This window comes from Bacillus sp. L381, assembly GCF_030284525.1.
Taxonomy (GTDB): Bacteria; Bacillota; Bacilli; order Bacillales; family Bacillaceae; genus Bacillus; species Bacillus amyloliquefaciens.
The window spans coordinates 2,822,501-2,935,832 of record NZ_CP127224.1 but is presented as its reverse complement, the minus strand read 5'-3'; the positions used below and the strand labels follow the sequence as shown (position 1 = coordinate 2,935,832).

The 113,332-nt window shown below is 47.1% G+C and carries 133 protein-coding genes, 2 tRNA genes, 2 rRNA genes, 3 pseudogenes and 1 riboswitch (1 of these 141 only partly in view); of the genes and pseudogenes, 111 read left to right on the top strand and 29 right to left on the bottom strand.

All coding sequences use genetic code 11. The features are described 5' to 3' along the window. The first annotated feature begins 77 nt into the window (after positions 1–77). Positions 78–470, top strand: coding sequence for a S1 domain-containing post-transcriptional regulator GSP13 (yugI, locus tag QRX25_RS15145; protein ID WP_065982182.1), 393 nt, complete (start codon positions 78–80; stop codon positions 468–470). 47 nt (positions 471–517) lie between these two features. Here yugI and QRX25_RS15140 read toward each other — a convergent pair whose 3' ends face one another. Continuing rightward, the gene (locus QRX25_RS15140; RefSeq protein WP_013353365.1) at positions 518–754 is read right to left on the bottom strand and encodes a DUF378 domain-containing protein; all 237 of its coding nucleotides are present in this window, start codon (positions 752–754) and stop codon (positions 518–520) included. Positions 755–982: 228 nt separating this feature from the next. Between QRX25_RS15140 and QRX25_RS15135 the strand changes: the two genes are divergently transcribed. After that, on the top strand, positions 983–2,146 hold the full coding sequence (locus QRX25_RS15135; protein ID WP_212099050.1) for an iron-containing alcohol dehydrogenase: 1,164 nt from the start codon (positions 983–985) through the stop codon (positions 2,144–2,146). Positions 2,147–2,233: 87 nt separating this feature from the next. Further along, positions 2,234–3,406 carry an iron-containing alcohol dehydrogenase gene (locus tag QRX25_RS15130; RefSeq protein WP_065982180.1) on the top strand — a complete coding sequence of 391 codons (1,173 nt, stop codon included), beginning with the start codon at positions 2,234–2,236 and terminating at the stop codon, positions 3,404–3,406. A gap of 553 nt (positions 3,407–3,959) precedes the next feature. Here QRX25_RS15130 and ycaC read toward each other — a convergent pair. Both ycaC and QRX25_RS15120 read right to left on the bottom strand, forming a co-directional pair. Beyond that, entirely contained in the window at positions 3,960–4,604 is a 645-nt protein-coding gene (ycaC, locus tag QRX25_RS15125; protein WP_016938145.1) for an isochorismate family cysteine hydrolase YcaC, read from the bottom strand. Between the two features lie 145 nt (positions 4,605–4,749). Further along, a pseudogene (locus QRX25_RS15120) lies at positions 4,750–5,315 on the bottom strand (NADPH-dependent FMN reductase). Between the two features lie 267 nt (positions 5,316–5,582). Here QRX25_RS15120 and QRX25_RS15115 point away from each other — a divergent pair. Genes QRX25_RS15115 through QRX25_RS15105 form a run of 3 tightly spaced genes read left to right on the top strand, consistent with a single transcriptional unit; the run spans position 5,583 to position 7,782 of the window. Then, on the top strand, positions 5,583–6,935 hold the full coding sequence (locus QRX25_RS15115) for a glucose-6-phosphate isomerase (protein WP_115997052.1): 1,353 nt from the start codon (positions 5,583–5,585) through the stop codon (positions 6,933–6,935). Between the two features lie 21 nt (positions 6,936–6,956). Continuing rightward, a complete protein-coding gene (locus tag QRX25_RS15110) occupies positions 6,957–7,355 on the top strand; it encodes a transporter (RefSeq protein ID WP_065982177.1) in 399 nt (132 codons plus the stop codon). A gap of 22 nt (positions 7,356–7,377) precedes the next feature. Then, positions 7,378–7,782, top strand: coding sequence for a YugN-like family protein (locus QRX25_RS15105; protein ID WP_065982176.1), 405 nt, complete (start codon positions 7,378–7,380; stop codon positions 7,780–7,782). Here the strand turns inward: QRX25_RS15105 and kbfO are convergent. Then, positions 7,779–8,765 (bottom strand): potassium channel protein KbfO, encoded by a 987-nt coding sequence (gene kbfO / locus QRX25_RS15100; RefSeq protein WP_065982175.1) that lies wholly within the window; start codon positions 8,763–8,765, stop codon positions 7,779–7,781. The two genes, QRX25_RS15105 and kbfO, sit on opposite strands and share 4 nt — an antisense overlap. After that, positions 8,762–9,016 carry a protein mistic gene (locus QRX25_RS15095; RefSeq protein WP_045509561.1) on the bottom strand — a complete coding sequence of 85 codons (255 nt, stop codon included), beginning with the start codon at positions 9,014–9,016 and terminating at the stop codon, positions 8,762–8,764. Before QRX25_RS15095 ends, kbfO begins: the two co-directional genes overlap by 4 nt. Before the next feature lie 133 nt (positions 9,017–9,149). On the opposite strand from QRX25_RS15095, the gene QRX25_RS15090 reads away from it, so the two are divergent. From QRX25_RS15090 to QRX25_RS15060, 7 genes are all read left to right on the top strand, one after another. Next, complete coding sequence (locus QRX25_RS15090) at positions 9,150–9,413, top strand: YuzI family membrane protein (protein WP_065982912.1); 264 nt, start codon at positions 9,150–9,152, stop codon at positions 9,411–9,413. 46 nt (positions 9,414–9,459) lie between these two features. Continuing rightward, positions 9,460–10,137: a zinc metallopeptidase gene (locus QRX25_RS15085; protein ID WP_007408641.1), complete on the top strand. Its 678-nt coding sequence runs from the start codon at positions 9,460–9,462 to the stop codon at positions 10,135–10,137. Positions 10,138–10,179: 42 nt separating this feature from the next. Then, the gene (locus QRX25_RS15080; RefSeq protein WP_013353355.1) at positions 10,180–11,469 is read left to right on the top strand and encodes a hemolysin family protein; all 1,290 of its coding nucleotides are present in this window, start codon (positions 10,180–10,182) and stop codon (positions 11,467–11,469) included. Between the two features lie 90 nt (positions 11,470–11,559). Then, complete coding sequence (locus QRX25_RS15075) at positions 11,560–13,218, top strand: glycoside hydrolase family 13 protein (protein WP_212099047.1); 1,659 nt, start codon at positions 11,560–11,562, stop codon at positions 13,216–13,218. A gap of 123 nt (positions 13,219–13,341) precedes the next feature. Continuing rightward, the gene (locus tag QRX25_RS15070) at positions 13,342–13,764 is read left to right on the top strand and encodes a secondary thiamine-phosphate synthase enzyme YjbQ (protein ID WP_115997101.1); all 423 of its coding nucleotides are present in this window, start codon (positions 13,342–13,344) and stop codon (positions 13,762–13,764) included. Continuing rightward, complete coding sequence (locus QRX25_RS15065) at positions 13,757–14,788, top strand: NAD(P)H-dependent flavin oxidoreductase (protein ID WP_212099044.1); 1,032 nt, start codon at positions 13,757–13,759, stop codon at positions 14,786–14,788. The genes QRX25_RS15070 and QRX25_RS15065 overlap by 8 nt, the downstream gene beginning before the upstream one ends. A gap of 25 nt (positions 14,789–14,813) precedes the next feature. Continuing rightward, on the top strand, positions 14,814–15,065 hold the full coding sequence (locus tag QRX25_RS15060) for a protein YuzH (protein WP_212101754.1): 252 nt from the start codon (positions 14,814–14,816) through the stop codon (positions 15,063–15,065). A 17-nt stretch (positions 15,066–15,082) separates the two neighbouring features. On the opposite strand, the gene QRX25_RS15055 is transcribed toward QRX25_RS15060, so the two are convergent. After that, entirely contained in the window at positions 15,083–15,820 is a 738-nt protein-coding gene (locus tag QRX25_RS15055; RefSeq protein ID WP_088613335.1) for a protein-glutamine gamma-glutamyltransferase, read from the bottom strand. Between the two features lie 142 nt (positions 15,821–15,962). Between QRX25_RS15055 and QRX25_RS15050 the strand changes: the two genes are divergently transcribed. From QRX25_RS15050 to QRX25_RS15030, 7 genes and pseudogenes are all read left to right on the top strand, one after another. Then, positions 15,963–17,948 carry a methyl-accepting chemotaxis protein gene (locus tag QRX25_RS15050; RefSeq protein ID WP_115997056.1) on the top strand — a complete coding sequence of 662 codons (1,986 nt, stop codon included), beginning with the start codon at positions 15,963–15,965 and terminating at the stop codon, positions 17,946–17,948. 184 nt (positions 17,949–18,132) lie between these two features. Next, positions 18,133–19,173: pseudogene (locus QRX25_RS19870) on the top strand (cache domain-containing protein); the annotation flags it as partial. Next, complete coding sequence (locus QRX25_RS19865; protein ID WP_373925721.1) at positions 19,168–20,121, top strand: methyl-accepting chemotaxis protein; 954 nt, start codon at positions 19,168–19,170, stop codon at positions 20,119–20,121. The pseudogene QRX25_RS19870 and the gene QRX25_RS19865, both read left to right, overlap by 6 nt. A gap of 126 nt (positions 20,122–20,247) precedes the next feature. Then, positions 20,248–22,233 carry a methyl-accepting chemotaxis protein gene (mcpA, locus tag QRX25_RS15040; RefSeq protein WP_212099039.1) on the top strand — a complete coding sequence of 662 codons (1,986 nt, stop codon included), beginning with the start codon at positions 20,248–20,250 and terminating at the stop codon, positions 22,231–22,233. An 18-nt stretch (positions 22,234–22,251) separates the two neighbouring features. Continuing rightward, positions 22,252–23,388 (top strand): annotated as a pseudogene (locus QRX25_RS19860) (HAMP domain-containing protein); the annotation flags it as partial. Beyond that, positions 23,383–24,354, top strand: coding sequence for a methyl-accepting chemotaxis protein (locus QRX25_RS19855; protein ID WP_373418716.1), 972 nt, complete (start codon positions 23,383–23,385; stop codon positions 24,352–24,354). The pseudogene QRX25_RS19860 and the gene QRX25_RS19855, both read left to right, overlap by 6 nt. Before the next feature lie 65 nt (positions 24,355–24,419). After that, entirely contained in the window at positions 24,420–24,944 is a 525-nt protein-coding gene (locus QRX25_RS15030; protein ID WP_013353346.1) for a type 1 glutamine amidotransferase domain-containing protein, read from the top strand. Between the two features lie 31 nt (positions 24,945–24,975). Here QRX25_RS15030 and iolU read toward each other — a convergent pair whose 3' ends face one another. Continuing rightward, positions 24,976–25,962, bottom strand: a complete 987-nt coding sequence (gene iolU, locus QRX25_RS15025) for a scyllo-inositol 2-dehydrogenase (RefSeq protein WP_115997057.1) — start codon at positions 25,960–25,962, stop codon at positions 24,976–24,978. A gap of 178 nt (positions 25,963–26,140) precedes the next feature. Between iolU and QRX25_RS15020 the strand changes: the two genes are divergently transcribed. From QRX25_RS15020 to QRX25_RS14940, 17 genes are all read left to right on the top strand, one after another. Further along, the gene (locus QRX25_RS15020) at positions 26,141–27,301 is read left to right on the top strand and encodes an AI-2E family transporter (protein ID WP_013353344.1); all 1,161 of its coding nucleotides are present in this window, start codon (positions 26,141–26,143) and stop codon (positions 27,299–27,301) included. A gap of 91 nt (positions 27,302–27,392) precedes the next feature. After that, the gene (locus tag QRX25_RS15015) at positions 27,393–28,223 is read left to right on the top strand and encodes an undecaprenyl-diphosphate phosphatase (protein WP_038463014.1); all 831 of its coding nucleotides are present in this window, start codon (positions 27,393–27,395) and stop codon (positions 28,221–28,223) included. 126 nt (positions 28,224–28,349) lie between these two features. Next, positions 28,350–28,422: transfer RNA gene (locus QRX25_RS15010), tRNA-Ala, on the top strand. A gap of 141 nt (positions 28,423–28,563) precedes the next feature. Further along, entirely contained in the window at positions 28,564–29,622 is a 1,059-nt protein-coding gene (locus tag QRX25_RS15005) for a tyrosine-type recombinase/integrase (protein WP_212099035.1), read from the top strand. Positions 29,623–29,797: 175 nt separating this feature from the next. Then, positions 29,798–30,175, top strand: coding sequence for a helix-turn-helix domain-containing protein (locus tag QRX25_RS15000; protein ID WP_212099033.1), 378 nt, complete (start codon positions 29,798–29,800; stop codon positions 30,173–30,175). Between the two features lie 349 nt (positions 30,176–30,524). Beyond that, positions 30,525–30,848, top strand: coding sequence for a hypothetical protein (locus QRX25_RS14995; protein ID WP_212099031.1), 324 nt, complete (start codon positions 30,525–30,527; stop codon positions 30,846–30,848). Positions 30,849–30,943: 95 nt separating this feature from the next. Then, positions 30,944–31,078, top strand: coding sequence for a hypothetical protein (locus QRX25_RS14990; protein WP_258415696.1), 135 nt, complete (start codon positions 30,944–30,946; stop codon positions 31,076–31,078). After that, positions 31,075–31,290, top strand: a complete 216-nt coding sequence (locus QRX25_RS14985) for a hypothetical protein (protein ID WP_212099029.1) — start codon at positions 31,075–31,077, stop codon at positions 31,288–31,290. Before QRX25_RS14990 ends, QRX25_RS14985 begins: the two co-directional genes overlap by 4 nt. Beyond that, complete coding sequence (locus tag QRX25_RS14980; RefSeq protein WP_212099026.1) at positions 31,287–31,634, top strand: hypothetical protein; 348 nt, start codon at positions 31,287–31,289, stop codon at positions 31,632–31,634. Before QRX25_RS14985 ends, QRX25_RS14980 begins: the two co-directional genes overlap by 4 nt. Further along, positions 31,634–31,876, top strand: coding sequence for a hypothetical protein (locus QRX25_RS14975; protein ID WP_212099023.1), 243 nt, complete (start codon positions 31,634–31,636; stop codon positions 31,874–31,876). The genes QRX25_RS14980 and QRX25_RS14975 overlap by 1 nt, the downstream gene beginning before the upstream one ends. Next, positions 31,863–32,231: a hypothetical protein gene (locus tag QRX25_RS14970; RefSeq protein ID WP_212099020.1), complete on the top strand. Its 369-nt coding sequence runs from the start codon at positions 31,863–31,865 to the stop codon at positions 32,229–32,231. The genes QRX25_RS14975 and QRX25_RS14970 overlap by 14 nt, the downstream gene beginning before the upstream one ends. A 217-nt stretch (positions 32,232–32,448) precedes the next feature. After that, positions 32,449–33,606: a hypothetical protein gene (locus QRX25_RS14965; RefSeq protein ID WP_212099017.1), complete on the top strand. Its 1,158-nt coding sequence runs from the start codon at positions 32,449–32,451 to the stop codon at positions 33,604–33,606. Beyond that, on the top strand, positions 33,603–33,815 hold the full coding sequence (locus tag QRX25_RS14960) for a hypothetical protein (RefSeq protein WP_212099014.1): 213 nt from the start codon (positions 33,603–33,605) through the stop codon (positions 33,813–33,815). The genes QRX25_RS14965 and QRX25_RS14960 overlap by 4 nt, the downstream gene beginning before the upstream one ends. A gap of 19 nt (positions 33,816–33,834) precedes the next feature. Beyond that, complete coding sequence (locus QRX25_RS14955) at positions 33,835–34,614, top strand: ATP-binding protein (protein WP_212099011.1); 780 nt, start codon at positions 33,835–33,837, stop codon at positions 34,612–34,614. After that, complete coding sequence (locus QRX25_RS14950) at positions 34,611–35,123, top strand: YodN-related protein (protein ID WP_212099008.1); 513 nt, start codon at positions 34,611–34,613, stop codon at positions 35,121–35,123. The genes QRX25_RS14955 and QRX25_RS14950 overlap by 4 nt, the downstream gene beginning before the upstream one ends. 217 nt (positions 35,124–35,340) lie before the next feature. Continuing rightward, on the top strand, positions 35,341–36,735 hold the full coding sequence (locus QRX25_RS14945) for a DnaB-like helicase C-terminal domain-containing protein (protein WP_212099004.1): 1,395 nt from the start codon (positions 35,341–35,343) through the stop codon (positions 36,733–36,735). A gap of 149 nt (positions 36,736–36,884) precedes the next feature. After that, positions 36,885–37,865: a toprim domain-containing protein gene (locus QRX25_RS14940; protein ID WP_258415697.1), complete on the top strand. Its 981-nt coding sequence runs from the start codon at positions 36,885–36,887 to the stop codon at positions 37,863–37,865. A 16-nt stretch (positions 37,866–37,881) separates the two neighbouring features. On the opposite strand, the gene QRX25_RS19785 is transcribed toward QRX25_RS14940, so the two are convergent. After that, positions 37,882–38,121 (bottom strand): helix-turn-helix domain-containing protein, encoded by a 240-nt coding sequence (locus QRX25_RS19785; protein WP_212098998.1) that lies wholly within the window; start codon positions 38,119–38,121, stop codon positions 37,882–37,884. A 411-nt stretch (positions 38,122–38,532) separates the two neighbouring features. Between QRX25_RS19785 and QRX25_RS14935 the strand changes: the two genes are divergently transcribed. The 31 genes from QRX25_RS14935 to QRX25_RS14785 all read left to right on the top strand — a co-directional run bounded on the left by QRX25_RS14935 (position 38,533) and on the right by QRX25_RS14785 (position 60,468). Next, a complete protein-coding gene (locus QRX25_RS14935) occupies positions 38,533–39,717 on the top strand; it encodes an AimR family lysis-lysogeny pheromone receptor (protein ID WP_212098995.1) in 1,185 nt (394 codons plus the stop codon). Positions 39,718–40,000: 283 nt separating this feature from the next. Next, the gene (locus QRX25_RS14930) at positions 40,001–40,528 is read left to right on the top strand and encodes a hypothetical protein (RefSeq protein WP_212098992.1); all 528 of its coding nucleotides are present in this window, start codon (positions 40,001–40,003) and stop codon (positions 40,526–40,528) included. A gap of 142 nt (positions 40,529–40,670) precedes the next feature. Continuing rightward, entirely contained in the window at positions 40,671–40,832 is a 162-nt protein-coding gene (locus tag QRX25_RS14925) for a hypothetical protein (RefSeq protein ID WP_212098989.1), read from the top strand. Next, positions 40,829–41,347 carry a hypothetical protein gene (locus tag QRX25_RS14920; protein ID WP_212098987.1) on the top strand — a complete coding sequence of 173 codons (519 nt, stop codon included), beginning with the start codon at positions 40,829–40,831 and terminating at the stop codon, positions 41,345–41,347. The genes QRX25_RS14925 and QRX25_RS14920 overlap by 4 nt, the downstream gene beginning before the upstream one ends. A gap of 237 nt (positions 41,348–41,584) precedes the next feature. Beyond that, the gene (locus QRX25_RS14915; RefSeq protein WP_212098984.1) at positions 41,585–42,340 is read left to right on the top strand and encodes a single-stranded DNA-binding protein; all 756 of its coding nucleotides are present in this window, start codon (positions 41,585–41,587) and stop codon (positions 42,338–42,340) included. 30 nt (positions 42,341–42,370) lie between these two features. Then, positions 42,371–42,805: a hypothetical protein gene (locus QRX25_RS14910; RefSeq protein WP_212098981.1), complete on the top strand. Its 435-nt coding sequence runs from the start codon at positions 42,371–42,373 to the stop codon at positions 42,803–42,805. Further along, positions 42,805–43,056, top strand: a complete 252-nt coding sequence (locus QRX25_RS14905; RefSeq protein ID WP_109680462.1) for a DUF7296 family protein — start codon at positions 42,805–42,807, stop codon at positions 43,054–43,056. Before QRX25_RS14910 ends, QRX25_RS14905 begins: the two co-directional genes overlap by 1 nt. Continuing rightward, the gene (locus tag QRX25_RS14900) at positions 43,057–44,346 is read left to right on the top strand and encodes a hypothetical protein (protein ID WP_212098978.1); all 1,290 of its coding nucleotides are present in this window, start codon (positions 43,057–43,059) and stop codon (positions 44,344–44,346) included. 165 nt (positions 44,347–44,511) lie between these two features. Then, positions 44,512–44,667, top strand: coding sequence for a hypothetical protein (locus tag QRX25_RS14895; protein ID WP_212098976.1), 156 nt, complete (start codon positions 44,512–44,514; stop codon positions 44,665–44,667). 35 nt (positions 44,668–44,702) lie between these two features. Next, positions 44,703–46,868, top strand: a complete 2,166-nt coding sequence (locus QRX25_RS14890) for a DNA polymerase (protein WP_212098973.1) — start codon at positions 44,703–44,705, stop codon at positions 46,866–46,868. Continuing rightward, on the top strand, positions 46,868–47,779 hold the full coding sequence (locus QRX25_RS14885) for an RNA ligase family protein (protein WP_212098970.1): 912 nt from the start codon (positions 46,868–46,870) through the stop codon (positions 47,777–47,779). Before QRX25_RS14890 ends, QRX25_RS14885 begins: the two co-directional genes overlap by 1 nt. 1 nt (position 47,780) lies before the next feature. Continuing rightward, positions 47,781–48,479 carry a 3'-5' exonuclease gene (locus tag QRX25_RS14880; RefSeq protein WP_212098967.1) on the top strand — a complete coding sequence of 233 codons (699 nt, stop codon included), beginning with the start codon at positions 47,781–47,783 and terminating at the stop codon, positions 48,477–48,479. Continuing rightward, positions 48,480–49,541: a hypothetical protein gene (locus QRX25_RS14875; RefSeq protein ID WP_212098965.1), complete on the top strand. Its 1,062-nt coding sequence runs from the start codon at positions 48,480–48,482 to the stop codon at positions 49,539–49,541. It abuts the gene before it with no gap. Continuing rightward, positions 49,541–49,825, top strand: a complete 285-nt coding sequence (locus QRX25_RS14870; RefSeq protein WP_212098962.1) for a hypothetical protein — start codon at positions 49,541–49,543, stop codon at positions 49,823–49,825. The genes QRX25_RS14875 and QRX25_RS14870 overlap by 1 nt, the downstream gene beginning before the upstream one ends. Beyond that, positions 49,822–50,355 carry a crossover junction endodeoxyribonuclease RuvC gene (locus QRX25_RS14865; RefSeq protein ID WP_212098959.1) on the top strand — a complete coding sequence of 178 codons (534 nt, stop codon included), beginning with the start codon at positions 49,822–49,824 and terminating at the stop codon, positions 50,353–50,355. Before QRX25_RS14870 ends, QRX25_RS14865 begins: the two co-directional genes overlap by 4 nt. Beyond that, positions 50,355–50,720 (top strand): hypothetical protein, encoded by a 366-nt coding sequence (locus QRX25_RS14860; RefSeq protein ID WP_212098956.1) that lies wholly within the window; start codon positions 50,355–50,357, stop codon positions 50,718–50,720. Before QRX25_RS14865 ends, QRX25_RS14860 begins: the two co-directional genes overlap by 1 nt. Continuing rightward, positions 50,721–51,227, top strand: a complete 507-nt coding sequence (locus tag QRX25_RS14855; RefSeq protein ID WP_212098954.1) for a hypothetical protein — start codon at positions 50,721–50,723, stop codon at positions 51,225–51,227. Between the two features lie 116 nt (positions 51,228–51,343). Beyond that, the gene (locus tag QRX25_RS14850) at positions 51,344–51,472 is read left to right on the top strand and encodes a hypothetical protein (RefSeq protein ID WP_258415698.1); all 129 of its coding nucleotides are present in this window, start codon (positions 51,344–51,346) and stop codon (positions 51,470–51,472) included. Beyond that, on the top strand, positions 51,469–51,654 hold the full coding sequence (locus tag QRX25_RS14845) for a hypothetical protein (protein ID WP_212098952.1): 186 nt from the start codon (positions 51,469–51,471) through the stop codon (positions 51,652–51,654). The genes QRX25_RS14850 and QRX25_RS14845 overlap by 4 nt, the downstream gene beginning before the upstream one ends. 4 nt (positions 51,655–51,658) lie before the next feature. After that, positions 51,659–52,012 carry a class Ib ribonucleoside-diphosphate reductase assembly flavoprotein NrdI gene (nrdI, locus tag QRX25_RS14840; RefSeq protein ID WP_212098950.1) on the top strand — a complete coding sequence of 118 codons (354 nt, stop codon included), beginning with the start codon at positions 51,659–51,661 and terminating at the stop codon, positions 52,010–52,012. Beyond that, positions 52,005–52,754: a DNA-methyltransferase gene (locus QRX25_RS14835; RefSeq protein WP_212098948.1), complete on the top strand. Its 750-nt coding sequence runs from the start codon at positions 52,005–52,007 to the stop codon at positions 52,752–52,754. Before nrdI ends, QRX25_RS14835 begins: the two co-directional genes overlap by 8 nt. Then, positions 52,744–54,843: a class 1b ribonucleoside-diphosphate reductase subunit alpha gene (gene nrdE / locus QRX25_RS14830; RefSeq protein WP_212098946.1), complete on the top strand. Its 2,100-nt coding sequence runs from the start codon at positions 52,744–52,746 to the stop codon at positions 54,841–54,843. Before QRX25_RS14835 ends, nrdE begins: the two co-directional genes overlap by 11 nt. 19 nt (positions 54,844–54,862) lie before the next feature. Continuing rightward, entirely contained in the window at positions 54,863–55,165 is a 303-nt protein-coding gene (locus QRX25_RS14825) for a YosH family protein (protein ID WP_212098943.1), read from the top strand. 38 nt (positions 55,166–55,203) lie between these two features. Further along, positions 55,204–56,169, top strand: coding sequence for a class 1b ribonucleoside-diphosphate reductase subunit beta (gene nrdF / locus QRX25_RS14820; protein ID WP_212101751.1), 966 nt, complete (start codon positions 55,204–55,206; stop codon positions 56,167–56,169). Between the two features lie 153 nt (positions 56,170–56,322). Next, positions 56,323–56,481: a hypothetical protein gene (locus QRX25_RS14815; RefSeq protein WP_212098940.1), complete on the top strand. Its 159-nt coding sequence runs from the start codon at positions 56,323–56,325 to the stop codon at positions 56,479–56,481. Beyond that, on the top strand, positions 56,478–57,029 hold the full coding sequence (locus tag QRX25_RS14810; RefSeq protein WP_212098938.1) for a dUTP diphosphatase: 552 nt from the start codon (positions 56,478–56,480) through the stop codon (positions 57,027–57,029). The genes QRX25_RS14815 and QRX25_RS14810 overlap by 4 nt, the downstream gene beginning before the upstream one ends. A gap of 221 nt (positions 57,030–57,250) precedes the next feature. Continuing rightward, positions 57,251–58,090 (top strand): thymidylate synthase, encoded by an 840-nt coding sequence (locus QRX25_RS14805; RefSeq protein WP_212098936.1) that lies wholly within the window; start codon positions 57,251–57,253, stop codon positions 58,088–58,090. A gap of 39 nt (positions 58,091–58,129) precedes the next feature. Then, positions 58,130–58,681, top strand: a complete 552-nt coding sequence (locus QRX25_RS14800) for a 3D domain-containing protein (protein WP_212098934.1) — start codon at positions 58,130–58,132, stop codon at positions 58,679–58,681. A 15-nt stretch (positions 58,682–58,696) separates the two neighbouring features. Beyond that, positions 58,697–59,134 (top strand): riboflavin biosynthesis intermediates N-glycosidase, encoded by a 438-nt coding sequence (gene ybiA, locus QRX25_RS14795; protein WP_212098932.1) that lies wholly within the window; start codon positions 58,697–58,699, stop codon positions 59,132–59,134. Beyond that, entirely contained in the window at positions 59,135–59,887 is a 753-nt protein-coding gene (locus QRX25_RS14790; RefSeq protein WP_212101835.1) for a hypothetical protein, read from the top strand. Beyond that, the gene (locus QRX25_RS14785) at positions 59,884–60,468 is read left to right on the top strand and encodes a deoxynucleotide monophosphate kinase family protein (RefSeq protein ID WP_212098930.1); all 585 of its coding nucleotides are present in this window, start codon (positions 59,884–59,886) and stop codon (positions 60,466–60,468) included. The genes QRX25_RS14790 and QRX25_RS14785 overlap by 4 nt, the downstream gene beginning before the upstream one ends. Here the strand turns inward: QRX25_RS14785 and QRX25_RS14780 are convergent. After that, positions 60,454–60,843, bottom strand: a complete 390-nt coding sequence (locus QRX25_RS14780; RefSeq protein WP_212098928.1) for a hypothetical protein — start codon at positions 60,841–60,843, stop codon at positions 60,454–60,456. The two genes, QRX25_RS14785 and QRX25_RS14780, sit on opposite strands and share 15 nt — an antisense overlap. A 224-nt stretch (positions 60,844–61,067) precedes the next feature. Between QRX25_RS14780 and QRX25_RS14775 the strand changes: the two genes are divergently transcribed. The 3 genes from QRX25_RS14775 to QRX25_RS14765 all read left to right on the top strand — a co-directional run bounded on the left by QRX25_RS14775 (position 61,068) and on the right by QRX25_RS14765 (position 62,880). Continuing rightward, complete coding sequence (locus QRX25_RS14775) at positions 61,068–61,457, top strand: sigma factor-like helix-turn-helix DNA-binding protein (protein ID WP_212098926.1); 390 nt, start codon at positions 61,068–61,070, stop codon at positions 61,455–61,457. Then, positions 61,450–61,992, top strand: a complete 543-nt coding sequence (locus tag QRX25_RS14770) for a hypothetical protein (protein WP_212098923.1) — start codon at positions 61,450–61,452, stop codon at positions 61,990–61,992. The genes QRX25_RS14775 and QRX25_RS14770 overlap by 8 nt, the downstream gene beginning before the upstream one ends. Before the next feature lie 87 nt (positions 61,993–62,079). After that, positions 62,080–62,880: a hypothetical protein gene (locus QRX25_RS14765; protein ID WP_212098920.1), complete on the top strand. Its 801-nt coding sequence runs from the start codon at positions 62,080–62,082 to the stop codon at positions 62,878–62,880. Positions 62,881–62,993: 113 nt separating this feature from the next. Here the strand turns inward: QRX25_RS14765 and QRX25_RS14760 are convergent, their stop codons facing one another. The 10 genes from QRX25_RS14760 to QRX25_RS14715 form a co-directional block, all read right to left on the bottom strand. Then, complete coding sequence (locus QRX25_RS14760) at positions 62,994–63,155, bottom strand: hypothetical protein (RefSeq protein ID WP_212098917.1); 162 nt, start codon at positions 63,153–63,155, stop codon at positions 62,994–62,996. A 39-nt stretch (positions 63,156–63,194) separates the two neighbouring features. Further along, positions 63,195–64,007, bottom strand: a complete 813-nt coding sequence (locus tag QRX25_RS14755; protein WP_212098916.1) for an ATP-dependent DNA ligase — start codon at positions 64,005–64,007, stop codon at positions 63,195–63,197. Between the two features lie 91 nt (positions 64,008–64,098). Next, entirely contained in the window at positions 64,099–64,458 is a 360-nt protein-coding gene (locus QRX25_RS14750; RefSeq protein ID WP_212098914.1) for a hypothetical protein, read from the bottom strand. A gap of 14 nt (positions 64,459–64,472) precedes the next feature. Beyond that, on the bottom strand, positions 64,473–64,652 hold the full coding sequence (locus QRX25_RS14745) for a DUF8096 family protein (protein WP_013351549.1): 180 nt from the start codon (positions 64,650–64,652) through the stop codon (positions 64,473–64,475). A 130-nt stretch (positions 64,653–64,782) separates the two neighbouring features. Then, positions 64,783–65,112, bottom strand: coding sequence for a cupredoxin domain-containing protein (locus QRX25_RS14740; protein ID WP_212098912.1), 330 nt, complete (start codon positions 65,110–65,112; stop codon positions 64,783–64,785). A 13-nt stretch (positions 65,113–65,125) separates the two neighbouring features. Continuing rightward, complete coding sequence (locus tag QRX25_RS14735; RefSeq protein WP_212098910.1) at positions 65,126–65,863, bottom strand: DUF2786 domain-containing protein; 738 nt, start codon at positions 65,861–65,863, stop codon at positions 65,126–65,128. 293 nt (positions 65,864–66,156) lie between these two features. Then, complete coding sequence (locus QRX25_RS14730; RefSeq protein WP_212098908.1) at positions 66,157–66,330, bottom strand: hypothetical protein; 174 nt, start codon at positions 66,328–66,330, stop codon at positions 66,157–66,159. Between the two features lie 41 nt (positions 66,331–66,371). Continuing rightward, the gene (locus QRX25_RS14725) at positions 66,372–66,518 is read right to left on the bottom strand and encodes a hypothetical protein (RefSeq protein WP_164965943.1); all 147 of its coding nucleotides are present in this window, start codon (positions 66,516–66,518) and stop codon (positions 66,372–66,374) included. 61 nt (positions 66,519–66,579) lie between these two features. Further along, a complete protein-coding gene (locus tag QRX25_RS14720; RefSeq protein ID WP_212098906.1) occupies positions 66,580–68,340 on the bottom strand; it encodes a right-handed parallel beta-helix repeat-containing protein in 1,761 nt (586 codons plus the stop codon). Next, positions 68,340–69,137: a poly-gamma-glutamate hydrolase family protein gene (locus QRX25_RS14715; protein WP_212098903.1), complete on the bottom strand. Its 798-nt coding sequence runs from the start codon at positions 69,135–69,137 to the stop codon at positions 68,340–68,342. Before QRX25_RS14715 ends, QRX25_RS14720 begins: the two co-directional genes overlap by 1 nt. 130 nt (positions 69,138–69,267) lie before the next feature. Between QRX25_RS14715 and QRX25_RS14710 the strand changes: the two genes are divergently transcribed. Continuing rightward, the gene (locus QRX25_RS14710) at positions 69,268–69,492 is read left to right on the top strand and encodes a helix-turn-helix domain-containing protein (protein ID WP_069013240.1); all 225 of its coding nucleotides are present in this window, start codon (positions 69,268–69,270) and stop codon (positions 69,490–69,492) included. A gap of 99 nt (positions 69,493–69,591) precedes the next feature. Beyond that, on the top strand, positions 69,592–70,614 hold the full coding sequence (locus QRX25_RS14705) for a glycosyltransferase family 2 protein (protein ID WP_212098900.1): 1,023 nt from the start codon (positions 69,592–69,594) through the stop codon (positions 70,612–70,614). 190 nt (positions 70,615–70,804) lie between these two features. On the opposite strand, the gene QRX25_RS14700 is transcribed toward QRX25_RS14705, so the two are convergent. Beyond that, positions 70,805–70,939, bottom strand: coding sequence for a hypothetical protein (locus tag QRX25_RS14700; protein WP_258415708.1), 135 nt, complete (start codon positions 70,937–70,939; stop codon positions 70,805–70,807). Positions 70,940–72,255: 1,316 nt separating this feature from the next. Here QRX25_RS14700 and QRX25_RS14695 point away from each other — a divergent pair. Together QRX25_RS14695 and QRX25_RS14690 are read left to right on the top strand one after the other, a co-directional pair. Then, a tRNA-Trp gene (locus tag QRX25_RS14695) sits at positions 72,256–72,327 on the top strand. 63 nt (positions 72,328–72,390) lie between these two features. Next, positions 72,391–72,876 carry a hypothetical protein gene (locus QRX25_RS14690; RefSeq protein ID WP_212098897.1) on the top strand — a complete coding sequence of 162 codons (486 nt, stop codon included), beginning with the start codon at positions 72,391–72,393 and terminating at the stop codon, positions 72,874–72,876. Between the two features lie 200 nt (positions 72,877–73,076). On the opposite strand, the gene QRX25_RS14685 is transcribed toward QRX25_RS14690, so the two are convergent. Further along, complete coding sequence (locus QRX25_RS14685; RefSeq protein ID WP_129091903.1) at positions 73,077–73,625, bottom strand: site-specific integrase; 549 nt, start codon at positions 73,623–73,625, stop codon at positions 73,077–73,079. An 82-nt stretch (positions 73,626–73,707) separates the two neighbouring features. Here QRX25_RS14685 and terL point away from each other — a divergent pair, with 82 nt between their 5' ends. The 25 genes from terL to QRX25_RS14560 all read left to right on the top strand — a co-directional run bounded on the left by terL (position 73,708) and on the right by QRX25_RS14560 (position 95,910). Then, a complete protein-coding gene (gene terL / locus QRX25_RS14680) occupies positions 73,708–75,462 on the top strand; it encodes a phage terminase large subunit (RefSeq protein WP_212098894.1) in 1,755 nt (584 codons plus the stop codon). A 16-nt stretch (positions 75,463–75,478) separates the two neighbouring features. Continuing rightward, the gene (locus tag QRX25_RS14675; RefSeq protein WP_212098891.1) at positions 75,479–75,910 is read left to right on the top strand and encodes a phBC6A51 family helix-turn-helix protein; all 432 of its coding nucleotides are present in this window, start codon (positions 75,479–75,481) and stop codon (positions 75,908–75,910) included. A gap of 2 nt (positions 75,911–75,912) precedes the next feature. Beyond that, entirely contained in the window at positions 75,913–77,544 is a 1,632-nt protein-coding gene (locus QRX25_RS14670) for a phage portal protein (RefSeq protein WP_212098889.1), read from the top strand. Continuing rightward, on the top strand, positions 77,544–78,368 hold the full coding sequence (locus QRX25_RS14665; RefSeq protein ID WP_212098886.1) for a phage minor capsid protein: 825 nt from the start codon (positions 77,544–77,546) through the stop codon (positions 78,366–78,368). Before QRX25_RS14670 ends, QRX25_RS14665 begins: the two co-directional genes overlap by 1 nt. An 89-nt stretch (positions 78,369–78,457) precedes the next feature. Continuing rightward, positions 78,458–79,129, top strand: coding sequence for a phage scaffolding protein (locus tag QRX25_RS14660; protein ID WP_212098883.1), 672 nt, complete (start codon positions 78,458–78,460; stop codon positions 79,127–79,129). 11 nt (positions 79,130–79,140) lie between these two features. Beyond that, a complete protein-coding gene (locus tag QRX25_RS14655) occupies positions 79,141–80,247 on the top strand; it encodes an SU10 major capsid protein (RefSeq protein ID WP_212098880.1) in 1,107 nt (368 codons plus the stop codon). A 49-nt stretch (positions 80,248–80,296) separates the two neighbouring features. Beyond that, positions 80,297–80,551, top strand: coding sequence for a hypothetical protein (locus QRX25_RS14650; RefSeq protein ID WP_013351565.1), 255 nt, complete (start codon positions 80,297–80,299; stop codon positions 80,549–80,551). Between the two features lie 2 nt (positions 80,552–80,553). Further along, positions 80,554–80,772, top strand: coding sequence for a hypothetical protein (locus tag QRX25_RS14645; protein ID WP_212098877.1), 219 nt, complete (start codon positions 80,554–80,556; stop codon positions 80,770–80,772). Between the two features lie 13 nt (positions 80,773–80,785). Next, positions 80,786–81,172 carry a hypothetical protein gene (locus tag QRX25_RS14640; protein WP_212098874.1) on the top strand — a complete coding sequence of 129 codons (387 nt, stop codon included), beginning with the start codon at positions 80,786–80,788 and terminating at the stop codon, positions 81,170–81,172. 189 nt (positions 81,173–81,361) lie between these two features. Then, complete coding sequence (locus QRX25_RS14635; RefSeq protein WP_262388202.1) at positions 81,362–81,508, top strand: hypothetical protein; 147 nt, start codon at positions 81,362–81,364, stop codon at positions 81,506–81,508. 80 nt (positions 81,509–81,588) lie between these two features. After that, positions 81,589–81,912 (top strand): hypothetical protein, encoded by a 324-nt coding sequence (locus QRX25_RS14630; RefSeq protein ID WP_249199253.1) that lies wholly within the window; start codon positions 81,589–81,591, stop codon positions 81,910–81,912. Between the two features lie 6 nt (positions 81,913–81,918). After that, positions 81,919–82,308, top strand: coding sequence for a minor capsid protein (locus tag QRX25_RS14625; RefSeq protein ID WP_212098865.1), 390 nt, complete (start codon positions 81,919–81,921; stop codon positions 82,306–82,308). A 24-nt stretch (positions 82,309–82,332) separates the two neighbouring features. After that, on the top strand, positions 82,333–82,887 hold the full coding sequence (locus tag QRX25_RS14620) for a hypothetical protein (protein ID WP_212098862.1): 555 nt from the start codon (positions 82,333–82,335) through the stop codon (positions 82,885–82,887). Positions 82,888–82,944: 57 nt separating this feature from the next. Further along, on the top strand, positions 82,945–83,316 hold the full coding sequence (locus QRX25_RS14615; protein ID WP_212098859.1) for a hypothetical protein: 372 nt from the start codon (positions 82,945–82,947) through the stop codon (positions 83,314–83,316). A gap of 332 nt (positions 83,317–83,648) precedes the next feature. Beyond that, positions 83,649–86,471, top strand: a complete 2,823-nt coding sequence (locus QRX25_RS14610) for a phage tail tape measure protein (RefSeq protein WP_212098856.1) — start codon at positions 83,649–83,651, stop codon at positions 86,469–86,471. Positions 86,472–86,477: 6 nt separating this feature from the next. Then, complete coding sequence (locus QRX25_RS14605; protein ID WP_212098853.1) at positions 86,478–87,902, top strand: glucosaminidase domain-containing protein; 1,425 nt, start codon at positions 86,478–86,480, stop codon at positions 87,900–87,902. Positions 87,903–87,913: 11 nt separating this feature from the next. Further along, on the top strand, positions 87,914–89,314 hold the full coding sequence (locus QRX25_RS14600) for a phage tail protein (RefSeq protein WP_212098850.1): 1,401 nt from the start codon (positions 87,914–87,916) through the stop codon (positions 89,312–89,314). A 14-nt stretch (positions 89,315–89,328) separates the two neighbouring features. After that, positions 89,329–91,893 carry a peptidase G2 autoproteolytic cleavage domain-containing protein gene (locus tag QRX25_RS14595; RefSeq protein ID WP_212098847.1) on the top strand — a complete coding sequence of 855 codons (2,565 nt, stop codon included), beginning with the start codon at positions 89,329–89,331 and terminating at the stop codon, positions 91,891–91,893. 12 nt (positions 91,894–91,905) lie between these two features. Then, on the top strand, positions 91,906–93,489 hold the full coding sequence (locus tag QRX25_RS14590; RefSeq protein WP_249199251.1) for a BppU family phage baseplate upper protein: 1,584 nt from the start codon (positions 91,906–91,908) through the stop codon (positions 93,487–93,489). Then, positions 93,489–93,788 (top strand): YomQ N-terminal domain-containing protein, encoded by a 300-nt coding sequence (locus QRX25_RS14585; RefSeq protein WP_373925720.1) that lies wholly within the window; start codon positions 93,489–93,491, stop codon positions 93,786–93,788. The genes QRX25_RS14590 and QRX25_RS14585 overlap by 1 nt, the downstream gene beginning before the upstream one ends. 1 nt (position 93,789) lies before the next feature. Further along, on the top strand, positions 93,790–93,990 hold the full coding sequence (locus QRX25_RS14580) for an XkdX family protein (protein ID WP_212098844.1): 201 nt from the start codon (positions 93,790–93,792) through the stop codon (positions 93,988–93,990). Positions 93,991–93,993: 3 nt separating this feature from the next. Continuing rightward, positions 93,994–94,203, top strand: a complete 210-nt coding sequence (locus QRX25_RS14575) for a BhlA/UviB family holin-like peptide (RefSeq protein ID WP_045509347.1) — start codon at positions 93,994–93,996, stop codon at positions 94,201–94,203. A gap of 70 nt (positions 94,204–94,273) precedes the next feature. Further along, on the top strand, positions 94,274–95,212 hold the full coding sequence (locus tag QRX25_RS14570; RefSeq protein ID WP_212098843.1) for an N-acetylmuramoyl-L-alanine amidase: 939 nt from the start codon (positions 94,274–94,276) through the stop codon (positions 95,210–95,212). A 21-nt stretch (positions 95,213–95,233) separates the two neighbouring features. Continuing rightward, the gene (locus QRX25_RS14565; protein ID WP_212098841.1) at positions 95,234–95,491 is read left to right on the top strand and encodes a holin; all 258 of its coding nucleotides are present in this window, start codon (positions 95,234–95,236) and stop codon (positions 95,489–95,491) included. Positions 95,492–95,607: 116 nt separating this feature from the next. Then, entirely contained in the window at positions 95,608–95,910 is a 303-nt protein-coding gene (locus QRX25_RS14560) for a hypothetical protein (RefSeq protein WP_212098839.1), read from the top strand. Between the two features lie 15 nt (positions 95,911–95,925). Here QRX25_RS14560 and QRX25_RS14555 read toward each other — a convergent pair whose 3' ends face one another. Together QRX25_RS14555 and QRX25_RS14550 are read right to left on the bottom strand one after the other, a co-directional pair. Continuing rightward, on the bottom strand, positions 95,926–96,261 hold the full coding sequence (locus QRX25_RS14555; RefSeq protein ID WP_212098837.1) for a YolD-like family protein: 336 nt from the start codon (positions 96,259–96,261) through the stop codon (positions 95,926–95,928). A gap of 45 nt (positions 96,262–96,306) precedes the next feature. After that, on the bottom strand, positions 96,307–96,519 hold the full coding sequence (locus QRX25_RS14550; protein ID WP_029973246.1) for a helix-turn-helix domain-containing protein: 213 nt from the start codon (positions 96,517–96,519) through the stop codon (positions 96,307–96,309). Between the two features lie 160 nt (positions 96,520–96,679). On the opposite strand from QRX25_RS14550, the gene QRX25_RS14545 reads away from it, so the two are divergent. Further along, positions 96,680–97,492, top strand: a complete 813-nt coding sequence (locus QRX25_RS14545) for a helix-turn-helix domain-containing protein (RefSeq protein ID WP_212098835.1) — start codon at positions 96,680–96,682, stop codon at positions 97,490–97,492. Between the two features lie 283 nt (positions 97,493–97,775). Beyond that, positions 97,776–98,096 (top strand): YjcN family protein, encoded by a 321-nt coding sequence (locus QRX25_RS14540; protein ID WP_212098833.1) that lies wholly within the window; start codon positions 97,776–97,778, stop codon positions 98,094–98,096. A 59-nt stretch (positions 98,097–98,155) separates the two neighbouring features. On the opposite strand, the gene QRX25_RS14535 is transcribed toward QRX25_RS14540, so the two are convergent. Next, positions 98,156–98,797 carry a cupin domain-containing protein gene (locus QRX25_RS14535; protein WP_212098830.1) on the bottom strand — a complete coding sequence of 214 codons (642 nt, stop codon included), beginning with the start codon at positions 98,795–98,797 and terminating at the stop codon, positions 98,156–98,158. A gap of 218 nt (positions 98,798–99,015) precedes the next feature. Between QRX25_RS14535 and hmpA the strand changes: the two genes are divergently transcribed. Together hmpA and QRX25_RS14525 are read left to right on the top strand one after the other, a co-directional pair. Further along, positions 99,016–100,191 carry an NO-inducible flavohemoprotein gene (hmpA, locus tag QRX25_RS14530; protein ID WP_212098827.1) on the top strand — a complete coding sequence of 392 codons (1,176 nt, stop codon included), beginning with the start codon at positions 99,016–99,018 and terminating at the stop codon, positions 100,189–100,191. A gap of 139 nt (positions 100,192–100,330) precedes the next feature. Beyond that, complete coding sequence (locus QRX25_RS14525; protein ID WP_065982161.1) at positions 100,331–101,176, top strand: glucosaminidase domain-containing protein; 846 nt, start codon at positions 100,331–100,333, stop codon at positions 101,174–101,176. Positions 101,177–101,200: 24 nt separating this feature from the next. Here the strand turns inward: QRX25_RS14525 and ktrA are convergent, their stop codons facing one another. The 3 genes from ktrA to gbsR form a co-directional block, all read right to left on the bottom strand. After that, positions 101,201–101,869: a potassium uptake protein KtrA gene (ktrA, locus tag QRX25_RS14520; RefSeq protein ID WP_115998337.1), complete on the bottom strand. Its 669-nt coding sequence runs from the start codon at positions 101,867–101,869 to the stop codon at positions 101,201–101,203. Between the two features lie 162 nt (positions 101,870–102,031). After that, positions 102,032–102,571, bottom strand: coding sequence for a biofilm surface layer hydrophobin BslA (gene bslA, locus QRX25_RS14515; protein ID WP_065982911.1), 540 nt, complete (start codon positions 102,569–102,571; stop codon positions 102,032–102,034). 167 nt (positions 102,572–102,738) lie between these two features. Next, entirely contained in the window at positions 102,739–103,299 is a 561-nt protein-coding gene (gbsR, locus tag QRX25_RS14510; RefSeq protein ID WP_045509640.1) for a transcriptional regulator GbsR, read from the bottom strand. A 200-nt stretch (positions 103,300–103,499) separates the two neighbouring features. On the opposite strand from gbsR, the gene betB reads away from it, so the two are divergent. The 3 genes from betB to QRX25_RS14495 all read left to right on the top strand — a co-directional run bounded on the left by betB (position 103,500) and on the right by QRX25_RS14495 (position 106,850). Then, entirely contained in the window at positions 103,500–104,972 is a 1,473-nt protein-coding gene (betB, locus tag QRX25_RS14505) for a betaine-aldehyde dehydrogenase (protein ID WP_115998338.1), read from the top strand. A 17-nt stretch (positions 104,973–104,989) separates the two neighbouring features. Continuing rightward, positions 104,990–106,198 (top strand): choline dehydrogenase, encoded by a 1,209-nt coding sequence (gene gbsB / locus QRX25_RS14500; protein ID WP_115998339.1) that lies wholly within the window; start codon positions 104,990–104,992, stop codon positions 106,196–106,198. A 70-nt stretch (positions 106,199–106,268) separates the two neighbouring features. Beyond that, on the top strand, positions 106,269–106,850 hold the full coding sequence (locus QRX25_RS14495; RefSeq protein ID WP_115998340.1) for an MOSC domain-containing protein: 582 nt from the start codon (positions 106,269–106,271) through the stop codon (positions 106,848–106,850). Position 106,851: 1 nt separating this feature from the next. Here QRX25_RS14495 and QRX25_RS14490 read toward each other — a convergent pair whose 3' ends face one another. Continuing rightward, a complete protein-coding gene (locus tag QRX25_RS14490) occupies positions 106,852–107,340 on the bottom strand; it encodes a DinB family protein (protein WP_115998341.1) in 489 nt (162 codons plus the stop codon). Positions 107,341–107,486: 146 nt separating this feature from the next. Here QRX25_RS14490 and QRX25_RS14485 point away from each other — a divergent pair, with 146 nt between their 5' ends. Together QRX25_RS14485 and floT are read left to right on the top strand one after the other, a co-directional pair. Beyond that, a complete protein-coding gene (locus QRX25_RS14485) occupies positions 107,487–108,017 on the top strand; it encodes an NfeD family membrane protein (protein WP_115998342.1) in 531 nt (176 codons plus the stop codon). Positions 108,018–108,036: 19 nt separating this feature from the next. Beyond that, positions 108,037–109,566: a flotillin lipid rafts scaffold protein FloT gene (floT, locus tag QRX25_RS14480; protein ID WP_065982155.1), complete on the top strand. Its 1,530-nt coding sequence runs from the start codon at positions 108,037–108,039 to the stop codon at positions 109,564–109,566. A gap of 31 nt (positions 109,567–109,597) precedes the next feature. Here the strand turns inward: floT and thiT are convergent, their stop codons facing one another. After that, positions 109,598–110,179 carry an energy-coupled thiamine transporter ThiT gene (gene thiT / locus QRX25_RS14475; protein ID WP_014470856.1) on the bottom strand — a complete coding sequence of 194 codons (582 nt, stop codon included), beginning with the start codon at positions 110,177–110,179 and terminating at the stop codon, positions 109,598–109,600. A 98-nt stretch (positions 110,180–110,277) separates the two neighbouring features. Next, positions 110,278–110,378: riboswitch (TPP riboswitch) on the bottom strand. A 365-nt stretch (positions 110,379–110,743) separates the two neighbouring features. On the opposite strand from thiT, the gene QRX25_RS14470 reads away from it, so the two are divergent. Together QRX25_RS14470 and QRX25_RS14465 are read left to right on the top strand one after the other, a co-directional pair. Continuing rightward, positions 110,744–112,293 (top strand): 16S ribosomal RNA (locus tag QRX25_RS14470). A gap of 174 nt (positions 112,294–112,467) precedes the next feature. Further along, positions 112,468–113,332 (top strand): 23S ribosomal RNA (locus QRX25_RS14465) (it continues 2,065 nt past the right edge of the window). The 16S and 23S rRNA genes sit together here, the layout of an rRNA operon.

The window sequence follows — 113,332 nt, the reverse complement described above, 5'->3', positions numbered from 1 at the left end:
TGCGAAAAACAAACTTGTATGATATAATTTTAAATTGCGTATAAACTGTATTTAATTTAACTTAGGAGTTGTTATGAATGGCAGCAAAATTTGAAGTGGGCAGTGTTTACACTGGTAAAGTAACAGGATTACAAGCGTATGGTGCGTTTGTTGCATTAGATGAAGAAACTCAAGGACTTGTGCATATCTCTGAAGTCACTCACGGTTTCGTAAAAGACATCAATGAACACCTTTCAATCGGTGACGAAGTACAAGTAAAAGTACTTGCAGTTGACGAAGAAAAAGGTAAAATCAGCCTTTCTATCCGTGCGACTCAAGCTGCGCCTGAAAGAAAAGAAAGCAAACCAAGAAAACCGAAAGCGGCTCAAGTTTCTGAAGAATCTTCTGCTCCGCAAGGTTTCAACACACTGAAAGATAAGCTTGAAGAGTGGATTGAACAGTCCAACCGCAAAGACCTTATCAAAAAATAAGCATCAAAAAAAGCACCGGATATGTATGTTCGGTGCTTTTTTTATGTTTATCTGACTTCCGGATTTGTTGCTTCCTCGCGGGATGTTTCTTCGTTCGGCTTAAACAGCAGGCCGAGATTGATCAGACCGGCGATGCCGACAAGGCCGTAAATAATCCGCGACAGAGCTGATCCTTGGCCGCCGAAGATGGCTGCTACTAAATCAAATTGGAAAAATCCGATCAGTCCCCAGTTAATAGCGCCGATAATCGTTAAAACGAGACAAATACGCTGAATAACACTCATGTAAACAACCTCCTCTATGAATTCGTGAAACAGTTATAGATTGTGACAAAGCAAAGAATCTATGCATACTACATTCTCCGCCGTGAAAATCACACTGTTTCAAGCTATATCTGTGCCTTTCCCAAGGATCCGCCGTCTGTAAACCATATGATGTGCCGTCAAAAAAGCGGATTGCTTTACATTGAACGTCATCTTTCTGCATAATATAAATCCAAAGGAGGAGATGTCATGCAAAACTTTACATACTGGAATCCGACGAAATTGATTTTCGGAAAGGGAGAGGTTGAAAAACTTCCTGAAGAAATCAAGCCGTACGGAAAAAACGTGCTGCTCGTATACGGAGGCGGCAGCATTAAGCGCAGCGGCCTTTACGATCAAGTAACCGAGCTGCTGAAAAAAGCAGAAGTTACCGTACATGAATTGGCAGGCGTAGAGCCGAATCCGCGTGTCTCAACGGTGAACAAAGGTGTTGCGCTCTGTAAAGAAAACAACATCGATTTCTTATTGGCCGTCGGCGGCGGAAGTGTCATTGACTGTACGAAAGCCATCGCGGCGGGTGCTAAATATGATGGTGACGCGTGGGATATCGTCACGAAAAAACACCAGCCGAAAGAAGCGCTGCCGTTCGGAACAGTGCTGACGCTTGCGGCGACCGGTTCAGAGATGAACTCTGGATCAGTCATCACAAACTGGGAGACACAAGAGAAATACGGATGGGGAAGCCCGCTCGTTTATCCTAAATTCTCCATTCTTGATCCGGTAAACACATTTACCGTTCCGAAAGACCACACCATTTACGGCATGGTCGATATGATGAGCCACGTATTTGAACAATATTTCCACCACACGTCAAACACGCCGTATCAGGACCGGATGTGTGAATCGCTTCTGCGCACGGTGATTGAAACAGCGCCGAAGCTGATCAATGATCTGGAAAACTACGAGCTTCGTGAGACGATTTTATATACAGGCACAATCGCATTAAACGGAATGCTGTCAATGGGCGCAAGAGGGGATTGGGCCACACACAACATCGAGCATGCGGTGTCTGCGGTTTACGATATACCACACGCGGGAGGTTTGGCGATTCTGTTCCCGAACTGGATGAGACATGTGCTCAAAGAAAATCCGGCCCGCTTTAAACAGCTTGCCGTCCGTGTCTTTGATATTGACGAGACAGGCAGAACAGATGAAGAGATCGCGCTTGAAGGAATCAGCAGGCTGTCTGCTTTCTGGACGAGCCTCGGCGCTCCGAACAGACTCGCTGATTATGACATTTCTGACGAGAAGCTGGATACGATTGCTGATAAAGCGATGGCAAACGGCGCATTCGGACAGTTCAAATCACTGCAGAAAGAAGATGTGCTTGCGATACTGAAAGCATCATTGTAATCAAATAAAGGGGGGCGGCCGAATTGGCAGCTCCTTTTTTTCTGTGTTATAGTAATTCCCTTACGATTTTTTTGGAGGTTATTGTGAATGGAGAACTTTACGTACTACAATCCGACGAAACTGATTTTTGGAAAAGGTCAAATCGACCAATTGAAAAAAGAGCTGAAGCAATACGGGAAAAATGTACTGCTTGTTTACGGCGGCGGCAGCATTAAGAGAAACGGCCTGTATGACCAAGTAACAGGCATCTTAAAAGAAGAAGGCGCATCCGTTCATGAGCTTGCGGGCGTTGAACCGAACCCGCGTCTGGCAACGGTGAATAAAGGAATTGAGCTGTGCAGACAGCATGAGATTGATTTTCTTCTCGCCGTCGGCGGCGGAAGTGTCATCGACTGTACAAAAGCGATTGCGGCCGGAGCGAAGTATGACGGCGACGCATGGGACATTTACAGCAAAAAAGTAACGGCGCAGGACGCGCTCCCGTTCGGCACGGTGCTGACGCTTGCGGCGACTGGCTCTGAAATGAACCCGGATTCCGTTATCACAAATTGGGAAACAAATGAAAAATTCGTATGGGGCAGCAATGTCACTCATCCGCGTTTCTCCATTTTAGACCCTGAGAATACATTCAGCGTACCTGAAAACCAAACCGTATACGGCATGGTGGATATGATGAGCCACGTATTTGAACAATATTTCCACAATGTTGAAAACACGCCGCTTCAGGACAGAATGTGCTTTGCGGTACTTCAGACGGTGATTGAAACAGCGCCGAAGCTTTTGGAAGACCTCGGGAACTATAAGCACCGCGAAACGATTTTATACGCGGGTACGATCGCATTAAACGGCACGCTGCAGATGGGCTATTTCGGCGATTGGGCTTCCCACACGATGGAGCACGCCGTATCAGCCGTATATGACATCCCTCACGCGGGAGGACTCGCGATTTTGTTCCCGAACTGGATGAGATACACGCTTGATACAAATGTAGACCGTTTTAAAAACCTCATGCTCAACATGTTTGACATTGATACTGAGGGCAAAACAGATAAAGAAATTGCGCTCGAAGGTATCGATAAATTGTCAGCATTCTGGTCAAGCCTCGGCGCGCCGTCCCGCCTTGCGGATTATGACATCGGCGAAGACAAGCTTGAGCTGATCGCAGACATCGCCGCAAAAGAAATGGAACACGGTGGATTCGGAAATTTCAGAAAACTGAACAAAGATGACGTGCTTGCGATACTGAAGGCGTCTCTGTAAGATCACCTTCCCGGCCGGAGTGAAGATGAAATAGATGTTCAAGCTGCAGATATAGCCGTTTTGGGAGTCCCTCTTTCAGGATTTTCAATTAGTGCATCAGATTTACGCAGTTCAGAAGACACCTATTTGAAACCTGATTGAGGATGTATAATTGAAGGCAAAAATCAAAGAGTATGCAGATATACACAATGTTAATTACGTGTCCTTACTTCAAGCTGGAAAAACAGGGTTTGTTAGTTGAAAGAGCGAAGTCGGCACCCTATGAAATGTAAGATACGAATATTAGGGTCCATTTAGGAACGACGTGAAAATTTCTATAGAATAGGCATTATTGAGTGAGCCGACTGGTTAACAGTCGGCTGACTTTCTACTTGATCTAGTTATATTATTTAAATATCACCATTTAAAGCCTTAGCATGTTCCATACTATGATCTGAGATTTTTCTTCATGGTCAAACCTCCAGCGCAGACCATTAAAAATATGAAGAAATCGTAAAAATAAAAGCAGTGCTGCTAATTTAAAAAAGGAGCACTGATTAAATAAGCGCTGCATTTATGCATTTTGTGTACTAAGATCTCGCTGAGCCCCCATATAGCTTCCCATTAAGTTTTGATAACCTGGAAGATGACTGGAAATTAATGCACCAAAACCTTCAACATCGTTGCGCCAATCACGTTGTAACTCGCATGCTACGCTAAACCAGTTCATCAGCTGTGCGCCCCCATGAGCCATACGGGTTAACGATGCATCTGCCACTTGCTTACTAAATGTTCCAGAAGCATCTGTCACAACAAACACTTCGTAACCTGCCTTGATTGCGGAAAGTGCAGGGAAAGCCACGCAGACATCTGTAACTACACCTGCGATAATAAGTTGTTTTTTCCCAGTCGCTTCAATTGCTTTAACAAAGTCTTCGTTATCCCATGCATTAATTTGTCCGGGACGGGCTATTTTTGGTGCATCAGGAAAGAGATCCGTCAATTCCTGCATTAGTGGGCCATTAGGTCCGTTTTCAAAACTCGTTGTTAAAATAACCGGTAAATCAAAGAATTTAGCTGTATCACCAAGGGCCAATACATTGTTCTTAAATTCATCAACACCATAGTCACGTACTAGACCGGAAATAAGGCCGGTTTGATGATCCACCAAAAGAACAGCAGCATCATCTTTTGAAAGACGAGAATAAAGATCAGACATTTTATGATCCTCCTTAAATTCATCAAGTAAGTTTGTCAATTAAAAAAGGTAAATCTAAGTCTTATATCTTCTATAAACAAACTAATATTATTTAGATAGAAAGCTATTTCTGAGGTGATTTTTAGTGAGGGTTATGATCCTTCTATTAATTTGGAACGGGAACCGGAGCATGATCAATCCAATGGATGAACTGTTGTAAATAGCGTTGAAGATAACGTTTTGTTTGTTCATCCGTAAGTATTTTTTGAGTGGAATCAATTTTCTCATGGACTTGTGAAATCAGCATTTTTTGAAATGGCAGAACATCGACTTGCATCGCTTCGAGTACTTCTCTCATTTGCATTTGAGCAAAGGCAGTACCGAACCCTCCGGGGGTTGCTCCAATTAAGCCAACCGGTTTTCTGTTTAAAACAGAAGAGGTCCGCGGTCTCGATGCCCAGTCCAATGCATTTTTTAATACCCCCGGAATTCCGGAATTGTACTCTGGACTTACAATGATGACGCCGTCAACGTCTTGTATATCAGCTCTAAAGGATGTTACTGATTCTGGTGCTCCGGCCATTTCTAAATCTTCGTTAAAAAAGGAAGACTGTCTATTTCAATCCAACGAAATTGAGCCGAATGATCCAAGTCAATCAATGATTGAGCAATAGCTCGATTATACGAGTTTTTTCGTAAACTACCACAAATAAGAACAATAGTTTTAGTCATAAAATCACCTCCCGGTTTAAAATTATTTTTATATTAACATGATAACCCAAATATAGACACTATTTTTAAAAATAGGAATATTTGATTTATTGTGCGTGCATTCACCTTCAATACATTTTCGTCATTTGTTTAGTTATCCTTCTCACAAGATATTGAAAATTTAGCGCAAATCCAGTAGTCACCCGGCCTTCTTCATGACTTGATTTAGCTGAGGAGTTCATATAAAGTGAAAGGGAAAACAATTCACCGTTATGGAGGGACAAGCAAATGACGCATGTACGCTTTGATTACTCAAGAGCGTTACCTTTTTTCAATGAACATGAACTTACATACGCACGTGATTTCGTAAAAACGGCACACCATAATATCCACGAAAAAACAGGCGCCGGAAGCGACTTTTTAGGCTGGGTGGACCTCCCTGAAAACTACGATAAAGAAGAATTCGCGCGCATTAAAAAAAGCGCTGAAAAAATTAAATCAGATTCAGACGTGCTCCTCGTCGTCGGAATCGGCGGTTCATACTTAGGAGCCCGCGCGGCAATTGAAGCGCTCAATCATTCTTTCTATAATGTCCTGCCGAAAGATAAACGCAAAAACCCTCAAGTCATCTTTATCGGCAACAATATCAGCTCAACTTATATGAAAGACGTTATGGATCTTTTGGAAGACGCTGATTTCTCTATCAATGTTATTTCTAAATCCGGCACGACGACGGAACCTGCGATCGCTTTCCGGATTTTCCGCAAACTTCTTGAAGAAAAATACGGAAAAGAAGAAGCGAAAGCGCGGATTTACGCGACGACAGATAAAGAGCGAGGCGCTTTAAAAACGCTTTCTAATGAAGAAGGCTTTGAATCATTCGTTATTCCTGACGATGTCGGCGGACGTTTCTCCGTTCTGACTGCGGTGGGCCTTCTGCCGATTGCGGTAAGCGGGGCTGATATCGACGAAATGATGAAGGGCGCTCTAGCTGCGAGCAAAGACTTTTCCAGCTCGGAATTAGAAGAGAATGCGGCTTATCAATACGCCGTCGTCCGCAATGTTCTATATAATAAAGGAAGAACCATTGAAATGCTCATCAACTACGAGCCTGCGCTGCAATACTTTGCAGAATGGTGGAAGCAGCTCTTCGGTGAAAGTGAAGGAAAAGACGAGAAAGGAATCTATCCTTCTTCCGCTAACTTCTCAACAGATCTTCACTCTCTCGGACAATACGTTCAGGAAGGCAGACGCGATCTGTTTGAAACTGTATTAAACGTTGAAAAACCGAAGCATGAGCTGACTATTGAAGAAGCGGAAAATGATCTTGACGGCTTAAATTACTTAGCCGGCAAAACGGTCGATTTCGTCAACAAAAAAGCGTTCCAAGGCACAATGCTTGCCCATACAGACGGAAAAGTGCCTAACTTAATTGTCAACATTCCGGAGCTTAACGCATATACATTTGGATATCTCGTCTATTTCTTTGAAAAAGCGGTGGCAATGAGCGGTTACCTGCTCGGAGTCAACCCATTTGATCAGCCGGGTGTTGAAGCCTATAAGGTGAATATGTTCGCGCTTCTCGGCAAACCGGGCTTTGAAGAGAAAAAAGCAGAGCTTGAAAAACGCCTTGAAAAATAAAAAGAATGGCTGGCCCGCCGCATGACGGGTCAGCCTTTTTTAAACCGTGAAAGGTGTGATGATGAATTGGCACGACTCTTATGGAAGCATGCCGTCATTTCAGTCTGTTCCGCCGTTATTGTCTATCCTGCGCTGAATCCTTCTTCCGCTGTCCTCTTACAAACCATCCTGTTTTTCGTTTTTCCCCTCGGGTTTTTTACGGATATGGTCCGGCTGAAACTGAAGATTGGCCGGCTGCATTCGCTGATTACGAAGTGCTGTCTCTATGCCGCCGTTTTCTTTATTTCACCTGAAGCCGCTGCGTCCGCAATTGTGACGTATTTTCTGATTGAATGCGCCGTTTTCTCTTTTCAGCGTCTGTCTGCGGCTCCTGATTCTTCCCGGAAGCCGTATGAAGATGCAGCAGAGCGGGGACGCTAAAGACTAAAAGGAGCATATTTACATGATCAGCATACCATCTTCACTTGAAGGGCAATCTTTTTTATTCCGCGAATTGGAACAGGTGCTGAAACCGATCGGTTATACCATCGGAGGCGGCTGGGAGTATGACCGGGGATTCTTTGATTATAAAATTTCCGATCAGGACGGCTATTTATTTCTCCGTATCCCTGTTGAAGCAAATAAAGGACGGCTAGATGAACGGGGGGCTGCCGTTACAATCGGCACGCCCTTTTTGCTGAGGCACGTCTATCAGCAGGAAACGGATGATACAGCAGGCGGCGGTGTTTTTGAATCAGTATTCAACCAATTCTCCGAGCCGAAACGCCGGGATGCGGCAATTGACCGTTCATATATCGATATCGGCATCTCGCTCGTGAAAGAACTGGAAGACGTTCTGCTGCATTAAAGAGCCAAAAACAGATCAGTGCTGAGCACGTGGTATGACAGGGGAGGGGTAAGCATCGGCCCCTCTTCTTTTTGTATGCCGATGATCGTCGTATTCCGCTTGAGATAATAGAGCGCACAATCATGATAAGATAAGCCTTTTAATTCCTCAGGGACGGGAATGATGCGAACCTTTTTCTCCAGCGTCAGATCGGACAGCGTTTGCGGTTTGGCAAGCTGCAGCTTGACCCGGTAATGCTCAAACATCACCCGGCTCGACAGCCGTGATGTGCACAGAATCTTATTGGCTCCCGCGCGTTCGGCGTTTTTGACATATCGTTCCGTTAAAATTTCTACGATACAATACACGGACGGATGCAGCCCTTTGATGGCGAGCAGCGTTAATACCGACAGCATATCAGCTTCCGCCTCATTCTTCTGCTGGTCTGCTGTCAGAATGACGGTATCGGCTTCCGTAATATTCGCCTTATTGAGCGTGCCGTCATCTGCAGAGTGTCCGCGTATGAAATGGACGTTCTCTATAAGCGGCCCTTCTCGTAATGAATCATCGATCAGGACGACTGTTTTTGATGGTGCGAAATGCTGCAGCTCTTTCAGAAGCATATGTGATTTCTCATTCCATCCGACAAGAATGACGTGCCCCTTGCCTTTAAAGGCGACCCTTCCTTCGACATAGCGGTGCTGTTTGCTGAACGCGGCTGAAGAAAGCGTAGCGAAATAGGCGGTCACAAAGCTTGCTCCGCTTAATACAAGCACCATACCGGCAATCTTCCCGAGCGGTGTCTGGGGAACATAATCGCCGTAGCCGACCGTGGATACCGTAATAACCGCCCACCATATGCCTTCAAACACAGACGTGAATCGTTTCGGCTCAAGCATGTAAATCAATTGACCGAACAATAAGATCAAGGCGATAATGATCAATCCGATCCGAATATATAACGGCCATCTCAGCCAGGAAATAAAGATACGGTTTGATTTCATTCGTCCGGTTCTTCCTTCGACAGAGAGATGGACAAAATCTGCTTAATAATGGTATTTAATTTTTCGTTCAGCTGTTCCTGGCCGTATGAGTCACGCGCCTGTCTGATTAAATCGGCCGTCTCATCCTCGAACTGAATGAGAGGTTCGTCGTTTTCTGATTCATTATAGAGCTGGATAAAGACGTCAAGCCCCTCATTCATCCTGTCTATCGCATTGCTCAGCTGTTCTTTTTCGCCATTTGTCACTTTCATGATGGATCACACCTGTATCTTTTTTTATACAGTATGTCCCAGTTCATTTGATGTCTTTCAAAAATCGGCGAAAACATATTCACCCGCTTTTTTTCATATGATAAAGAAAGCGGACCGAAAAAGGGTGAGTCAGATGACAGTCATTCAAAAAGTGCTGGCGGCGCTGGCCGGAGCGCAGCTGCTCGCTTCAGCGGCTGTATTGCTTATTTTCGATTTGAATGGATACGATCATATGTCCGGCGGCTTTTCATGGCTTGCTTTTGCAAAAAGGACCGTTGGCACGTTTCCGTTTTATACCGCAATGGCCGGGTGTTTTCTGATCATGCTCGCAGGTTTGATTCCTGTCAGAAAAAAGAAGCGGATTTCTGTACAGGAAAGCGGACATTCATTAAAATAATATATAAGCAGATCGTACGATATAAGAGAAAAAGGAAGAGGATAATATGCTGTTTGTCTTTTTAACAATTGCTGCATTGGGATTGTCGTTTTGGGCACAATTTAAAGTGAAAAGCAATTTTCAGAAATACTCAGACGTGGAAGCTTCCAGTCAGCGGACGGGGGCGGAAACGGCAAGACGGATTCTTGATATAAACGGTTTATATGATGTGCCGGTAGAACCGGTAAGAGGCACTTTAACAGACCATTACGACCCGACGGAACGGGTGGTGCGTTTATCTGAGCCGGTATATTACGGCCGCTCCATTTCCGCCATTTCCGTCGCTTCCCATGAAGTCGGACATGCTTTGCAGCATCAGGAATCATACGGCGCGCTTGTGCTGAGACACAAAATTTTTCCGGTCGTCAATTTTGCCTCCGGGGTTGCCCCTCTGCTTTTCTTGGGCGGGATGCTCCTGGGCAGCTTGAATTTAATCGGACTCGGCATTATTTTATTCTCTGCCGCTGTTTTTTTCCAGCTTGTCACGCTGCCTGTCGAGTTTAATGCCAGCGCAAGGGCGAAGCGGATTATCGTGTCGGAAGGATTCATTCGCAACAGTGAAGAACACGGCGTGAATAAAGTGCTGAACGCCGCCGCGCTGACGTATGTGGCTGCGGCGCTCGTTTCATTATTCGAGCTGCTTCGTTTTGTGATGATTTTCTTAAACGGTCGTGATGAGAATTAACACGAAGGAGGTGGCCCCTTACCGTTTGCGGTAGGGGTTTTTTTGCTTATATTAAAACTGATTCTCATTATGCTGTTAATCGGATTAACGGCCATCTTTGTCGCTGCGGAATTTGCGATTGTAAAAATCCGCGGATCAAAAATTGCGGAACTGGTTGAAACCGGAGACAGCCGGGCGCTTGCGGCGCACAGGGTTATTTCAAATCTCGATGAGTATTTATCAGCGTGCCAGCTCGGCATTACGATTACGGCGCTCGGACTCGGCTGGCTCGGTGAACCGACGATTCAGCGGATTCTTCTTCCTGTTTTCAGCCTGATCGGAATGCCGTCATCCATTACGCACGTCGTCACGTTTATTGCGGCGTTTATCGCCGTCACGTATCTGCACGTCGTCATCGGCGAACTTGCGCCGAAAACGATATCCATTCAAAAAGCCGAAGCCGTCAGTCTGTGGACAGCGAAACCGCTCATTCTCTTTTATAAAGTGATGTATCCGTTTATCAAGCTGTTAAACGGCTCGGCCGGATTTTTGGTCAAACTGTTCGGCTTTCATTCAGTGAAAGAACATGAAGTCGTGGTCAGTGAAGAGGAATTGCGGGTGATTTTATCCGAAAGCTATAAAAAAGGTCAAATCAATCAATCTGAATTCCGTTACGTCAACAAAATATTTGAATTCGATAACCGGGTCGCCAGAGAAATTATGGTGCCGCGCACCGAAATCGCCGCCATCTCGCTTGACCAGTCAGTTGATGAAGCCATTCATTTGATCATCAACGAGCGATATACGCGATATCCGGTTATTAAGGAAGACAAAGACCACATTCTCGGCATAATTAACAATAAGGATTTATTTAAGGCGTATTTTCTCGGCCGTTCCATTGAATTAAAAGAAATTATGCGTCCGGTAATCAGAGTGATTGAAAGCATCCCGGTTCAGGAACTTTTGATCCGCATGCAGAAGGAACGGATTCATATGGCGATTCTCGTTGACGAATACGGCGGTACGGCGGGGCTTGTGACCGTCGAAGACATACTGGAGGAAATCGTCGGGGAAATTCGTGATGAATATGACCAGGATGAAATGCCGCACATCGTCAAAAAAGGCGAACACCATTATGTGATGGACGGCAAAGCACTGATAGAAGAGGTGAATGACCTCCTTGATATCGCCATCGAAAATGAAGACATTGACACGATCGCGGGATGGCTCTTAACACAAAAAATGGAGCTGAAAAACGGCGACGTGTTTCATGCCGAAGGATGCGAATTCAAGGTGCTGGAAGCCGAAGACCACCATATCCGCTTTGTTGAAATTAAAAAAACTGATTTCTGAGCCTCCTGCTTTTTGCAATGAGGCTTTTTTTCTGAAAAAAATGCTTCTTCATCCCACTCCTTCATATGCTGTAATGAAAGGAGTGGCTGTATGAAAACGGATTGGTGGAAAACGGCGGCCGTCTATCAAATTTATCCCCGAAGCTTTATGGATTCGAACGGGGACGGAATCGGCGACATTAACGGGATCAGAGCAAAGCTTCATTACATAAAAGAGTTGGGGGCGGATGTGATCTGGCTTTGTCCTGTTTTTGACTCGCCGGGCGCGGACAATGGCTACGATATTCGGCATTATAAACAAATTGCCGGCGAATTCGGGACGATGGAGGATTTTGACCGGCTCCTCGCGGATATTCATGCGCTCGGCATGAAGCTGATCATAGACCTCGTCGTCAACCATACAAGTGATGAGCATCCTTGGTTTATCGAATCACGCTCAGCGAAAGATTCCGAAAAACGGGACTGGTACATCTGGAGAGACGGAAAAAACGGCAAAGAGCCGAACAATTGGGAAAGTATTTTCGGCGGATCGGCATGGGAATATGATCAAGGGACAAATCAGTATTACCTTCACCTGTTTGACAAAAAACAGCCCGATTTAAATTGGGAAAACGAAACGATGAGGCAGTCCGTTTATGAGATGATCCGCTGGTGGCTTGATAAAGGCATAGACGGCTTTCGGGTGGATGCCATTTCTCATATTAAGAAAAAAGAAGGGCTCCCTGATATGCCGAATCCGGATGGTCTCCCGTATGTCCTGTCCTTCCCGTATCATATGAATGGGGAAGGCATCATGGATCTCCTGAAAGAGCTGAAGCGGGAAACATTTTCACGTTATCCGATCATGACGGTCGGCGAGGCGAACGGAGTGACGGCTGCGGAGGCGGCTAATTGGGCCGGTGAAGAAAACGGCGTCTTTCATATGATTTTTCAATTTGAACACCTCGGTCTCTGGGATACGGATGAGAATCAGAATATCTGCATTCCGGCGCTTAAGCGCGTCTTGTCAGGCTGGCAGAACAGTCTTGAAGGTAAGGGCTGGAATGCGTTATTTATGGAGAATCACGACCAGCCCCGTTCCGTTTCGGTATGGGGTGACGAACGGTTTTTGAAAGAAAGCGCCAAGGCACTCGCGGCGATGTATATGCTGATGAAAGGCACGCCGTTTATTTACCAGGGGCAGGAACTCGGCATGACCAATGTTTCGTTCCCATCCATTGAAGATTACGACGATGTCGCAAGCAAACAGCTGTATGAAATAGAGACGTCCCGCGGTGTTCCGCATGAAAAAGTGATGGAAATCATCTGGAAAAAGGGCCGGGATAATTCACGGACACCGATGCAATGGAGCGGCGCGGCGAACGGCGGGTTTTCTGATGCTTCCCCGTGGCTCGGGGTGAACCCGAACCACACATGGCTGAACGCTGCATCGCAAATGCAGGATGAAACATCCGTATACCACTTCTACAAACGGCTCATCGCCCTCAGAAAAAAACATGACGTATTGATCAGCGGAACATATGAATTGCTGCTTCCGGAGGACCGACAGATTTATGCCTATGTAAGAAAAGACGGAACGGAAACCGCCCTGATCATCACCAATCTGTCCCAAACCCCCGCCTTATACAGGCATCCCGGTTATCCGCTTGATTCCGATTCGCTCGTGCTCGCAAACATGGAAACAACAGCGCATCGGCATGTGACATCTGTTCTATTAAAGCCTTATGAAGCCCGCGTATATGTATGGTGAAAAACTTCAGTTCCGAGACTGAAGTTTTTTGTGATCTGCGTTTATCATCGCGATCCGACAGGAAAAGACAAATACAGAAACGAATATGGGAAAGGAAGAGAAAAAAAGGAAGGAGTTTCTCATATGCTGAAAAGATTGCAGATTCAAACAAACAGACGGGATGAAATGATCGACATCACGCATGAAGCCGAAGTATTTCTCCGCGAAACAGGCGTAAAAAGCGGCTTGGCGCTTATATACTGTCCCCATACCACAGCCGGCATTACCATAAATGAAAATGCCGATCCGGATGTGAAAAGAGATATGCTCAGAAGGTTTGATGAAGTGTATCCGTGGGAGCATGAACTGGACCGGCACATGGAGGGAAATACGGCGGCACATATGAAAGCGAGTACAACGGGCGCCTCCCAGCATGTCATTATTGAAGATGGACGCCTGATTCTCGGAACGTGGCAGGGCATTTATTTTTGCGAATTTGACGGTCCGAGAAACAGAACATGTTATATCAAAATACAGGCTGAAACGGGGGAAATCACAAATGAGTGAGTGGATGGACGCATTATCATTGACAAAGCCCGTCATTCAGGCGCCGATGGCCGGAGGGCTTGTCACGCCGCGCCTGGCATCGGCGGTATCAAATGAAGGGGCGCTCGGAAGTCTCGCTTCAGGATACGTCAGTCCGCAGGCGCTTGAAAAACAGCTTATCGAGATGAAAGACCTGACGGACCGCTCCTTTCAAGTGAATCTTTTCGTCCCGGAAGAAAGGCAGATGCCTGAGGAGGAACTGGTTGAAAAATGGAAAGCGCGCATCCCGAGGGCAAAAGACGCCAAGCCGTTCTCCGATTTGAAAGAAGAATGGAATGATTTTGAGGAAAAAGCGGAGCTTCTGATCCGTTACGGGGTCAAAGCGTGCTCATTCACCTTCGGCCTGCCGCCGGAAAAAACGGCAGAAAAGCTGAAGAAAAGCGGCTGTTTCCTTTTCGGCACCGCGACAACGCCGGAGGAAGCGAAGGCCTTTGAAGAGCGGGGAATGGACGCCGTTATCCTTCAAGGCATAGAAGCCGGCGGACACCGCGGATCGTTTCTGCCGGTTAAAGGAGAACCGGCTCTCGGCCTTATGGCGCTGATTCCGCAGGCTAAAGACGCGCTGAAAATACCGGTCATTGCGGCAGGAGGCATTTTTGACCGCCGCGGGGTGCAGGCAGCCCGATGTTTGGGTGCGGACGGTGTTCAAGTGGGCACACCGTTTCTCCTTTGTGAAGAAAGCAGCGCCTCACCGGCATATCAAAAAGCCATTGCCGAATCAAAAGGAGCCGACACGCGGCTGACCACATTGTTTTCGGGAAAACAGGCGCGGGGAATCGTGAATCAGTTCATGACAACATATGAAGCTGATGAGGGGAAAACGCTGCCTTATCCGCTGCATAATACGCTGACAAAGCCGATGCGCGGGCATGCGGCTCAATCAGGAGACGCGGAGCATATGTCTTTATGGGCAGGCCAGTCCGCCGCGAAACTTGAAGGGCCGACAGACGTGAGAACCGTTTTGGACGCTTTGTGCCGATCATAATTAAGATGCTGTGAGGTGATGGATGATGAAGATTCTTCAAATGTCCTATAAAAAAAGAGGGAATATTGAGTTTGTCTTTGAAGATTTTCCGCATTCCAAAGTCACCATGGCGCCGATTAAAGGGTATTACTTTGTCCGGACCATTAAATGGAGCCGACGGGACAGAGCCGTCACCCGCCATGATTTAGAGAAGTTTGAATGGGCGGCAAACCAAGCGCTCGGCACGACTGCTTTTTACCGAAAAAGAAAAGCATTTCACATCCCATCGTCATCATGACAGACGATGGGATTGTTTTAATGCATGATCTGATAAAGCGCGGGCGCATCAAGCCTTGTCGCCTGAGAAAGCAGATAAGCCGACTGCACGGCATTTTTTCTTCTTAAAGAATTCAATCTCTGGATGATTTGTTCAGCGGTCAGAATCCCGAGACCGTGGGCAAAATATTGATCATTCCCCATCACAATGACATTTTCTCCCCTCCACTGGGCCTTTGCGGGATTAAACTCAGGGTTTTTAAAATATAAACAATCCCCCCGTAAAAAGTGTCTGCCGGTTTCCGTGTAGATCGGCAGGTGCTCATAGTGCCAGTCATACAAAGTAATATCCCGGAAACGGCGGTCAAACCGTTCTTCACCGATTGTCTTTAAGACGGCCAGATAATAAATCACAACAATGGCGGTAGCGCATTCAAATGCATAAAACGCCCCGTTTTCAATAATATCCCGTATCGCTTTGGAAGCGGGGATTCTGTACTTCAGCTCCAGAGCTCCTTCCGGCGTCACTCTCCAATAAGCCGTATTTCCGTATGTTTTGGCGAAAGTTGCAAATTTTACGCCTGATCCGTGCAGTTCTCTTGCAGCCTCCACGATATGGCGCCGCAGCCGTGCTTCAAACATCAGTTCAGTAATCGACCCGTAATCGAATTGTACGGGAGAATTGATCAGTTCATTTAAATACGGAACAAGGCTTTCTTCCGTCTGCCAGTTCGCGATGTCCTGGGGCCGAAGCACTTGGCCGGATATGATAATCATCTGCACGCCCCCTCTCTTTTTTTATAAGATATGCAGGAGGCTTGGGCAATGAAAATCAAGTCATAAAAAAGGGGGAAATGTTAACAAAATGTGAAGGAGGAGCCGATATATAAGGTATCACATATGAGGGAGTAAGCTTAATATGAAAAAATTCATCAATTGGTGTACAAAGGCATCGATTTCACGGAAGTTAATCATTTCATTTATCGTGATCTTAATCATACCGATTCTCGTGTTAGAATTCAGTTCATACCATACGGCGAGCAATTCGCTGGATAATCAGATTTCAGGCAACGCGAAAAATAACATCGACTCTTTTAACACGACCATTACAAATGATATCGGAGCAAAAGCAAAGGCGATTGAATTTTTCAGTGAAACCTTAAAAGGTTCATCATTCTCTAAGAAAAATAAAAACGAACTTGAAGAAAAGTTCGGGCAATACACGTCTATTCATAAGGACGCAGCCCGTATTTACGGAGGAACGGAAGACGGCAGCTACGTACAGGCGCCGAAGGAAAATGTTCCGGCCGATTACGATCCGAGAACACGCGCATGGTATAAAGACGCTGTGAAGGCTGGCGGCACACTCGTTGTCACCGATCCTTACATCGCGGCAAACGACGGCAGCATGGTTGTCACCGTGGCAAAGCAGATGCAGGACGGAACGGGCGTAGTGGCCATGGACATTACGATTGACCAGCTGCTGAAGCAAATGCAGGAAATCAAAATCGGGAAAAAAGGCTTCGTATTTATAACATCTAAAAATAAGACTTACGTCGCGCATAAAGACCATAAACCGGGTGATAAAGTATCAACCCCGTGGCTGAATGAGGTATACAGCAAAGATAGCGGCATTATTTCATACAAGCTTGATAATCAAGATAAAAAAATGGCGTTTACGACAAATAAACTGACCGGATGGAAAATAGAGGGGAGTATGGAACTCACCGAAATTAAAGACGCCTCAAAACCGGTGCTGACGATGGGAATGATCGTGCTGACAGCATCCATTATCATCGGGGGAATTTTAATTCTGCTGATTGTCAGATCTATTACATCACCGCTGAAACGGCTTGTCCGCTCGTCTAAACAAATCAGCGGCGGAGACCTGACCGAAACCATTGAAATCCGCTCGAAAGATGAATTGGGCGAACTCGGTGCAAGTTTTAATGAAATGGGAGAATCTCTGCGCGGACTTATAAGCGCGATCCAAAACTCTGTCGACAACGTTGCCGCTTCATCGGAAGAGCTGACCGCTTCAGCTTCGCAGACAAGTAAAGCGACGGAGCACATTACAATGGCAATTGAGCAGTTTTCAAACGGAAATGAAGAGCAAAGCGAAAAAGTCGAATCAAGTTCAGCCAAGCTGAATCATATAAATGAAGGGCTCGCAGCCGTTTCCCGCACATCATCATCCATTACGGAAGCATCTAAACAATCGAAAGAAGCTGCCGGCACAGGGGAAGAGTATGTGCAGCAAACCGTCGGGCAGATGAATCTCATCAATCAATCCGTTCAGCAGGCGGAAGCTGTTGTGAAAGGCCTTGAAGCCAAATCAAAAGACATCACTCATATACTAAGAGTCATCAACGGCATTGCCGATCAGACAAACCTGCTTGCATTAAATGCAGCCATTGAAGCGGCAAGAGCCGGTGAATACGGACGAGGCTTCTCAGTGGTCGCGGAAGAAGTGCGCAAGCTGGCCGTCCAATCTGCAGGTTCTGCCAAAGAGATAGAAAAACTCATTCAGGAAATTACAGCTGAAATTAATACATCGCTTCACATGTTTACATCCGTTAATGAAGAAGTTCAATCAGGACTTGCCGTGACGGACCGCACGAAGGAAAGCTTCCAGAATATCTTCGGCATGACAAACGACATCGCTGAGAAGCTTCAATCAATGAACGGCACGGTTGAACAGCTGTCAGACAGCTCTCAGCACGTCTCAGCCGCGGTGACCGATATTGCGGACGTATCAAGAGAAAGCGCGGCAAGTATTCAGGATATTGCCGCATCCGCAGAAGAACAGCTTGCATCTATGGAAGAAATCAGCACATCCGCCGATACCTTGGCGCAAATGGCCGAAGAACTGCGGGAATTAACGAAACAATTTAAAATCAACTAGTGAAAAAGGACGCTTTCCGGGTGGAAGGCGTCTTTTTTTATGGAGGAAGCTAGAAAATTAAATAAAAAGACTCACCTTAAAAGAGAGCACATAGAACTATTTTTCATTTATGACTAAATTTTCAATGTAATAAAAAGGTAGTCCGCCGATATAAACAGTAAATGATTGAAAGAGGTTTACAAAATTGAAAAAAACAGCAAAAAACATCGCAAAAAAATCAATAGCCAGAAAACTCATCTTGTCATTTTTACTGATTTTACTCATTCCGGTAGCAGTACTGGCTGCCAGTGCCTACCGTTCGGCGGCTTCATCCGTTGAAAATCAAATGATGGAAAGCGCTGAGGGGAATGTGCAAATCTTAAACAATATGATTGATGACCGGATCGGAACGTTTACAAAAAGCTCAGCATATTTCAGCGAATGGGCGACAAGCGCAAAATTTAAAGAAAAAAACCAAACGGAAATGAAAGAAAGATTCAAGCAGTTTATTGAAAGCAATGATAAAGCGGCAGCCATATTTTCAAGCAGCAAGGAAGGCGCGTTTACACGTTATCCGCATGCCGATATGCCGGCCGATTTCAATCCGCTTGAAAGAAGCTGGTATCAAGAAGCCATGGAGAATAAAGGCCAGACCATCATCACGGACCCTTATCAGTCCATCTCAAACAAAAAGATGGTCGTTACCATGGCCCGTGCCGCGCAAGACGGATCAGGCGTCGTCGCCATTGATATTAAAATCGACGATCTCATCACGATGACAAAAGAAGTCAATATCGGAAAAGAAGGATACGCCTTTATCCTCAGTAAAAATAAAAAAGCCGTTGCCTACAGTAATGAAAAAGCCGGCGCGGCGGTATCGGGAAAATGGGTTGATACATTATACAGCGGGGAAAAAGGCGATTTTGAATATACGCTGAACGGAAAAGCGAAAAAAATGGCTTACGTCACCAATAAGGCGACAGGCTGGAAGATCAGCGGAACCATGTCCGTTGATGAAATTAAGGATGCGGCAAGACCGGTTTTGACCATAGCCGTTATCATATTGGCGATAGCGGTTGCCGCAGGAATGATTTTCATTTATTTTGTTATCCGCTCTATTACAAAACCGCTGAAACGCCTCGTAGCTTCAGCGGAAAGAATCAGCAGCGGAGATCTGACGGAAACCATTGATGTCAGCTCCAAAGATGAGCTTGGTGTGCTCAGTAAAAGTTTTAATCATATGACCGATTCACTCCGGTCCCTTATTCAGGGAATTCAGGACTCTGTTGAACATGTCGCTTCTTCCTCAGAAGAGCTGACGGCTTCGGCTGAGCAGACGAGCAAAGCGACGGAACATATCACCCTTGCGATTGAACAGTTTTCCAATGGAACGGAAGACCAAAGTGACAGCATTGATAAAGCGACATCCCAAGTGAATGACATGAAAGACGGACTCAGCGATCTGGCGGAAGCGGCAGCCGTTGTGACGGAAACTTCAATTGAATCGGCAGAGATATCAGTCACCGGAGAGCGGCTTGTTAAGAAAACTGCCGGGCAGATGGGCACTATTGATCACTCCGTCAGTAAAGCAGAACAAGTCGTAAAAGGGCTAGAGCTCAAATCGCAAGACATCACCAGCATTTTGCGCGTCATTAACGGCATTGCCGATCAAACGAATCTTCTCGCCTTAAATGCGGCCATAGAAGCGGCAAGAGCGGGAGAATACGGACGCGGTTTCTCAGTCGTCGCAGAAGAAGTGAGAAAGCTTGCCGTCCAATCAGCCGATTCAGCGAAAGAAATCGAATCCTTAATCCATGAAATCGTTAAAGAAATTCATACATCGCTCGGAATGCTGGAATCCGTCAATCACGAGGTGAAAAGCGGACTGCAGCTAACGGACGAAACGGAAAAAAGCTTCCGGGACATCTCCGCCAAAACAAATCAGATTGCCGGTGAACTGCAAAATATGAATGCAACCGTGGAACAGCTTTCTGCCGGGTCTCAGGAAGTCTCAAACGCTTCAGAGGATATCGCGGCCGTCTCCAGACAAAGCGCGGCAAGCATACAGGACATTGCGGCTTCAGCTGAAGAGCAGCTTGCGTCTATGGAGGAGATCAGTTCATCCGCCGTCACGCTCGAAAAAATGGCTGAAGAATTGCGCGGGCTGACAAAACGTTTTAAGATAAATTCTTAATTAAGTCTAAAAGACTACTTTTTAGATAGGTAAAAAGTATGTTCGTTATATTTCTTCTTTTAGGATATGTATATTTACCTATAATTGCCGATATGAAGGGTAAACATGCAAGAGGAGATATAGCAGATGAAAAAAATTGTGCAAATTATCAAGCAGAGATCGCTTACAAGAAAACTGCTCATTTCTTTTTTAGCCATTCTTATTCTTCCTATTTCAACGCTGGCTTTTATCGCTTATCAATCGGCGGTAAGCACGCTTGACAGGCAGATGATGGGAAGCGCATTAGATAATGTGCAGCAGATTAATGATATGATCAATACAAGCATCAGCCAGAAGGAAGACGGCGCGGCATATTTCAGCGATTGGCTCACCAAGGATCGGTACAAGCCGAAAAACCAATCGCAAATTACGGATAAATTCAGTGAGTATATAAAAATCAATAAAGACGTGGAATCCATCTATACGAGTGACACGGAAGGCCATTTCACCCGGTATCCCGACCTGCAGATGCCTAAAGGATATAATCCGCTTGAAAGAGATTGGTATAAAAAAGCCGTGGAAAACAAAGGGAAAGTTGTTGTAACAGATCCTTACCGCACGGCTTCCACTAATACGATGGTCGTGACGATCGTGCAGCAGACGAAAGACGGTTCAGGAGTCATCGCCATCAATATGAAAATCGAAGAGCTTCTGAAAACGACAAAAAAAGTGAACATCGGAAAATCAGGCTATGCTTTTATCCTGACGAAAGACAAAAAAGTGGTCGCCCACCCGAACCGCACATCAGGCACAGTATTAAACGGGGATTGGGCTGAACAGCTGTACAGCAGCAAAAAAGGTGATTTTCAATACAGCTACGACGGCCAGGAAAAGAAAATGGCTTATGATACGAACGGGCTGACAGGCTGGAAAATCAGCGGAACAATGTATCTGGACGAAATTCATGAAGCGGCGCTGCCGATCCTTCATCTGTCTCTGCTCGTTCTCGTATTAGCGATTGTCATCGGAACCATTGTCATGGTGCTGATTATCCGTTCAATCACAAAACCGCTCAAACAGCTTGTAACATCGTCGAAACAGATCAGTGAAGGCGATTTAACTGAAACGATCGAGATTCAATCAAAGGACGAATTAGGCGAGCTTGGAAAAAGTTTCAACAATATGGCCGCTTCGCTCAGGTCTTTGATCCATGCCATTCAGGATTCCGTGAATAACGTCGCGTCTTCATCAGAGGAGCTGACGGCTTCAGCAGAGCAGACTAGCAAGGCAACCGAACATATCACATTGGCAATCGAACAATTTTCTAACGGAAATGAAAGCCAAAGTGAAAAAATTGAAAGCGCGGCGGAACATATTTATCAAATGAACAACGGGCTTAAAGATATGGCGAAAGCATCTGCCGTCATTACCGAATCTTCCGTTACATCAGCGGAAGTCGCCAATTCAGGCGGAAAGCTCGTCCACCAGACGGTCGGCCAAATGAACGTCATTGACCAGTCAGTGAAAGAAGCTGAACAAGTAGTGCGCGGCCTTGAAACAAAATCAAAAGATATTACAAACATTCTCCGTGTCATTAACGGAATTGCTGATCAGACAAACCTTCTTGCGCTGAACGCGGCAATTGAAGCGGCCCGTGCGGGAGAATACGGCCGAGGCTTCTCAGTCGTCGCCGAAGAGGTCAGAAAACTTGCGGTGCAGTCTGCCGATTCAGCGAAAGAAATCGAAAGCTTGATTATAGAGATCGTTAATGAAATCAATACATCTCTCGGCATGTTCCAATCCGTCAACAAAGAAGTGGAGAGCGGACTTGATATTACGAATCAGACCGAAACGAGCTTCAAACGGATTTCTGAAATGACGAACCAGATCGCCGGAGAAATTCAAAACATGAACGCGACGGTAGAACAGCTGACAGCCGGATCGCAGCAGATTTCAGGAGCTTCCGAGCAAATCGCGTCCATCGCAAAAGAAAGCTCCGCCAGCATTCAGGATATCGCGGCCTCCGCCGAAGAACAGCTGGCTTCAATGGAAGAAATCAGTTCGTCTTCGGAAACGTTATCCCAAATGGCGGAAGAATTACGTGATATGACGAAACAATTTAAAATAGAATAATAGTAGAAAGACACCCAAATGTGCTGTTTGGGTGTTTTTTTTAGTTTTTTTAATAAATCTTTTGTCCTAGCTGACGATAATAGATTTAGCTTTCAAAGAAGGAGACTGAAAAAAATGAAACAACTGATACATTGGATCAAACAGCCATCCATCAGCAAGCCGCTTATCGCGGCATTTTTAGCCGTATTGGTGCTTCCGGTAGGCATACTCGCCTACTTCAGCTACCAAACGGCGGGGAGTTCATTAGAAAGCGAACTGACCCACAGCGCTCAAGGAAATGTCAACGAACTCAACAGCGTGCTGGAAAACATGCTCGACGGCAAGCTGAAAGCAATTGACTATTACAGTGAATCAATCACAAAGGAAAAAATGAAAACGAAAAATAAATCCGAACTGCTTGAAAACATGAAGCAGTATGTCACCGTAAATGACGATGTTGCATCAGTGTATGCCGCGTCTCGCGACAAAGCGTTCGTGAAATATCCGTCCGTTGACATGCCGTCCGATTACAATCCGCTCACACGAGAATGGTATACAAAAGCGGTTGAAAAAAACGGACAGCCGATATTTACCGAGCCTTATAAAGACGCTTCAACAGGACAAACGGTCGTTACGATTGCCCAGCAGACAAAAGACGGCTCAGGCGTAGTGGCGCTTGATATAAATCTGGGAGACCTGCTGAACGCTTCCGAACGCGTCCAGATCGGTCATAAAGGATTTGCTTTTATTACAACGGGAGATAAAAAATACATTGCCCATCCGACTATAAAAGCGGGAACAGAAGGCTCAGGGGAGTGGACAAAAGAAGTATTTTCAAAAACAAGCGGAACGTTTGAATACATCTTTGAAGGACAGCAAAAGAAAATGGCCTTCACGACAAACAAACTGACGGGCTGGAAAATCGCCGGCACATTTTTTGTCAGTGAGATACATGACGCAGCCTTGCCTGTCATGAGAATGGCGCTGATCATTCTTGCGGTCTCTCTTATCGTCGGCGGGATTTTAATCTTTTTTATCATTCGCGCGATTTCTAAACCGCTCAAAAAACTTGTCTCGACATCAGCTAAAATCAGCGATGGCGATTTAACGGAAGTCATTAACATCAGTTCGAAAAATGAATTCGGACAGCTCAGCCAGAGCTTCAATGAGATGTCAGCATCACTCCGGTCTGTCATCGGTGTCATCCAATCATCCGTCGAACATGTCGCTTCTTCATCCGAAGAGCTGACGGCATCTGCCGGACAGACAAGCAAGGCGACAGAGCATATCACACTGGCGATTGAACAATTCTCGAACGGAAACGAATCACAAAGTGAAAAATTGGAAGAAAGTGCAGACCATCTTTCCCAAATGAATGCAGGCATTGCCGAGACGGCGAATGTATCGGCGGAAATCACTGAATCCGCCATCCAAACCTCTGATACGGCCGGAAGCGGAGAAGAATTAGTAGCGAAAACGGTCGGCCAGATGAAAACAATTGATCGTTCCGTACAGCAGGCGGAAGCAGTCGTAAAAGGGCTGGAAACAAAATCGCACGACATTAAGAGCATTCTGAACGTCATTAACGGCATTGCCGATCAAACGAACCTGCTTGCCTTAAACGCGGCCATCGAAGCGGCCAGAGCCGGCGAATACGGCCGGGGCTTCTCCGTCGTTGCGGAAGAAGTGAGAAAGCTTGCCGTACAATCAGCCGACTCCGCCAAGGAAATCGAAACGCTGATTCAGGAAATCGTCAAAGAAATCGCCACATCGCTTTCTGTATTCCAAGCGGTGAATCAAGATGTGAAGGAAGGCCTCGATATTACGGATCAAACGGCCGAAAGCTTCAAAAAAATCTCAGAAATGACGACTCAGATTTCAGGCGCTTTGCAGCACATGAACGGAACGCTTGAGCAGCTCGCGGCCGGGTCACAAAATGTGACAAACGCGGTGGAGGATATTACCGCAGTCGCCAAAGAAGGATCTGCCGGCATTCAAGACATCGCCGCGTCCGCCGAAGAGCAGCTTGCCTCCATGGAAGAAATCAGTTCATCCGCCGAAACGCTTGCCCATATGGCCGAAGAACTGCAGCAGGTTACGCGGAAATTTACGATTCAGTCTGAAGACGAAGAACAGCTGTAACGAGCTGTTTCTTTTCCTCCGCTGAAAAAAGCGATACACTTACATAAAAGAAGGGAGTGGCAGTGATGAGATTAGAAGGTAAGAAAGTTATAGCGCTTGTCAGTGACGACTTTGAAGACTTAGAGCTTTGGTATCCCGTCTACCGGCTGCGGGAGGAGGGCGCGATCGTTCATTTAATAGGAGAAGAAGCCGGCCGTTCATACAAAGGAAAATACGGCGTGCCCGCGACAGCGGATTATGATTTTAAGAGCCTGATTATCCAGGAGTATGACGCCGTGCTCGTGCCTGGCGGCTGGGCTCCTGACAAACTGAGAAGATATCCGGAAGTTTTGGACATCATCCGTACGATGAACGAGCAGAAAAAGCCGATCGGCCAGATCTGCCACGCGGGCTGGGTGCTCATATCGGCCGGAATTCTCGCAGGGAAAAAAGTAACGAGCACGCCCGGCATCAAAGACGACATGACAAATGCAGGGGCACAGTGGCTTGATGAAGCTGTCGTAACTGACGGCCACATTGTATCAAGCCGCCGCCCGCCTGACCTACCGCATTATGCAAAAGCGTTCGCTGATCTTTTAGCATCCAAATAAAAAACATCCGCCCGAAGCCGGGCGGATGTTTTTAGTTTTGATCGGCGGGGAAGACAATTCCGATTTGTTTTCTCGCTTCTTCCATAATGCTTGCCGTAATGAAAGAACGTTCAAAGGTATTTTCGGAAGACTCCTGCTGTCCGTTTCGAAGAAGATTGATGAATTCAGCCGTTTCGTAATACATCGCCGGTTTCGAATCAGGGACCGAAATGTCCTCCGTGCGTCCGTCACGATAGCGGATTTCCGCCCGTTCCGGCCCGTGAATGCTGTCCAGTACGATTGTGCCGTCTTCACCCTGTATTTCCGCCGGGGCAAACGAATTTGAGATTTTTGAATGCATCAGCACCGCTTCAAATCCGTCATATGATAGAATAACCGTGCCTTCGCCGTCAACCCCGGATGATAATTTGTGACCGGTCGCAATGACGTCTTTCGGTTTGCCGAACAGGACGACGGCCGGATAAATACAGTACACGCCGATGTCCATTAACGAACCGTTCGATAGTTCAGGTTTAAACGCGTTAAGCACCGTTCCGTTTTTATATGCATCATATCGTGATGAATATTGGCAGTAGCTTGCCGTGAATCTCCTGATGGGTCCGATTTTATGTAAGTGGTTTTGAAGCATACGGAAGTTCGGCAGGAACGTCGTTTTCATGGCTTCCATCAAAAGAACGCCGTTCGCTTTGGCTGCGTGAATCATGTCTTCCGTTTCCCTTGCGTTAGACGCAAACGGTTTTTCGCACAGCACATGCTTGCCGTGTTCCATAAAAAGGATCGCCTGTTCTTTATGAAATGCATTCGGGCTGGCGAGATACACCGCGTCATAAGCTTCGCTTTCTGCCATTTCTTTTAGGCTGGTGAAATAATGAGCAGCGCCGTGTTTGCCGGCAAATTCCGCCGCACGTTCCTCAGTTCTGGAATAAACCGCCGTTAATTGAAAATCATCAATAGCAGAAGCCGCCTCCAGAAATCGTTCTGTAATCCAATTCGTTCCGACTGTTGCAAATCGAATCATTGCTATCGCTCCTTCTATGTATTGGCTTACATTATAGCTGTTTTTCACAGAAACATAAATGGAAAAAGACTGCCCGGCAAAGGTATAGGGAAAATTCCAATAGAGGCCAGTTATTATTTTTCATTACAGGAACGATAGTGTACAATTTAGGTAAAATACATATGATGGAGGAACAATAGTGGAAACATTGCAAACATGGGGCGGCAGATTTAAACAGTTTTTCTTAGACAATAAATTTGTCTTGTTTTTGCTTGTATTGCTGCTCATCGGTCTCAATATCCTTGTCTTTACGAAGACATCATTTATTTTCACACCCATTATCGTCCTGCTCAAAACAATTGCGCTCCCCGTCATTTTGACAGGAATTGTTTATTATCTGCTCAATCCGATCGTAGATATATTGGAAAAATTAAGAGTGAAAAGAGTTTATTCCATCCTGCTCCTTTACCTCATTATAATAGGTCTGATTTCGATTACGATCGTTTCAATTATTCCGTTTTTAAAGGAACAGATTATGAGCCTGATCGACAACCTGCCGAAATATGTGGATATTGTTGAAGATCAGACGAAAAGCCTGATTGGAAGCGATTTTGTAAATCAGGCGCAAAAAACGATGAATATCAACATTTCCGATCTTGCAAATAAAGTATCGGCGCAGGCGGCGACAATTGCAAACAGCACATTTACCGGGGTCGGGAATTTTATCGGCGCGCTGACGGAAGTGATCATTTCTATTGTGACTGTTCCGTTTATTCTGTTCTATTTGCTGAAAGACGGCAAAAAACTGCCGTTTTATATATTAAAGTTTGTGCCTACCCGTCTGAAAGAACAAACGTATACGATGCTGAGCGAAATGAACCATAGATTAAGCTCTTATATCAGAGGGCAGATCATCGTCAGCTTCTGCATCGGATTTTTATTATTTATCGGCTATCTGATTATCGGACTTGATTATGCATCCCTGCTTGCGGTCATTGCCGCTTGTACGAGTGTTGTTCCGTATTTAGGGCCGACCATTGCCATCACGCCGGCGATTATTATCGCTTTGGTCACGTCGCCCCTTATGCTGCTGAAGCTTGCGATTGTCTGGACCGTTGTCCAGCTCGTGGAAGGAAAATTAATCTCTCCGCAGATCATGGGGAAAAATCTTCACATTCACCCGATTACCATCATCTTTGTTCTTTTAACCGCCGGAAAGCTCTTCGGGGTTGTCGGCATTATTTTAGCCATCCCGGGGTATGCGGTCATCAAAGTGGTCACAACCCATCTGTTTGATTGGTTCAAAATGCGCTCGCATTTATATGAAGAAGAAAAAAATGATGCTGTATCGAAGTCATAAAATCGGAACGGACATGATATTTATTATAAGACAGGCTTTCCTTTAAAGGAGAGCTTCTCTTTTGTAAATGACGAATGAAGGGAAGAATAGGATGACACTATGGGAGATGTTCACAGCAGCCGTTTTGGGAATCGTGGAAGGGCTGACGGAATACGCGCCGGTTTCTTCCACGGGACATATGATCATAGCGGATGACATCTGGCTGAAATCCGGAAGCCTGATGAATCCGGAAGCCGCCAATTCCTTCAAAGTGGTGATCCAGCTCGGTTCGATCTTAGCGGTGGCCATTGTATTTAAGGATCGGATATTAAATTTACTCGGCCTCAAAAAAAACGTGACGCGCGATCAGCAGAAGGGATACAGGCTGACCATCGCGCAAATCGCTGTCGGTCTTGTTCCGGCGGCGGTTCTCGGCTTTTTATTTGAGGATTTTATTGACCGCTATTTATTCTCCGTCAGAACGGTCGCTTACGGATTAATTGCAGGAGCCGTGCTTATGCTGATTGCAGACTGGATCAATAAAAGGAAAGAAACGATCGATACGGTAGACAGAATCACCTACAAACAGGCTTTCTGTGTCGGGTTATTCCAATGTCTCGCCTTGTGGCCCGGCTTTTCCCGCTCAGGCTCAACGATTGCCGGAGGTGTCATTCTCGGCTTGAATCACCGGGCAGCCGCAGACTTCACATTTATTATGGCCATTCCGATTATGGCGGGCGCAAGCCTTCTGAAGCTGGTGAAATACTGGAGCAGTCTTTCTCCTGACATGATTCCGTTTTTTCTTGTCGGTTTTATCTGCGCCTTTGTCGTCGCTCTCTTAGTCGTCAAATTCTTTCTTCGGCTTATTAATCGGATTAAGCTTGTCCCGTTCGCCATTTACCGTGTTATCCTCGGCATTATTTTAATCATGTTGGTGCGATAAACGAAGAGGCCCCTCGAGGGTCTTTTTTTATGTTTGAAAAACATCTCAGAAAAATGTAGGCAAACTGAATTTCCGGCTTGAAATTTAAAGAAAACTCGTCTATAATAAAACATGACGTTACCGCACGGGGCCATAGCTCAGCTGGGAGAGCGCTACGCTGGCAGCGTAGAGGTCAGGGGTTCGAGCCCCCTTGGCTCCATCGACGTATTAAACCGCGGTATATCAACGTTGACTAAACGTTGACTTATCCGGTGACTAAAACAGCGTAACGCTTCCGATTGGGACAGCGTGGCGCACCGTTTTTCAATCGTCTTCCATACGAAATGGGAGGCGATTTTTTATGCATTCAGAAAACCGAAAAGGTAAACGTGTGAAGGCCGGAAGGGCCTCGGTAAAGACAACGCGAAAAGGTACGTACGAACTCGGGTACATATTCGACAGGCTATGCGATGCTAAACGCGCCGAAAACGTCGTTCAGGAAACGATCGATAAGTACATGCGCGCTTGTCGGTATTTGTCGGATTATGCGGAAGAGATCGGAGTGTCCGCAGACATACGCCATATTGACGTTGACTTTGCGCGCGGGTTTGTTTCGTGGCTAATCAACGATAAAATAAAGTTCGACGGCCATAATTTCAAATTGGACGAGCATAAGACACAGGGGTTATCCCCGCGGTCAGTTAACGACTATATTAAGACCATACGGACTTTCTTCCGTTTCGCGATTAAAGAGGCGTATGCGGACGATAACCCGTTCGAAGAGGTAACGCTGATTACAAATCCGGAGAGTCCTATAAATATCCTTTCACCTGACGAAATGCGGGCGATCCTTAATGCGATGGATCAGCGATCTTTCGTCGAATTTAGAGATTATGTTGCGCTGACTTGTCTAATCGACTCCATGATGCGTGTGGGCGAAGTGTTGTCCATCAAAGAGTCGAGTATTGATTTCGGTTCAAAAACGTTGATACTCGAAGGAAAAGACGTAAAGAATCGAAGAGGTAGGTTCGTCCCGTTAGAGGATAAAACACTCCGGTTGCTGCGCGAACTTATAAGGGAGAACGAAGAATTCGATAGTGAATATGTTTTTCTAGCAAACTATGGCGAGAAGATGACAACTAATAACTTTAGGCAGCGTTTGAACAACTATGCTGATCGGGCCGGTATCAAAAAGCGCGTGCATCCCCATTTAATACGACATACAGGAGCGACGATGTTTTTAGAAAACGGAGGAGACATTCGGCATTTACAGATGATTCTCGGACATAGTGATTTACGTATGGTAACGCGTTATACTCACCTATCGAAAAAAGCGCTGACCGAAGAGCATAGTAAGCATTCGCCATTACTTCAGATACAAGAAAACAAAAATAAGAAGCGAAAAACTCAGAGACGATGACTCGGCCACAAGGCCGGGTTATTTTTTTGTCCATTTTCCGAAGTGCATACGAAAAGGCTGTGCCAATTCGGAAGTTATTACGCAGTTATTAATGACAGACGAAAAAAAGTTTCGTAGTCCATGTCGCAAAATTGACGGTAGTCTACCCGTTATAGAAGTGAGAGGTGATTACGAAATGACAACCGCTAAACGTCCGATCGACTTTCACGATCACCGATTCGTACGCGTTACGAAGTCAGTAATCGCAGACGAGACGTATTTAGATAAGCCGGTGCAGAAGCTTGTGTACGCAGTCCTGTGTTTCCACGCAGACAACACAAGCAAGAAATCGCATCCGAGCGTACAGACTATCGCGGATAAATGCCGATGCTCAACGAACACGGTGCGGGCAGCATTGCGTAGGCTGAAAGAACTCGAACTCATTGACGTCAAAGAGCGCAAAAATGAGAACGGCCAGACTTCGAATGAATATACGCTGTGGGAGCCTCCGGAATGGTTTGTGGCGGGCGGCACTTCAAAAAACGGCAATAGCCCCCTTCACGATTTGAAGTAAGGTACTTCACAGTTTGAAGACGAACTAAACTCAATTAACTATACTCATTTAACTAAACTAATAATAGCGCTCAATTAAAACCTTTTCGCGCAGATACTTATTAATTAATAAATCTATCGCGATAAAGAACATCTGCAAGAGTGAGCGAAAGCGAACGATTGCTATGTCTTATTAATAAACGAAAGGATGTGCGGTATGTTTACGAAATATGAGCTCGCTACTATATACGAAGCGCTCAACGATCTTCATCCGGTTACTCGCGTTCAATTCGAAGGGGGCGTAGAGGTAGCGGTATCCGATTTAAGCGAAAAGGTATTGCGACTAATTAACGAAAGGAGTAACGATAACTATGGCGATTGAAATCCCGATCTCACCCGATTACACACTAACGTCCGACGCGCTTAACATTATCGTAAATGAACGCTATTTCACCGATCCGACAAAAGCGCCGAACTGGCCGAAGAAGCTGGCGGAGAACCCGAACGCTGATCCGACGCCGAAGGAAAAGTGGCGTGAGGTCGCGTTTCATTCGACGGTCGAACGCGCGCTAATGGACGTAATGAATCGACGGCTGCGCGACTCGGATGCGACATCGCTGGCGGAATTAGCACGATTAATACGGGAGTTTCGCGAGGAAATAACGGCTTTACTAGCGGTCGAGGGCAATCGGTAGGGTAAGCGGTAAAACGTGAAAATACACGGAGTGGAGGCGGCGGGAACGTGACTGAAAATGACGTTAATGTTCGATTTCTAAAGGAGATCGCAGACATGTATGGTATTAAGCTTCGCGACGAACCAAATCCGAAAGGCTTCATTATCGCATCTAAAGACGGGACCGACCGCAAATTGACGGCGGAAGAGTTCGTGAAATCAATGTTTCCGGAATGGGAGGGCAAGCGATGACCGAAGAAGTTAAACGATTACGCTGTGCTGTGGCGGATTTGATTGGCGAAAACGAGCGGTTGAAGGCGAAGAATGCGCAACTTGAACTACGGAATAAGGAACTCCGGCGCTGTGTGCCTGCGCTTAGCACAATTGCGACCGTATCGAGTATTTCTACGGAAGATATCGTTCTTAGGGAAATCAATAGAATCGCAAAGGAGGCGCTAAAATGAAGCCAACAATCACGAAGGAGCAGGCGGATGCCTTACTACATCTTTATTCCGCGGAATGGACGAAATCAGACGTACTTGAGTACCACGCAACAGGCGAATGGTTAGAACACTGTGATTCGCTAAACGATCTCGACATTCTAACGCTAGCAGCCGCATTGGTCAACGGATACGAAGTCGAAAAGACGCCGGAGGAAAAGGTGCGGGAGTATTACTACGATTTGCGGCGGACTGAAGATCGTCTCGAAGAACGAGGGGAATCCGGATCGCAGTTTCGTCAGGGATGGCAATCGGTGGAAGAAACGTTGAGACTTCTCGGAATCGAAATCGAAGGAGTGAACGCTTGATGCTCCGGTTGGATCGCGCCTTAGTCCGGCTGATCGGTACCTCGTATAAAGAAGCGTCCGAGTTAATCGCAAAGGGCGGCGTAAGAATAAACGGACATGTAGATTCGAGGCCGTGGCGCTTTTTAAATAGCGGCTACTACTTCGTTAAGGTTCACGGACACGGACGTTATAAATTTGCGGTGAAAGGCGGAAAACTTACGAAAATAAAACGAAAGGTTGGCGGTAAGTATGACAACGTATGAATCAAAGCCGGTCGCCAAGTGGAATACGCGCGACTTCCAAGCGTACTTAAAAGCGGAGCACCAACGGCTCTACGGCGTCCCTTATGCACCTTTTCGCGGATACCAAGCTGAAGCCGGTATGCTCGGACGTTGGGTCGGTACGAAACGAAAGCCGGGCGAATATGGGCCGGAGATAACGAAACGATTCATCGATATGTGTTTCGCGGATTATAAGCCGTCCATAGAATGGCCGGGCGTGAGTTTCGGATGGATGATGAAGTATAAGGGGCCGATCTTGCAGCGGGCGGTTAGCGCAATTCAAGCGGAAGAAAAAAGGGCGGAACGGAATAGCGGCGTGGATGATACGTGGTTCTAGCGCGCCCGGCGGCTGGACGCCGAGAATTAGCGCCCTTGAAGCGCCGGGATAGCCTTCCAAAAGAATGCGAGAATAACAACGAATAGAGCAACGGTTGCGAAGTTTTTGATAATACGCGTCATGAATCGAACCTCCTTTCGGTAACTTAGGTATATTGTACCACATAAATACGAATATGTGTTCGGTTTTTATAAAAAATTTTGGGAGGGATTGCGGAATGACTAAAACGAAAAAGTATGTACGGATTAAGAAGGCGACTGTAGGGGGTGTGTGGTATGCGGAGAAGATCGGCAATGTATACGAGGTCGAGCGTGAAAATTGCGTTTCGATACTAACAAAGCGAGGGATTCGCGGACTATCCTCTGTACTAAGGGATGACGTAGAAATCATCGTAACGGAAAAGCGACCAGCCGAAGCCGGCGAGCGCGTGTTGATTACGTATGCTTCGCCGATTGAAGAGCAAGCGTATGAAAAAGGGGATGTTTTCGTAGCAGAATACACAAATGATCCGGTCCATAAGTGCATACGAGTTTTAGGAATGCCGGAATATATCGACTACATCGAATACGAAGTCATCGTAAACAGCGAAGTTAAAAACGAGGAGGCTGACGAAATGGAAACCGTAAATCAAACGGTTATTGCTAGTGCGAGCACGGTATTCGAAAAGGTAGGCGAGGATTATATCGGATGTAAGTCGAGGTTCGGCGATATTCTAATCGGTGCTCCATATTCGGAAGCATTCGTAAAAGCGTACGCAAACGAACGAAAAGATGTCCTCGTGCTTCCGAAGACAATTGAATATACTGCGTTTCTCCGTAGCGATGAAATGAAGAAAGTCGCTGAGGGCAGACAGGAGGCGATTAAAGAACGAGCACAAGCCCGACGCGATGAAATCGTTGAGCAGGCGAAGGCGGACGTTAAGGAACAGGTGAATAGATACGAATACTACTTCGCTTATGGCCGGAATACGAAAGCGGAATTTATCGTTAATTACGAGAAAAGAACCGTAGTTACAATTTTACGGAAGGGAGCGGATGGTCAAATCGTAGCAAAAGGAATCGCCAAAGCCGCACCTGACGACTGCTTCAACGTTCATATCGGAAAGGCAATTGCGCTAAGACGTGCGATGGGCTTAGTGGTGCCGGACGGATATTTAAACGCACCGCAGCCGACTGAAGTTCGTGTGGGTGACGTTGTTCGCGGAAATCGTGGTGACAGTCATTACTATTCTAAACGTAAAACGTTTACTATAACCTCTGATAACGTTGACGGCATTTATGACGGTTTCCTGTATAAGGAAAACACGGGTGACTGGATTGAACGTGATCAAATCGGAAGAATCATCGACGACTCACGCGCAGAGGTGGGCGAATGAAGACAGTAAACGTCACGTATTTCAAGCCGAGCGGAAAATTTTACACGAACGAAACGATCGAAATATCCGAGGAACTTACCGGCTATCATGCGTTAGTCGAAGAGCTACCGAAGCATCATCGTATAAAGGATATGCGAATGCTCGTTCAAGATAGCGGAGACGGAAAAGAGCCCTATATTGTCCCGCATCTATACAATCCAATCTATTAACGAAAGGAGGTCCGCGAATATGACTAACGAAAACACTTGCGTACTCGCTGACGGATGCAAAGCGGCCGGGTCTGACGCATGTACCCGCCACTGTACGCATTTTATCGCGATGCACGGCGCATCAGGCGAAGGAGGACGATCGGGGGCGGCAGGCCTTCCGAGAGAGTACCGACTTGTGACGCTACAGAATTCGCCAGCACGTGCCGACCAGCCCAAAGCCTACGAGTCGGCCGAAGTGTATGCGTCATCCTTCGGGCGGCAGTTCGAACAAAGCGGACCGGTTGCGCCGACCGACCGTATCAAGGATCTTTATCTATTCAGCGAATCGCCCGGCACCGGAAAGACAACGACGGCTGCCGCACTTCTTAACGAATGGCTACGCGTCCACTATAGCGGCTCCCTGCGGCGCGGCCTCGAACCGTTACAACGTCCTGCATATTTCCTCGATGTGAACGATTGGCAGAACGAATTTAACGAATTCAACCGCCCGCGTGTTCCAGACTCAGTCGCAGAGCCAGCGGCCGCCCGTTATTATCGTACGCTTGAAGCGGCGAAAAAGGCGCCATTTGCGGTGCTAGACGATATCGGCATCCGTAGTGCGTCAGAGGGCTTCCGGGGCGATTTACACAGCGTAATTAACGCAAGGGTAACGAATCAGCTACCGACGGTGTACACGAGCAACATCGCGCTCGATCAGCTTTGGCAAGTATTCGGTGAGCGACGTCTGGCCGATCGGGTTGGCGACCTGTGCCGCGAGATTGAATTCGTAGGCGAATCGAAAAGGGGGATGCGTAGATGAAAACGGAATTCACCTTCGGAGATATCGTCTCGGTTGCCGGATACGAAAATCGGATCTTCTACGTCGATGCTTGGCGTGAAGTAAAGGAAACCGATGAGTGGGGCGTAAGCGAATACGTCGAGTTCGAGTTGACTGACGCCATTAACGGTGAATTCCTCGATGCATTCGAAACTGACTTACGGCTGGTCTGCCGGAAACAGTTCGCAGAAGATTACCTCTTAACGTATGACGTGACGAACTATCCGGAGCCGACGGGCACTGAGATTCATATTGCGGACATTTTTCCGACATTACCAAGCGTAGAGAGCGTCGCGGAGTTAGGAAAAGGACTCAAAAAGGTGGCGAGTAATATGGCGAAAAAGAAAGCGCAGGAGGTTGCGAAGGAAATTGACGGGCTGCTGGACGAATACAACGATTACATGCGCCTGCACGAGGCGTTCGGGGATGCGGAGTATAAAACGAAGGCTGACGCCATTATGACGAAATTGAGACGGGAGGCGGGCGAATGAAGCGTAGAATTAGATACATTTATACGGATGAAGAGTGGGCTAAACAGGTACGCATAGAAAACGTGATCTTCTTCGTCCTATCTCCGATATACTTACCACTAGTCGCGATTTACTATATCGGGGAAGGCGCTTTATATACGGCGGAGGGGATTGCGTTAGGAGTAAGAGCATTAGTTAGACGGATTGTCTTTCGTAAAAATCGAAGGGAGGAGCGCTCATGAATTACGGAACTCTACTAATATCGAAGGCCATCGAAGCGAACGACCCGAACGCCCTGCTGCGCTTCAATGTTTCGGAAGCCGACTTCCAAACGCAGGGCGAACGCAAGGCCTTCCGGTACGTCATGGATTATGCGGAGAAATACCGAGGCCAAGCGCCGACGGCCGAGATGGTTGCGAATGAAGTGCCGGACTTTCAGCCGGATTTTAATATCGAAGCAAGCTACGATTACCTTGCGCAGAATCTAAAGAATCAGGCGGCTGAGCGCGACTTTATCGAAGTGGTTAACGGCAAGGTCGATCCTGAGACGCAGAAGCAAATTAAGTCGTCTGAGTTTACGGAGAGATTCGAACAGGCGCAAAAAACGGGGAATATGCAAAGTTTCGCTGAGTGGTTGACGAGCTTAGGCGAAAGTCTTAAAATGAGAACAAACGTTCGAAATTCGGTCGGTACGGATATCAAGCGAGACATCGACAAGTTTAAAACGGAGTACGAAAACCGTAAGGCAGGCGAGTCCTTTCGGATATGGCGCAGCAAATTCGACTTTATTAATAAGGCCATGGGAGGCTATGTTTCATCGAACGTGTACGTAATTTACGGTAAGTCCGGGCGCGGTAAGTCGGCCATTGCGTTAGAGGAAGTCATTAACTGCGCGATGCAAGGGGCAAACGTTCTGATATGGTCGATGGAAATGGGTTGGTACGAAGTGCTCGTGCGCCTGTACGTATCGATTTCCGGAAGCATGGGCGTTACGACTGCGACTCTTGACGGCGTTGACATGGAAGCTGGCTTTAATTCGCGAGACGTTCGACAAGGTAAACTGCCCGATGAGTTCGAAGCGGGTTTTATGGAATTCCTCGATAGGCTTAACGAAATCATTCCGGGAAACATTACCGTGCGAGCTGTCGACGACGAAGACTTCGGTTCGCGGTCCTTACGCGATCTAAAATCGGACATTATCGAAACGAAGGCCGATGTAGTCCTCATAGACCCCTTTTACTATCTCGATTACGAGCCCAATACGTCAAAGACGGCGGGTGGCGATGCGGCTAATACTTCGCAAAAACTGCGCCGTCTGGCCGGGCATACGAAAGCGACTTTCTTTGCGCTTACACAAGCTGATGAGGATGACGAGAAGGCTGCCGAGGATGGAGCGCGCGAGCTTAAACTGTCGCAGCGTAAGGACGTCAAGAAAACGAAAGCCCTGCTCGAAGATGCTGCGTTATTGATCGCGGTTGATACGAACGCGAAAGAAGGTCGCGGCTTGATCGGATTGAACAAAGGGCGCGACGGCGGCGAAGGGGAAGTCGCAGAAATTATCTATCTGCCGCAAATAGGCGTAGTGAAACAGCCGGAGACAGGCGCCGATGCTGCGGACGTGTTCGAGTTTTAGAGCGTATGGAATTTACCGGATTATATTGTCAATAATTACATCTGAATTTTTTAATAGTTTCGACAAATTGCGACTGTACTATTTGTAATAATGTCGTAATATAATTTACAAGTCTCGAAAGGAAGTGTCTCGAATTGCCGATATTAAATTTGGATGGGCGTTCTGTAGACGTCGATATTCGGTATGAACTCGAACAATTCGAATGGACCCGGCCGACGTGGGGCGATGAACGCCTGCTGGCCGCCAGTCCCTTTCGTTACGATCGGACGCCGAGCTTTTATGTTTACCTCGAAGACACAGCGACCGCAAAAGCCGGCTATTGGGGCGACTCAGGCGCCTATGATGAAGAGTTTGCGCGAGGTGGGTTCGTTAAACTGCTCGCTTTCCTGCGCGGCGAGACTGAAGATGACACAACCGATTACCTGATAGATACGTATGCGCCGGCGGCTGAAGGAGGCCGTCTAACACTTCGCCTCCCGAAATTAAAGGCCGTGACAAAGCCGGAGCCTTTAGCGGAATCAGTCCTCGCAGGCACAACGCCGGGCCTTAACGCTTATCTGACAGGCCGAGGCATTGAAGCCGTGGTACAAGAAGAGGCCGGCGTATCACTTGCCGGAAATACAGTCGCGATCCCTTGGCGGCTTCCTAGCGGGAGGCTGGCTAATGTTAAGTACAGGGCGACGAAGGGAAAGGCGTTCTGGTACGTAAAAGGCGGCATGCCTATACGGTACTTAGTTTACGGAATGGATCTCGTATATGCCCAGCGGCTTACATGCGCAGTGATATGCGAAGCTGAAATCGATGCGATGGCGTGGCGAACGGCAGGCATTCCGGCGATCGGAACCGGGGGCAGCGCATTTAATTTACAAAAGGCGGACATAATTGCGCAGTCACCTATCGAACAATTAACGGTGGTTACAGATAACGATAAAGCTGGCGAAAAGTTACGGCAGGAGATCGAGCGTTATTTGATCGGAAAGGTGCGGCTTGCGCACGGTTATATTACGGAGGTGAAAGACGCTGATGAACTATTGATGAAGCGCGGTGCAGAAGCGTTGCGAGACGTGTATGATCGTGCGGAGGTCGTGAGTACAGGATTACGTTTAGGTTCGGGAATATCCGTACTTTAGGTCGGCGGAGGTTGTATTAACCCTCCGTGTTGCTGTCGGATACCTCAATCCATTCGTACAGCTCTTCGGGTGCACAACCGAGCATCATCGCGATATTGTAGGTTCGTTCGATGCTCGGCAGATTTCGAAGGCTGACGTAATCGGACATTTGCGTTTTTGATACTCCGACCTTTGCTGCGAGTTGAGTGAGACTAATTCCGCGCCTCTTGCATAGTTCGGGTATCCGACATTTGCCGACCTTAAACGTAACAAACACCTCCGTACCATATCAGATAAGGTGTCACGGAGGGAATTATATCCTAATTCCAGTTAATTTTCCACATCATCAGGCAGTATTCGGACTACTTTCTCGATAGGAACATCAAGAAACTGGCATATAATATCGATCGTACCTATGTACATAGTAGCGTTTTTAGTCATGTGTTGCTTCTTGATACTTGCCTGTGTGTCCGGAGAAATACACTTTCTTAGGTGACTGGGTTTCAACCCTTTTTCTTTTAAAGTCTGATATAGAGGCGAGAAATCAACCATTTTAGTTACTCCTTTTTAAAAAATGTCGGCACTACTGAACAAAAAATGTAGACACCGCTGAACATTTATCGTATGATTCAATTATACTCTAAATTGTAAATAATTCAAGAAATTGCAGAAAGGGGGCTCTCCATAGTTGGAGGCGATAAGACGAGAACTTTGTGACTTTATCGAGGACCATGATATAAAGTATTCTCAGATAGCAAAAGAACTACGGGTTGATAAATCATCAATGACGAAATTTAAAAAAGACGGTACGATTGGGTTTAGATCATTAGTAGTGATGGCGCACTTGCTATTCCCAAACGATCCAGACAGTAAGATTTCAAAATGGTGTATTCAATTAGACGATAATTCAAAAGAAATGGTTAAGCAGGCATTCGAGTACGCTGCGATAACCCGAAATACTGAGTTACTACAGTATTTAATTAATGAGCACAAAGGGAAAGCACATTTAAAAGCTTATATCTCTATGTACCAAACTATATTAAATTATATGTCTATGAAGTTGTCTATTAAAGAGATGATGCAGGAAATGAATGAATTGAAAGCATCTAAAGACAAGGAACTTCACATATTGGCTGGAATATACAGATGCTACGGAAACTACAGTTTAGGAGAGTATTTCCTAGTAATTTCAGATGCAATGGAAATCGGCAGAAACATCAATAAAATGAATGATAAAAGGGAGTTATTTATTAAAGAGTGCTACATCCATAGGTTTGCCGAAATGATCGCTCCTACTTATCTGAAATTAAATAACCTTAAAGCTGCGGCTCATTACGCAAACATTATACTTAAGGCAAACATTTCTCCAAAGTTAAAAGCAGATGCTACGTATCTTCTAGGAATGACTAAATTACTTCATGATCCTGAAGATTCGATTAGACATTTTGAAAAGAGTTATTCACTAATGCAACAAACTGGAGTGGATTACCTCATAAATGACTCTTATAATAACCTAGTAATGGCAAAAGGATATTTGTGTAGAGGAGACAGACAAAAGTTAAATGAATATCTCAAAGACTTGAAGGAGGTGGTTTATTTAGAAGAGGGAGACAGTTTTTATGAATGCTTAAAGCTATATATAAAAAGGGGGGTTGATAATCTTCTCGAAGGCCACCGAAAATTCCTTTACAAATCTAACTTCTTTATTTCAGCCCTTATAGCTTCGGATCTGATCTCCACAGGTATACACCCTTATTTATTAGAAACATTAAGTAGTTACAAACATAACAAAAAGGAGATGTTTTATTTTGAAGAAGATTTTATTGAGTGTTTTAGTGATCGCAGCGATTTTTTCAGTAGCAGGACAGCTTAAAGGATTAGATTATGCTAGTAGTGATAATACATTTGGGACGGCAGAACTTCGTCCCGGAGGTTGATAATAATACAAGCAGAGCCTTCGGGCTCTTTTTCTTTTTGTTATAAACGAGTTGACTAAATTTCCATAATATAAATATCGCAACTTTCCGAAAAAACAAACGAATTTTTGGTACGATATGGTCATAGAAGAAATTAATAAAAGTTTTTTCAAAAGCAATGTCGCAAAATCATTCACTGCCTACCCGTTATATAAGTGTAAGGCGAAAGGAGATAACAAAGTGGAACAAAAACAATTTAATAGGCTTAAGTTAGCAGCCGACAGCGGCGCGATTCCGTATGTAACTAAAGAATCGGAACGCATCGCTCACCTGATTCCGGATTTCACGGCATTTGAACAGGAGTGTTACCAAGCGATCGGAAGGATGTTAGAGAATCTTGCGGATAATGGACGCGAAAAAAAGGCGCTAATACAACGCATTATTCGCGAAACGCGGCATAGATTCTTGAAGAGTAGGCGATCAAGGGACGAAGTTGCTATCGAATCATTTAACGAAGAAGGGACCGTTTGGGAGCCGACAGACACTTTGGCGAGTGTTGAGGACGCGGTATTAATAAAAGAAAAAGTCGACCTGTTGGCGCAGGACGACCCAAGAAAAAAACTTATTCTCGATACTTGGACTCGCGGATGTACAAACGATACGGAAGTTTCCACGTTGTTGGCGCAACGTTTTGGAGGAAATGCCCGGTCACATTGCAGATTCATCCAGCGATTCCGAACAAACTGTCAACGCGAATTAACAGCTTAATATTTTTGTCGCAGCTAGGCCCGAAGGACTTTCGCTACGTCCTCATTGTATTGCATATTGTCAACGAATTCAAGGGAACAATGATGCGAACATGTCCTCGGCCTAGTGCGATTATCCTTAAAATAACGGAGGCTAACGTACTATGCATACATCGATTTTACCCACATTTAACGAATCTCAAACGCTTTTAGCGCTAGATGAGCGCAAACTCACCGACTTTATTTACCAAGGCGCATGGCCAAGCGATGAAGACCCGGCCGACTATTTCCCGGCAACCCCGATTAAGGCGGTGCGCGTCGGATGATTACCGCCGGCCAAGTCAAGTTTTCGCACCACGCACGTAAGCGACTGAAGGAACGTTACAATATTACGAATTTACACGTAGCGCGTAATTGGATTGCGCAAAAGCTTCAACACGCAAAGTATCTCGGAATCACCGTAGATTCTAACGGCAAGGAAGCGCGTATGTATGGCGGAAAAGGGGTTGTTATACTCTTTGCGCCAAATAGCGATTATGTACTGACCGTTCATCCTCCCGAAAAGAATACGGCGATCCGATTTATCAACGAAGCGTACGACACAATGAAACAAAGCGTAGAGGCTGCGGTTCAGAATAACGAAAAGTATGTCGCGGAACTTAACGAAGAAATTGCGCACCTGACATACGAGCTAAAACGGACGCGATCAAAAGCGAAGAAGATGGCGTACCGAGCGAGAATCAATGCGGTTCAGATGCGAATCGATGAATTACCCGCCGAGTCCTTCGAATTGAAACGCAAGCTTACAAAAGCAGCGAAAGGAGTGGCGGCTTATGTCTGATCTTACGTGGATCGGCCCAATTGCCGCCGTCATTATCGGTTTAATACTTTTCGGCATGTGGACGCAAATTGGCGAAGACGACGCATGACAGGCGCGTCGCGTCCTCGGAGAATGTCGGGGCGGCCGTTAGGTAATCCGTGTCGCGTCGCTACTGCTAAGCGCTGGCGGCGTTTCGGGCGCAGATACCGGCATTTTGCGAGGGCGAAAAGCCTTAATAAAAACGTAGGGGGAAAACGAATGGGCTTAAGAGATACTTTGAAACAACGTGAGGCACAACGTGAAGCAGCACAATCAGGTGGCGAATTTCCGGAAGGTGTAACGCGGTATGTTCGTATGGGTAAGCATGGAGAAGTAAACGCGGAAGGTCGTACATTCGTTATTCTCGCAGATCCTGACGATTGGTTTGCGTATTATGTTCACGAACACAGCACTTACAACGGTCAGAGAAATATTTACCACTTCCGTAAACATACTTGTCTGCATTCGCCGAAAGCAATCCGGCCAGATCACGGTGCGTTTAAAAAGCCAAATCCGGTAGTTTGCCCGTCTTGCTTGGTCGGGGCACCGCGTAAGCTTTACGCAATGATTCCAGTTTACGATCTCGAATATAAAACGTATCGCGTAATTGATACGAAGGATTTCCATATTAACAACCTTGTAGCCGACTATGATAAAGCCGAGAAGATGGGCCGCAAATTTAATCCGGATTATTCACTCGTAGGAGAGGCGATTCATATCAAGCAGGTAGACAAAACGTTCTCTATTGAGTCGGGAGACGCGACAGAAGAACAGTTGGCTGAAGCGAAAAAGTTTATCGGAATCGACTACGGATACGAAGAACTCGCTAACTTCCGTGAAGAAGCGGACATCATCGGGTTATTGCACGAGGCTGACGAAGAAGCGAAGATTGACCGCGCTAAGTTACCGCCAGTTCCAGAGACTAAAGAATCGGCAGACTCTAACGAACCTACTTCCGAAGAGTTACCGTTCTAATCGACACTAAGACGAAAAGGAGGCGCTTATATGGCGCATAAATCAGAAGATACCGGCAAGTATTCGGAACTGATCGCCCGTGCTGCGCTGCTGGCTAGCGGCTGGCAGGCGGTCAGTACGTCCGAGACGGAAGAGGCGTTCGATATTAGCGCAAAGTGTCCGTTGAGTGGCGAATGGAAAACGTTTCAGGTGAAGACGATTTATGATCGGAAGAAGCGAGGCAGCCTCATCGTTCAGGCGCGGAAAAGCGACCGGACACCGTATACGCTCGATGAAGTCGATTACTTTATCGGCGTGCTTATCGGTAACGGTCCGGTGCCTACCGTGTGGATGTTCGAAAACCGCGAGCTCACCGAATATTGGGGGCCGCAATCGAAGGAAGGCAAGCGGTGGGTACGGATGGATTTGAATTTTCGACGCGAAGACGTAGAGCTTACGGAGATTAACGAATCGGAGGCAGTATAATGGCGTGGTTTAAATACAGCGATATGAGCACAGGCGGCTATGAGAAAAGTGACTACGGAACTATTTTCGTTGAGGCTCGCGATGAGTACGAAGCTAACGATATCTTTGAAAGCGAGCTGGATCTCGATCCTTACGGCGTTGCTTGCGATTGTTGCGGTAATGATTTCTGGGTATCAGAGGTCGAAGCTGACTACGTTGAGGGTTACGCGCAAAGAGAAGACGTTCTTGTGATTAAAAAGGAGGCGGTATAAATGGCGAAATTAGAAGGCGTAAAAACGATTGATATGGTGAACGGTGAAATTACGAAGGTTGCGTATGGCGGTGCGGAGTATTTGAAGACGGAAGGCTTACCGAAGGAAAACGACTTGGTACTGGCCGAGGAAGGTGGCTACGACATTACTTACGGTGCTTTCTACAAAATTACGGAGGACGCCGACCATGATGACGACGTTAGATTCCTGGATGACGTAAATGATGAACGGGTTAGAGATGACGACGATTACGTACTCTTCCGCAAAGTATCCGCCGGCATTGATCCATCATTAGAAGAACGTGTCAGCTCCGTGGAAGCCGACCTCCAAACGTTAAAATCCGACGTGGCTGCGTTGAAGGGTGAAGCGGGGTACGTACGGATCGACAAGAGCGAAGCGCAGGATGGCGACTATGTTAAGTTCGATGAGGCTCCTAAACGTTATCTAACCGCGGGTAAGTACTACGAAATTGATTACGTTGATTCGTGCGGAGATCCTTGGATCACTGACGATGATGGAGACGACTTTGATACACAAGTGCTGTGCGATGACGAATTCGAAGTATACCGCAAAGTAAGCGACGCAAGCGTAGAAGCTGATCGCCTGAAGGTCGGTGATTATGCGAAGGTGGTCAACGCTACCGATTACCATTGTTTTACCGACGGAGATATCGTTGAAATAGTCAAAGACATTGCTAAAGCGACGATTAACGAGTGTGCCCGTAGGCTTAAAGACGGAAAAAATCAATACGTCCCAAAACGTCAACTCGTCCGCGCCACTGACGAAGAAGTTGCCGAAGCTAAAGACGCAGCGGCACGTGCTAAATTTAAAGAAGGCGCTAAGGTGCGGTTGAAGTCGGGCGGTGGAGAGTTCCCTTTACTCGGATTTGAGAACGGTAAGATTTACAAGGTTTCCGATAACAATTTCGACCATGAGAAGGGCAAACGCATTCGAATCGAAGGTGGCGACTGTTTTCTAGGGTCTGGATGTGCAACGCCTGACCAGCTCGAAATTTTAACCGAAGAGGAAGTCGCCGAGATTGAGCGTAAGCAAGCCGAAGAAGCGAAGTGGGCGAAGATTGGACGTAAGGTTGGCGAGTATAAGGAAGGCGATATCGCACGCGTTATTAATGCGTCAGGCTCCAGTAACATGGAAGGCGACATCGGTGAAATAACACGTATTAACGGAACTCTACTCGCTGTAGAGACGCCTACTGCAAAATTCGGTAATCTTCAACTGCCGTCTGATATCGAACTCATTACGCCAGTCGAGGCACGCTTTGACCGCTAAGCCGGCCGCCGTCTGCGCCGCATGTAACGCTAACCTTAACGAAGGGCGATCAGCAATTTACGATTCGCTCTTCGAGGTTTATGCGTGCGGGCCGTCATGCTGGTCGGAATGGTATGCGAAAAACGAAACGGAATACAGGCGAAGATGGACGGAGGAGGTCGATTTATGATGACGAAAGTGGATCGAGTATTCTCGTATACATTCGGCGCTTATTTCGTGGGAATGGGAGTTACATCCGGGCTTAACCACGAATGGATGGGCGTTATTTTATTCGGATCACTAGCGCTACTATACGGAATTATGAACTATCAGGCGGAATAAACAAGCAATTACTTCGCGAGGAAGGAGGACGACGGATGGAAGGCTTACGGTTAAATATGAACGCGTTGAAGCCGGCGGCACCGAAATCGGACGCAGTAGAGGCGACGGCCAAGCGGAAGGCGAAAGCCAAGACCGCCGAGCCGATCGAGGACAGTTGGCGCAAGATATTCGCGATGAAGCTATCGGATTCCGACCGCAAAAGGGTAACGGAAGTCAAGGAGGCTATGGATGCCGGCAAGCTAGCGCGTGATCCAGCTGACTGCGTTAATAAGGCCGGCAACCCTAAAGCGTTCAGCAAGGCGGAGGCGCTTCGGCTATGGAAGACGCTTCAGGAACGGCAGCGCGAAGAAACATTGCGGCAGATGGTCGAGAGCACGCCGGATAATTACTGGCTGATTACGGATACTGAGCGCTTTGACGAGTTCCTTGCGTTGCTTGAAGACGAAGAAGAGATCGTATTCGACGTTGAGACGACGGGCACCGACGTATGGAACGACTACATTGTCGGCCATGTAATAACCGCCATTAAAGCAGACGTTCATGCGTATATCCCGACAAAGCACAAAACGGACCACCCGCAATTAGACAACGCTTATGTGCTCGAAAAGTTGCGGCCGTATTACGAAAATGAATCGATCGGTAAACTAGCGCACCACGCCAAGTTCGATATACACATGCTTGCTCGCGAAGGTATTAAGCTGCGTGGATTAACGTGGGATACTCAGGAAGCTATGAGGCTGCTTAACGAAAACGAGCCGTCCTTTGCGCTGAAGAATCTTGTTACTAAGTACCTGCGAATTAAATCGGATACCTACGGAGATTTATTCGGAAAGATCGGGTTTGACGAAATCAGCGACTTGAAAATTGCGCTTGCCTACGCTGCTAAAGACGGAGATGTAACACGAAAACTTCGAGATTTCCAACGCTATCAGCTCAACAAATTTCCGGAGATTCTTCGATATTATGAAACGGTAGAAGTTCCGTTAATCAGCGTAGTGCAGAAGCTTGAGTCGACCGGATTCAATATAGACTTAGATTTCGCGAAGGAATACGGTAAGGAAATTAAAGCGCAGATCGACCGTTTATACGCGGAGATAATCGATGAATTAGGCGACATCAATATTAACTCGCCGGCCCAGCTTAAACCAGCGCTAGAAAAAGTCACGGGGGAAAAGCTAGCCTCTACTGATGCGAAGAAGGTATTGAAACCACTCGCGAAAAAGCATCCGATCATTAAAAAGCTTCTCGAATATAAAGAGTTATTCAAGCTCTACTCAACGTACATCAACGCTCTACCGGAATTGATTGACCGTAAGACCGGAAAGCTTTACACGAACTTTAATCAAAATGGCGCAAAAACTGGACGCTTTTCATCCGGAGGAACCGGCGTCAATCTACAGAATCAGCCGAAGGAAGCACGTAAGTTGTTCGTTGCGCCTAAAGGCTACGCAATACTCGGCGGAGACTGGAGTCAGCAAGAATACCGGTGCTTAGCGTACTTCTCGCAAGATCCGAAGCTTGTCGACAACTATCTGCAAGGAAACGACCTATACGCGTCCATTGCTTCCGAGGTTTTTAACAAGCCGATTGAAGAATGCGGAGACGGATCGGTTTATCGTAAACAAGCGAAAGTTATCATGCTCGCTGTTGCTTACGGGGGCGGCGCTAACATGCTTAAAGATGCCATCGGAATTACGAAGCAGGAAGCGCAAAAGTTCCTCGATAGCTTCTTCGAAAGGTTTCCGGTTGTTAAGAAGTGGGTCGAATCGAATCAAGCTTTCGTTAAAAAACACGGCTACGTATGGATGGATCACAGCCAGCGTAAGAGACGCCTGCCTGACGCGAAGGATCGGAACGCTAAAGGGCACTATTCGGCTGTATATACGCAGTCAACTAACGCAAGGGTTCAAGGTTCCGCAGCGATACAGACTAAGGCGACTATGATTGCGCTTCAAGAGCTTTGCGACCGAAAGACAGCAGAAGGTCGGGGAGACTGGCGAATCTGGTGCGTAGTACATGACGAAGCACTGCTCTTAGTTCCGGAAACAATTACGAAAGATGACGTTAAAGACTTCGAAGACGTAATGGTTAATACGTACGTTTTCGGTAATATCCCGAATAAAACCGACATTGAAATAATGCGCCGTTGGGGCGTTGGTGTATCGGTTGACGAATGGTTTAAAAACAAGGAGGCGATCTAATGAGCGAAATGAAAAAATATACGGACGTTGTACGCCTAGGTCATCGTACTACTGAGGGCGTTCTTACCGAAAATGACTACGTAGTTGTTTACGAAAAACTAGACGGAGCAAATGCATCCTTCACATTTAATATAGATACGGTCGAAATGGAGGCTTTTTCGCGCAATAGAAAACTAGACGCCGAGAATAATTTACGAGGGTTCTACGAATACACGCAAGAAATTGACCAATATCGCCTCAACGGTGATTACATTTATTTCGGAGAATGGCTCGTTAAGCACAAGGTGGATTACGGCGTTAATAAGAATGAATTTTACCTCTTTGATATTTACGACAAGAAAAAGGGCATCTATCTCTCACATGCGGCTGTTGTTGCGGAGGCTTTCCGGCTTGGACTTACTTTGGCTCCTATTCTTTACGCAGGTAAATATCGGGGCTTCGATCATTTACAAAACTTTGTTGGGCGTAGTGCGCTAGCGAATGACGTGGGTGGCGGCGAGGGAGTTGTCGTAAAGAACGTAAGCTATCGAGATAATTTCGGCAGGCAGCTTTTCGTAAAAGTCGTCAGCGATTCGTTCAGGGAGATGCAGCCGCAGAAAGCTCCTCGCGATCCTGCGAAGCTGAACGCCGAGCAAACCTTCGTAAGGACGTTTGCAACGAAAGGCCGCATCGATAAGCTTTTACGAAAAATGGTGGACGAATCTGTTATCGAAGAGAAATTCGAACTATCCGATATGGGAGTAATCCTCTCGCATTTAGGCGGCCGGGTATACGACGACCTTATTAAAGAAGAATCCGACAGTCTACCGAAAGATTTCGAAGAAAAAGCTGTACGTAAGGCCATCGGAAAATTTGTTCCGGTGCTTGTGCGCGAAATTATCGAAGAAGAAACAAAACGGGAGGCGGTTTAATATGGCGAAAACTTACGTTGTACTCGACTTAGAAACGACAGGACTCGATTATCAGTCCGAACAAATTACGGAAATTGGCGCGATTAAGATTGACGAAAGTTTTAACGAAATTGATCGTTTTCATACGATGGTGGCGCTAGAAGAGGGGCGGGAGTTGCCCGAATTCATTACGAAGCTTACGGGAATTACTGCGGCTGACCTCGAAGGCGCGCCAACAGAATCCGAAGCGCTGGAAAAGTTGAACGAATTTATCGGCGGGTCTATAGTTGTCGCGCAAAATGCTCCGTTCGATCTGTCGTTTATCAGTCGAGGTGGAATCGAGCCTGAACGCTTCTTCTGTACGAGAGCTATGGCGCGTTTTGTTGAGCCTGAATTGTCAGCGAGCCTCAAGGACGTTGCCAACCGTAACGCCATTTCGCTTGAAGGACATCATCGGGCGCTTAATGACGTAGAGGCGACGATTGAAGTATTCCGACTTTATCTACCACATGTAGGAAGGCACGCGTTCGAGAATATCGTCCAAGACTCCGTGGATCGGCCGTTAAAGTTTAAGCCAAAGAACGCAATTGTCCGCACAGTTCATATGGTTGCGTTGGATAATACGGACTTAATTCGTTTGGTTCGTGCTTTTCCGGAAGATCACGATATGTTCGCCAAACTCGGTAATATTATCGACCGCGCGATGAAGGGACGTGATTAATTGACGAATTCAAACGCACGATCAGCCGCAAACTCACTGCGCGCCCAATTAGCACCGGCACCTCCCGAACCGACCGGCTATGCGCAGCAGATTGCGGATGAACTCATCGAATATCTAAACGAATGGCACTCGCTGCCGGAAACGTGGGATAACGCATTGGATGCGCAGATTCATAAATGGTACGCAGACGCCCCGAAAGTATTTCCGAAGAAACCGTATTTCTCACCGTCATCTGCGAATGCCTGCCCGCGTGAACTTTACCATAAGGCGCTAGGCGATCCGCGAGACATAACGCGAAAGCCTCCGTACCAAGGGCGCTGGACTCGCATCGGAACGGCAATTGGCGATATGATTCAGCGTGATCTTCTCTTTATGGAAAAACATTTCGAAAAGAAAGTCGGCCGGCCCTGTCCGTTTAGCTTCGAACGCAATCCGGACGGAACGCCGATGTTTGAGGATTTCGCCAAGCGGAACCATAAGATCAATCGCGGCGGTAAGACGTTTCATCTCTTCGGAACATGCGACGGCATCATGCGCTATGTCACCGAAGATGGCGAGGTATTGCGCGTGGGCCTCGAAATCAAATCGAAGCAAACAAGCGCAGCCCGTACGTCTTTCTATTCGCTGAAGAAGCCGGATGAAAAACACGTTAAGCAGTGCGTCGCTTATGCGGAGATGTATGGCGTTGACTTATACGTAATCCTCTACGTAAACGCATCGAAGAAGGCGTGGGAGTACGAAGATGGAGAATTCGAAAAGACGCCGGACATACGGGCGTTTGGCCTCGAAATCGGACACGAAGACATTGACGTGCTGCTCGATAGATTCGTAGAAATTCAGAATTCGATTGACGATGGAAAGCCGATGGCGGTCGACCTTAACGGCTGGACATTCAACGGATACAAGACGGCTATTGCACAATCACTTACGGCAGCCGAACTGGAAGCGATCCGTGACAAGGTTTCGCGAGTCAAACGGTCGAATGTCTTCGATTCTACGAAAAGGCAGTACGCCGGGGCGCTGGAATTCATCGAAAAAGTACGCAAAGGGGAGGCGGTTTGATGGGCCGTTTCAATATTGGAGACATTGTGAAAGCAAAAAATTCTCACAAGGAATGCGGATATAAGCGTGGAGATATTATCAGAGTAAAAAGAAAAGGGTATTTTTCCGGCAATCTCATTGGTGAGAATTTAACCGAACCGTCCGCCTATGGAAACTCTCACGTATATATCGGAGACTTTTTCCGTGGTAAGCGTATTCAAAGAGATAGTGCGGTTAAAGAACCGAAGTATAAATTTTATTTTCTCGGAATCCCTATTTTATCGGTTAGAAAGGAGCAACGATGACTAGCGCTAAGCCTATACGTATCCTCGCGTTAGACATATCGACTAATCCCGGCTTCGCAGTTCTCGAAGTCAAACGGCTGAAGTCGGGGCCGCGCGTGAATCTCGTACACGTAACGTCTGTCAGTACGACAAGCAAGTCGCCGGACAGTCACCGTTATTCCTATATCGAAGCCGCGGCAACGATGGTTCTCCACGAACATGGACCGTTTGACGTTGTTGTCCGGGAACACTTCACGAAAGGACGCGACAAGCGATCGACACAAACGGTGTTTGGTGCGTGGGCGGTCATCGACCTAGCGCTCGGCAAATACGGCTATAAGGCGGATGTAGAGATCACGCCGACAACGGTTAAGAAGGACGTAACCGGAAAAGGTAGCGCATCAAAAGACGAAGTAGAGGCGGGAGTGCGGCGGATACTTTCGCTCCCAGCCGACTTTACATTTCGGACAGATGATGAATCGGATGCGGTGGCGATTGGGCTTTCGTATCTTGTTCGCGAGAAGATTATAAAACCAGGGGAGGCGAAATAATGAATCGCTTTTTAGCGTGGGGGACGATTACAGTAATCGCGTTGGCTGTGTTTGCTTTCGTGGTAGCGGCGCCGGTATATACGATTGTGTCTTACCATAACGAAAATACCTACGTAATTAAGGTTACGGATAAAGAAACAAAAACGTCTGGCGATTCTTCTAAGTATCTGATTTTCGGAGACGACGATAAAGGCAACGCAAAAGTGTTCGAAAACACTGACGCAATTTTTGCGCGGAAGTTTAATTCCAGCGATCTGTACGCGGAGATTGAAATCGGTAAGACGTATGAGTTTAAAACGATTGGCTTTCGGATTCCGTTTATGTCGAGCTACGAAAATATTATGACGATAAAGGAGGCGCATTAAATGGGGCTTTATATTCTGGCATGCCTTGTTTCGGTCACTGTGTTCATTATATTTGTTTGTAATGCGCATTATCCGGGGTTTATCGAGTATTTATTCGGAGCGTTCTTCGGAGTAGTAGCGGCTGTAGTCGTGTTTCTAATAGCCGTAATTCCTTCGTTTTGCATTGAAACAAAACCGGTTAATCCGCATAAAACAGAAATCTACTCAATTAAAGATAACGCTAAAACGAGCGGAAGTTTCGTATTGGGTTCCGGATCAATTAACGAAAAACAATATTTTTACTTCGTAAAGGAGAAAGACGGATTCAAAACGGTAAGTAAAACTGCCGTAGAAGATTCGAAAATGAAGGAAGGAAAATACGCAAATCCTTACGTTTTAACTTACGATATGGAATATAAATCTCCCTTTGCGCGTTTCTTCTACGGCAAAGAGGCGCCCGGAGAGTCGTATGAGTTTTACCTCCCGGAAGATACGATTACCACCGAATATAAAATCGACTTGGAGTGATGCCTATGTTTAAGCGGAGATTATACGAAACGCTCTCGTGGATATGTTCTGGTGTGGCGTATCTTGTGCCAATTAGCTTGATGATTTGGTCTGCGGGGTTTCCAGTGGTAAGGACGTTGTTTATAGTAATCGCCGTCTTCGGCCTTCTTCTCGTCGGGCTTTACGGAATTGTCCGTTTTATCTTATGGCTTATAGTCGAACCATACCGCGCACATAAACGCGAGAAAGCGAGGGCAGCCGAATGATCCACGGAGCGACCGACGAAGGTTTGCGGAATATGCGGCGCTGGCTTAACGAAAAACTGATCGAAAGTGATACCGCCATTAGCTTTCACGATCGGAAACTAATCGAAGAACGAATCGAACGTGAACGGACACAGGCGCGTTTGGACGAAGTTGAGGCGGAAATTCAGAGACGGAAGGGGTGATCGTATGCTGATCGCTTACTATTCGCTGACCGGCAACGTCCGCCGATTCGTCGCAAAGACCGGCCTCGCAGCCGTCGAAATTAAGCAGGGGCTGATGCTCGCCGAGCCGTTCGTATGCGTGACTGGTACGTACGGCTTCGGTCAGGTCGCCGGCACGGTTTCGGATTTCCTTGCGGATAACAGCGATTATCTGGCGGGCGTGGCTGCGTCGGGTAACCGCAACTGGGGCGATAATTTCGGAAAGGCGGCCGATGTGATTGCGGCGCAGTATGGAGTGCCGGTGGTCGGGCGCTTTGAACTGGCGGGCACGGACGAGGGCGTACGACATTTTATCGAAAGGGTGAACGCGCTTGGGTAAACAGATGATCGGGGAACTTGAAGTGAATCGGATATATCAGCGCGATTGTATCGAGGGGATGAAAATGCTTCCGGATAATAGCGTGGATTTGATTATTGCTGACCCTCCGTATGGGATCGACTTTAATAGTAACTTCCGCAAGTCCTCCGAACTTAAATCCGCAAAAGGAATATTGAACGATGGTAAAAATAATAGCGATTTTCTTGCGCAAGTATTATTGGAAGTAGATAGAGTTCTAAAGCCGAACTCTCACGTTTACTGGTTTACTCGTTGGGATCGCATTTATTCACAGCAGCCACTAATCGAGCGTCATTTTAAGACGAAGAATGCGATAGTTTGGATGAAAAATAACTGGTCAATGGGAGACCTTAGCGGAGCTTACGCGGCTCAATATGAAACTATCCTCTTCGCACAAAAAGGTAGGCGAAGTCTAAACGAAGTTAACGGTAAAAAGCGCCATACGGATATACTGCAGTTTGATCGAATTAGTCCTAATAAACTTCTGCACTCACACGAAAAACCAGCGTCTCTCATCGAATTCCTCATCAAGAAATCATCTAACGAAGGGGATACTATATTAGATCCGTTTTGCGGAAGCGGAACGACTGCAGCATCGGCAAGGAAATTAAACCGTAATTTTATTACGTTTGAACTCGAAAGGGAATACGTTGAGATAGCAAATAAACGGCTAGATTCCGTTATCCCCGGATCAGCGTTAAAGGAGGACGCCCATGACAAATAAACACGCAAGCTATATCGAATTGAATAACGAAATCATGATACAGAAGGACGACCGGTTCCAATTCGAAAAGGATATCGAAGCCGTCCGCGCTTATTTTATCGACTACGTAAACCAGAACACCGTATTTTTTCACGACTTAGGCGAGAAGCTCGACTATCTGCGAGAGAATGACTACTACGAAACCGAATTCCTCGACACCTACACTTTCGAAGAGATCAAGGCGGTTTATCAGGCGGCCTATGCGCATAAGTTTCGTTTCCCTTCGTTTATGAGCGCGTTCAAATTCTACAACGACTATGCGATGAAGACTAATGATCAGAAAAAGATCCTCGAACGCTACGAAGACCGCGTTTCTATTGTCGCGTTATTCTTCGCGGGAGGAGACGCAGCCAAGGCGATCGAGTACGTAGATTTGATGATGCGGCAAGAATACCAGCCGTCGACGCCGACGTTCTTGAATGCGGGCCGGAAGCGTCGGGGCGAATTAGTATCGTGTTTCTTACTCGAAGTCAACGACTCGCTTAACGACATCAGTCGCGCAATAGATATTTCGATGCAGCTCTCGAAGCTTGGCGGCGGCGTATCGCTCAACTTATCGAAGCTGCGGGCGAAAGGTGAAGCGATCAAGGACGTTGAGAATGCGACGAAGGGCGTCGTAGGCGTAATGAAATTGCTGGACCATGCGTTCCGTTATGCAGATCAGATGGGTCAGCGGCAAGGGTCGGGCGCGGCGTACCTTAACGTATTCCATGCGGACATACACGATTTTCTCGATACGAAGAAAATCAGCGCAGACGAGGACGTGAGGGTTAAAACGTTGTCCATCGGCGTTGTCATTCCGGATAAATTCATAGAATTGGCGCGAGAGAATCGGCCGGCCTACGTTTTCTATCCGCACACCGTTTACAAAGCGTATGGAACACATTTAGACGAAATGGATATCGGAGAAATGTACGATCAGCTCGTCGATAATCCGGCCGTTCGCAAAGACAAAATCGACGCACGTAAGCTTCTCGAAAAGCTCGCCGTGCTGCGGTCCGAATCGGGCTATCCGTACATTATGTTCGAAGGAAACGTAAACGCTGAGCACGCGAACGGTCACGTATCGAAGGTTAAATTTTCGAATCTGTGCTCGGAGGTTCTTCAGGCGTCACAGGTATCGGAATATACGGACTATGGCGAAGAAGACGAAATCGGCCTCGATATTTCGTGTAATCTCGGATCGCTCAACATTGCGAACGTTATGGCAAACGGTGACTTCGAAACGATCGTCAAGCTTTCCGTTGATGCCTTAACGCGGGTATCAGAAACATCGAACATCAAGAACGCGCCAGCCGTCGCAAGAGCTAACCGTGAGATGCGTTCGATCGGGCTTGGCGCGATGAACTTGCACGGCTATTTAGCGCAGAATGGTATCGCTTATGAATCAGAAGAAGCGCGCGACTTTGCTAATGTATTCTTCGCTGCTGTTAACTACCATTCGATCAGGAGATCCGCAGAAATTGCGCGTAAAACCGGGAAAACCTATCGCGGTTATGAAGGTTCGGCATACGCAAACGGAAGTTTCTTCGATAAATATCTCGCGAATGATTACCTTCCTAAGTTCGATAAAGTTTCTGCGTTATTTTCGGGTATTGAGCTCCCGACTAAGGACGATTGGGCGTGTCTTAAGCATTTCGTATCCGAACACGGAATGTATCATTCATATCGTTTATGTATTGCGCCGACGGGCTCAATTTCGTATGTGCAGTCGGCTACGGCGTCAGTCATGCCGATTATGGAGCGTATCGAGGAGCGTACGTACGGCAATTCGAAGACGTATTATCCGATGCCGGGGTTGTCGCCGCAAAACTGGTTCTTCTATAAAGAAGCGTACGACATGGATATGTTTAAGGTCGTCGATATGATCGCGACAATCCAGCAGCATGTCGACCAAGGTATCTCGTTTACGTTGTTCTTGAAGGATACGATGACGACGCGCGATCTAAACCGGATTGACTTATACGCCCATCACAAAGGGATCAAGACGCTATATTATGCGCGGACAAAAGATACCGGTCAGGATTCATGCTTGAGTTGCGTCGTTTAAACGAAGAGGGGGCGGAAAAATGAAGCATTATTATGAATTCAGAGAGAACGAGTATTATGCGTTGGTTGTTGTAAGTGTTGAAGATAACGATCTTTATACAAAGCCGTATGTAAAAGCGACCGAACTATATTTAGAGTGCGTTGGAGGTGAGAGCGTAACGGGAATTTTAGAAGAGGCTCTTCCGATCTTGATAACTGAGGAGCTCGCATTTTTACGAGTTGCTCAAGATAAAGGTGTTTATGATATTAGCGCAGGAGAGTTGCTAAAGGAATTTCGAGAATTGAATGACGTAGTTTTATTAATAGATGGCGCACTGCAGTAAACGAAAAGGAGGACGAATAATTGACGAACACACACGCAATCCATACGGCGGCTGACTGGTCGCGCCACGAAGACGACTTTACGCAAATGTTCTACGCACAGAACGTTAAGCAGTTCTGGCTCCCAGAGGAGATTTCGCTAAATGGCGATCTCCTTTCGTGGAAGGCGCTGAACCGGGCCGAGCAGACTACATATATGCAAGGCCTCGCTGGCCTGACGTTACTGGACACGGAGCAGGGAAACACCGGAATGCCTATCATTGCACAACATATCGCAGGCCACCAACGCAAAGCAGTCCTGAATTTTATGGCGATGATGGAGAACGCCGTCCATGCGAAGTCCTATTCGAATATATTCATGACGCTGGCACCGACGGAGACGATCAACGAAGTATTCGAATGGGTTAAGACAAATCCGTATTTGCAGCGGAAGGCGGCGCTAATTACCGGCCTATATCGCGACATAAAAGAGGGCAATGTCATTTCGCTGTATAAGGCGCTTGTGGCTTCGGTATACCTCGAAAGCTTCCTGTTTTATTCCGGCTTTTATTATCCGTTATATTTCGCCGGCCAAGGCAAGCTAACGAGCAGCGGCGAGATCATTAACCTTATCATTCGGGATGAGGCGATCCACGGCGTGTACGTCGGCTTATTGGCGCAGGAGATCTACGGAAAGCAAGAGCCGGACGTCCAGCTAGAGATGCGCGACTTTGCCGTCGAGCTACTGACGGAGCTGTACGATATTGAGGTCGCATATACCGAGGACCTATACGATGCGGTCGGCTTAACGCACGACGTGAAACGATTTCTTCGATACAACGCGAACAAGGCGCTGCAAAACCTCGGCTTCGATCCGTATTTTGAAGAGGAAAGGCCGAACCCTATCGTCATGAACGGATTGAATACGAAGACGAAATCGCACGACTTCTTCTCGCAAAAAGGAAACGGCTATAAGAAGGCAACGGTCGAGGCGCTCAAAGATTCGGATTTTTATTTCGGCGAATAGCCGTCCATTTTCCGGAGTAGATTCGCAGTTATTTATGAAGGCGCTGTGCCAAGGAGAAAGTTAATGCGCAGTTATATACGAAAGGAAATTACCCGGCGATGTCGCAAAAATGGCGGTTACCTACCCGTTATATAAGTGAGGAGGTCATCGCCTATGAAACGATTTATCAGCGCCACGGCAACGGTCATCGCCGGACTGCTTTTCGTCCTGCCGTACATCCATACGATAGGATTTCGGTGGTTTTCGATAGTTGCCGTGTTCGCCTTGATTGCGATATTAACAAGCGGAAGCACGAAGGAGGAAACGAAATGAACGTAAATATCAAACGGTTATCACCGGACGCACAGATTCCGGCTTATGCGCACGCAACGGATGCTGGCTTCGAGCTAGTGGCGGCAGAGGACGTAATTATCGAGCCGGGTGCAACCACGTGTGTGCCGACGGGCTTGGTGTTTGAGATTCCGGAAGGCTACGAAATGCAAATCCGGCCGCGTTCGGGCATTACGCTGAAGACGCCTTTGCGTGTGCAGCTCGGAACGGTTGACGCGGGCTATCGTGGCGAGGTCGGAGTGATTGTCGATAACATTGCACAGAAGATCGGCGAAGAAGATACGAGATATATTTTCGTTGATGGTGGGTGTGAGTACACCGAAAAAGCTGAGTTTTTCGATTTCAGTGTCGATGATTATCGTTATGGAAGCGTGTTTGTTCCGGACAGTACCTACAAAATCCGTAAAGGTGATCGTATCGCGCAAGCATTAATCAAGCCGGTAGAACAAGCGGTGTTTATGGAAGTTGATGCGTTGGACGATAGTGATCGTGGTGCGGGCGGCTTCGGGAGCAGCGGGGTTAGTTGCTAATGACGCAGATATATGCGTGTTTTCTAAACGCCAAGCTGTACGGATGCGGCGACATTGAGTATATGAACGATCTATTTCGCGATTACATTGTTTATTGCGAGATGTACGGGAAAGATGATTGTACCTTCCGAATAACTACGAAGGAGAAAGCTCGTAGATTATTGATTAACGAAACTATTTGCGAAAACGGCGAAGCATTAAAAAGATTGGAGGACGAATAAATGGCGGATAAACAGTACTTAGACTTAGCTCGCCACATATTAGAGAACGGCGTCGAGAAGTCCGATAGAACCGGAACAGGTACGCTCTCAACGTTCGGTTATCAGATGCGCTTTAACCTTCGCGAAGGCTTTCCGTTGCTTACAACGAAGAAGCTACACTGGCCCTCAATAGCGCACGAACTGTTGTGGTTTTTAAGCGGAGATACAAATACGAAATACCTAACGGACAATGGCGTTCGAATATGGAACGAGTGGGCTGACGAGAACGGCGACTTAGGTCGCATCTATCCAGCGCAATGGCGAAGCTGGCAAACCTATCTACATCACGAAAATCACGTAGGTAATACCGTATCGGAATACGGAGGGGTTATCGACCAGATCGAACAGGTCATCGAACAAATCCGTAATAACTCCGACAGTCGTCGCTTGATTGTTAACGCATGGAATGTCGGCGAACTCGATCAAATGGCGTTACCACCGTGTCATTTTGCGTTTCAATTCTACGTAGCAAACGGGCGATTAAGCTGTCAGTTATACCAACGCTCCGGCGACGTTTTCCTCGGAATTCCGTTCAATATCGCAAGCTACTCTCTGTTAACGCACATGATCGCGCATGTCACCGATTTAGAAGTCGGCGAATTTGTTCACACGATTGGTGATGCGCATATATACACGAATCATATCGACCAAATAAAAACGCAATTGACGAGAGAGCCGCGAAGTCTACCTGAGTTGCGTATTAAAAGAAAAGTCACGGATATCGACGACTTTAAGTTCGACGATTTTGAGATTATCGGATACGAGCCGCACCCTAAATTAACCGGAAAAGTAGCGGTATAAGAAAGGACTGATTTTATCGGTATACTAACAAATCTAGCGATGTCAACGCAATTACTTACGAACCCGACCGCCAAGCCACCGGAACCTCCGCCGCCCGATCCGCCACGCATTACCGAAGAAGAATCCGCGGTACAAGAGAAGGACGCTGAACTGGCGGCCAAGGATGCGAAGATAAAAGCGCTCGAATCCGAACTCGCTGCCGTAAAAGACGAAGTTGAGGCGCAGGTTAACGAAAAGCGCAATACAAAGCCTCCGCAGGTGAACGAGGCGGCACCTTCCGAATGGCAAACGTTCGAAGCGTCAGCTTATACGGCATATTGTGCAGAGGGATGCACCGGAACCACAGCGACCGGCCTCGACGTCAGCCATACGATCTATCACGCAGGCAAGCGTATTATTGCAGTTGATCCGTCAGTGATTGCGTTAGGCTCAACGGTTGAGGTGCGGCAGGCAGACGGTACGACGTTTCAGGCGGTGGCGAACGATACAGGCGGCGCGATCAAGGGCGCCAAGATTGACGTTTTAGTTGCGAATGAAGACGACGCGGTTCAGTTCGGACGGCAGTCGGTTCAGGTTCGCTTAATAAATTAACGGGAGGGTGATCGGATGAACAAAATAGATGAGTTTCGCGGAAAGTTTTATTTTCTTAGTAACTTCTATTCATCACCGGTGACATACGAAGGCATCACGTATCAAAATAATGAAGCAGCCTTTCAAGCGATGAAAGTACTGTCTAACGATATACGGAAACAATTCGCGGAACTTCCTCCGAATCATGCGAAGAGAAAGGGGCGTAACGTAAAGCTGCGCGACGATTGGGAGTTCGTCAAAGAACAATATATGTACGAAATAGTGTCAGCGAAATTCAGACAAAACGAGGTCCTTCGAACGCGGCTTCACGATACTGGATCGTGTGAACTAATCGAGGGGAACACGTGGGGTGACGTTATATGGGGCGTATGTAGAGGACGGGGTCAGAATAAACTCGGCAAGATTCTAATGCGGGTGAGAAGCGAATTAAAAGACGAAAAGGAGGCGGAATAAATGGCGGAAACGAACGCAAAAATCCACGTACTGGCTGACGAAACACTTGGCGGCATCAAGCGCGAATACGTAGAGGTCGATCGGGGGGCGCTAGAGGGCGAAAAAATTGTTATCGTAGGTAAAAGTTATACGGAGGATGTTTACAAGACCGGCGATATTTTTACGGTAGATCGTGATTTTCACTCTGAAGTGAATTTCGTAGAAAGTGACGCAGCTACATCTGAGGGTAACTATAGTGGGCTTATCTATCACGATGAATATCGCGTACTCGAACCGACCGACATCGTCCACATTGGAACGCAACGCTACGAAATTGTTGATCGCAAGGCGGAAGTAGGCGAGAAGGTTGTGCACGTTGATGGAGACTGCGGCGAATCTGACGGGGTAGTAACCGAAGTTACCGATGTAGGCGCTAGTACGGTTGACGTCGTTGAGTACGAAGTATCTGATGGCGAATCTGTTTGCGGAATCTCTCACGGATATTATCGCGTCCTCGTCCCGGTTGAAGCCACCGAATCCGACGAACCGAAGCCAGCCGACCCGATCGACGTTATCGCTAATTTAGCGCAAGAGGTGGCGTCTTTAAAACGAACAGTCGATTGTCATAAAGGCGAAATCGATACGCTTCACAGAGACAATCGGACGCTCGGCGAAGAATTGGCGCGGTTGGCCGCAGAAGTCGGAAAGGAAACGGAAGTAAGCGCGAAGGCGATGGCGGAGGCCTTTGTGGCACTAAAGAGGGCCGGACTATGAAGCTCGCCCTAACCGCACCGTTACGCGCAGGCAAGTCGGAAGCCGCCGGCTATCTGTCGACGTATTACGATTTCCAAACGTTCGCCTTCAGCGACGAATTAAAGGCGGCTTTCCATCGCGCATTCCCTTCCGTGCCAGAAGAGCCGAAGCCGCGCGCGTATTATCAAAAGTTCGGACAGTGGGCGCGTGAGGCATTCGGCGAGAACGTCTGGATAGACGCATGTATGGCGAAAATTGACGCATATATGGCGCTCTTTTCTCGCGACTGTGATTGCGGCTTATCACCGGTCTTAAAAAATCGTGTATTGATCGAAGACGTCCGGCAGCAGAACGAATATGACCGACTGCGAGCCGAAGGTTTTACGATCGTCCGCATTACAGCGCCGGAGGAATTACGAATCGAACGCGCACGAAAGGCCGGCGACGACTTCGATTTAACGGCGCTTGAACATCCGACTGAAAAAGCGCTGCAAACTTTCGATGTTGATTACGAAATCATGAACGATGGGACGTACGAGCAGCTTTACGCGAAATTAGACGAATTAATGGTCGAATTACTTGGCGGATCAGTTGCGACTTAAATCGAAAGCATAAACGCCCGAAGGGTACGCCATATACGGCTGCTTCGCGGCTTCTCCTTCTCCGATCATCTGAAAACGCAACGGAAGGTCCTCGTCACTGAAGCCGGCAGTCTTAATGACTTTGCTTGCGGCCTTATTATACGAACGCTTATCGAATTTAAACGGAGCTGCATCGGCTTTTACACTTTCGGGCTTTGCGCATACAAGGCGGTTAGCTTCGTCATCATAGCCGATCGTCAGGTAAAACGGTGCTTTTTCAGGCAGGCCGATGATTTTACGAGCTCCGGCTGAAACGTAAATTCTTCGTTGTTTATCAAGCGTTATGTAAGCGTCATTGCTTTGCGCTGAAATCCAATTAATAACCACGCAATTCACCTCGATTATACATTATACGGAAATTATATTCGCTTTTGGGGCGAAAGTCAAACGAAAGGGGGCGAAGTAGGTTTAAAAAATATTTATTATAAATTTCCCGATTTCAAGGAGTGGGTTTTAAATGTCGAGCCTTATATCACTATGACGGCATTTTTATCGCAACTATCCGAAAAGATGCCGCGATCACTAGATTGCAAGACGAAATCAAAACGGGAGGTTTACGTATGGGAATAGTCAAGGTTGATCTACTCCGCAAGGATCGCGAATTTAACGCCACATACGCGCTCGATAGTGCGGAAGGTGTCAAGCTTCTGCTCACCGATTATCAGAAGTTCGTCAGTCGGAAGCGCTGCGGTGATTATGCGGCCGTAGAAGTGCTGGTCGACATACACAAGGCGATTGAGCTCGCCGGCTTAACGGACCGCCAACGGCAGGCAATCGAGCTCGTTTACTTCGGCGAATTAACGCAAGCCGAGGCGGGACAGCGGATGGGGATAACGCAAGTATCAGTAAGGGAGTATGTCGAAACAGCTTCCGAAAAGATTGCGGACATTTATTACTATTGGGCTGGACATGGCGAAGGGTATACGACAGGGGGACGGATTGATGGATAAACCGATTTTGCACGAAACAATTACGGAAATGTACACACGCACTAAGGCCGGTAAGATGACGCGACAGCAACGTATTGAGACAATAACGGCCCTTTCAGATGCTTACTTTGATTCTACCGGAGAGCATCCGGAAGCTTCTGCGCTTGAACGAATGGCTAATCTTGTACTCTACGAGGAGCTATCCGACTCTCACCCGGACAAGGTGACGCGTGAAGAGTATCCGATTATGAGCGAAACCCAATTCGATGAGCGATTTAAACGAGAAGCTTCAGACAAATTGGCGGAGGAATACGACCAAACCGGCTCCTATAAAGGCCGCCCAATTCGGAGGCCACGTTCTTCATACGAAAATAAATTACTGGATAGACGCGCCAAGGCACGGAATGAAGAGCGTAGGAAAAACTACAATTCTTTTACGAAAGGGTATCTAGTCGCCATCGGTAAAACGCCGAAAGGGGAGGTGATTACGGAGAGAAGGTATACTCCCGGCCAGTTCACCGTAAATATCGCAACCGGCGAAAAAGTTTATCACTAATACCCGTATTTTACCGCGTTAGTTGTCTATACGTTGTGAGGGCGCCAATTCAGCGCTCTTTTATTTTGTGAAAAAGGAGACGATTTAATGAAGAGATTACGAGTTATTAATACGGAGACAGGCGAAGATTGGTCGGAAATGTACACGCTGCGGCACCGCAACCAAGACGTAGCCTTTCGGCAGCAGCAAGAAAAGGCGATTGATCGGCGCGATTTCTCAAACGCTAATATGTCCAATATTCACGAAGTCTATGACGCTCTTACGACGGCACAGTGTGGCTACCTGATGCTGCTTCAGTGCTACGTCGATTATAACGGTGTGCTAATCAAATCAAGCCGCAATAAAACGCCGATGACTACTGCGGATATGATGGCCGTTTTACAGCTCGATAAAAAACGAATGACCTTTTACGACTTCCTTTCCGCATGTACCGAGCACGACATCATCCGGGAAGAGAACGGCCTATATAGCGTAAATGAGCGCTACCACTTCAAAGGGAATTTCGGTAACCAGCAAGTCGTCAAGCTATACAGCGCGAAGATCAAACGTGTGTACAGCGAAGTGAAGGCGACAGACATCGGCCTGATCTATCGGATGCTGCCGTTTATCCACTACGAGACTAACGCTCTATGCGAAAATCCTTTCGAAAAGAACCCGAAGCGCATTCGCTGGTTCAATAAGAAGGAGCTTGCGGCGGCGATCGGTGTTACTTCGGATACGCTTGGCCGACGGCTGAAGCAGATGAAATTCGACGGCGAATATGTTGTGGCACGCATTAAAGTCGGCAGCGAGCCGGAGCGCTATACGTTTAATCCTAACGTATTCTACCGGCAATCAAAAACGCCAGACAAAACGCTGATTGCGCTATTTAACGTCAAGAAGGTATAATTTGACTATATCGGGGGTGAGGCGAATGGGAATGCTACGAGGAGCTAGTCCGTTAGAAAGCGCGAGTAGAGGTGCGAGCCCGTCACGCGGAGCATAAAACGAAAAAAGACGCCTTATACGGGCGTCTTTTCTTCGTCATCTTCCGTTTGTAATTCAAGAACCTCGATCTGAGATTTTAAGATTGCTATGTCTCGGTTGTTTAGATTCGTAGGTAATTCAAAGCCCGCAATTTGCCCGTTTGTAAGCGCAATGCGAGCGTATTGTTTCTCGTCCATTCGTATAGCTCCTTCGGTGTTTTTGACTTAAATATATCATCAGCTCTTCCACGAATCAAACGAAGGTATCCGCAGCAATCCTTTCCGTGTCTTAAATCGATGCTTCACGCGGCATCTTATCGGCTCTATATTCACGTATTTATCCGTTTCTCCTACGTCTACCCGCTCCGCGTGAAATCTCCGCCGTTCAGCGTTCGGCATAAACTCCATAAGACCCGCATACGCGCCGTCTTCATACGCCAAAACAAGCGCATTATCCTCTTTCCGATAACCCGTAATCCATACGTCAGTATATTCGTAGTTGACGATCTTTAGCCAACGATCTGACCGCTTATTTTCCGCGTAAGACGAATTAGCACGCTTCATAACCACACCTTCAATGCCGGAGGTTTTCGCTAATTCAAAAACAGCGCGGCCATTTCCGGAAACGCCATCGACAATCTTAACGTTAGGATGATCAAGAGCGAGTCCGCTTAATAATTCCTTTCGCTCACGTAACGGCTTCGACGTAACTGATACGCCGTCGAGTCGCAATATATCAAACACGCAGAATACTATCGGATGATAGCTTTTTTGCGATTGAAACCGCTCCATCATAGCTTCGAAGTCTCCGGCGCCTGTCGGTCCGGGCACGATAAGCTCGCCGTCTAAAACGGTACCATCCGGGATCTGTAGCGTGTGGAGCTCGGGGAATTTAGCGGTGACTTCGTTGTTGTGGCGCGTGTAGAGGCGTATGCGGCCGTCATCTTTGGACGCGAGCAGACGGATGCCGTCGAATTTGATTTCCGTAATGTAATCGTCAGAGTCGAACGGGTCTTTTACGGACTCTAATAACATTGGCGAAATAAACAAAAAATCACCTCGTTTCAGCTTTGTATTACTATAATGATATAGTAATAGTCGGCTGGAGCGAAGTGATTCGTTCCCGGTAATTTATGGTTGACTACTTCTCTTTAAGTATGTCTAAAGCTTTGAATCTATTTAATAACCTATTCATTTCTTGTAAGGTGAAATCATCGCTATTAATAAGATTGACAACGTCCTCATCGGTCAATTTTCTTTCCTCGATGACTTTGCTTCTTTCAATAACCTCGCCAGATGCAGTTACGCTTTTTTCTTCTTCTTCTTCCACGGAAATGTTCCACCCATTAAGGTTGATGCCCAGAAAACGGTGTCTTGTATCACCAATAGGTTTATGAGCGATAATTGCTCCTACATTCTTTCCGCCATCTTGCTCATAACCCGCTTTGTTAAGGGATTGTTCTCTTTCTCGTAATTGAATGATCTCTTGTAATATGTCCAAACGATACACCTCTTTTATATATTCTTTTTCATTCCGCAGCGTCTACATTCGCGCAAAAACTTCCCGCTCTTCACCGAGCTTTTGAACAGCGTATAGTCGCAGTTATCGCAACGTCCTGCGCGCTTATCCGGAAATTCCTTGTATTCGTAAGTGATCGACGTATCAATGCCGTTAGTCTCGTATTTTTCCTCCATTTTCGCTTTACCTCCGTGTCCTACATCGTTGTATAGAACGATTATACCACGAAATTACAGCAAGAGAGCCGTCGTAGGAGCGTTCAGGTACAGTAAGTATCCGAAGGCCTACGGCGGCTCATTTCGTGCATTATTCGATAACCTTAATCTGCTGATATCCGTTGCCATTTTCGTACTGATCGCGGGTAAAAGTTACGCTGATCCGGTCGCCGGGCTTAACATTAGCCTTTTTCGGGTCGAAGGCGAATCCGCCGTCATCTGCTGAAACTGCGTAATCTTTGCCCTCGACGATATACTCCCGCTCGATGCTCTCCTGTGCGATCTTGGCTTCGTGTGCCATGTCGTCCGCCACGCGATAAGCTACGTCGGCATCGTCGTTGGCTTTCGCTAAATAAACGCCCAAAACTCCGTTAGCTACAAGAGATAGAGCAAGGGAACTTCCGATTATTATACGTTTCATACGATTTCCTCCTTTAGAAGCCGACAACTTCGTCGTCAATAGTCGATTTTGTGTAATCGATGGTATTTCCGTCGTGATGACCGCTACTATACGCAAACATTTCTTCTATATCCGGGACTTGTATTGCTCGCGCCGTTCTGAACGATTTCGAAAGCTCATCGTACGCGTCGCTTACTTCTTTCGGTTTAATAACCATCAGTCCGTATTCCTCTCTCATCTGATGCAACTGTTGGGCGAATTTTTCTTTAAGCCCGTCAAGGAATCCCTTCATGTAAGAGTTTTTTAGATCGTTGGTCTTTCTTACGGTTCTGCTGGCGTATCCTTCCTTATAGTAGGAATCTATGAAACGCTTTGAGTAGAACTGAAGCGCTTCATAGGCGAGTACGAACATCTCTTTTGCAAGCTGTACATCGCTGTCATAGCCGAAGAAGATTACAGTTTTCTTCTTTCTTTGTTCGCCGTCAAAACGTTTATTATTGTAATAAAATTCAACTTTGAAGTTATCCGCGATAATATGTGCTAACGAACGTTCCCACCAGAAAAGCCGCTTATAAGCCGTTACCTGACCTTTTACGATCTCTTGTTCAGCGGATTCTTCTGTTATCTCACCGGAAGAAATATCGTGTTTAATCATGAGTTTCTGCGCCAATAGGAACGCACTTTGCGATTCCTCATCGCTTTTATTGTCGTTTGCAATCGCCAATAGACCGCGAATTTTCTTTATTATCGAATCGTTGCGTGTTGAAGTCATACGATTTCCTCCTCGACTTCCAGCCGCGTACCACACGTAGGGCAGCACGCGTCCGGTTTGATTTCGATATCTAACTTTGCGTAATTGCAATCGTGGCAAGTATATTCAATCATTGTTCTGGCTCCGTTTCCCTTTCGATTAGATATCCGATGTAGGTAAGCGCCGTATTAAATCCGATCTGATACGCGCGTCCACTGTCTTGGAAAAGTGTCGTTGGACGTTCGTATAGGTCGATAATCTGCGCTTTCTGTTGTGCCGTTAAAGGCGGTACATTCGACCACAGGCGTCGTATATTAAGCGTCATTTTCGGCACCGCCTTTCCGCCGTAAGAGCAGAAGCGCGAAGAATACGAGCGCTGATCCGATACCGATATAATCGAGCGCGGAGAGCTTGGCGAAATTCATGCTTGCGATCCAAGAGACAAGGACGACAATTAGCAAAATTTCCGTGGTATTAATCCGTTTCATACGTGGTATAATTGATTGACAGGGGCTTTCGCCCCCGTTGGTTATGTGCGGCGACGGTGTTTCTTGGTCGGAATCCGTCGCTCTTTTGCTTTCGCCTCTTTGCGCATCTTGCGAAGTTCTAGCGATAGTTTGAAAATCGCTAACCAAGTGCCAAGGAGTGCGGAAAGCTTTACGATGATGTCAATCAATTTACCGTTCACCTCCTTTCGTTACTTTAATTATACGATATCGTATATTGGATGTCAACGATTAAATTAAAATATTATTTGTTTCTATATCGGATTTGTTAAGCGATAGGGTGCCCGATATCTTATTTCCGATGACTCGCGAATTAATAGATTCGGAAGTCTTTATCGGATTGTACAGCCCGAAAGAGCTGACGGAGTGCACATCGTTTTCCTTTACTAATGCGCCATCTGTGTTTTTCGTTTGAATTCCGTAGCCGCCGGAAGCCTTCCGGTTGAACGTTATGTCATTTCCGGATATTTCGGGGTTTTTACCGCCGACGACGTAAATCGGTATCAGACATTTCGCGTCAGTGATGTCGTTGTTCTTAATGCGGACACTCCGCCCTTCGGCGCTTTCTCCGTAAATAGCCATGTTTGACGGTTTTGGTATACGGCTGTATTTGATATCCACGTCACTTCCCTTATCGAAAGAAATAGCGTATCCTACCGCGCTAGGGTAGTCGGTAAGGTCAATATCGTTATCTATCAGTTTCGCCGAAGACCGCGTAACTACGACGCCTTGCTTACTGCGTTTGATATCATTCGATTTCGCTTTAACGTTAATGGAATCGGCAATCTCTATCGCAGTAATATCCGAATCGTGGAGATCGTTACCTTCGAACGTTATATCTTTTGAATTACGCGCACTACATAATTTGCCCGGGCAGTGGTTTACGATGTTATCCGAAAACTTAACGTTCTTGGCTTCGAAGGTAGCTAATGCGGTGCCATCAGCACTAAGCTCCGAAATTGTATTGCCGGATACTGAGATGTCTGCTCCGCGAACGTCAATACCACTGCTGAAGCCTTTTATCGTATTTCCGGTGATTGTCGTGTTATTTCCGGTAAAGCCAGCCGACACGCCCAGACTCGTAATCGCGGTATATTTCTTATCCGTACGTACAAACGTATTATTCGAGATAGTGGTGTCGGTTCCGAATCCGTAAGAGATCGAATTATCCGAATAGTTTCCGGAAATAACGACCTCATATCCACTGAAGTTACAAACAGACTGCAACACATTTCCTTTGAAAGTATTATCCTTGATCTTCACGTTGCGAGGCTCTTCGTAATCAATGTCGCCTTCTCCGTAACCTTCGATATCAATGCCGAACATAGGCTTGCATCCATCGTTTATACCGGCGTTGGTTATTACGTTATTCAGGATCTTAACATCCTCTCCGCCGGTGACCGATATATTGTTTCGACGCGCTCCGTCTAATTTACATCGTTCAATCGTAACATTGCGGGCCGGTCGGTAAGTCGTCCAAGGTACATTTAACATGCCTTGCGCGTTAACCATAATACAGTCACCTGTACATTCCGCAATATCTACGCCTTCAATCACGACATCCTTGGCACCATGTACGTTTATGCCGTAGCCCCATTCGTGTGTTTCCTTCTTTTTGAGATTACCGTGCCCAGTAAAATCGTGCTGATAACGTTCACCGCGTATCTTTCCGCCTTTTATCGTCACGCCCTCGACCTCTCCAAGGTAAACGCAGGAATATCCGTAAGAACTGTTCGGCTCTACAATAAGTTCTGCTTTTGGGTGCAATATTAGGGACATGTGCGAGGGTACACGTACCCCGGCGCCTTCTTCCGGTTTAACTGCGATACGATTTACGGCATCGATAAGATATTTTCCCTTAGGGATTTCAACCTCAGAATAACCGGCCTCAGCCGCCTCGTATATTGCGCGATTAATTCCTTGCGTAGTCATAGCCGCCTCAGTTCCGTCCCAACGCACGCCGTACTTTTCGACTTCCAACGTATATCTCATTATTCGATACCTCCAACGTTATAGTTTTCGTTAATGAACTCCGACAACAACCCGGTAAACTTATAGAACGTGACGTTCTCGGTTCCAGCGCGTCCGATAAGCGAGAACTTGCCAAACATGCTTTTACGCAAGCCGGTACTGATCTCGATCTGTAAGCTTTCGCCGGTTATGCACTTATTCGCTATGTTCTCGCTACTTACGCCTGCGAATCGATGACCTACGCCTACTAATTCGGCACTAAAGCCGGCAGCGTTTAAGCGGTCTACTAACGCCTGACCGCGTATAGGATCGGTTCCGCCTACGATAATGTGCTCGGAGCTGTCGCTGTAGCCGTGGAGCGATATAACGCGTTGGTGTCGTGGGACAACATCTCGCGCGGTCGGTTCATCGAAGTGGGTACTCGTGATGTGAAGGTCGGAGCCTCCGGGCGTTTTAAGCGATTCGAATAGATACGTAGAGTAGTCGTTACTGAGCTCGCGAGCTAATTCGCTGGTGCCGCCCTCAATACTGCCGCCATGTGGCGCGAGTATCAAAACGGGCGAAGTGCGGTCGATTGCTAAAATGTTGTAGTTCGTCTCGGGTTCGTTGGCTTGGAGTTCGGCAAAGTTGCGGTAAACATCGGTGGCTTGCGCGGTGCCTGAAGTGGATGCGAATAACATTGTGCATAGAATAAACGCTGTGATATACTGGAAGTGCTTCGTTCGATTCGGACGGTGCAGCTTTGCTTTGGTCGGTGGGGCTGCGCCTCCGTTTCGTTCTTTAATCGCCTTATTCAGTTTTTGTAATGCGTTAATCATTTCGTTACCCCTCTCGGATTTTATTAACGAGGGCCCTTCGTTGCTCTAAATATACGATATACGATATTGAATGTCAACGGATTTGCAGAAATTTATTCGATATCGTATAATGGTCGCAGAGGTGGTCGAAATGAAACTAAACGCAACGCCGCGTCTAAACGCCGTTATGAAGGCGAAAGGGTGGACGCAAGTAAGGCTATCCGAAGCATCAGGCGTGCCACAAGGCTCGATATCGCGATTTGATAAGAACAGTCGACACGAAGACTGGCACGTTTTTTCGATTGCGAAGGCGCTCGGAGTAGAAGTCGATGAGCTATTCGAAATTGAAGAAGCTGCGGAAGAGGACGCTGAATAAATCGGCGTCTTTTTTTTGTCTTGAAATTCGGACGCGCGTTGGTATAATTATCCTATCGAAATGAGTTCGGGAATTCCCGAACCGAAAGGGCGGTTATAAATGAATCCGAAAATAAGCGTTATTATACCGGTATACAATGGCGAAAGGTATCTTTGCGCCTGCTTAGACAGCGTGTTAGGACAGACGCTTAAAAATATCGAGGTTTTGGTCGTAGACGACGGTTCTACCGACGCGACACGCAATCTTTTGCGGTTCTACTCCACGATAGATGAACGAGTCAAACCGATCTATCAGGCGAATCAGGGGCCGGGCACAGCACGTAATACCGCGTTGAAGCAGGCGAAAGGCGAATTCGTAGCCTTTATCGACTCAGACGACTGGATCGAACCAGAAGCTTACGCAATTATGTACGAAGCAGCCCGAGAAAATAACGCTGATATTGTGTTTACGGACATGCGATGGGATTACGAAGACACGACGAAAAGCTTTACGAAAAGTTATAGCGTGAAAACGAATGAGCCGATCAGATGGGACGAAATTAAGGCGACTATATTAACGGATTTCTTATACAACGGGGCGTACGGCGGCGTCGGCAAGGTAATCCGCAAAAGCATGCTCGATACGCATAACATCACGTTTCCTGACGGCAAGTACCTCGGTGAAGATTGGATGTTCAATATGGACGCGTTTACGTATTGTCGGACGGCGTACTATATCGATAAGCCGTTATACCATTACCGGCAGATCAATAACGCTAGTTTGATGCGCGAATACAACCCGGAACTGTTCGATTCGTACATCGATAGCGATACGCTTGAACGGTACGCGAAACGGTGGGGTTTGTATAGCGAGAAGGTTGCGGTAGATCTGGCGAGGCGGAAATGTTATATCGCGGTCAACGGCTGCATTCAAAACGAGTTCAAGCCGGGATGCAGTAAAACCGTGCGCGAAAAGCTGGCGCTGATCGAACGCATAGTCGAACATCCGAGTGTAGGGAAGGCGGTTGGGATAGCGTTGGAGCACGAGGAGAGTTGGGCAAGGCGGATATACTTGGCGATGCTAAAACGGAAGGCAGTCGTCGGATTGTTTCTGACGGGGAAAATACTGACGTTGAGGCGCTGACGAATAGTTGGCGTCTTTTTTTTGTGGGTTCGTTTACCATGCGATTCTCAATTACGATAACCTAAATGATAATGAACACGACTTTATTCGTACAAATCGGGCAAAAACACGACTTTATTCGTACACCCGAAAAGTGGCTTCGCGCTTAGAGCCGCAAGGGATACAGCCGTTTTAGTCCGTCAATCACTTCTTAGTCTTGTGAATCACAAGCCTCCGGAACTACGGCTACGCCTTCGTCCGGTGTTAACGCAATCAATATATCTATTAATATCTGCGCGTATGTAGGGAACGGAGTGACCGGAACTAGCGCTATGTTTAAGTACAAGCGGAAGACATCCGCTAATATAACGTTAACCTAACGAAATAAATAACGGCACGGCAACGATAATACCCTATAATTTACTGCCTTAGTTGTCTATACGTAATAGAAGGACGTAACATACCGTATAACCTAGCGATAGGCAGACGGGATACAGCCGGCACACAGGCGCTATATGTAACACCGTATAGGCATACGTATAGTTATATAGGAAGGAAGGCGTCGGAGAGGCGTCCGGTTGCGATGCGTGATGAGGCGAACAGCAACGAGCCACCGTCGGAGGATAAGCCCTTCCAAAACTCACGGGGTCAAACCGAATGACCGACGCAATATGCACGATCCTATACATAGCATACGGCACATGGCATACGGCAGGGCGCAGGCGTGGCGCGGCTTCTCGAATGCATAAAGAACATACGATTAATTGCGATAAGTAAACGATGACGAACGTTATCATATCAACGTTTGTTCGTTGATTCGAATGTAACTCAATTTACTTCTGTTAAATTCGTTATTCATAAATGTGTATTTAATATACGATGACCCAAACGAAAAATCGCGGAAACGCCGGGCCCCCAAACGCCCCCAAAAATACCGGCGCGACTGCTGTCCGGAACTTGCGCACAATTTTTCGAACTCGGGGCGTCAACTAAACGGAGGTGATCGCGCTGGAAAATTTCGAAATCATATGTAAGCGTTGCGGATCAAAGAACGCGACACTGGGTTCGGAAATTGGATCGTATGGCGGCTTTATCGTTTGCGAAGACTGCGGCGCATCTGATGAAGAATAACATAACGATTCTGCCACGAAATAAGCACGCCACAGCCGTTTTAATCCAGCCGGAGGGTATTCGGTAGGGTGACGGTTAGATGCGCTAAATTTATACGAATGCGGTGGCGGAATAGGTAGACGCAAATTCGCGGGCGCATCGAGAGAGTGAAAGACTCCTGCCTTTGCTGGTATACGAAGCATACATGGCCCGGGATAACCAGTATGCGAGGTGCAAATCCTCGTCCGCATATCCGATAGCGACGTCGAATTCTCCGCCGGTGGGGACGTTAAATACGTACCGGAAAGCGTGTTATATTGTCGCGATTAAAAAGACTTGCGTTCGACATTCAAAAGGGTTTATAACCCGACGGTCGACTTAGCCTACGTGAGTCTAACGCAATCAGAACGAGGCTTCCGCACCCTACGGCGGAGGTCTTTTTGTGCTTGCGTTTTACTGATCAGCCGGAATGTGCTTACGAGCCTTCCGGTAACGCTTGTGCACCCACCGACACGCCTCTTAACAATGCGGACCCCAGTCGGTGTGGCAAATAGGGGCGCATGTTCCTCGGTGGCGAGGCGGTCTCCAAAACCGCGTGGGCAGGTTCGATCCCTGTCGCCCCTGTTCAACAGAGTTTCAAGATGAATCTCTGTCTAATAAAACGAAAAGGAGACGATGAAGATGACGATGATAAACGATAGACTAGCTTACTTAGATCGGCTTATATCCGTACAAAATTGCGGGCATAACGTCCACGAGGAAATTGACGAGGCGATTGCGTTAGTACGATCAGAACTGCGGGAGGGGCAGTCGAAACACGAGGGAGATCTATCGACTGGCTACGATGATTATATCGAGAATATAAAACGTTTAGCTGGCGATTGGTATTCGGATGAATTTCGCTTAACAAATGCGGTCATTTACGGGGCGTATTCTTCAGGCGGTAGCGGTGATATTTACGTTGGAAGAGCGCAGGGAACAAGCACGTCTATCTGGGCGTTAGAGGCTACGTTTAAAGATGTCGTTTATTTAACGATAGAAACCCAAAGAAACGCGCCGAATTTAAACGGAAAAGTAGTTTTTATAGATCCGGGTGTCAGTGTTCCGAGGGGCCAGCGAATTAAACGATTATTAAAGATCGTTTCAATCGAGGACGTACCAAGACATGACTAATAAGCAAACGGAATCCCACTGTGCCCCGTCCAATTGTTCGCGTCATTTCGAAGTATGCGATTGTAAGTCGATGTGTCTGCTGCGGTATGGAGCAGAAATACGGAAGCGGCAGGAAGAAGTCGGAGCTGCAGCCGGCGTATACGAAAAAAGACGAGCACACCTACGTTGGCTGCGGCTCAAACGTTGGGGCGCCCGTCGTCTTATAGATTAACATTCGCGTATACTTCGTCGATCCGGTCCTGATTGATTCCGATATATCTCAACGTGACCGACTGCTTCGAATGGTTGAAAATCGATTGAAGTAACGTAAGATCTGTACCGTTCTTATACGCATGGTATCCGAAAGTCTTTCGCAAAGAATGGCAGCCGATTGTACCGAGCTTCTCCGAAAGGCCGGCGCGTTCAACAGCTTCGTTAAGGATGCCATATGCACGGACGCGAGTAATGGCCTTCGAACCTTTCCGAGAAGGGAAAAGCCAGTCATCATCGTTTGCTTCAGTCGGAATCAGGTCGGCAACGGCTTTCTTGATTGCGGCATTGAAGAAGAAACGTTTTGACTTCTTCGTTTTCCCTTCAGTAATCGCAACGAAGTCCTTTCCGCGCACATCGCCGACTTTGAGCGCCAGTATATCTGAAATGCGTAGGCCGGAATTAATGCCGATCGTAAATAAAAGCAGGTCACGCCCACGAAGGGCTTTTTTTATTGCGTTTATTTGGCGTTTTTCTCTAATCGGTTGGACTTCGTTCATTCGAATTTCACTCCGTTCTCAATATGTTAAATTCATCTTATCGAAAATAAAAACGAAAGTCAAGCGAAAGGAGGGCGATAATTTGGCGTACATTAACGGAAAATGGTTGGATCGTGAAGAGCGGCAGGAGCGTATTGACTTATTGATCGAGAGTGTGCGCCGATTAGCGGCCCTTATCAAAGCGAATAAAGCCACCGATTACCATATCGATATGTTCCGGAAGAACAAGGCCGAATTAATTAAGCTGAAGCGCGTTCATCGTGCCGAAGTGGATATCGCCTACTTCACTTACGAGTATTTGAGCGACGGCCTAAACCCGGAAAACGAGGACAATGTCGTAAGAAACTCGGACGACGGCACACCTCACGATGGTATCGAGGACATTGCGAAGATCCACGAAGAGTTTTTCGAGCTTTGCGATTACGTCAACGAGGAGAAAAAGAACGCGCGTCTTGCAATCGCGGCAGCCCGGGGTCACTCAAAATCCGGTATGTTTTCGAATGCTTTGCCGTTACATCAGGCGGCTTATAGAAAGCGCAAATATATTCTCGTCATATCTGAGACGGACTCGCTTTCGAAAAAACTCATCGGATGGGTTAATAAGCAAATGAAGTTTAACGCGAAGCTGCGGGAAGACTTCGGTCCAATGATGCATGAGTCTGCGAGCCGCAACGAAAAGGATAACGAAGAGGCGTTCATTACAACGACGAACATTCTTATCGAGTCGTCATCTTCCGGTAAGCAGCTTCGCGGTAAACGTCACGGGGCGGTCCGGCCGGATCTCGTAATAATTGACGACCCATCGTCGACAAACAACGAGGGAACGAAGGAAGCGCGGGAAAAACTCGTTCATTGGTTCAACTCCGTTGTTGTTCCAATCGGTTCCAAGGCGACGGCGATCGTGTTGGTCGGAACAATGGTTTCAGCGACCGGGCTCCTTAACCACGTACTGAAGCGTAAAGACTTCAAGGCGAGTTTTCACGGAGCTATCATAAGCGAGCCGACACATCCGGAATTATGGGACAAATACTGCGAGGTCTATGCGAGAGCGGATACGATCGAAGAGGCCGACGAATTTTACGAAGCGCATAAAGAGGCGTTGGAGGATGGCGTCGAATTGGCGTGGCCTTGGCGGTGGACGTACCGCGAACTCATGCACGAAAAAGTAAACATGGGAACACGCGCATACAACTCGGAGTTCCGGAACTTGGCTTTCAGTGAAGACGAGCAGTTCTTTTTCCCGGAGAATTACGCTTATTATCACTACTACCACGAGAACGGAACGGCCTATGTCGTATACAACGAATTGAAAATACCGATCAGCGATCTTTTGATCGTCGGTGCGTGGGATATCGCACAAGGAAAGAACGCGCGGTCCTGCTATAACTCGGTTATTACGCTCGGTAAGCACGAGCCGACCGGCTATATTTTCGTACTGGACGAATACGCGTCGAAGGAACCGGCCCACGTGTATATTGACGTCATTATCCGGAAGATCAAACAATACCGGCATCGTTCCTTCAATGTCGAAACAATAAACGCGCAGCATGAATATTATCGTCAGCTACAGGAGCGGGTCCGGCAGGAAGGTCTTTACACGTGCCGCGTAAACGATGTGAAATCGCATAAGTCTTCGAAAGACGAGCGTATTCAGTCGATGGAGCCGATGCTGCACAACAAAACGTTGATTTTGAACGATAGGCACACGATGCTCCTCGATCAGATGGCGCAGTATCCTTTCGGCGATTACGTTGATTCACTTGACGCGCTTCAGCAGGCGCTCGAATCCGTATTCAGACCGAAGACAAGGCTGGTGAAGAAGCCGGGATGGTTATAAGAAAGGAGGCGATAAAATGTCGCGGATGAAAGAGCTGGAAGCAAAACTAACGCTTCAGCAACGTAAGGCAGCGCAAGTCGTTGCGAGTAATGAAGTCACGCCCGAAGACGGGAACAAACGAAGTCAGGACGCATTGGCGGAAGAAATTGGTGTAAGTCGTATGACGCTGTATCGTTGGCGCTTTCAAAATCCGATATTCATCGAATATATGAATCTATTAGCGGACGACATGCTTTCCGGACACCGTTCCGAAGTATACGGCCAGCTTCTAAAGCTAATAAAAGGACCGCAGCCTTCGGTTAAAGCTATCGACTTGTTCATGCGTCGCCACGGCTTACTGACCGATCGTCAGATAACGACCAATGAAACAGACGGAGGCGCCCGCAGCAACGAAGATATCGAGAAGGAACTCGAAGAATTGGCTGACATTATCGGAGAGGAGGAATAGCGTTGGGGTTTTTCAATTTACTAAAGAAACACGACCAGCCTTCGGATGAATACACAGTCAAAAAGACATACAGTATCATTCGGGAAGGCGCGCAATTTCCTCCGGATGATTCAATCAAGAGGTTGGCGAAATATAAGCGTATGCGTAAGCTCTTTGAAGGAAAGCACCGAGACGTATACGAAAGGGCTACGGACATTTTGAAAGATTCGCCACAAGCGAAACAACTCGAAAAGCTCTACATCGCTATCAATCTTGCGGATATTTTGGTAACAAAGCCTGCGGATCTGTTGGTAGGAGAACCGGTTCATTTTGAGAGCGGACTGGACGACACCAGCAAAGAGCAAAAGGCGCTCAACCGATACGTAGAAGAAAACGATCTCAATCAGCTACTGCATGAGAGCTCCATGTCGAACGGATATCGCGGCGACGCGTGGATTAAGGTTAGATTCGGCTATCGTCAAGACTATTCCGAACTACTCGCGATGGGCTTAGAGATTCCGGAAGATGCAAAAATGGAGTCTATTGTTGAGCATGTTAATGCGAATTGCGTTTTCCCTGAGTTTTCGGCAGGAAACGTTAAGCAAATCAAAGCGCTCAATATAGCCCAAGTCGAATGGGTAGAGACGGAGCAGACGGAGATTCCTTTCCTTAACGTAGAGCGTCATATACCGGGTCATATCTTCTATACGCGATACAGACTATATCAGAACGGCGTCGATGTTTCCGGCGGTGCCCCGATCAGCATTTTTAATATAGGCGAAGAGGTTTCGACGGGTCGCGAAGAAGATCACGAAGAAACGTTCCTCCCGCACATCCCGGTCTTTCACATCCCGTACAAGTCAATCGATGACAGCTATTTCGGTATTGGCGGATTGGAGAAGATCGAAACGACGCTCGCGGCAATTAACGATCGTCTGGTGCAGATCGATTACATCCTATGGAAGCACAGCGATCCGACTGCGTATGGCCCTGATTTAGAAGGGACCGGGGATTCAGTTCAGTTTGGTGGCAAGTACATTCCGGTTACTAAAGACGATACGACTCCGGGCTATATGGTTTGGCAGGCGCAGCTTGACGCAGCATTCAAAGAGCTTGACGTCCTCTTCAGTAACGTCTTTCAAATGGCCGAGACGCCGCAGTGGTTATTCGGCACGACGATTTCCGGAGACAATTCAGGCGGCACAGGCACGTCGCATACAGACGGCGCGGCGATTAAAGCGCGCTTCATGCCAATTCTTTCGAAGGTGAAGCGGATACGAGCTCACTATGATCGGGCAGTAAGAGACGCCCTTTGGACGTGTATGCTGCTCGAAAAAGCAGTCGGTGTCCTTGACGTTGAGAATGCGGTTTATCCACGGGCTATTTGGAGCGACGGACTTCCGAAGAATGAAAAAGAGCTCGCCGAAATTATGCAGATCCGTACAGGCGGCAAGCCTACGATTGATGTTCGCGGAGCCATTAAACAGCAGGACGACGTGGACGACGAAAAAGCTGACGAAATCATTCGCCGCATTGAAGAAGATGAAAAAACGACGAGCGGCTTCGTTGACGGATCGATTTTTAACAAGGAAGAGCCGGAAAAGGGCCCGTCGGACGAAGACAAAGAGGAAATCGAAGAGGAGGACGATAGTTAATGCCTCGTTCTCCTGAGCCTCAATACGACTATCAGACGAATCGGCTTGCCGGATATTATCAGGAAGCGATCCGAGACATCTTAGCAGAGCTTGACCGAATTGACCTCGATAATTTTCGAAGAGCTAACGCGTTGGCGACCTTGAAATCTATTAGCGAGATCCTCAGCGATTTAGACGAAAAATCTTCCGCATGGGTCAAAAAGAATGTTCCGAAGGCGGCCGCCGATGGCATTGCGCGGGCACTATTCGCCCTTGACGTAGCAAAGACTGTAGCTGACGCGGAAAAGCTCGTTTCTTTTAACGAGGTAAACGAGTACATGGTTGCGGCTGCTGTAGCGGATACGCAGTCGGATTTATTAGCGATTACGCAAAACGTCGATAGGAAAACGCGGGCTGCCGTGAGGAAAGCCGTGTCGGATTCGATGCGTCTTAATATGACCAAAGGGACGAACGGACGGCGCAGCATAACGGATCTGGTACGCAAGTCTCTTCAGGCTTCGGTAAGTACCGGCATTATAGACGCACGGGGAAATCGATGGAAGCCGGAAGTGTATGCGGATATGGTCGTCCGCACAAAGATGATGGAAACCTATCGGGAAGCTCATACGAATGAGGCGGTAAATCGTGGCGCTTATTATGCGCAAATTTCGTCTCACGGAGCGAAGGATCTATGTCGTCTCCACGAAGGACAAATCATTAAGCTGACCGACGATGCTCCCGGCATTTATCCGACATATGATGAACTTAAAGCGACCGGAGAGATATTTCATCCGCGTTGTAAGCACGTAATTTCTACAATAAGAAACCCATCAAGCGCCGTGTAGCGCTTTTTTATTTTGTCCGAACGTTATGACGTTAAAAGAAACGGCTGCATCACTCAATAGCCGACGGGCTTTAAGCGGTGGAGGACAGTATGAGCGAAGAACTTAAAGAAACGCAAACAAGTGAGGTTACCGATCAGACTACGGCTGAGGTGCCGGAAAATAAACCTGAAGCGCAGACGGTGACTATGACGCAAGAGGAATTCAACGCTGTAATTGCTCGCGAAAAGGGGCGCGTTAAGAACAAGTACGCTGATTATGACGAAGTGAAGGCGAAACTCAGCGATTATGAAAAAGCCCAGAAAGAGCGCGAAGAGGCGGAAATGACCGAGCTGGAAAAGCTTACGAAACAGCTTGACGATAAGGCCGAAGCTGAAGCCGCCTACGTAAAGCAGATCGAAGATTTAAAAGCGGCTGCTGAACGAGAAAAAGTGGCGAACGAATTTATCAAGGTTGCTACGAGCAACGGCATCGCCTACATTGACGACGCTTTACGTCTGGCTGACCTATCCGCGGTAAAGGTTGAGGACGGAAAAGTAATCGGCATGGAGGACGTTGTAAAGGGGCTCGTTGACAATAAACCGTACTTGGTTGCGAAACAACAAACGCTGAAGCCGATCGGCCAACCCTCTAATGGCGGAGGAGACGGAGACGGCGGCGAAATCAAGACGTTAGAAGCGCAGCTAAGCGAAGCAAAGAAAGAAAAGAATTTTTCGAAGGTTATTGAGCTTTCAAACAAATTGAAATCACTTTTGAAGAAGTAGGGGGAAAATAAATGTTAACTAGTTACGATTTTAAAGATCAGGTACGACAACTTGATGCGGGGATTGAGCTTATTATTCAGGATGAACCAACGTTGCTCGGTCTGATCGGCTTAAACGGAGAGGCGCTTTATCAGACTAAATTCGAGTGGATGTCTGACCGACTTAACTCAAACCTCGCGACTGTTAAATCGGTAGCGGAAGACGGAAAAATTACTGTGGCTGAAGAGGACGGAGAGAAGTTCCGTAAAGATGCCATTGTCGTTTTTGGCGAAGAGTACCTGAAAGTCACTAACGTGTCTGGCGATGTGCTGACTGTTGTTCGCGGATTTGACGGAACAGTTCAAGAGGAGATCAAGGCCGGAACTGAGCTGCGAATTGTTTCCCGTCCGCAAAACGAAGGTGCCGGTGTCGGTATCGATGAAGGTCACGATCGTTATGTAGATTACAATTTCACGCAGATCATTGAAAGATACGCTGCCGTTTCTAACACTCAACAAGCAGTACGTACACATAACGTGTCAAACGAACTTGATTACCAAGTGCAGCTACGCCTTAAAGAGATGGCGCGTGAATTTAACGACTGGTTGATCTACGGCCGCAGAATTGACGGCAGACCTCGCACCACTGGTGGTCTTTTGCACTTCGCTAGCCTGAAGAATGCTACTAGAGCTAACTTAAAAGGAGAAGAGGTTGGGGCAAAGGCAATTAATGATGTAATGGAACAAGTTTATTTAAGAGGCGGATCTGCTAACACAATCCTTACCAATACTGCGGGAGCGCGTCAAATTTCGAAATTGGCGAAAGATACTATCCGCACAGAGAGAACGGACACAACTACAGGCCACAGAGTGAGCACCTTTGTTTCTGATATGGTGGGCGGAGGAGAGGCAACTGTAATCGTTGATCCAAACTTCCCTAAGAACAAAATCGCTCTCTTTGATCGTAACATTCTTTCTCTTCATCCATTGAGTGGGCGTTCGGTCTACGACGAGGATGCCACAGTTCCGGGAGCTGACTTTGTTGCGCGTCAGATTCGCGGTGAATACGGGATCAAAGTCAAGAACGCGAACGAAAAAATCGCTATTATCGAGAACATCTCAACATCTGTATCTGTTTAACATCGACGGGCTTCGCGGCCCGTCTTTTTAATTTGAGAGGAGGCCAACAATGGCAATTACAGATGATCAAAAACGGAGATTAAACGAATCTATGCCGGTCGCCAACGACCTAAAGCTCGGCGATATCATTCAGGAATTACAGGAAGGCGGAGGCACGGCCGGTCCGAAAGGTGATAAAGGGGACACCGGACCCCAAGGACCGAAAGGCGACACCGGACCAAAAGGAGCGGACGGGTTCGGAACCAAAGCGCAGTATGACGACATTATCGCGCGGCTTAAAGCGTTAGAAGGAGCCGGCTCTTAATAATGGCCGTCTATAAAGCCTCTCCGTTTTATTCCGTAGGCACTGACCAGACGATCGTTTTCGACCACAAAGGCGTTTACGAAACCGATGTTCCGGCAGAAATCAAGCAGTTGAATGCATTATGTCCGCGATGGATTAGCTGTGTTGTGTCAGACGATGGGACGGAAAAGGCGGAGGCAAAGGTACCGAAAAAGCCTGCACGTAAGTCCTCCGGAAAATAAGGAGGCGGTGCGCATGGCTTTAAGTGTAGAAGCTGCGAACGAATATATTAACCGAATGACAATCGATAACGAGGACTGGAACGACTATGACGACGCGAAGAAGCAGCGGGTATTAAACGTAGCCGAAGACGTCTTGGCTCGAAAATTTCGTAAGTACGTCATCCCTGACGACGCAGTTTACGAGTTTACGAATGTGCTTGCGACTGCTTATAACGATACAAACCGTCTGAACAAGCACGGCATCGCGTCTTACTCAATAACCGGTGTCGGGTCTTTTACGTATAAGGAAACGCTTCGAGCTGACGATGAGTCTCTCATACCGAAAAAGACGATCGACCTGATCGAAGAAGCGAACAACGTGAAACTTAGCGGCCGGACCGTAAAAGCGACGGTGATGTAATTGGCGATCATCCCAATGCGTCAGACCGTGACCGTTACTCGTGCTTCAGATGATATAGACGTGTGGGGAAACCCCATGGACGTCGAACCATTCGATATTAGGTGCCGAATCGACGAGGGATCTACTATTGCGAATTCACGTTCTTCCGGCGTTGTAAAAAGTGAGGAAGTAGTGGCTACGGCGCGTATTTTGGTCGATAAATTAGCCGACATCAGGTATACAGATACACTCGCATTTACGAACGAGCTTGGCGAAACCATTGTGCGTAAGCCGAAGGAAATAAACGTGAAGCGTCACGTCAGTGGTAAGCCGATTCTGACCGAGGTGGTCGTATGAGTTTCACGCTGGATGCTGGCGATTTTTTATCGTTACTGGATAACCGAGGGGCGGCCGTAGAACAGGCGGCAAAGACAGCGATGCATGATAACACGGATGACCTCGCTAGGCTTGCGCAAAACATTGCCCCGATCGACAAAGCCACGCTCCGTCGCGGCATGAAAAAGAAGGTTACGTTAAAACGCGATAGTCTGATCGGTGAAGTATCGTTCCGGGCCGTCGATAAAGGCTTTAACTATGCGTTATGGACTCATGAAGCGGATTATAACCTCGGACCGGTTTCGGCAAGTGCCGGCGGCATTAGCGGCTATCCGGTCGGAAACAAGTATCTGGAACGTCCGCTGAAAGGTGAATCGGAGAAATACATTAATCACGTAGCAGACGCGGTGAGAAGGGAGTTGTGATAATCGTTGAAGATAACCGAATTAATCTCGTTTATACAGTCGCGGGTTGACGGCGTTTATTACGCGAACGGATTCCCGCGGAATGCAGCAGACGAGTGTATTTATGTGCGTTTCACAGGCGGATTTCCTCCGTCTCAATGGACCGGAAAGAGTCAGCCTTCGTTTCAAATAATCGTACGAGGAAAGGCGCGAGGCGACGCTGATTGCGAAGAGAAGGCGTATCAGCTTCAGGAAGCGCTAACGAACCTCCGCGAAGTGTTTATCGGAAATAGCTCCATCGTTGTTATTCGCGCGGCCAATTCAGTGCCGTTATTTATCGGATACGACGACAATGATCGTCCTCAATACTCGTTAAATTTCGATTGTGTAGTGCGCCCCGCCCGGGCGCTTTTTTAATGCAAAAATAAAGGAGGAAAACGGATGGCAGGAATTAAAACGATTCAAGTTCCTATCGGCCCCGCAATCGTCGAGTACGGCGAGGGCAAGGATATGGTGACGTTCGATATCACGAAGGGCGGCATCGTTTTTAAGGCGCAGATGTCTAAACAAGATACGACTGTCGATCAGTACGGTGACTCGATCGTAGGCTCGCGGACAAAGGGTGGAACTTGCGAATGTACCGTACCGTTTGCGATCTATGATTTAGAAAAGATCCATAAGGCGGTCCCGAACAGTAAGTACGTGTCTGACGGAGACAAAAAGAAGCTAGTAGTCAGCGGTAAAGCCGGGTATGACTTGCTGAAGGACGCGAAGCCTTTACGAATTAAGCCGACAGATCCGGAAGCAACGGCCAATGACTGGCTCACGATTCCGTTAGCGGGCGCATCAACTGACATCGAATATACGTATGACTCCGATAATGAGAGGATCGCTAACCTAACGTTTACCGGTTATCCGGACACGATGGGAGACGGCGATCTTTTTATTATGGGTGACGAAACAGCCGGTACTTCTTCCGGTGGTAGCAGCGAATAACAACGAAAGACATCGTCGGGAGGCGGTGTCTTTTTATTTACATGAAAGGAGAATCGTATGAACATCTTCGGAAAGAAAAAGGAAATTGACGCGGTTCAGCTCGGCAAGTATCCGGTAGAGGTCGCTAAGCTTACTCCGGCTAAGTGGAAACAGCTTTTCTTAGCACTCGATAAAATTCCGGGCCTTATCTTGCAAGTCATCAGCGCGCCTAAAACAGATTTCTATTCGTATTTAGTAAACGCGATCGATATCGGTTTAGATGAAATTGTCGAGATTACCGCGTTGTTAAGTGGCGTCGAATCTGAGTATATCCGAGAGGAAGTCGGGACTGACGAAATTATCGAATACCTCACGCTCACCGTTAAAAAGAACCGTCTTGATTCGCAAGCAAAAAACGTGAAGAGCCTTCTTCCGAAACTCGAAAAGTAGACGAAGAGGGCGATCCATATACGATTGATGATTATCTAATCGAAGCGGCTATCAGCCTAGGCGTCACACAGCACGCAATAGAAAACGAGTTTTATATGGTGGACATACCGAAATTTGTGCGCGCTAAGACGAAGCAAGGCGCGGCAAGGCGCATAGAAGACATTCGTGTACTTCTCGCGACGAACAGCCGGTCTAGTGAGGACGACGAATATAAACAGCTCATGAATACGTTGATTCGAGTGGCAGGACTTCGCCCTGAAGTGAAATTCGACCGTGAGAAATTCGAACAACTACGGGCTTTACAGGGGAATTTTCGGAAAGGAGGTAAATAGATGGCCGGAACAACAGTCGGAGAAATCCGGGCGCGTCTCGTATTAGACATGGCGGCCTGGTCCCGTCGATCTCAGCAAGCTCGAAACGATATGGATCAAATGGGCCGTTCATCTGCGAATCTCTCGAAGCAAATGGGCCTCATCCAAAAGGCTTCGCTTGCGGTCGGCGGCGCAGTCGTAGCCGGCATCGGTGTTTCCGTCAAAAAGGCGGCAGACTTCGAGGAGGCCATGTCGCGAGTTAAAGCGATCAGCGGTGCGACCGGTCAGGACTTCGAAGATCTGAAGAACATTGCGGCTAAGATGGGCGCCGAAACAAAATACACCGCAGTCGAGGCGGCCGAGGGTCTTCAATACCTTGCGATGGCGGGCTTCAGCGTAAAAGCGCAAGTCGGATCGTTGCCGGCCGTTCTTAACTTGGCCGCAGCTTCCGGCGAAGGACTCGGACGTTCAGCGGATATCGTTTCGAATATCATGACCGGCTTCGGCATTAAAGCGGAAGATTCCGGACACGCCGTTGACGTACTCGTAAAAGCGATGACGACGGCCAATACGGATCTGCCGCAATTAGGCGATGCCATGAAGTTCGTCGCTCCTGTCGCGCACTCTCTCGGATATTCTATCGAAGATACTGCGACGGCCGTGGCGAAAATGTCAGACGCCGGTATTCAGGGATCGATGGCGGGTACGGCGCTTCGTGCGTCACTTTTGCACCTAACAAATCCGGTAGGCCAGTCGGCCAAAGCGATGAAAAAGTACGGCATCGAAGTAAAGGATGCGCATGGAAACCTAAAACCGATACCGGAGCTCGTCGGACATATTTCGAAACAGTTCGAAGGGATGACGTCAGCACAGAAAACGGCAGCGGCGGCACAGCTCGTCGGAGTTGAAGCAGCTTCCGGATTCGTTACGCTTTTGGGCGTCGGAGAAAAGGGACTGCGCAATTATTCGAAGTCGCTAAAGGAAGCCGGCGGGACAGCGGACAAAGTAGCGAAAACGCAGATGGATAACCTCAAAGGGTCATTCGAACAGTTTACGTCTGCGCTCGATGGCCTTGGAATCGCGATCGGTAACGAGTTTTTACCTACTTTCCGAAAAATTGTCGATACCGGTACGAAGGTGGTCGAGTTCCTTAGTGAACTGAATCCGGGGATCATTACGACGGGCCTCGAAATGGCGGGCGCGGCGGCAGCGGTGGCGATGGTCGCGTCGTCCATGGTGAAACTCGGAATCGCAGTGCGTGGTTTGTTTGTTGCGATGGGGCCGACCGGATGGGTGATTGCCGGGCTCTCTTTATTGGCGGGAGCACTCATCGGGGTAAAAGCGGGATACGATCAGATGAACACCGTGAGTTTAGAATCGGCTGAAGCTAAACAAAAAGAAATTGAATCGCTGAACGATTTATCTACGGAGTTTGAGAAGCTTCAGAATAAGACGAAACTTACCGCGGATGAATTTGCGTATTATCTCGATTTAAATGACCGGATTAAGGCGGAGACGGATTCCGACTCAATTAAACGGATGAAGGACGAACAGGAGGGGCTACGCAAGAAGTCTGGACTGACGAACAGCGAATTTGATCGCTATCTTTCGCTTAACGATAAGGTCTTAGAGAAGGCACCGCAAACAAGTGCTGCAATTACCGATCAAGGTAACGCGTTTGCGAAAAATACTAAGGCGTTAAAGCGGCTGACTGAGGAAAAGGCGGAAGATTTACGGCTTGATCTGGAAAAGCAGAAAAACCTTGCAAATAAAAATTTCGAAGACAACCTAAATAAGCAGAAGCAGCTTACAGGAGAAATAAATGATCTGACAAAAGAGAGACATAAGAGCGAGAGCGAGGTAGCGAATCAGGTTGCGATAGTTGAGGCCACAGAAGCGAAATTAAGAGACGCAAAGCTTGCGGGTAATGAGAAGGAAGCTCAGTCTCAGCAAACGGTGCTCGAAGTTCAAAAAGGGACATTAAAAACTCTTAGAGGTCAATTAGACACCAGCTTACAGAAAATATCAGCTAAAAAGACCGAACTTGATAAGGTGAACGAAGAATTATCTAAGTTGGATACTATTCGTCAGAAAATGGTCGATCTCGAACTCCGACAAGTCGGCTTAAACGCGAAAAAGGGCGAAGGTGTTAAGGTAATTAACGAAGAAATCGGTCGTTTACAGGCTGCGAGAGCGAACCTTGTCAATAACACAGATGCGGCGGACAAAAAGAAGAAGAAATATAAGGATGCCGTAAAAGCGATCGACGACGAAATCGCTAACCTCCGGACAGCTAAGGGGCGCGTTCAAGATATCACCGAAGAAGCAAGACGGATGAACAGCGAGCTTGGTAAAAATATTAACAAGACCGTTTCAGTTACGTATAATTCATCCGGCGAAGAAATTAAGGTATCGAAGAAAACGTTTAAGAAAACGCACGGTCACGGAGGGCAGGAAGTAGCCGGCGCCTACCACACTGGCGGCATCATCGGCCTCGGACAGATCAATAAACTGCACATCGGCGGCCTCGCTTCTCAATTCGCTAACCCGATGAGCCACGAAGTAGATATCCGGGCCCTGCGTAACGAAATGGTGCTTACTGAAGCGCAGCAGGCGAACCTCATGCGAATGATAGACGCAGGGCACACGACAGGTCTCGGAGGAGATTCCGGCTTATCATCGGATATGCTGCGCGCGCTTAGTTCGATTGAGCAGGCGATTAAGACGAAGGGCGGCACTTCCATAATCGTAGATGGATACGAGCTCGGCCATGTAATTGAGCCGCATATTAGTGCGATCCAACAAGACAGCCTCGATATAGAAAGTCTAAGGAGCGGGAGGTGATTTCGAATGGGAAATACGGACTTCATTAAGAAAATCGCACCGGATGCGCAGAAGATATTCGTGAATTATAAAATTCTCGCCAGCCTTGTAATCGCGCAGGGGTGCCTCGAAAGTGCGTACGGGACTAGCGGCCTCGCAGTAAACGGGAAGAACCTTTTCGGAGTGAAAGGCGAATATAACGGAAAATACGTCATCATGAAAACGTGGGAAGTAATTAACGGAAAGAACGTTCAAGTAGACGCTAAGTTCCGGAAATATCCTACGTGGTACGAGTCGATGCAAGACCTTGCGAAGCTTTACGTAAATGGCGTCAGTTGGGACCCGAACCATTACAAGGCGGTCGTAGGTGAGAAGAATTACAAGAAAGCGACTGCTGCTTTAGTAAATGCCGGATACGCCACGGACCCGTCTTACGCGTCAAAGCTTAATAGAATTATTGAAATGTATAATCTAACGAAGTATGACACCGCCCCGTCTCCATCGAACCCGTCCACTCCTTCTAAGCCTGAAACAAACAACCCGGCTCCGGTTGTCATTGAAGAGCCAGAGGTATCTATTGACGTTTTTTCAAGCGTTTATACAACGCCTCCATCCGGTGTCCCTATTACAGATAGCAACTTCCGGATACTTTACAAGGACGGACGCATAATCGATATGGCTCGCGATCTATCGGTCCTTGTACGGAGTTTCAAGATTGCTTCGCCCACTCCCGACATTGATTACGAAACGATTCCGGGAAGGGACGGCCTAGTTCGAGTAGGAAAAAACTTCGGAGCCCGAACGCTGACTGCCGAATGTCTCTTGCTCGGAGCGGATGACGTTGATTTTCATTTATTACAAGCGGAACTCTTTCACGCGCTTCATCGCGAGGAGGAGTTCTTTTTAGTTTCGGAAGCGACGCCGAAAAAGCGATGGCGAGTCGAGTTAAGCGCATCATTCACGCCTGACCGAATCGGCAGCTTCGGAGATTTTACGCTGACTTTCCAAAGCGCCTCGACCTACTGCGAGTCTGTCGGAACAACGCTAGACGCGTTTACTTTTGATGCGGACAAATGGCAGATAGGCGAAGGGCTGACGGACGATATCCCAACGTACAAACACAAGACGAAGACTTTTCGTATTTTCAATGCGGGAGCCGTGCGGCTAGATCCGAGGTACATGCCTTTAAAAATTACGTATAAAGGCGCGTCTAGTAAGTTATCGATCAAAAATAGAACAACAGGCGATTTGTGGACGTTTTCCGGCACTTCCACCGCGAAGGAAGCGATTCAAATTTCCGGTGTTATATCGAAAAAGGGAAACGTCAGCATCTTCGGACAAACAAATTTCGGACTCATTACGCTTGAGCCCGGATGGAATGAATTCGAATTAAGCGGAACGAGTGGGGATTTTGAGATTGCGTTTGATTTCCGATTCCACTATTACGCGTAGGGAGGTGGGCTATGTCAAATCTGATTGTGAAGAGCCTTGCCAATCAAGTCGAAGCCTTAACGGACTTCAGTGTGACGAAGAAAGACGAAATTGATAACGGAAGGTCTTTAGACGTATCGGTTGTACAGACGGATAGGAACGTACACTCCTTCCCGCTAATTCAAAATGAAGGCTCTCTTTTTTATGAAGACGAGGAATTCGTGATCAGAAAGACTCGGTATGTACCTATCGGCGGTAAAAGACTAAAGGTCGATATTACAGCCCTACACCGATCGTTTTCAGACCTTGGAGAGAATTACGTTTACGAGACTTCGGGAAAAAAGAAAAAACTTTACCTCGAAGATATGCTTGACATCGCATTAAAAGGTTCCGGGTATTCTTACGAGGTTGTACCAGAAGGGCTTGGTGATTCGTTTGAGGTAGAGGAGTTTGGGAACGGATACTCACTCGGACTGTTAAACGATATAAAGGAAAAATACTCTGCTGAATATGAGTGCATCGGAAAGAAAGTATATTTCGCGAAGGAGATAGCGAGAGATACAGACTATGTTATTCGCGATCGAGTAAATGTAAAAGATCCGACACAGGAAATCGACACCTCTTCTATTAAAACGTATATCAAGGGCTTCGGAAAGAAGGACGACAAGACAGGGAAATATGCGGTAGAAGCTGAATACAAAAGCCCTTTGGCTGCAATCTACGGAATTAAACACGCAAATCCAATATTCGACGATTCTTACACGGCGAAGGACGAGGGGAAACTTGAGCAGCGGCTAGAGAAGGAACTGACCGACAAGATCGAAATATCTATCAGTTTGACATATGTAGAAGTCGAAGCTTTGAAAATGCAGGACATTCGAAAAGGTGATTACGTGTGGTGCGTATTGGAGCCATTTGATTTACGTACCAAGCTTCGCGTTGTCAGTGTCGAATCTTACTCCGACCCGAATAAACCGTCTGTTTTTACTTTCGGAAAATTGAGGCCGAATATCAGTAAAACTGTCGCAAAGCTTGGTCGTACGCAGAGCACGCTCTCCAAACTTATCGACACGTCGACCGGAAAAGTAAAAGGCAGCGCTATAAGCGGGAACATAACAATCGGAAAAGACGCGATTTATGAAGACGGATACGATCCGACAAAGCTGTCGATTCCTACGTACGGCCGGGCAAACGCAACAACGGACGGGCTTATGAGCTCGTCGGACTACGTGAAACTGGCGAGTATCGTATTGGGGCCCGACGGTCAAGTTTCTGTCTCGCTGGCTACCGAAACAACGAACGGCTTAATGAGCGCAGCCGACTTCGCAAAACTGAAGCGTATCAAGGTCGGTACGGCTACGGTGGATATATCGACACTTTCGCAACAGCTTGAATCGATTAATAAGCGCCTGACTGCGCTAGAGAATAAATAACGAGGAGGAATACAATGCCGAAATTTCCGTACAGAAAGGCCGGGGCGGCGTGGGACCGTGTTTTTCGTAACGACCACAACCAGAACCTCGATGACATTGCGGATGATATTAGAGGATCGTATACGGAACTGGCCGCACATAAGAACGCAAAAACCGCCCACACGTCGGATCAAATCGACCATGGCGGTTTTTCTTTGCGCACATATATCGACGGTCTGTATAACCGTATAAGAAATCTGATCCTTAATGCGGACGGTACAAACGTTAAAGAGGTCGTGGATGCTCGTGTGGACGCGGAAGGAAACATCGCGCCTTTATTGAAAGAGCGGCTCGACAAAGAGTATAACAAGCTTTTGCGCAAGATTGAGCGTGATGTAAACGTTGACGATTACGGAGCCGATCCGACAGGCGTTAACGATAGTACAGAAGCGTTTAAGAAAGCAATTGGAAACGGTAAGGTTAGGCTTAATTTATCCGCCGGCACATACATCGTTAAAGGCGTCAAGCTTCCGTCATGGACGTATTTGATCGGCCAAGGCATGGGCGTCACTACTCTAAAGCTGCACGAGGACACGCCGGCCAGTGAGTGGGTCATCATAAACGCAGATCCAGCGTCTGGCAACCGTAATATCGTAGTCCAAGGAATGTCGCTCGACTGGAACCCGGAGCGTCAGGGCGGCGTAGGTGCGACCGGCGGCATCCATTCGAGTTGTTTGACTTTTGCGCAGGTGAAGTTTGGCATCGTCCGGGAAGTTGAAGGCATTAATCCGGGACTCCACTGTTTCGACGTATCGGCCCCTTCTTACGATATTACTGCGAAGGATTACACCGCAACGGGCAGTAAATACGTCTGGATCGATCGCTGCGTCGGATATGGCTACGGAGATGATGGAATCACTACGCACTATAGCGAATACATCTTCATTACCCATAACGTAATGACGAATCCAAGCGGAAAAGCCCACAAAAAGGGGGCGTCTAATTCGAACGGCATCGAGGTCGATGACGGATCTAAGCACGTATGGCTTATCGATAACTATACCGAAGGAAACGTCCGCGGCGTAGAGGTAAAGGCACATACGGAATGGCCGGCCCCTTCTAACGTTCATATTCGCGGCCACGAATCCTTCCGTGATGTTCGGTCTTATGATTTGCGGCACATCGGACACCATCTTGCGACAGATCCGTGGAGTGAGACGGCGAGAGACGTGACGCTAGTCGACTGCACAGCGCGAGAGCCGATATACAATTCGCTTTATGACGGACTGGAACCGAAAGCCTTAGTGATTTCGGCATACCAACGCGTGAAGATAATCGGTTTTACAGCGATCGGCGATCCGACGTATGACTACAAAGGAAAGTCTATGATTGCCTTTCAATATAAGAGCCGGAAGATAAACGTAACCAATCTGCAAATTTCCGGTTTTAAAAAGGCCGGCTATGATATCAACGTCACCGGCGGCGATCAGCGGACAGATGACGTCTTCATCTCCGATTTCGTTATTCATGATTCGGCGCAGAACGGTATCGGGATCGGTGGTGGCGTGTACAACGTCAATCTGAATAACGGAATTCTTCACGTAGCAAGCGGTACGGCCGGCATCACCTCGCCGAATACGCAAACAAATATCTTAATGGTTCGGGCATACGGTTACGAGAGTGCGGCAGTCCTCGGGGGCCAGAAGCATTCGGTCGTCCCGAATAACGTGAAAGGCGGCTTCCGTGCTGCTTCTACATCGGGCCACGTCTTAGACAAAACAAGCGCAGTGATTGCGACCACAGGCGGATGTATAACGAAGGGACCTAGAAACGTCGTTCTAGGCTCCAGCGGAGGTTCCTCGACAGATGCTTCGCGTCAAGCGGTTATCGCGTCAAATAGTTCTCATACAAAAGGCGACGGCTCATCGAGGGTCGTACTCGCGTCTCAAGCGGTTATCAATGATAACGGCTACAGCGTTAGAGGCGGCTATGGTAGCGGAAGTGCCTCGGTCGGCAATACGAAATGGGAACTCGATTCGACTGGCGGCCATATTCGCGGTACAGGTCGGGTAGAAAGCGTCTCAGATTTCAAAGACTTCGCGGAGTATTTCGAATCTGCTGACGGCCAGAAAATCGATTCTAGTTTTCTTGTCGCGCTAGAAGGCGAAAAGATACGAAAAGCGGGCGAAGGAGATAAGATTCTCGGGGTCGTTTCGGAAACGGCCGGCCTAGTGCTCGGCGGCGCTGCGTTTTATTGGAACGATCAGTACGAAAGGAACGAATTTGGCGGTATGGTTTACGAAACGGTTATCGATGGTGGCGAAGAGATCAGCGTGCCAAAATTAAACCCCGATTATGATCCTGCTCTCGAATATGTGCCGCGTGACTCTCGTGACGAATGGCATGTCATCGGTCTGATCGGCCAAGTCTTCGTTAGGATTGACGAAACAGTGGCCGTAGGAGATAGCGTATCAGCAATCGAAGGCATCGCAACCAAGGCGGAAAGCGGCGGCTATGGAACTGTTATGAAAATCAAATCCCCGTATGATGCGGAAAAAGGCTACGGTGTAGCGCAAATGATCGTTACGCCGCAGCACTAAGGAGGTTTTGCAGTGATATACAATAACGCACCAATTGCGTTTGAGGTGACGAGCCGGACTAAAACGAATATAAAAACTGCCATACAGTTCAGCACGCAAGACATCGATACGTCGCGTTTGATCTTCTCGTTAACAAAGGACGGCGTTCCATTGCCTTTGTCTGCTGTTACCGGAAAGCTGGTCATGTTTATGGCGGACGGCAGCCGGTTCATAAGAAGCGTAGAGATCACGGATAAAGTCGAAGGCATTGCGCAGCACATTTTAACGGCCGAAGAGATCCGACATAGCGGCGATGTGCAGGCGGAACTTTATCTTTATTACGCGAATAAGCAGGCACTTTCCGTCCATAAGTTTTCGTTTACTATCGACAAGGCGCTGATTGATACGGACATCGTACCATTGGCGGAATACTACGTCGATGACTTCGAAGAGCTGCGCCAACAAATCAACGACTTATACGACGAAGTGGTCGAAACAGTCGAAGAGCTGCGCAAGAAATTCGAAGACCTTGAAAATATTGAAACGAAAGAAGGGGCGCAAGCAAAAGCGGATGCTGCGGAAAAGAATGCGAAGGCATATACGGACACTCATACGAAAAGGACGGACAATCCGCATAGTGTAACGAAATCGCAAATCGGTCTGGGAAACGTTGAGAATGTGAAGCAGGAGACGCCGGACGGTGCGCAGGAAAAAGCAGATAAGGCCTTGACCGATAGCAAAGCGTATACCGACGAACACGCAGCTCGGACTGATAATCCACACGCAGTGACGAAGGAGCAGATCGGGCTTAGTAACGTCGACAACGTTAAGCAGGCGCCTCTCGACCAATTCCGGGCCCATGATTCCAATAGCATTCGTCATACTTCGCAGGTTGAGAAGGACAAGTGGAACGGTTCGCAGTTGTTTAAATTGACGCAAGATACTGGCGCGGCAAAGTACATGACTGGCGTCGATTTTAATACGGTGACAGATACCGGCTTCTATTATATGAGCGGTGCAACGATGGCATTAAACGCCCCAGTAAATAACAACGGATATCTTATCGTCAATAACTACAGCACGTACGCATATCAGGAATACACGTCCTATAGCAGTAACGATTCGACGTTTTCGGGCCGGCGGAAATTTATGCGTAATAAGGTTGCGAGTTCGGATTCATGGACGTCGTGGCGCGAGCTCGAATCGGTAGAAGGGGCGCAATCAAAGGTAGATGCTCACGCTAACAGAACGGACATTCACGTTGTGCAGGCGGATAAAGACAAGTGGAACAGTCCGTGGGTTGCGACGTGGAATAACGTTACCTTGATTAACGGAGCACAGCAAAACACCGGATATCCGTTCAAGTTTTCCGTTGCGAATAACGAAATTAAACTGCGAGGCACATTCGGCTCGCTCCCGGCCGCCGGTACGACGGTAGCGAAATTCACGTATAAGCCGACGCAGCTCGTAGACTTCGTCGTTCCTACGATTGGATCCTACGGGACGGCGCGGTTCGCATTTACGACGGACGGCGAATTACGGTTTGACGGTCTTTCCGCAACCGACTCGGCGAGTGTTACGCGAGTATCTTTTAATATCGGGATTCCACTATGGTAATGGAGGCGATGAACGTGCACGTTCTTTTCTACGATGAGAATTTCAAATATGATGGCGAAGCGGATATTGAAATAAATACGGAGGCAGGCGAGAAACTTCCTCTAAATTGCACAACGGCGTTAATCCCTGCCGGATTATACGATCCGAAATATGATCCTAAAAAGGGCGTTTGGGTTGAGGCGGCAACACAAGATTATATCGACAGTGTAAAACCCCCTGCACCAAAACCGAGCGAAATTGAAGTCCTGTCTCAACAGGTCGCGGATCTATACTATCTAATTGCGATGGGAGGCTCATAATATGATAGATTGGTTCACGTATATCAAAGGGTTTTACGAAACGGGTCGATGGACGAAAAAACAAGTTTATGATGTCGTTGCGGTTGGCCGCATCACGCCGGAACAATACGAAGAGATTACCGGCGAACCGTACGATCCCAACGCGCCTCCCAGCGAAGACTCTACCGGAAGTAACGAAAAAGTGAGCGGACAGGGGGCGTAGTTATTGAGCGGGGGCGAATTAGACGTACTCAAATATTTTTTAACGCAGGGACCGTTCGCGGTCCTTTTTACGTGGCTGCTGATTTACGTCATGAAATCGAACCGTGAACGTGAATCGCGGCTACAAGACTTACTCGATAAGTTTAGCGATAAGTACGACGTCATCATCGATAAGATCGATAGGCTTGAGGAGAAGTTTCGCGGAAGAGAATAACGCAACACGCCCGTCAGGTGAGAGTCCCGGCGGGCTTTTTTAATACAAAAAACGAAAAGGGGACGATTTAATGGCGATTTCAGTACGTAAGAATTTAGTGTCAGAGGGTAAGTACACGATTAAGTGTCCGGATGCAATGGATGCGAAGTACATTACGTTCCACAATACGGCCAACGACGCATCAGCGGATGCAGAGATTCGATATATGATAGGCAATTCTATCACAACGAGTTACCACTTTGCGGTAGACGATAAGGAAGTCGTTCAAGGCATTCCGACGAATCGCAACGCATTTCACTGCGGAGACGGAAGCGGTCCTAACTCCGGGAACCGTACGTCTATCGGTGTCGAAGTTTGCTACTCGAAATCAGGCGGCGAACGGTATGAAAAAGCCGAGGCGCTTGCGATCAAGTTCATCGCGCAATTACTGAAGGAACGCGGATGGGGAATCGATCGTCTACGCAAACACCAAGACTGGTCCGGTAAGTATTGTCCGCATCGTGTATTATCGGAAGGCCGTTGGGAAGCGGTGAAGGCGGCAATTGCTGCGGAACTTAAAGCACTTGGCGGCAAGGCTTCCGCAAGCAAGCCGGTCAAAACATCTGGATCGACATACACCGTTAAGAAAGGCGATACTTTGTCCGAAATTGCGGTGAAAACTGGCGTCAGTATGGCGAAGTTACAAGCATATAATGGGATTAAGAATGCGAATAAGATTACGGTCGGCCAAGTGTTAAAGTTGACGGGGGCGGCCGGCTCTTCTAAACCGTCATCCAGCGGTAAGAAATACGTTTACCTTCCGGCTTCTGCCGACTCATGGCGCATCTATCCGACCAACAAAGCGCCAGTCAAAGGGAACGAATGCGGCTTATTGCGCCCTAAGAAATTCGGCGGCCTGAAGTACGAGGTTCTCGGAAATCCGCAGACCGACGTGTACACGATCAAGACGGATCAGTTCGGAAAGGTAAACGTTTATGCTGCGAAGTCCACAGGCGCAACAGTAAAGTAAACGAAAAGGGAGACGATAATTATGGAAGAAGTATTAATTTTCGCGACAGTATTGGCGCCAATCTTAACGGCGCTCGTTCAACTCGTTAAGAAGACGATTAAGCTGCCGACGAATATTGTGCCGGCTCTCAGTTTCGTCATTGGTATCGGATTGGGCGCGATCGCCTACCCGTTTACGGACCTCGACTTGGTGCTGCGTTTGTGGGCCGGCGGGTTTGCGGGTCTGGCTGCGACAGGTCTTTTCGAAATCGGAACAAAGCGAGAGGGAACTACGAAATAAATTAATGGAACTTTATGCGGGTGCTTGCGTATGAAGACGTAGGCATCCGCGTTTACTATTGCGGAAAAAGATGGTCGGATAGTATAATTTAACTACGAATAGGGGAGGCGTGGAATTTGGTTAAATTTATTCAATACGTTGGATTTGCTATACTTGCAGTAGGTATTATCGCGTTTTTGTATCTTGGATTCGGATTAAAAACATATACGCCGGGATTGTCGGAAGGTTATACGTACGCTGAGCCACATCCGCTACGATGGATTTACGCCGCGGCTTCCTTTTTAGGGTCGGCCTTCTTTGGTAGCGTACTCATTGGATTGTCTCGTATTTTACATCACAAGGAATCCGATTCTAATTACATTAGAGAAATACAAAATGATCTCCGTTTGATGAAAGCGCGAGAGGGAATTACGAAATGATAAACAGCCCCGTCCTTAAACGGATGGGGCATTTTTTACGTTTATGATATCCGCAAACCTCACGAAATTAGTATCGCCATTACCGTCCTTCACACGAAATTCCTTCCGTATGTGGTCCACGTAATGCACTGCGCCGGTTATCTCACGTATGTATCCGTCGTCATAAATCTCGAACGACAAATCTGCGCCAACCTCCATAGATTGTGCGACCGTCACTTCCATATCTTCGATCTGTTGCGAGTCCAGTTGTGGCTTCTCTACTTTTAGCCTCGCCTCGGCCAGTCGCTGAAATCCTTCACGTAATTCCGGCAAGATAAAACTCGAAGCCCACAGTTTGTTATCGCTAGTCATGCCGAACACTTCCGGATTTATTATATGCGAATATGTGTTCGGTTATCAATCGGAAATAATTTCTATGATCTCGCTGATGTCGTCGATTTCAAACGTATTCACGATTCGATCCAAGTGTTCGATTGAAATACGGACCACATGGTTCCGGGATAACTGCGAGATTGCTGCGGGACGGATTCCGACCTTTTCCGAAAACTCGCCTTGATTTAGCCCGTGCTTTTCCATTAACTTATCGATACGTAAAACCACTCGCCTCATACGTCAGCCTCCGTCTATTTTTATTTTATTATAATGCGCAAAACACTTTTCGTAAATACGTAAAAAAGAAATTTACGCAAAAACGTAATTTTTGATTGACGCCTATATACGCTTATGCGTAAAATACGTATTAACAAATATACGTAAAGGCGGAAGTGTTATGCATTATTTAACGGAGCATCAGACGTTTGATTCAACGGCTGCCCTAAACGCGGCAGTCTACGAACACATCAAGCGCAATACATACGATCTCAACGAAACCGACCGTCAAGCGCTGAAGAAGATCGCCCGGTATGCGGTCAAGTTTAGCGGGGCGGCTCACCTGAAGGCGGAAACGTTGGCGGATCTCATAGGTAAGTCCGTCAAGACTGCGCGCCGGGCCCTGAATAAATTGGCAACGCTCGGCATCGTTAAGAAAATCGCCACAACTCGGAAGATAAACGGAGGGAAGGGCGCGAATATAATCGTGATCCTGCCCGTAAATAGCGCCAGTGAAGCCGCCAATGACCAGTCGACAATGTCCAATCGCGGACAAGCTGAAAAGTCAACGGACACAACGGCCGCGGCACCAAAAACGAAAAACGAACCATCGGTTTCTATTAAGCGTTCTAAAAACCAAAATAACGTATTAGATACGGCCACTGTACCGGCTGAAGCGTTAAAAGGCGCACTGCCTGACGAAATATTTAACGCGATGTCTCGCTACTTTGACGCAGACGATATTTATAAATACTACGGGATTTTACTTCGCGCTAAGGCAAGCGTAGACAGAGCGATCAGACTCGAAGAACATGCGGCGCCTTTCGTTGAAGCGTGGCACGCAATGATTATGAAAGCGAAATCACACGAAATTAGACGTTTCGACGATTACCTATACGCAGGGTTCCGGAAGGCGGCTTGGACGGTTAAGGCGCGGTTAAATCGTGGCGGATCGCTCATGGATCGGTTGAGGCAGGCGTTTGAAACAGCGTAACCCAGTTCGGACTTGCGGCGTAGTGCACATACATCGTATAATTGAATAAGAGACGATTGACTAAACGGTGACTAAACGTTGATACGCTTGACTTTCCGTAATGACTAACCGGTTGACTTACCGGAAATCAAATACGTGAAGCTGGCAGCGTAGAGGTCAGGGGTTCGAGCCCCCTTGGCTCCATACCTTTAAACCCTTATTCTATAAGGGTTTTTTTGTTTTTCAACCCTCTCCAGCAGCCTCTATATACTGCTCCATTACGAAATAAAGGAATCAGAGAAAAATGAAAAAGAAAATCCATCTTATATTATCTCTTTCAGCGGTACTGGCGCTTTTTTTAACGGCGCTTCCGGTTCTTTCTCCTGTCGTCTTCACGTCTGCTTCAAAAACAGGAGCAATCAGGCATGAAATTTATAAAAAAGGATATCCGTATCAAAGTTACTTTGCGATTCTTCATAAAGAAGAAGACGACAATGAGGCGGGGAATCTTTATTATGTAAATTGGTTCGATTGGAAAGATGAAACCGGACAGACGCCGCAATTATGTTATTCGAAAAAATCATCCGAAGGTATGTACAAAGTAAGCTGCGGAACCGGACCGTAATGTCAAAAGCCCTTCTCCAATGAGAAGGGCTTTTTCTGTCAAAGAGGGATGCGCCGCCCTTAATATCCCCAATATAACGGCTGAGGATAATATCGATACGGATCGTTCGGATAATGCGTATTTGGCTGATAAGGCTTATTCATATCGTAAATATCCGTGTTTTCAGATTGCCCGCAGTATTGATCCGGACCTATCACAGTCGATTTGCGGATCGGAGAAACGGCTTTTTCCCATTCATGCTCATTCAGACAATACGTATGCGCCATAACCTCAGGTGGCGTCAGACGGAGAATATCCGAGCCGTAAATCACTTCAGGCGTATGAGCGTCAAATATGGCTAAAAGATGGGTTTTGTCTGAAGTGGCGATCTCATAATGCCACCACCCCTGCGGAACATTCGCCACTTGTCCAGGGGTAATCGGGTAATTTTGTATTTTCTGGGTGAACGGATTCAGCATTGACACCGTTGCGGAACCCGAAATACAGTACACCAATTCAGCGGCGTTTTGATGGGTATGCGGTTCAATCACATTTGTCTTGCTCAGAAAGATATCTAATAATGAAATATTTTCAAGCGTGTTTAACTGTTTAATCCCCAATACATTGATAAAGTTCCGCTGATCTTTAGTAAAAAAACGGCTCTCATTCACATCGTAAGTGAACTGTGTATTAGGAGACGTGTAATCCATATAAGAAACCATGCGATCTCCTCTGCTTTCATCTTAAAACGTATATTTCCAAGTATATGTGTCCCTGTTTCAGCGGGTGAAGAAAAGGAACCAGAACCCATAAATTCCAAATTGAACACAATATTGTGACGGCTTTTTTAAAGATTCATTTTAGATATATCTTTTTTTCGAAATATCTCTTACTATAAAGATATATTAAAAATACATCTTTAGAAGGGTTGAGGATTAACATGCTGGATGAGAGAACGATAGACATCATCAAAAGCACAGTACCCGTATTAAAAACACATGGAGAAAACATCACCGGACGCTTTTATAACCTGATGTTTCAAGATCATCCCGAACTGTTAAATATGTTTAACCAAACTAACCAAAAGAAACAGACTCAGCGCGCGGCATTGGCAAATGCAGTCATTGCGGCTGCGGCGAATATTGATCAATTAGAGCAAATCATTCCGGCGGTCAGACAGATCGGCCATAAACACACAAGCATCGGGGTAAAGCCGGAACATTATCCGATTGTCGGAAAATATCTGCTTCTGGCGATTAAGGATGTGCTGCAGGATGCCGCAACTCCGGATATTATGCAGGCGTGGGAAAAAGCGTACGGCGTAATTGCGGAGGCTTTCATCGGCATTGAAAAAGATATGTACCATGAGGCCGGATGGCAGGGGTATAAAGAATTTACGGTTATAAAGAAAACGAAAGAAAGCAAAGATATCACATCATTTTATATTAAACCGAGTGACGGCTCTTCGCTTCCTGAATTTGAAGCGGGACAATATATCAGCATTAAAGTGCGCATTGCGGATTCTCCTTATACGCACATTCGCCAATACAGCCTGTCTGATGCTTCCCAAAAAGGCGAATATCGGATTTCTGTGAAAAAGGACGGAGCGGTTTCTTCTCATCTCCACAATGAAGTTCAAGAAGGAGATAAACTTGAAGTGAGCGCACCCGCCGGAGATTTCAAGCTGTCTTCCGCCGAAAAACCGGCTGTCCTTCTCAGTGCCGGTTCCGGAATCACGCCGATGATGAGCATGCTGAAAACAGCAGCCGAAAAACAGCCGGAGCGTTCCATTACTTTTATTCATGCCGCGAAAAACGGAGAGTACGCCGCGTTCCGTGAAGAGGCTGAGCAAGCTGCGGCGAACAATCCGAATCATAACGTCATTTATGTATACAGTGAGCCGTCAGAACAAGACCGCTCAGAAGACAAGCCTTTTTACAGCGGCCGGATTGATCAAAGCTTCTTAGAACAGCTTCACCTGAATCAAGATACTGAATTTTACTTGTGCGGCTCAGCATCGTTTATGACGCAGATGAAAGACATGATTCTTGCGCTCGGGTTTGATTCTGATTCCGTTCAATATGAATTGTTCGGCCCTCAGCTGAGCATGGCTTAATAAAAAGACTCCTATTTGGGGGTCTTTTTTATTTGCGAAATGTGTTCTTCCTCGGTCTTTTTCCCTATTTTATTGAAATTTTCATCAATGAACAGTAAAATTATAAATCTAGTGATTCCGGAATTAAAGGAAGGTTGATATGAAAAAGAAAGCTAAGACCAAAAGGGTGCTGGGATGCCTTTTTGCTGTATCTCTAATATTCGGATTATTTTTGATATCTATGGTGTTTTCGAAATTCATAGTGACGGAAGAAAAACCGCCAGAAGAAGTGGACGGGCAGCAGGTCTTTATTGACAGCCTTTCCGGGCATGCTCAGATTTTATATGAGAAATATCATGTCCTTCCGAGCATCACCCTCGCACAGGCCATTCTCGAATCGGATTGGGGGAACAGTGAGCTTGCGGGGAAAGCGCGCAATCTGTTCGGTGTAAAAGGTGATTATAAAGGAAAACACGTCACGATGAAAACGGATGAATTTGAAAAGGGAAAACGAAAAACGATTCGGGCAAAATTCCGTAAATACAACACGTTTTTTGAATCCATGGATGACCACGCCAAACTATTTGTTAACGGAACGTCTTGGAATAAAAAGAAGTATAAACCCGTCATAGAAGCGGACGATTATAAAACAGCGGCGGCTGCCCTTCAAAAATCCGGCTACGCCACAGACCCCGACTATGCGGAAAAAATTAAAGATGTCATTGAAACATATAACTTGAATGAATTTGACAAAATCAATGCCTCTCTTAAAGCAGTTGATATGAAAGGCGCCATCAAAGAACACGCCATTGAAGACGTATGGTCCAAGCCGTCGAAAGAGCAGCATTCTATTAAACTGGCATCGGCACAAAAGTTTACCGGCCAGCATATTAAAGTCGTATCCGAAAAGCAAAACGGAGAATCCGTCTGGTATCAATTTCAGGTAAAAGACGAGCTGATCGGCTGGGTTGACCAAACGGCCGTCCAGTTAAATGAAGAAACATAAAAAGCCGGCGGCCCGCCGGCTTTTTTACATTCCTTCAGTTTCAAATCTTTTAATATCACGTTTATGCCCCATCAGCACAAGGCAGTCACATTCGTGGATGACAGTCTCCGGAGAAGGGGTCAGCTGAATGTCTCCATTATGTTTCACGGCGAGAATGGTGCAGCCGAATCTGGCCCGGACGCCGAGCTCCAGAATGGATTTTAAATGCAGCTTTTTCGTGGCTGAAAGTTCCACGATGCTGTATTCATCTGACAAATCAATATAATTTAAGACGTTTTCATCCGAAAGGCTTTGCGCAATCCTCACACCCATATCCTTTTCCGGATGGATAATACGATCAGCGCCGATTTTTTCAAGCACTTTGTGATGATAATAATTTTGCGCTTTCACCCAAATATTAGGGATGTTCAGTTCCTTCAATAAGAGCGTCGTCAGCGTGCTTGCCTGAATGTTGGCGCCGATTGCCACGATGACATATTCAAAATTTCTGATTCCGAGCGAATGAAGCTCGCTTTCTTCCGTCGCATTCGCCCGCACGGCATGCGTGGCATAAGAGGAGTATGCGTTGACCCGCTCTTCGCTGATATCGATGGCCAGCACCTCATGCCCCATTTTAAAAAGCTCCTTGCAGATGCTTCCGCCGAAACGGCCGAGCCCGATGACGGCAAATTGTTTATTTTTGATTCTTCCCAATCCTCATAACTCCTTAAGAAACTGTTTTCGTCACTCCAAATACAACAAACAAGAATGTACTCCTGTTTCAAAGGTTTGTCAATGTGAGAGCCGGAAGAAAGAAAACAGCACAAAAAAAGACCGGCTGACAAGCGATGGGCTTGTGCCGGTCCGTTTCTGCAATTATTTGCAGTTGCAAGGCTGTGTCGGCGGTGTGCTGCGTTTTTGAACAACAATCGTGTCCTCAGCATAGAATTTAGAGCCGATGCTTAATGATTTATTTTCTGCGCGGAACTTATATGTACCTGCAGCAGGCAGCGTTTTATTATTAAGAGAAAGCTTAAATTCCGCCGCGCCGATTAAATCAATGTTTAACGGAAGTCTGACTGTTTTGCCGTTATTCAGAATCTGTCTTTCACGCAAAGCATGCCCGTTTACTGTATCTTTTGTTGTAGCCGTAAATCCGCTTGGAAGGGTAAATTCCATAACGCCTAAGCTCAGAATCGTGTTCGGGCGGTACGTCAATTCGATATCAGAAAATGACCATTCCTGCTGGCTGGCACCTGTATATTTTGCAAATAATGTAGCAGTCGCCTTTGTGGACATTTCCGGCTCGTGAACGTTTGAACTTGACTCAGCGGCGAATGACGCTGTCGGCAGAGAAAGAAGTAAAACCAAGCCGAATAAACTTGCCATGACAGTTGAGAAAAACTTGTGTTTCATTTTCATAAATCCCCCTAAAAAAAATTTGCTGATTGTTCTTAAAAAAGAACGATCATACCTATAAAAATTTACCATCAATTTTAATGGAAGTAAATGGGGTTATCTTCCTATGTTTTCCCGAAAATAATCAAATCACGTCGAAAAATGACGAAGAAAAAAACGCCTGGTTACGATTCAGGCGTTTTTTCTTCCGTCTCTATCGGAATAAATTTAAAAATCTCTCCGCTCTGCACCGATTCGGCGAGCCGCTTCAGCCAATGATAATAGGCTTTTGAGCTTTCAAGCTGATCATATAACCGGCGTGCTTCTTCCCGTAATTCCGCGCTGCCTTCCTCTGCCAGCAAAACAGCCTGCAAATCCGCCTGGGCCTGTACGATGGCGGACAGATTCACCTGAACTTCCCGATCCCATTTCGGCGGGAAGAAATTCGTGAAAAATGTAAAGAAATCCTTTTCCGCTACAAACGTATGCTTCCGTGTGCCGCGGTGAAAGGTTTTTTTGACCACATTTAAATCCTGCAGTTTTTTGACGCCGGTGCTCATACTCGGTTTGCTCATCTGCAGTTCCTCACGCATTTCGTCAAGCGTCATTTCATCTCTCATATACATTGTTCCGTATAAAATCCCGACACTCCGGGTGATTCCGTAAAGATCCATCGTCTCGGCAATGGAATCAATGACAAGATCCCTTGCTTGTTCTATAGCTGCGAATTCTGGATTTTCATCCATACTGTCCCTCTTTTCCTCTCAAAGATTAAATTTGTTAAGTCATTTCTTTATGTTCTTAATCTTAACGAATCATGACAAAATGTCAAAACCTAAACGGACAAGCCCGGTTTTGACAGGTCAAAAAACATATGTTAAATTAAAATTGTTAAAAACATTAAATTTTTATTTAACAAACTTACTTTTCGGTAAGGAGGACTCTTATGAGCAAAACGCTTTATATCGGCGGTGAATGGATCAGTGCAGAAAAAAAGCAGACCCGCCGTATCATCAATCCATTTAATCAAGAAGAAATTGCAACGGTATGTGAAGGAGACCGGGACGATGCGGTGAAAGCCATCGCCGCAGCCAGAAAAGCATTTGATGAAGGGGAGTGGCCGGTGCTTTCCGGGCTGGAACGCGGACAGTTTGTTCTGAAAATTGCGGAATTAATCAGACGTGATCTGAACGAATTAGCTGAGCTGGAATCGCTTGATACAGGAAAAACAATCGAAGAAAGCAAAGCCGATATGGATGATATCGCAAATGTATTTCAGTATTATGCCGGTTTGGCGGATAAAGACGGGGGCGAGGTCATTTCATCTCCGATTCCTGATTCCGTAAGTAAAATCGTCAGAGAGCCCATCGGCGTATGCGGACAAATTACGCCGTGGAACTATCCGCTCCTTCAGGCGAGCTGGAAAATCGCTCCTGCTCTTGCGGCCGGAAATACGATCGTTTTAAAGCCGAGCGAGATTACTCCGCTGACAACCATTAAAGTCTTTCAATTAATAGAAGAAGCCGGTATTCCAAAAGGAGTCGCCAATCTTGTGCTTGGACCGGGCGCCTCTGTCGGTGACGAGCTGGCGAGAAACCTAGACGTCGATTTAGTGTCCTTTACGGGCGGAATTGAAACAGGCAAAAAAATTATGCAGGCGGCAAGCGGCAACGTGAAAAAGATCGCTCTGGAGCTTGGCGGCAAGAATCCGAATATCGTGTTCCAAGACGCTGATCTTGAAACAGCTGCAGATCAAGCGCTGAACGCCGTGTTTTTCCATGCCGGCCAGGTTTGTTCGGCAGGCTCCCGGCTTTTAGTGGATGAAGCGATTCATGATGAATTTTTAGCCGAGCTGATCAAGCGTACGAAACGCATCAAATTAGGAAACGGTTTTCATGAAGATACGGAAAGCGGTCCGCTGATTTCCGCCGAGCATCGGGCCAAAGTTGAAAAATACGTAGAAATCGGAATCGAAGAAGGGGCAAAACTGGAAACAGGCGGCAAACGTCCTGATGATCCCGCCCTTCAAAACGGTTTTTTCTATGAACCTACTATTTTTTCAAACTGCAAGTCTGATATGCGGATTGTCCAGGAGGAGATCTTCGGTCCCGTTTTAACAGTCGAGTCATTTTCTTCTGAAGAAGAAGTGATCAGACTTGCCAACGATACCATTTACGGGCTGGCCGGAGCGGTATGGTCAAAGGATATTGAAAAATGCGAACGAGTAGCCCAAAAACTGCGGATGGGAACGGTATGGATCAATGATTTCCACCCGTATTTCGCGCAAGCGCCGTGGGGCGGGTACAAACAATCGGGCTTCGGCCGCGAACTCGGCAAAATCGGCTTGGAAGAATACACGGAAGTCAAACATATTTACCGCAACACAAAACCTGCAGCGGTTAACTGGTTTAAAGCATAATAAGGAGGAGATACAATATGACATTAAATATGAAAGTAGAAAGCATGCATAAATTCCATACATTTGAAATCCCGACAGTTATTAAACACGGAATCGGCGCAATTCAGCACGCGGGAAGAGAAGTCAGAGCGCTTGGCGTCACAAAAGCGCTGCTCGTAACAGACCCCGGAATTTATAACGCGGGAGTGGCAAATCCGGTCATTGAATCCTTGCAGGAAGCGGGCATTGAAGTCGTCCTGTTTAACAAAGTGGAGCCGAATCCGCCTGTACGACTTGTGAACGAAGGATCTGAACTGTATAAAAAAGAAAACTGCAACGGTCTTGTGGCTGTCGGCGGCGGAAGCTCGATGGATACGGCGAAAGCGATCGGAGTAGAAGCGACACACGAAGGAAGCGTGCTTGATTATGAAGCCGCGGAAGGCAAAAAACCGCTGGAAAACCGTATTCCTCCGCTGACAACGATCCCGACGACTGCAGGAACAGGTTCAGAGGTTACGCAATGGGCGGTCATTACAGACGAGGAAAGAGAATTTAAATTCAATACGGGCGGACCGCTTATCGCCGCGCATTTAACGGTCATAGATCCTGAGCTTCACACATCTATGCCTCCGCATGTGACGGCCATGACAGGTATTGATGCCCTCGCGCATGCCATCGAGTGCTATACGATGAAATTCGCGCAGCCGATCACTGATGCCGTGGCTTTAATGGCCATTGAATATGCGGCGCATTATATTAAGCGCGCGTTTGCGGACGGAGAGGATTTGGAGGCGAGATACGGCATGGCGCAGGCGGCGATGCTTGCCGGACTTTCATACGGCAGTGAATCAGCAGGCGCGGCGCATGCGATGAGCCAGACGCTCGGCGGCATCATCCCTGTCGCTCACGGGCAATGCGTCGCAGCTATGATGGGGCCGGTAATGGAATACAACTGGAAAGGATATCCGGATAAATTCGCCCGCATCGCCCAAGCATTCGGAATCGATACAAGCAAAATGACTACCGAAGAAGCGGCCAAAGCGTCCGTTAATTGGATGTACGACCTTGTAAAAGATTTAGAGGTGCCGAGTTTAGAAGAACAAGGCGTATCTCCGGATATGATTGAGCGCTTATCAAAAGAAGCGATGAAAGATCCGCAAACATTCGGAAATCCAAGAGATTTGAATGAGAAAGCATACAACTGGATTTACAAACGCTGCTTTGACTTAACACCGAAAACAGTATAATAAATGAACCCCGCTCCTTTACAGAGCGGGGTTTTTTAAGGATAATGTCAAGAAAAAGGCGGTGATGATTGTGTGGAAGCGCATAACGGCAAAGACGGAAGGCGTATATATAGCGGATACGGAACAATTTGTTACCAAAAAGATGGACAAGCTTCGGGCGGAATACGGCGGGTTTCCAGGTGACCTGCATTTCGGACTGACGAAAAAAGCCGGCGCGCGTGAGCCGATGTATAAAAGAGGAACGGAAATTTTTAACCGGAGACAAATTTCAATCGTGTCCATGGAGGAATGTGATGACATTGCGGAGGCGATGGGGATTTCTCATATCTTTCCCGAATGGCTCGGCGCGAATATCGCAATCAGCGGTTTTTCTGCACTAACGTCGCTTAAAGAAGGAAGCAGAATCATATTTCCAAGCGGTGCGTCTCTGTTGTGCGAGGGGGAAAATGACCCGTGCATTCAGCCGGGAGAAGTCATTCAATCCTTTTATCCGGATCAGCCAAAACTCGCTGCGGCGTTTGTAAGGCGCGCGATAGGCAGAAGAGGGATTGTCTGTATTGTTGAACGGCCGGGGGACATATGCACGGGTGATCCGGTCGACATTCATTCTTATGAACCGAAACGCGTCAAGAAAAAAATCGAGAAGGTCTGACTCAGACCTTCTCGATTTTTTGTTTGATTTCTTCTATTTGATTGATGTGACGCATTTCGTGATGACCGATAAAATCAATCCACTGGCGGATTGTCAGTTCTTGAAAAACGGGATGCGGAAGCACACGTTCAAAGTCTTCCTCGTTTAATGATGAAATAACGGCGGTCAGCTGCTGTCTTGCCGTATCTAATTCTTGTTTTGCTTCAATGACTGATATGCGTTTTTGTTCAGGTTCGAGGTGTGACGGAGCCGGCCGTTTATTTGTTCTGTCCTCGATAAACTCCATCGGTTTTTCTTCAATTTCTTTTAACGGTGCGTCTTTTGCATGCTTTGATAAAAGAGTCTGTGCTGTTTCGTCAATTTTCTTTAAATGGTCAAGCACTTCCCGGATGCTCCACTCATCAGCTGCGGGCTTTTGGTTGAATTCCTCATCAGAGAGTCCTTTCAGTTCTTCCCAGGTCTGCTGTCTGGCTTCATTAAAAATGCTCATCCTATCTCCTCCTCAGGAGTAAACATACCATATCCGCCTTGGATAATCATGTAATCAGCCTCAATTGTTAGAAAATTGAAACCATTCTCCTTTCCGCCCGTATATAAAGTAACACTCCGACATCCCGGCCGAAAGGAGGGCAGTATATGGACATATTTCATCTGCCGCTTGAAACGATCTATCTTTACACACTGATTATTGCGGGGAGCCTCACGCTTTTGATTCTGTTTTTTCAAGATGTTTTTCACGGCCTCTCGGAAGCCATTCCATTTTCATTTTTAAATCCAACGTTGATATTGTCGTTTTTGACAATCTTTTCAGCCTCAGGTTACATCGGCGAAATCGCCGCTCCGCTTTCAATTCCTGTCATTGCATTACTTTCATTTGCTCTTTCAATTCTTTTGGTCAGCCTGCTTCACTTCTTCGTCCTTGTGCCGCTTTCATCAGCGGAAGAATCACTCGTTTACCGGGAGACGGATTTAAAGGGCAGAGTCGGCAGGGTCATTACTTCCGTTCCGAAAGACGGCTATGGAGAAGTGATAATAGAAGGAATCGGAGGCGCCATTTCTAAATCTGCGGTCAGCTTTGATCAAGAACAGATCAAGTACGGAACGGCCGTATTAGTCATTGACGTAAAAGACGGAGTGCTTTTTGTGACGCCACATGAACCAATCTGATTTCTAAGGAGGAACTAATATGACTATGCCGATTATCATCGTCATCGGAATCGTATTCTTTTTACTCATCGCACTTATTGCTGTATTTATTACGAAGTACCGGACGGCGGGGCCGGACGTAGCCCTCATCGTGACCGGGAGTTATTTGGGAAGTAAGAATGTCCACATTGATGAAGGCGGAAATCGCCTGAAAATCGTCCGGGGCGGAGGAACGTTCGTGCTGCCGGTTTTCCAGCAGGCGGAACCTCTCAGCTTACTGTCAAGCAAACTGGATGTCTCTACACCAGAGGTTTATACAGAACAAGGAGTGCCGGTAATGGCAGACGGCACCGCCATTATAAAAATCGGCGGCTCCATCGGTGAAATCGCAACAGCCGCTGAACAATTTTTAGGGAAATCTAAAGAAGACCGTGAACAGGAGGCGCGGGAAGTGCTTGAAGGCCATCTGCGTTCAATCCTCGGCTCTATGACTGTTGAAGAGATTTATAAAAACAGGGAAAAGTTTTCTCAGGAAGTCCAGCGGGTCGCGTCTCAGGATCTTGCTAAAATGGGACTGATCATCGTTTCCTTTACAATTAAAGATGTCCGCGATAAAAACGGCTATCTCGAATCATTAGGTAAGCCGAGAATTGCCCAAGTCAAGCGGGATGCGGACATTGCCACGGCAGAAGCGGATAAAGAGACGAGAATCAAACGCGCGGCGGCTGATAAAGACGCAAAAAAATCAGAGCTGGAGCGGGCGACGGAGATAGCTGAAGCGGAAAAAATCAATCAGTTGAAAATGGCGGAATACAGAAGAGAGCAGGACACAGCAAAAGCCAATGCCGACCAGGCATATGACCTCGAAACTGCAAAAGCCCGCCAGCAGGTGACAGAACAGGAAATGCAAATTAAAATTATTGAGCGGCAAAAGCAAATTGAGTTGGAAGAAAAAGAAATTCTGCGCCGTGAGCGCCAATATGACTCTGAAGTGAAGAAAAAGGCCGATGCTGACCGTTATTCGGTAGAACAAGCGGCCGCAGCCGCAAAAGCGAAGCAGCTCGCAGAAGCGGATGCCGAGCAATACAGTATCGAAGCGATGGCCAAGGCGGAAGCGGAACGCGTGAGAATTGACGGTCTTGCTAAAGCGGAGGCTGAAAAGGCGAGAGGGGAAACCGAAGCGGAAGTCATCCGCCTGAAAGGTCTCGCGGAAGCGGAAGCTAAAGAAAAAATAGCCGAAGCATTCGAAAAATACGGGCAGGCCGCAATCCTTGATATGATTGTGAACATGCTGCCTGAATATGCGAAGCAAGTCTCAGCTCCTCTTTCCAACATTGATAAAATTACCGTTGTTGATACGGGAGGAAGCGGTGAAAACGGCGGAGCAAATAAAGTCACAGGCTACGCAACCAATTTGATGGCCGGTCTTCAGGAAAGCCTGAAAGCATCTTCCGGAATCGATGTAAAAGAGCTTATTGAGAATTTTTCAGGCAAAGGAAACATAAAACAAAGCATAAATGAACTTACTAAAGAACTGAGAGATTCAAAAGAAGAACACAGTCCTGAATAAAAAAACAGCAGGCGTACACCCGCCTGCTGTTTCAGTTCGCCCGCTTGGATTCAAGAAGCCGAGGAGCCGTCATGAATAATAATATAAGGACAATGGCCGAAAGGATAAAAGAAGGAATCATATAAGTCGCGTTGTAGACGAGCGAATAAATCCAGACCGGCGTGCCTTTCGGAGCATAGCTTCCGAAAAAGACAGCTCCGGAAACCGTATGTGCCGCATATCGCAGCACACTGCCGATAAAAACGCCGCCTATAACATACGCAGTTAAGGCGCCTCTTTTTTTAGCTAATGCCGATTCGCGGACACCGGAAGCAAACAAGCCGCTGAAACCGAGAACCGCAAACGCCGCGATATAATCGAGAAATAGCTGCACCGGGTGCTGTAAAAATAAATTGCCGATGGCGATTTGGACAATCCCTGTTAAAAGGCCTGTCGTAAGTCCGGCTTTCACCCCCCAGCGGAATGAAATCAAAAAAATCGGAATCATCATGATAGAGACTGAACCGCCTTGGGGCATCCGGAGAAACATACCTGACACAATGTCCAGAATGACGGCCGCTCCAGTCATTATCGCTATTTCAATTAAGCGCACAAGCTGTGCTGAATGATTCATAGTTTTCCCCCTGGTCAGACAACCGTTCAAGGATAAACAAAAAAGCAGCGCGGGGAAGGATGGGAAAAGGTCCGAGCGCTGCTTACAAAACTGCAATTCATTTGGCTTTGCCACATCCCTACGCCAGCGTTAACTAACAGGTTCAAAGGGTCAGAACAAAACGTTCACTCTCAGCTTTAATGCTCCCCTTGTGGTCATCAAGTATTTAGTTCAATCTTACTATACAAGAAAATATGCCAAACCACAAGGAGCTTATCTTTCTATAGAAGAGAAGCGGAAATAAGTATGAAAGAAAATAAATGGTGACTTTTTTTAAAAAAACTATTGTCATATTTTCAAAAGGGTGTTATATTATTAAACGTCGCTGATGAACAGCAGACAACAACAAAAAGCTTCGAAAACAACTAGAAAAAAGTTGTTGACATATAAGAAGCTGAGTGGTAAGATAATAAAGCTGCTTCAACAAGCGGTAATGATCTTTGAAAACTAAACAAGACAAAACGTACCTGTTAATTCAAAGTTTTAAATAAATCGCACAGTGATGTGCGTAGTCAGTCAAACTATCTATCGGAGAGTTTGATCCTGGCTCAGGACGAACGCTGGCGGCGTGCCTAATACATGCAAGTCGAGCGGACAGATGGGAGCTTGCTCCCTGATGTTAGCGGCGGACGGGTGAGTAACACGTGGGTAACCTGCCTGTAAGACTGGGATAACTCCGGGAAACCGGGGCTAATACCGGATGCTTGTTTGAACCGCATGGTTCAGACATAAAAGGTGGCTTCGGCTACCACTTACAGATGGACCCGCGGCGCATTAGCTAGTTGGTGAGGTAACGGCTCACCAAGGCGACGATGCGTAGCCGACCTGAGAGGGTGATCGGCCACACTGGGACTGAGACACGGCCCAGACTCCTACGGGAGGCAGCAGTAGGGAATCTTCCGCAATGGACGAAAGTCTGACGGAGCAACGCCGCGTGAGTGATGAAGGTTTTCGGATCGTAAAGCTCTGTTGTTAGGGAAGAACAAGTGCCGTTCAAATAGGGCGGCACCTTGACGGTACCTAACCAGAAAGCCACGGCTAACTACGTGCCAGCAGCCGCGGTAATACGTAGGTGGCAAGCGTTGTCCGGAATTATTGGGCGTAAAGGGCTCGCAGGCGGTTTCTTAAGTCTGATGTGAAAGCCCCCGGCTCAACCGGGGAGGGTCATTGGAAACTGGGGAACTTGAGTGCAGAAGAGGAGAGTGGAATTCCACGTGTAGCGGTGAAATGCGTAGAGATGTGGAGGAACACCAGTGGCGAAGGCGACTCTCTGGTCTGTAACTGACGCTGAGGAGCGAAAGCGTGGGGAGCGAACAGGATTAGATACCCTGGTAGTCCACGCCGTAAACGATGAGTGCTAAGTGTTAGGGGGTTTCCGCCCCTTAGTGCTGCAGCTAACGCATTAAGCACTCCGCCTGGGGAGTACGGTCGCAAGACTGAAACTCAAAGGAATTGACGGGGGCCCGCACAAGCGGTGGAGCATGTGGTTTAATTCGAAGCAACGCGAAGAACCTTACCAGGTCTTGACATCCTCTGACAATCCTAGAGATAGGACGTCCCCTTCGGGGGCAGAGTGACAGGTGGTGCATGGTTGTCGTCAGCTCGTGTCGTGAGATGTTGGGTTAAGTCCCGCAACGAGCGCAACCCTTGATCTTAGTTGCCAGCATTCAGTTGGGCACTCTAAGGTGACTGCCGGTGACAAACCGGAGGAAGGTGGGGATGACGTCAAATCATCATGCCCCTTATGACCTGGGCTACACACGTGCTACAATGGGCAGAACAAAGGGCAGCGAGACCGCGAGGTTAAGCCAATCCCACAAATCTGTTCTCAGTTCGGATCGCAGTCTGCAACTCGACTGCGTGAAGCTGGAATCGCTAGTAATCGCGGATCAGCATGCCGCGGTGAATACGTTCCCGGGCCTTGTACACACCGCCCGTCACACCACGAGAGTTTGTAACACCCGAAGTCGGTGAGGTAACCTTTTTGGAGCCAGCCGCCGAAGGTGGGACAGATGATTGGGGTGAAGTCGTAACAAGGTAGCCGTATCGGAAGGTGCGGCTGGATCACCTCCTTTCTAAGGATTTTAACGGAATATAAGACCTTGGGTCTTATAAACAGAACGTTCCCTGTCTTGTTTAGTTTTGAAGGATCATTCGATTCTTCGAGATGTTGTTCTTTGAAAACTAGATAACAGAAGTAATTCACATTCAATTGTAATGCAAGATATCACGTAGTGATTCTTTTTAACGGTTAAGTTAGAAAGGGCGCACGGTGGATGCCTTGGCACTAGGAGCCGATGAAGGACGGGACGAACACCGATATGCTTCGGGGAGCTGTAAGCAAGCTTTGATCCGGAGATTTCCGAATGGGGAAACCCACCACTCGTAATGGAGTGGTATCCATATCTGAATACATAGGATATGAGAAGGCAGACCCGGGGAACTGAAACATCTAAGTACCCGGAGGAAGAGAAAGCAAATGCGATTCCCTGAGTAGCGGCGAGCGAAACGGGATCAGCCCAAACCAAGAGGCTTGCCTCTTGGGGTTGTAGGACACTCTGTACGGAGTTACAAAGGAACGAGGTAGATGAAGAGGTCTGGAAAGGCCCGCCATAGGAGGTAACAGCCCTGTAGTCAAAACTTCGTTCTCTCCTGAGTGGATCCTGAGTACGGCGGAACACGTGAAATTCCGTCGGAATCCGGGAGGACCATCTCCCAAGGCTAAATACTCCCTAGTGACCGATAGTGAACCAGTACCGTGAGGGAAAGGTGAAAAGCACCCCGGAAGGGGAGTGAAAGAGATCCTGAAACCGTGTGCCTACAAGTAGTCAGAGCCCGTTAACGGGTGATGGCGTGCCTTTTGTAGAATGAACCGGCGAGTTACGATCCCGTGCAAGGTTAAGCAGAAGATGCGGAGCCGCAGCGAAAGCGAGTCTGAATAGGGCGAATTGAGTACGTGGTCGTAGACCCGAAACCAGGTGATCTACCCATGTCCAGGGTGAAGTTCAGGTAACACTGAATGGAGGCCCGAACCCACGCACGTTGAAAAGTGCGGGGATGAGGTGTGGGTAGGGGTGAAATGCCAATCGAACCTGGAGATAGCTGGTTCTCTCC

Coding starts and splice junctions, on each gene's coding strand:
- yugI (WP_065982182.1), top strand. CDS start 78: ATGGCAGCAAAATTTGAAGTGGGCAGTGTTTACACTGGTAAAGTAACA.
- QRX25_RS15140 (WP_013353365.1), bottom strand. CDS start 754: ATGAGTGTTATTCAGCGTATTTGTCTCGTTTTAACGATTATCGGCGCT.
- QRX25_RS15135 (WP_212099050.1), top strand. CDS start 983: ATGCAAAACTTTACATACTGGAATCCGACGAAATTGATTTTCGGAAAG.
- QRX25_RS15130 (WP_065982180.1), top strand. CDS start 2,234: ATGGAGAACTTTACGTACTACAATCCGACGAAACTGATTTTTGGAAAA.
- ycaC (WP_016938145.1), bottom strand. CDS start 4,604: ATGTCTGATCTTTATTCTCGTCTTTCAAAAGATGATGCTGCTGTTCTT.
- QRX25_RS15115 (WP_115997052.1), top strand. CDS start 5,583: ATGACGCATGTACGCTTTGATTACTCAAGAGCGTTACCTTTTTTCAAT.
- QRX25_RS15110 (WP_065982177.1), top strand. CDS start 6,957: ATGACGGGTCAGCCTTTTTTAAACCGTGAAAGGTGTGATGATGAATTG.
- QRX25_RS15105 (WP_065982176.1), top strand. CDS start 7,378: ATGATCAGCATACCATCTTCACTTGAAGGGCAATCTTTTTTATTCCGC.
- kbfO (WP_065982175.1), bottom strand. CDS start 8,765: ATGAAATCAAACCGTATCTTTATTTCCTGGCTGAGATGGCCGTTATAT.
- QRX25_RS15095 (WP_045509561.1), bottom strand. CDS start 9,016: ATGAAAGTGACAAATGGCGAAAAAGAACAGCTGAGCAATGCGATAGAC.
- QRX25_RS15090 (WP_065982912.1), top strand. CDS start 9,150: ATGACAGTCATTCAAAAAGTGCTGGCGGCGCTGGCCGGAGCGCAGCTG.
- QRX25_RS15085 (WP_007408641.1), top strand. CDS start 9,460: ATGCTGTTTGTCTTTTTAACAATTGCTGCATTGGGATTGTCGTTTTGG.
- QRX25_RS15075 (WP_212099047.1), top strand. CDS start 11,560: ATGAAAACGGATTGGTGGAAAACGGCGGCCGTCTATCAAATTTATCCC.
- QRX25_RS15070 (WP_115997101.1), top strand. CDS start 13,342: ATGCTGAAAAGATTGCAGATTCAAACAAACAGACGGGATGAAATGATC.
- QRX25_RS15065 (WP_212099044.1), top strand. CDS start 13,757: ATGAGTGAGTGGATGGACGCATTATCATTGACAAAGCCCGTCATTCAG.
- QRX25_RS15060 (WP_212101754.1), top strand. CDS start 14,814: ATGAAGATTCTTCAAATGTCCTATAAAAAAAGAGGGAATATTGAGTTT.
- QRX25_RS15055 (WP_088613335.1), bottom strand. CDS start 15,820: ATGATTATCATATCCGGCCAAGTGCTTCGGCCCCAGGACATCGCGAAC.
- QRX25_RS15050 (WP_115997056.1), top strand. CDS start 15,963: ATGAAAAAATTCATCAATTGGTGTACAAAGGCATCGATTTCACGGAAG.
- QRX25_RS19865 (WP_373925721.1), top strand. CDS start 19,168: ATGACCGATTCACTCCGGTCCCTTATTCAGGGAATTCAGGACTCTGTT.
- mcpA (WP_212099039.1), top strand. CDS start 20,248: ATGAAAAAAATTGTGCAAATTATCAAGCAGAGATCGCTTACAAGAAAA.
- QRX25_RS19855 (WP_373418716.1), top strand. CDS start 23,383: ATGTCAGCATCACTCCGGTCTGTCATCGGTGTCATCCAATCATCCGTC.
- QRX25_RS15030 (WP_013353346.1), top strand. CDS start 24,420: ATGAGATTAGAAGGTAAGAAAGTTATAGCGCTTGTCAGTGACGACTTT.
- iolU (WP_115997057.1), bottom strand. CDS start 25,962: ATGATTCGATTTGCAACAGTCGGAACGAATTGGATTACAGAACGATTT.
- QRX25_RS15015 (WP_038463014.1), top strand. CDS start 27,393: ATGACACTATGGGAGATGTTCACAGCAGCCGTTTTGGGAATCGTGGAA.
- QRX25_RS15005 (WP_212099035.1), top strand. CDS start 28,564: ATGCATTCAGAAAACCGAAAAGGTAAACGTGTGAAGGCCGGAAGGGCC.
- QRX25_RS15000 (WP_212099033.1), top strand. CDS start 29,798: ATGACAACCGCTAAACGTCCGATCGACTTTCACGATCACCGATTCGTA.
- QRX25_RS14995 (WP_212099031.1), top strand. CDS start 30,525: ATGGCGATTGAAATCCCGATCTCACCCGATTACACACTAACGTCCGAC.
- QRX25_RS14990 (WP_258415696.1), top strand. CDS start 30,944: ATGTATGGTATTAAGCTTCGCGACGAACCAAATCCGAAAGGCTTCATT.
- QRX25_RS14985 (WP_212099029.1), top strand. CDS start 31,075: ATGACCGAAGAAGTTAAACGATTACGCTGTGCTGTGGCGGATTTGATT.
- QRX25_RS14980 (WP_212099026.1), top strand. CDS start 31,287: ATGAAGCCAACAATCACGAAGGAGCAGGCGGATGCCTTACTACATCTT.
- QRX25_RS14975 (WP_212099023.1), top strand. CDS start 31,634: ATGCTCCGGTTGGATCGCGCCTTAGTCCGGCTGATCGGTACCTCGTAT.
- QRX25_RS14970 (WP_212099020.1), top strand. CDS start 31,863: ATGACAACGTATGAATCAAAGCCGGTCGCCAAGTGGAATACGCGCGAC.
- QRX25_RS14965 (WP_212099017.1), top strand. CDS start 32,449: ATGACTAAAACGAAAAAGTATGTACGGATTAAGAAGGCGACTGTAGGG.
- QRX25_RS14960 (WP_212099014.1), top strand. CDS start 33,603: ATGAAGACAGTAAACGTCACGTATTTCAAGCCGAGCGGAAAATTTTAC.
- QRX25_RS14955 (WP_212099011.1), top strand. CDS start 33,835: ATGACTAACGAAAACACTTGCGTACTCGCTGACGGATGCAAAGCGGCC.
- QRX25_RS14950 (WP_212099008.1), top strand. CDS start 34,611: ATGAAAACGGAATTCACCTTCGGAGATATCGTCTCGGTTGCCGGATAC.
- QRX25_RS14945 (WP_212099004.1), top strand. CDS start 35,341: ATGAATTACGGAACTCTACTAATATCGAAGGCCATCGAAGCGAACGAC.
- QRX25_RS14925 (WP_212098989.1), top strand. CDS start 40,671: ATGCATACATCGATTTTACCCACATTTAACGAATCTCAAACGCTTTTA.
- QRX25_RS14920 (WP_212098987.1), top strand. CDS start 40,829: ATGATTACCGCCGGCCAAGTCAAGTTTTCGCACCACGCACGTAAGCGA.
- QRX25_RS14915 (WP_212098984.1), top strand. CDS start 41,585: ATGGGCTTAAGAGATACTTTGAAACAACGTGAGGCACAACGTGAAGCA.
- QRX25_RS14910 (WP_212098981.1), top strand. CDS start 42,371: ATGGCGCATAAATCAGAAGATACCGGCAAGTATTCGGAACTGATCGCC.
- QRX25_RS14905 (WP_109680462.1), top strand. CDS start 42,805: ATGGCGTGGTTTAAATACAGCGATATGAGCACAGGCGGCTATGAGAAA.
- QRX25_RS14900 (WP_212098978.1), top strand. CDS start 43,057: ATGGCGAAATTAGAAGGCGTAAAAACGATTGATATGGTGAACGGTGAA.
- QRX25_RS14895 (WP_212098976.1), top strand. CDS start 44,512: ATGATGACGAAAGTGGATCGAGTATTCTCGTATACATTCGGCGCTTAT.
- QRX25_RS14890 (WP_212098973.1), top strand. CDS start 44,703: ATGGAAGGCTTACGGTTAAATATGAACGCGTTGAAGCCGGCGGCACCG.
- QRX25_RS14885 (WP_212098970.1), top strand. CDS start 46,868: ATGAGCGAAATGAAAAAATATACGGACGTTGTACGCCTAGGTCATCGT.
- QRX25_RS14880 (WP_212098967.1), top strand. CDS start 47,781: ATGGCGAAAACTTACGTTGTACTCGACTTAGAAACGACAGGACTCGAT.
- QRX25_RS14870 (WP_212098962.1), top strand. CDS start 49,541: ATGGGCCGTTTCAATATTGGAGACATTGTGAAAGCAAAAAATTCTCAC.
- QRX25_RS14865 (WP_212098959.1), top strand. CDS start 49,822: ATGACTAGCGCTAAGCCTATACGTATCCTCGCGTTAGACATATCGACT.
- QRX25_RS14860 (WP_212098956.1), top strand. CDS start 50,355: ATGAATCGCTTTTTAGCGTGGGGGACGATTACAGTAATCGCGTTGGCT.
- QRX25_RS14855 (WP_212098954.1), top strand. CDS start 50,721: ATGGGGCTTTATATTCTGGCATGCCTTGTTTCGGTCACTGTGTTCATT.
- QRX25_RS14845 (WP_212098952.1), top strand. CDS start 51,469: ATGATCCACGGAGCGACCGACGAAGGTTTGCGGAATATGCGGCGCTGG.
- nrdI (WP_212098950.1), top strand. CDS start 51,659: ATGCTGATCGCTTACTATTCGCTGACCGGCAACGTCCGCCGATTCGTC.
- nrdE (WP_212098946.1), top strand. CDS start 52,744: ATGACAAATAAACACGCAAGCTATATCGAATTGAATAACGAAATCATG.
- QRX25_RS14825 (WP_212098943.1), top strand. CDS start 54,863: ATGAAGCATTATTATGAATTCAGAGAGAACGAGTATTATGCGTTGGTT.
- QRX25_RS14815 (WP_212098940.1), top strand. CDS start 56,323: ATGAAACGATTTATCAGCGCCACGGCAACGGTCATCGCCGGACTGCTT.
- QRX25_RS14810 (WP_212098938.1), top strand. CDS start 56,478: ATGAACGTAAATATCAAACGGTTATCACCGGACGCACAGATTCCGGCT.
- QRX25_RS14805 (WP_212098936.1), top strand. CDS start 57,251: ATGGCGGATAAACAGTACTTAGACTTAGCTCGCCACATATTAGAGAAC.
- QRX25_RS14800 (WP_212098934.1), top strand. CDS start 58,130: ATGTCAACGCAATTACTTACGAACCCGACCGCCAAGCCACCGGAACCT.
- ybiA (WP_212098932.1), top strand. CDS start 58,697: ATGAACAAAATAGATGAGTTTCGCGGAAAGTTTTATTTTCTTAGTAAC.
- QRX25_RS14790 (WP_212101835.1), top strand. CDS start 59,135: ATGGCGGAAACGAACGCAAAAATCCACGTACTGGCTGACGAAACACTT.
- QRX25_RS14785 (WP_212098930.1), top strand. CDS start 59,884: ATGAAGCTCGCCCTAACCGCACCGTTACGCGCAGGCAAGTCGGAAGCC.
- QRX25_RS14775 (WP_212098926.1), top strand. CDS start 61,068: ATGGGAATAGTCAAGGTTGATCTACTCCGCAAGGATCGCGAATTTAAC.
- QRX25_RS14770 (WP_212098923.1), top strand. CDS start 61,450: ATGGATAAACCGATTTTGCACGAAACAATTACGGAAATGTACACACGC.
- QRX25_RS14765 (WP_212098920.1), top strand. CDS start 62,080: ATGAAGAGATTACGAGTTATTAATACGGAGACAGGCGAAGATTGGTCG.
- QRX25_RS14760 (WP_212098917.1), bottom strand. CDS start 63,155: ATGGACGAGAAACAATACGCTCGCATTGCGCTTACAAACGGGCAAATT.
- QRX25_RS14745 (WP_013351549.1), bottom strand. CDS start 64,652: ATGGAGGAAAAATACGAGACTAACGGCATTGATACGTCGATCACTTAC.
- QRX25_RS14740 (WP_212098912.1), bottom strand. CDS start 65,112: ATGAAACGTATAATAATCGGAAGTTCCCTTGCTCTATCTCTTGTAGCT.
- QRX25_RS14735 (WP_212098910.1), bottom strand. CDS start 65,863: ATGACTTCAACACGCAACGATTCGATAATAAAGAAAATTCGCGGTCTA.
- QRX25_RS14730 (WP_212098908.1), bottom strand. CDS start 66,330: ATGAAACGGATTAATACCACGGAAATTTTGCTAATTGTCGTCCTTGTC.
- QRX25_RS14720 (WP_212098906.1), bottom strand. CDS start 68,340: ATGAGATATACGTTGGAAGTCGAAAAGTACGGCGTGCGTTGGGACGGA.
- QRX25_RS14715 (WP_212098903.1), bottom strand. CDS start 69,137: ATGATTAACGCATTACAAAAACTGAATAAGGCGATTAAAGAACGAAAC.
- QRX25_RS14710 (WP_069013240.1), top strand. CDS start 69,268: ATGAAACTAAACGCAACGCCGCGTCTAAACGCCGTTATGAAGGCGAAA.
- QRX25_RS14705 (WP_212098900.1), top strand. CDS start 69,592: ATGAATCCGAAAATAAGCGTTATTATACCGGTATACAATGGCGAAAGG.
- QRX25_RS14690 (WP_212098897.1), top strand. CDS start 72,391: ATGATAAACGATAGACTAGCTTACTTAGATCGGCTTATATCCGTACAA.
- QRX25_RS14685 (WP_129091903.1), bottom strand. CDS start 73,625: ATGAACGAAGTCCAACCGATTAGAGAAAAACGCCAAATAAACGCAATA.
- QRX25_RS14675 (WP_212098891.1), top strand. CDS start 75,479: ATGTCGCGGATGAAAGAGCTGGAAGCAAAACTAACGCTTCAGCAACGT.
- QRX25_RS14665 (WP_212098886.1), top strand. CDS start 77,544: ATGCCTCGTTCTCCTGAGCCTCAATACGACTATCAGACGAATCGGCTT.
- QRX25_RS14660 (WP_212098883.1), top strand. CDS start 78,458: ATGAGCGAAGAACTTAAAGAAACGCAAACAAGTGAGGTTACCGATCAG.
- QRX25_RS14655 (WP_212098880.1), top strand. CDS start 79,141: ATGTTAACTAGTTACGATTTTAAAGATCAGGTACGACAACTTGATGCG.
- QRX25_RS14650 (WP_013351565.1), top strand. CDS start 80,297: ATGGCAATTACAGATGATCAAAAACGGAGATTAAACGAATCTATGCCG.
- QRX25_RS14645 (WP_212098877.1), top strand. CDS start 80,554: ATGGCCGTCTATAAAGCCTCTCCGTTTTATTCCGTAGGCACTGACCAG.
- QRX25_RS14640 (WP_212098874.1), top strand. CDS start 80,786: ATGGCTTTAAGTGTAGAAGCTGCGAACGAATATATTAACCGAATGACA.
- QRX25_RS14630 (WP_249199253.1), top strand. CDS start 81,589: ATGCATGATAACACGGATGACCTCGCTAGGCTTGCGCAAAACATTGCC.
- QRX25_RS14620 (WP_212098862.1), top strand. CDS start 82,333: ATGGCAGGAATTAAAACGATTCAAGTTCCTATCGGCCCCGCAATCGTC.
- QRX25_RS14615 (WP_212098859.1), top strand. CDS start 82,945: ATGAACATCTTCGGAAAGAAAAAGGAAATTGACGCGGTTCAGCTCGGC.
- QRX25_RS14610 (WP_212098856.1), top strand. CDS start 83,649: ATGGCCGGAACAACAGTCGGAGAAATCCGGGCGCGTCTCGTATTAGAC.
- QRX25_RS14605 (WP_212098853.1), top strand. CDS start 86,478: ATGGGAAATACGGACTTCATTAAGAAAATCGCACCGGATGCGCAGAAG.
- QRX25_RS14600 (WP_212098850.1), top strand. CDS start 87,914: ATGTCAAATCTGATTGTGAAGAGCCTTGCCAATCAAGTCGAAGCCTTA.
- QRX25_RS14595 (WP_212098847.1), top strand. CDS start 89,329: ATGCCGAAATTTCCGTACAGAAAGGCCGGGGCGGCGTGGGACCGTGTT.
- QRX25_RS14585 (WP_373925720.1), top strand. CDS start 93,489: ATGGAGGCGATGAACGTGCACGTTCTTTTCTACGATGAGAATTTCAAA.
- QRX25_RS14580 (WP_212098844.1), top strand. CDS start 93,790: ATGATAGATTGGTTCACGTATATCAAAGGGTTTTACGAAACGGGTCGA.
- QRX25_RS14570 (WP_212098843.1), top strand. CDS start 94,274: ATGGCGATTTCAGTACGTAAGAATTTAGTGTCAGAGGGTAAGTACACG.
- QRX25_RS14565 (WP_212098841.1), top strand. CDS start 95,234: ATGGAAGAAGTATTAATTTTCGCGACAGTATTGGCGCCAATCTTAACG.
- QRX25_RS14555 (WP_212098837.1), bottom strand. CDS start 96,261: ATGACTAGCGATAACAAACTGTGGGCTTCGAGTTTTATCTTGCCGGAA.
- QRX25_RS14550 (WP_029973246.1), bottom strand. CDS start 96,519: ATGAGGCGAGTGGTTTTACGTATCGATAAGTTAATGGAAAAGCACGGG.
- QRX25_RS14545 (WP_212098835.1), top strand. CDS start 96,680: ATGCATTATTTAACGGAGCATCAGACGTTTGATTCAACGGCTGCCCTA.
- QRX25_RS14540 (WP_212098833.1), top strand. CDS start 97,776: ATGAAAAAGAAAATCCATCTTATATTATCTCTTTCAGCGGTACTGGCG.
- QRX25_RS14535 (WP_212098830.1), bottom strand. CDS start 98,797: ATGGTTTCTTATATGGATTACACGTCTCCTAATACACAGTTCACTTAC.
- hmpA (WP_212098827.1), top strand. CDS start 99,016: ATGCTGGATGAGAGAACGATAGACATCATCAAAAGCACAGTACCCGTA.
- QRX25_RS14525 (WP_065982161.1), top strand. CDS start 100,331: ATGAAAAAGAAAGCTAAGACCAAAAGGGTGCTGGGATGCCTTTTTGCT.
- bslA (WP_065982911.1), bottom strand. CDS start 102,571: ATGAAACACAAGTTTTTCTCAACTGTCATGGCAAGTTTATTCGGCTTG.
- gbsR (WP_045509640.1), bottom strand. CDS start 103,299: ATGGATGAAAATCCAGAATTCGCAGCTATAGAACAAGCAAGGGATCTT.
- betB (WP_115998338.1), top strand. CDS start 103,500: ATGAGCAAAACGCTTTATATCGGCGGTGAATGGATCAGTGCAGAAAAA.
- gbsB (WP_115998339.1), top strand. CDS start 104,990: ATGACATTAAATATGAAAGTAGAAAGCATGCATAAATTCCATACATTT.
- QRX25_RS14490 (WP_115998341.1), bottom strand. CDS start 107,340: ATGAGCATTTTTAATGAAGCCAGACAGCAGACCTGGGAAGAACTGAAA.
- QRX25_RS14485 (WP_115998342.1), top strand. CDS start 107,487: ATGGACATATTTCATCTGCCGCTTGAAACGATCTATCTTTACACACTG.
- floT (WP_065982155.1), top strand. CDS start 108,037: ATGACTATGCCGATTATCATCGTCATCGGAATCGTATTCTTTTTACTC.
- thiT (WP_014470856.1), bottom strand. CDS start 110,179: ATGAATCATTCAGCACAGCTTGTGCGCTTAATTGAAATAGCGATAATG.